Consider the following 115,343-nt stretch of genomic DNA (forward strand, 5'->3'; position numbering starts at 1 on the left):
GTCCTCGCGCAGCGGGCGGGCGCCCAGGTGCGCGGCCACCAGGTGGGCCTCGCGGACCAGCTCGGCGGCCCCGTCGCGCCGGCCGCCCCGGGCGAGCAGCGCGTCCGCCCAGCGGTGCCGGGCGCGCGCCAGCTCGTAGGGCCGCTCCAGAGGCCCGAGGACGGCCACGACCTCCGCCCAGCGGTCGGCGTCGTCGCGGCCCTCGGCGCGGGCCAGCTCGGCGGCGACGAACAGCGCGTGCGCGTGCCACACCGGGACCGGGGTCGCGAGCCGCCTGGCGTGCGCGCGGATCAGCGCCAGCGCCTCGGGCCGGCCCTCCTCCGCGGCGGGCAGCCCGCGCGCCTCCGCCTCGGCGGTGGCGGCGACCAGCAGCAGCGGCCAGGCGTACCGGTGGGCGCCGACCGGGAAACCGTCGCGCGCCGCCGCGGCCAGCCCCGCCCGTACGTCGGCGATGCGGCCCTGCGCCGCCGCGACGCCCAGCTCGACCTGGGCCAGCGGCAGCAGGTACTGCATCATCGGGTCGTGCCGGCCGTAGGCGTCACGGGCGAGCGACAGGTGCTCGGCCGCGACGGACGGTTCGCCGCGCAGCCAGGCGAGCTGGGCGCGCCTCAGGTGCGCCCCGCCGCGCGGCTTGGTGCTGTAGGCGATCCGCTGGAGCCGGTGCGCGCCCTCGCTCGCCTCGTCCCAGTGGCCCAGCGACATCTGCGACTCGACGAGGTTGCTCAGCACCCAGCCCTCGTTGTCGCGCAGCCCGCACTCCCGGGAGAACTCCAGTCCCTCCCCGGCGACGCGGACCGCCTCCCGGGAACGCCCCACGGCCTCCAGGCAGGAGGGGATGTTGATGTAGGCGCGTCCGGCCTCGTTGCGCACGCACAGTTCGCGGGCGCGGTCGAGGACGGCGCGCATCTCCGCGAGACCGGCCCCGATGTCGCCGGCGTCGACCATCAGAGCGCCGAGCGTGAGGCGGGCGTTCAGCTCGACCGGCTCGGCCCTGACCAGGCGGGCGTACTCGACGGCCCGCTCGGCCGCGGCGAGGCTCTCCGGACCGGGCGCGTGCAGCATGCCCCAGCCGGCCGCGACGGCGAGGACCTTGGCGTGGACGGCGGACGGCGGCAGGCCGCGGACCAGCTCCTGCGCGGTGGCGATCTCGGACCAGCCGTCGCCGCGCCCCAGGTTCGACATGAGCCGGGACCGCTCGGTCCAGAACCAGGCCGCGCGCTGGGGGTCCTCGCCGCCGGAGCGGCCGGCCGGGTCGCTCTCGTCGTCCAGGAGCCGCAGCGCCCGCTTCACGATCTTCAGGGCGCGTTCCCGCTCGCCGCAGAGCCGCGCGGCCACGGCGGCCTCGGCCAGCAGGTCCAGATAGCGCAGGGGGGTCGTGTCGGGGCAGCCGCACGCCGGGTAGGCATCGGCGTAGTCGATGGGCCGCAGGGAGGCGCGTACGTCCTCGGGCACGTCGTCCCACAGCTCCAGGCCGCGCTCCAGCAGGCGCAGCTGCTCGGCGTGGGCGTGGCGCTTGCGGGCCTCGACGGCGGCGCGGAGGACGACGGGCAGCGCCTTGGCCGCGTCGTGCGCGTGGTACCAGTAGCTGGCGAGGCGGGTGGTGCGCTCGTCGGCCCGTACGAGGCCGGGGTCGGCCTCCAGCGCCTCGGCGTAGCGCCGGTTGAGGCGGGAGCGTTCGCCGGGCAGCAGGTCGTCGCTGACGGCCTCGCGCACCAGGGAGTGGCGGAAGCGGTAGCCCTCGCCGTCGGGCACGGCGAGCAGGATGTTGGCGTTGACGGCGGCGCGGAGCGCCTCGATGAGGTCGTCCTCGGGCAGCCGGGCGACGGCGGCGAGCAGGCCGTACTCCACGGTGGAGCCGCCCTCGGCGACGATCCTGGCGACCTTCTGGGCGTCCTCGGACAGCCGTTCCACCCGTACGAGCAGCAGGTCGCGGAGGGACTCGCTGAGCGCGCCGGGCACGCAGTCGCCCTCCTGGCAGACCACGAGCTCCTCGACGAAGAAGGCGTTGCCGTCGGAGCGGCGGAAGACCTCGTCGACGAGCGCGGCCGCGGGCTCGGCGGCCAGGATGCCGGTCAGCTGCCGGTGGACCTCCGTGCGGGTGAACCGGGGCAGTTCGATGCGGCGCACGGTGCGCAGCCGGTCCAGTTCGGCGAGCAGGGGCCGCAGCGGGTGGCGGCGGTGGATGTCGTCGGCGCGGTAGGTGGCGACGACGACGAGCCGGCCGCGGTGCAGCGTGCGGAAGAGGTAGGCGAGCAGGTGGCGGGTGGAGGTGTCGGCCCAGTGCAGGTCCTCCAGGGCGAGGACGACCGTGCGGTCGGCGGCGATGCGCTCCAGGAGGCGGACCGTCAGCTCGAAGAGCCGGGCGGTGCTGTCCTCGTTGTACGGCTCGGGGCCGGCGGCGTCCCCCAGTTCGGGCAGCAGGCGGGCCAGTTCGCCCTCCTGGCCCTGCGCCGCGGCGGCGAGCTCGTCGGGGAGCGTGCGCCGCAGGGCGCGCAGCGCGGTGGAGAAGGGGGCGAACGGCAGCCCGTCCGCGCCGATCTCGACGCAGCCGCCGACGGCGACGACGGCGCCCCGCGCGCACGCCTCGCCGAGGAACTCCTCCAGCAGGCGCGTCTTGCCGACGCCCGCCTCACCACCGACGAGCAACGCCTGCGGCTCCCCCGCGGTGGCGCGGGAGAGCGCTTCGGTGAGGGCGGTCAACTCACCGGCTCGGCCGACGAACACCGGACTGACGGACCTGGTCTCCACGCCGCCGAGCATCGCACAGACCTGCGACGACGCGGCACTGGTTATCGGGACGGCGGCCATGCCCGCGGGTCCTTCGTCCGTCCCGGGACCGTCACGCGGCCCGCACGAACCGGCCGTGCTCGGTGTTCACCTGCCCTTCGGAGGTATGGCCGCCGGACCGGCGGTCGAGCGAACGGCGCGCCTTGCGGGCGGCCCTGGCGACGTTGACCAGCCGCTGGGCGTCGGCCTCACGGAGGAGGTCGGCGTGCCGGGCCTGCTGGAGTTCGTGGCTGAACATCGGGTTCTCCCTGGTGGGTTCGGGGCGTTGGGTACGCCTCGACTCTCGTCCCCCAGGGGGTGGGGCCGCATCGGGAGCCTGCCGCATCTTGGGCGGCGAAGGGTCCTTAGGCGCACCCGCGGGGTCCTCAGACCGGCGCGGACGCGCCCCGGGGGCGCCTACGGGAACCGGTGCCGGGTGACGGGTGCGAGGTCCTTCAGCGGGCTTCCCGGGCGGCCGCGCGCCACTCCGGGGCCAGGACGGACCAGACCTCCATGTCGTGGCGTACGCCCCGGTAGGGGTAACTCTCGCGGAGGACGCCGTCCTTGGTCATGCCCAGCCGCTCGGCGACCTTGATGCTGGCGGTGTTCGCCGAGGAGACCTGCCATTCGACGCGGTGCAGGCCGCGCTCGTACACCGCCCAGTCGATCAGGACGCGGACCGCGCGGGTGACCAGTCCGCGGCCGGACACCGACGGTTCCAGCCAGCAGCCCGCCTCGCAGGTGCCGGCGGCGGTGTCCATCAGCCGCAGCATCACCCCGCCGACGAGGGTGCCGTCCAGCCGGATGCCGAGGATGCGTCCCTTGTCGGCGGCGGTCTTGTCGGCGTAAGCCTGGAGGAAGGCACGCGTCGACGGCAGGTCCGTGCAGACGGTCGGGAGGGCGACGTACCGCCCGATGTACTCCCTGCCCCGGTCCATGTGGGCCAGGAGTTCCTCGGCCTGCCACGGTTCGAGCGGGCCCAGTTCCGCTCCGTCGTCACCCAGGGATATCGCGAACACGTTGGTGCCCCTCCACCGTTACGGCACGAGCTGTCCGTCGTCGCTCGCGCGCTGCCACGGGATCTTCGCACGGCCGGTTTCGCGGCAGCCGGGATTTTCGATGCTGATGCGCGGCAGGACGCGGTCGAGCCAGGCGGGCAGCCACCAGTTGGCGCCGCCGAGCATGTGCATGAGCGCCGGGACCAGGAGCGTACGGAGGATGAACGCGTCGAGGGCCACGGCGGCGGCCAGCCCGATGCCGAACATCGCGATCACGCGGTCGCCGGAGAGGACGAACGCCAGGAAGACGGCGATCATGATGACGGCGGCGGAGTTGATGACCCGGCTCGTCTCGGCGAGGCCGACCCGGACGGCCCGCCGGTTGTCCCCGGTCTCCAGCCACTCCTCGTACATCCGGCTGACCAGGAAGACCTGGTAGTCCATGGAGAGCCCGAAGAGCACCGACACCATGATCACCGGCAGGAAGGGCTCGATGGGCCCCGCCCGGCCGAGCCCGAGCAGCTCGCTGCCCAGCCCCCACTGGAAGATGGCGACGACCACCCCGAAGGCCGAGGCGACGGCGGCCACGTTCATCAGGGCCGCCTTCAGCGGGATCCCGACCGAGCGGAAGGCGAGCAGGAGCAACAGGCAGCCCAGGGCGATGACGACGCCGACGAACAGCGGCAGCTTGCCGATGATGACCTGCGCGAAGTCGTCGTAGCCGGCGGTGACGCCGCCGACGTACACCTGGAGGGAGGTGCCGTCCTCGGCGGTCGGCAGGATGTCGTCCCGCAGCCGGTCGACCAGGTCGCTGGTCCGCTGCGACTGCGGCGCGGAGTCGGGCACGACGGTGAGGACGGCGGTGTCGCCGCCGCCGCTGTACGTGAGGGGGCCGACCGTCTCCACGCCGCCGGTGGCGCGCAGGGCGCCGGGGAGGGTGGCGAGGGCGAGGCGGTCGTCGGCGCCGTCGAGCTCGGCGACCAGGGTCAGGGGGCCGTTGACGCCGGGGCCGAAGCCGTCCGCGAGCAGGTCGTACGCCTTGCGCGTGGTGGAGGCGGCCGGATTGTTGCCCTGGTCGGAGGTTCCGAGGTGGAGGCCGAGCGTGGGCAGGGCGAGGACCAGCATGACCACGGCGGCGACGGCGCCGAGCAGCTTGGGGTGGCGCTCGACGAACGCGGACCAGCGGGCGGCGAACCCGGTCGGCAGCTCGGGCTCCGGCCCGTGCTCGGCGAGCCGGGCGCGCTCGCGGCGCGACAGGGCCCGCATGCCGATGAACGACAGCAGCGCGGGCAGCAGGGTCACGGACGCGGCGACCGTGAGGACCACGGTGAGGGAGGCGGCGATGGCGACACCGTTGAGGAAGCCGAGTCGCAGTATCAGCATGCCCAGCAGCGCGATGCAGACGGTGGCGCCGGCGAAGACGACGGCCCGGCCGGTGGTGGCGACGGCGTCGCGCACCGCTTCGTCGACCGGGAGGCCGCTCTTGAGGCCCTTGCGGTGCCGGGTGACGATGAACAGCGCGTAGTCGATGCCGACGCCCAGGCCGATGAGCATGCCCAGCATGGGCGCGAAGTCGGCGACGGTCATCACATGGCCGAGCAGTCCGATCCCCGCGTAGGCGGTGCCGACGGAGACGAGGGCGGTGGCGATGGGCAGCAGGCTGGCGGCGAGGGAGCCGAAGGCGAGGAGGAGCACCAGGGCGGCGACGGCGACGCCGACGATCTCGGCGGTGTGGGAGGCCGGTGCCTCGGTGACCGCGACGGCGCCGCCGCCGAGCTCCACCTGGACGGCGTCGCTCGCGGCGGCGCGGGCGGTGTCGACGACGGCCCGGATCCGGTCGGGCGGGATCTCGTCGGCGGGCCGGTCGTAGGCGACCGTGGCGTAGGCGGTGTGCCCGTCCTCGCTGATCCGGCCGGGTTCGAAGACCGGTCCGGCCGGCCCGGGGCGCCCGGCGGAGCCCGGCACGGCACCGGACGCCCCGGATCCGGCCCCGGAGAGGGACGCGTGCTGGGGGGCGGTGGTGCCGGCCGCCGGGGCCGGGGGGCCGCCGGGGTCGTACGGGCCGGTGACGGACGCGACGCCGGGCAGCCCGGCGATCCCGTCGAGCATCGCGCTCATGCGGTCCTGGACGGCGGGCGCGCGGACGCTGCCCTCGGCGGTGTGCCAGACGATGGTGTCGCCGTCGCCGCCGCGGCCGTGGAAGCCCTCTTCGAGGAGCGTGGTCGCGCGGCCGGATTCGGTGCCGGGGACCTCGTAGTCGTTGGAGTACGCGGAACCGGCGATGCCGGAGGCCACCGTGACACCGACCAGGGCGAGAAGCCAGAGCAGGACGGCGGCGAGGCGGTGCCTGACGCACCATCGGGCGAGGGCTGCCAACGGGTGTGCTCCCTGAGTGGTTCGTGGTCCTTACCGGGAACTGCCCGTAAAGAACGCAGGACCTACGTACCGCCACTCTGGCAGCCTAAAATGATCGTTTGTCCCTTTCGTGGTGATACTCACAGCCAAAAAATCACGGTGTGCCCAAGCTCGGGCCATGGATCGCGCCCGGCCCGGGCCGTGGCCCGGGCCGGGGCCCGGGCTTCCGCCCATCCGTGACGGCTCAGCCGGAGACGCTGGGGCGCCCGTTCTCGATGTGGCCCATCAGCCGGCGGCGGAAGCCGTCGGGACCCGTGATCTCCAGGTCGTACCAGCCGTGCGCGTCCCCGGCGGGGTACGCCAGCGTGCGGCTGCGGCCCGCCGGGACGGTGACCTCGCGGGTCCGGGCGGCGAGGCCCGCCGCGTCGGTGGCGTCGGTGTAGCCGAGGGGACGGACGGTGAAGGTGACCGGCCCGTCCGCACCGGCCGCCAGGGTGAGGTGCAGGTCGCGCCGGTGCGGATCGACGCGGGAGGACACCTGGGCGCCGCCCGCCGCCCGGCCGGCGAACTCGCGGCGGAAGCCGTTGGGGCCGGTGACCGTGAAGCGGTACGCGCCGCCGGTGACGGGCACCCGCCATTGCGCGGTGCCCCTGACGTCCAGGTGCTGGGGGGCGGCGAACTCGCCCGCGTACGGGTACAGCGCGAAGGGCGCGTGCGCCGTCCCGGTGTTGCTGAGGGTGACGGTGACGGCCCCGTCCCGGAGGTGCCCGTACGCGTCCGTCCGGTATGGCAGCGGCCGCGCGGGGCGGGTGCCGGGCTCCTGGACGGGCATGTTCTGCACCGGCGGCGGCTGGGGGCGCCAGCGGCCGGTGAACGGCGGGATCGGGCCGGGCGGCTCCACCCGCGGCCGCGTGCGGCCGCGGGTGAAGTCGAAGGCCGACGTCAGGTCGCCGGTGACCCGGCGGCGCCACGGTGTGATGTTGGGCTCCCGGACGCCGGTCCAGGTCTCCAGGAAGCGGATCACCGAGGTGTGGTCGAAGACCTCGGAGCAGACGTGGCCGCCGACGCTCCAGGGGGAGACGACGAGCAGCGGCACACGGATCCCCAGCCCGGTGGGCAGCCCCTTCCACCGCTCGTCGGGGTCGGAGACGGGCGGCACCGGTGGCGGGACGTGGTCGAAGAAGCCGTCGTTCTCGTCGTAGTTGATCAGGAGGACGGTGTGCCGCCAGACCTCGGGGTGGGAGCCCAGGGCGTCCAGCACCTTGTGGACGAGGGTGGCGGAGGCGACCGGGGAGGACGCGCCGGGGTGCTCGGAGTCGGTCGCGGACGGCACGAGGTAGGAGACCTCGGGCAGGGTGCCGGCCGCGACGTCCGCCCGGAAGGCGCCGGCGAGGGTGCCGGTGGGGACCCGGCGCAGACCCCGCTCGAACAGCGACCGCTCCCGGTCGTCGAGCGCGGCGACCCCGTCCTCCAGCGCGGCGAGGAGCCGGGCCCGCTCGGCGGCGTCCTCGGTGTCGCGGACGGCCGCGTAGAAGGACTCCATGAAGGTGTGGCCGCCGGTCCTGGCCAGGGCCTTGCGGGCGATGTCCTTGAAGGTGGTGAAGAACTCGATGTTGTTGTCGGTGAAGTTCTCCCACTCCGTGTAGGTCTTCCACGTCCGGCCCGCCCGCTCCAGGCGCTCGGCGTAGGTCGGCCAGGGGTAGCCGGGGTGGGTGCCCTCCGCGTACGCGGCGTTGGTGACGGCCCGGCCGCCGTCGGCCTCGTACCCCGTCCAGCCGCTCCACAGGTGGTTGCGGTTGGGGCTGGTGGAGGTGTGGATCGACGAGTGGTAGGCGTCGCAGATCGTGAACGTGTCGGCCAGCTCGTAGTGCAGCGGGATGTCGTGCCGGTCGTAGTACGCCATCGTCGCGGCCGTCTTCGCGGAGACCCAGCCGTCCATCCAGCCGTCCCGCCAGGCCTTGGCGCCACCGCCCCAGGAGTGGTCGAGGTCGCCGATGTACTGGAGGTCCTTCTTCTGCGCCTCGGCCGCGCCCCGGACGGGGAAGGGCAGGACGGTGCGGCCCAGCGGCCCGGGCTGCTCGAACACCGGCCTGCCGGAGGGCAGTTCGACGGCGTTGCGGTCGCCGAACCCGCGGACACCGCGCAGGGTGCCGAAGTAGTGGTCGAAGGAACGGTTCTCCTGCATCAGGATGACGACGTGCCTGACCGCCCGCAGTCCCCCGGCGGGCGGAGCGGCGGCCATCGCCGCCCGCAGCGAGGGCGGGAGCAGCGATCCGGACGCGGCGGCGCCGAGGGCGCCTCCGCCCAGCGCGAGCATCCTTCGGCGCGACATGTCCTGCTGCCGCGAAGTGTCCGGTGACAAGCTCGACCTCCCGTCGACGTCCCAATGGTCCGCCTGCGAGCCATTGGGGGGTACGGTCGGGACGCTAATGAGAGCGGGTGTCGGCGGGAAGACCTCGCGACGACGGCGTGGTGAATGTCCAAGGGGCGAGGCGGCGAGTCCAAGCGTTGTGCCCTCGTTCGCCCCGCATCACCAGGTTTGTCGGCACGAAGTCATGGCTACTGCACGCCAGATGGGCATGAGCCGCGGAGGCGGGGGCAGAAGGACCAACGCCCCCCCACGGGACGACCCCCGGCCCCCGTCACCCTCCCCCCCCGGTGGCGGGAACGCCGGTCCACGGCTCGGCCCCCGCACCCCCTGACGGGTGCGGGGGCCGAGCGCTGCGGTCCGGGCGGCGTCAGCCCTCGACGCCGAGCCTCTCCAGGATCAGTTCGCGCACGCGGGCCGCGTCCGCCTGACCCCGGGTGGCCTTCATGACCGCGCCGACCAGGGCGCCCGCCGCGGCCACCTTGCCCCCGCGGATCTTGTCGGCGATGGCGGCGTTGGCGGCGATCGCCTCGTCCACGGCCGTACCCAGCGCGCCCTCGTCGGAGACGACCTTCAGGCCGCGCTTCTCGACGACCGTGTCCGGGTCGCCCTCGCCGGCGAGGACGCCCTCGATCACCTGGCGGGCCAGCTTGTCGTTGAGGTCGCCGGACGCGACGAGCTCGGTCACCCGGGCGACCTGCGCCGGGGTGATGGGCAGCGCGTCGAGCGACGTACCCGACTCGTTGGCGTTGCGGGCCAGCTCGCCCATCCACCACTTGCGGGCCTGGTCGGCCGGGGCGCCCGCCTCGGTGGTGGCGACGATCAGGTCGACCGCGCCCGCGTTGAGGATGGACTGCATGTCGTGCTCGGAGACGCCCCACTCCTCGCGCAGCCGGTTGCGGCGCACGCGCGGCAGCTCGGGCAGCCCCCCGCGCAGCTCCTCGACCCACTCGCGGGACGGGGCCACGGGGACGAGGTCGGGCTCCGGGAAGTACCGGTAGTCCTCGGCCTCCTCCTTCACCCGGCCGGACGTGGTGGAGCCGTCGTCCTCGTGGAAGTGACGGGTCTCCTGGATGATCGTGCCGCCCGCGTTCAGCACGCCGGCGTGGCGGCTGATCTCGAACCGCACGGCCCGCTCCACCGACCGCAGCGAGTTGACGTTCTTCGTCTCCGAACGCGTACCGAACTTCTCGGTGCCGTGCGGGCGCAGCGACAGGTTCACGTCGCAGCGCATCTGGCCCATCTCCATACGGGCCTCGGAGACGCCGAGGGCCCTGATGAGCTCGCGCAGCTCGGCCACGTACGCCTTGGCGACCTCGGGGGCCCGCTCACCGGCGCCGGTGATCGGCTTGGTGACGATCTCGATCAGCGGGATGCCGGCCCGGTTGTAGTCCAGCAGCGAGTGCGAGGCGCCGTGGATCCGGCCGGTGGCACCGCCCACGTGGGTGGACTTGCCGGTGTCCTCCTCCATGTGGGCGCGCTCGATCTCCACGCGGAAGACCTCGCCGTCCTCCAGCTGGACGTCCAGATAGCCGTTGAAGGCGATCGGCTCGTCGTACTGCGAGGTCTGGAAGTTCTTCGGCATGTCCGGATAGAAGTAGTTCTTCCGGGCGAAACGACACCATTCGGCGATCTCGCAGTTGAGCGCGAGGCCGATCTTGATGGCGGACTCGACGCCGACCGCGTTGACGACGGGGAGCGAGCCGGGCATGCCGAGGCAGGTGGGGCAGGTCTGCGAGTTGGGCTCGGCGCCCAGCTCTGTCGAACAGCCGCAGAACATCTTGGTCTTGGTGCCGAGTTCGACGTGCACCTCGAGCCCCATGACGGGGTCGTAGGCGGCGAGGGCGTCCTCGTACGACACCAGCTCAGTGATGACGGTCACGGAAAACCTCCCTCTCAGCCGAACAGGACGTCGTCGTCGCCGACGCGCTTCAGCTCGCGCACCAGGATGGCGAGGCCGGTCGCGATGGCGGCGGCGGACACGACGGCGTCGATCAGCAGCAGCATGTCGCTCTCGCCGTGCGCCTTGCGCGCCTGCTTGACCACGCTGAGCGCGCCGAAGGCGGTGGTGCCGATGGACAGGTACGTTCCGGCCCGGGACTTCCTGAAGCCCTTGGCCTTGGTCAGTGCGCTCACTGTGTCTCTCCGTTCTCCCCCGGGGCTGCCGCCCGGGAGGGGCACCCGTCTCCGCCCGCGCGGCGCAGAGGTGCGGATTTCGTCGTCATCTGCGGCCGGGCGGCCGCGCGTGCGTCGCTCACAGCGAGGGGGCCTCCTCCAGCAGCGGGTGGCCCCAGCGTGCCACGAAGGCGGCCTCGACGGCCGCTCCGACCTTGTACAGCCGGTCGTCCTTCATGGCGGGGGCGATGATCTGCAGACCGACCGGCAGGTCGTCCTCGGGGGCCAGGCCGCAGGGCAGCGACATGGCGGCGTTGCCGGCCAGGTTGGTCGGGATGGTGCACAGGTCGGCGAGGTACATCGCCATCGGGTCGTCGGCACGCTCGCCGATCGGGAAGGCGGTGGTCGGGGTCGTCGGGGAGACGATCACGTCGACCTGCTCGAAGGCCCTCTCGAAGTCACGGGTGATGAGCGTCCGCACCTTCTGCGCGCTGCCGTAGTACGCGTCGTAGTAGCCGGAGCTGAGGGCGTACGTACCGAGCATGATGCGGCGCTTCACCTCGTCGCCGAACCCGGCCTCACGGGTGAGGGCGGTGACGTCCTCGGCGGACCTGGTGCCGTCGTCGCCGACCCGCAGGCCGTAGCGCAGGCCGTCGAACCGGGCGAGGTTGGAGGAGCACTCCGACGGGGCGATCAGGTAGTACGCCGACAGCGCCAGGTCGAAGGACGGGCAGTCCAGCTCGACGATCTCGGCGCCCAGCTCCTTCAGCAGTCCGACGGACTCGTCGAACCGCTGGACGACGCCGGCCTGGTAGCCCTCGCCGCGGAACTGCTTGACGACACCCACGCGCATGCCCCGCACCGAGCCGTTGCGCGCGGCCTCGACGACCGGCGGCACGGGCGCGTCGATGGACGTGGAGTCCATCGGGTCATGGCCGGCGATGGCCTCGTGCAGCAGGGCCGCGTCCAGCACGGTCCGCGCACACGGCCCGCCCTGGTCGAGGCTGCTGGAGAACGCGACCATGCCGTAGCGGGAGACACCGCCGTACGTCGGCTTGACGCCCACCGTGCCGGTGACGGCGGCGGGCTGGCGGATGGAGCCGCCGGTGTCGGTGCCGATGGCGAGCGGCGCCTCGTAGGAGGCGAGGGCCGCGCTGGAGCCGCCGCCCGAACCGCCCGGGATGCGGGTCAGGTCCCACGGGTTGCCGGTCGGGCCGTAGGCGCTGTTCTCGGTGGAGGACCCCATGGCGAACTCGTCCATGTTGGTCTTGCCGAGGATGACGACGTCGGCCGCGCGCAGCTTCCGCACGAGCGTCGCGTCGTACGGCGGGAGCCAGCCCTCGAGGATCTTCGAGCCGACGGTCGTCGGCATGTCCCCGGTGGTGAAGATGTCCTTGAGCGCGAGCGGTACGCCCGCGAGCGGACCGAGCTTCTCGCCCTTGGCCCGCTTCTCGTCCACGGCACGGGCCTGGGCGAGGGCGCCCTCGCGGTCGACGTGCAGGAAGGCGTGCACCTTCTCGTCGACGGCCTCGATCCGGGCCAGGTGGGCCTCGGTGACCTCGACGGCCGTGAGTTCGCCGGAAGCGATCTTCTCGGCGATCTCGGCGGCGGTGAGCTTGATGATGTCCGTCATGTCAGTCCTCCCCCAGGATCTGCGGCACCTTGAAACGCTGCTGCTCCTGGGCGGGCGCGCCGGAGAGCGCCTGCTCGGGGGTGAGCGAGGGACGGACCTCGTCCGCGCGCATGACGTTGGTCAGCGGCAGCGGGTGGGAGGTCGGGGGTACGTCTTGGTCGGCGACCTCGGAGACGCGGGCGACCGCGCCGATGATGTCGTCGAGCTGTCCGGCGAAGTGGTCGAGCTCTTCGTCCTTCAGCTCAAGACGTGCCAGCCGGGCGAGGTGGGCGACCTCCTCGCGCGTGATGCCAGGCATGCAGCGATCCTCAGGGGTGAGTGTGATGGTTTTGGCCCAATCCTATGGGTCGGGGGCCCGTGGCCGTTAAACGGTTTGCCCCGGGCGCACCGCCGACGCCGCGCGCGGCCATCCGGCGCGGGCCGTGCGGTCGCCCTCCGAGGGCCGTGCGGTCGCGCTGCGGGGGGCGTGCGGTCGCGCTGCGGGGGGCTACTGCACCACCTGGTCGGCGCCCTGGGGGGACGGGGGCGCCGGGGGGAGTTCGCGCGACGGGCGGTGCCAGCCGGCCTCGCCGCGGGCGCGGAGCCAGGCCGTCGTCTCGGCCGGCGGCATCGCCGCGGCGACCAGCCAGCCCTGGACCGCGTCACAGCCGAGGTCCCTCAGCCGCTCCCAGGTCTCGTCGTCCTCCACGCCCTCGGCGACCACGAGCAGGCCCAGCGAGTGAGCGAGGTCCACGGTGCAGCGGACGATCTCGGCGTCCTCGTTGTCGACCGCCAGCCGCGCCACGAACGACCGGTCGATCTTCAGCTCGCTCACCGGGAGACGCCGCAGGTGGACCAGGGACGAGTAGCCGGTGCCGAAGTCGTCGAGGGACATCTTCACGCCGTGCCCGGTCAGGCCGGCCAGCGTGTCGGCGGCGCGCTCGGGGTCCTCCAGCAGGACGTGCTCCGTTATCTCCAGCTGGAGCGCGCCCGGTGGCACCCCGTGGCGGGCCAGGCGCGCGGCGACCGCGCCCGCGAAGCCGGGGGTGTGGACGTCGCGGGGCGAGACGTTCACGGCGACCGGGACGTACAGGCCCTGGGCGCGCCACTTGGCGACCTGGCCGAGCGCCGTCTCCAGCACGTACTCCGTGAGGTGCGGCATCAGCCCGGAGGACTCGGCGATGGCGATGAACTCGTCGGGCGGGACCTTGCCGCGTTCCGGGTGCACCCAGCGCACCAGCGCCTCCAGCCCGGCGACATGGCCGTCGAAACGGACCTTCGGCTGGTAGTGCAGCTCGACGTCGCCGGCGTCCAGGGCGCGGCGCAGGTCGCCGAGGAGGCCGAGCCGGTCGGGGGTGTTGGAGTCGCGCTTCGACTCGTACACCTCGACGCCGGTGCGGTCGCGCTTGGCCTGGTACATGGCGACGTCCGCGCGCTGGAGCAGACCTTCCGCGTCCCGCGCGTGGTCGGGGAAGACGGCGACGCCGGCGCTGGCCTCCAGGACCAGCGTCAGCCCGTCCAGGTCGAGCGGCGAGGACAGTTCGGCGGCGAGCTGCCGGGCCACGCGCTGGGCGCTGGTGGTGGAGTCGGCGACCGGGAGGAGTACGGCGAACTCGTCGCCGCCGAGCCGGGCCGCCTCCGCGCCGCGCGGCAGCGCCAGCCGCAGCCGGTCGGCGATCTGGAGCAGCAGCCGGTCACCCGCCAGGTGCCCGAGCGTGTCGTTGACGGACCGGAAACGATCAAGATCGATCAGCACCAGGGCGGCCCTGACGCCTTCGCCCTCGGCCTCCTCGAGCGCGGACCAGGTGCGCTCCAGCAGCCACTGGCGGTTGGGCAGGCCGGTGAGCGGGTCGCGCAGCTGTTCCTCCGCCCGCGCGCGGGCTATCCACAGCGTGGAGTCCAGCGCGATCAGGGGCACCGCGAACAGCGGCAGCATCACCGGCAGGGAGACGGCGACGACGCAGATCAGCGGCGCGATGCCGAGCAGCGCGACCGCCACGAGTCCCTGTCGCAGCAGCGCCGTCCGGGCGGCGGTGGGCAGGCCGCCGCTCTGCGGGGCGAGGGTGTACCACAGCAGTAGCCGGGTCACCACCAGGTACGCGGCGGCCGCCAGCGCGACCTCCGGCACGGCCCCCATCCCCCATTCGAGGGGCTGCCACGGCTGTTCGACCGTCGGTACGTCCCCGAAGGCGGCGAGGACGAGGGCCGCCGCCCCGATGCCGAGGATGTCCGCCGCGCCGTGCAGCAGGCCCTGCCTCCAGCGGTGCCGCCGCGCCGCCCCGACCAGGACGACGACGGCGAGGCTGACCAGCCCGGCCGGCACCCAGCCGTACAGGAGCAGGACGGCCAGGGTCAGCGCGGCGCCCGAGCCCGTGCCGCCCCACCAGCGGTCCCGGCCGAGTGCCACGAGGTGGCCGACGATGATGCCGGTGAGCACGGCGAGCGACCAGCCGGCGGTGGAGCCGGGGAACAGGGCGTGACCGCCGCTCACGGCACCGTACAGACCGGTCGTGAGGACGAGGGCGGCGACGGCCACGACGACGTTCGGGAGCCTGGAGGCGATGCCCGCGCGGGCCGCGTAGACACGCGGCCGTGAGACCGGGGCGGCACTCTCGGTCGGTTTCATTCCGTCCCTCTCACAGCCGGCGGTGCCGTTGCCACGCGTTGGCCCGTAGTCATGCCGGCACGGCCGGATCCGATCCCCGGCCGGGCACGACAGGCGCCGTCTCAACAGTAGGCCGCTGAAGGCTTCGACGGGCAGCGCTCTACTGGTCTTGCCCGAATGCGACCCGGCCACCCTTATCCATCTGGTATGCGCTGAACGGGTGACCTTTTTCGGGCGTTCACCGGCCTACTGTTCGAGTGGAACGGCCACCTCGCGCGCCGCGTCCGCACCCTGTTCGAGCAGCACACGGAAGCCGTCCTCGTTCAGGACCGGAACCTTCAGCTGCATCGCCTTGTCGTACTTGGAACCAGGGTTGTCACCAACGACCACGAAAGCGGTCTTCTTCGAAACGGAACCGGTCACTTTCGCTCCGCGGCTCTGGAGGGCCTCTTTTGCGCCATCCCTGGTGTGGTCCTGCAGGGTGCCGGTGACCACGACGGTCAACCCCTCCAGCGGGCGCGGCCCCTCGTCCTCGCCGGCGCTCTCCTCCTCCATCCGGACCCCGGCCGCCCGCCACTTGCGCAGGATCTCCCGGTGCCAGTCCACCTCGAACCACTGCTTGAGGGAGGCGGCGATGGTGGGGCCGACCCCCTCCACGGCCGCCAGCTCCTCCTCGCTCGCCTGCTCGATCCGGCCGATCGAGCGGAACTCGCGCGCCAGCGCCTCCGCCGCCACCGGCCCGACGTGACGGATCGACAGGCCGGTGATGATCCGGGCCAGCGGCCGCTCCTTGGCCGCCGCGATGTTCTCCAGCATCGCCAGCGCGTTCTTGCGCGGCTCGCCCTGCTGGTTGGCGAAGATCGTGACGACCTTCTCCTCGCCCGTCCTGGGGTCCCGCTTGGGCAGACCGCTGTCCTGGTCCAGGACGTACGCCTTGATGGGCAGCAGTCGCTCGATGGTCAGGTCGAACAGGTCGCCCTCGTCCACCAGGGGGGCCTCGGCGGGCTCCAGGGGCTTGGTCAGCGCGGCCGCCGCCACATAGCCGAAGTTCTCGATGTCCAGGCACTTGCGCCCGGCGAGGTAGAAGAGCCGCTCACGCAGCTGCGCCGGGCACGTACGGCCGTTGGGGCAGCGCAGGTCGACGTCGCCCTCCTTCATCGGGCGCAGCGGCGTCCCGCACTCGGGGCACTCGGCGGGCATGACGAACTCCCGCTCCGTGCCGTCCCGCAGGTCGGCGACCGGCCCCAGGATCTCCGGGATCACGTCCCCGGCCTTGCGCAGCACCACCGTGTCCCCGATGAGGACGCCCTTGGCCTTCACCACGTCCTGGTTGTGCAGGGTCGCGAACTCGACCTCCGAGCCCGCCACCGTGACCGGCTCCACCTGCGCGTACGGCGTCACCCGGCCCGTGCGGCCCACCCCCACCCGGATGTTGACCAGCTTGGTGTTGACCTCCTCCGGGGCGTACTTCCACGCGATCGCCCAGCGCGGCGCCCGCGAGGTCGAACCGAGGCGGCCCTGGAGGGGGATCTCGTCCAGCTTGACGACCACGCCGTCGATCTCGTGCTCCACCGAATGGCGGTTCTCGCCGAAGTACCCGATGAACTCCCGCACACCGGCGATGTCGTCGACCACCCGGTTGTGCCGGGCCGTCGGCAGGCCCCACTCGCGCAGCAGCTCATAGGTCTCCGAGAGCCGGGCGATCTCCAGTCCGTCCCGCGCGCCGATGCCGTGCACCACCATGTGGAGCGGGCGGGTGGCGGTCACCTTCGGGTCCTTCTGGCGCAGCGAACCGGCCGCCGCGTTCCGCGGGTTGGCGAAGGGCTTGTCACCCGCCTCGACCAGGCGGGCGTTGAGCTCCTCGAACTTCTCCATCGGGAAGTAGACCTCGCCGCGGATCTCGACGAGATCCGGGATCCGGTCGCCCCTCAGCCGGTCGGGCACGTCCGAGATCGTGCGGATGTTCGGGGTGATGTCCTCACCCGTCCGGCCGTCGCCCCGCGTCGCCGCGCGGGTCAGGCGCCCCTTCTCGTACGTCAGGTTGACGGCGAGGCCGTCGACCTTCAGCTCGCACAGGAAGTGGTATTCCGAGGTGCCGACCTCCTTGGCGACGCGGTCCGCCCAGCCGGCCAGCTCCTCGTCGTCGAAGGCGTTGTCCAGCGACAGCATCCGCTCGCGGTGCTGGACGGCCGTGAACTCCGTCGCGTACGACCCCGCGACCTTCTGGGTCGGCGAGTCGGGCGTACGGAGCTCCGGGTACTCCTCCTCCAGGGCCTCCAGCGAGCGCAGCAGCCTGTCGAACTCGGCGTCGCTGACGACCGGCTGGTCCTTCACGTAGTACCGGAAGCGGTGCTCCTCGACCTGCTCGGCCAGCTGCGCGTGCTTGTCCCGTGCCTCCGCCGGCACGACGTCCTGCTGTTCGACAGCCACCGTCTTTCCTCCCGTTACTGACGTCACTCAGGGTTGTCCGCGAGCGATCTCGCCGCCTTGACGCAGTGGGCGAGCGCGGCACGGGCGTACGCGGGCGAGGCACCCGCCAGCCCGCACGACGGGGTGATCACCAGCGACTCGGCCAGAGTCCCCGGATTCAGCCCCAGCCTGCGCCACAGCGTCCTGACACCCATGACGCTACCGGCAGGGTCCGACAATGGAACGTCGGTCGACTCGACCACGCCCACCAAGAGCCTCGTGCCTCCCTCGACCGCCTCCCCGATCTGCTCCTCGTCACGTTCGGTGAGCAATCCGAAATCGAACGAGATGCCCGCCGCGCCGGCGCGGCGCAGCAGCGCGAACGGCACGTCCGGGGCGCAGGAGTGCACGATCACCGGCCCGTGCCCCTCGTTCACCGCGACGAGGTCGCGCAGCGCGCTCTCCACGACCTGCCGGTCCACGGCCCGGTACGTGCGGTAGCCGCTCGCGGTCCGCACCTGTCCGCGCAGTACGGCGGTGAGGGACGGCTCGTCGAGCTGGAGCGCCACCCGCGCGCCCGGCACCCGGCGCCGCACCTCCGCGAGGTGGGCGCGCAGCCCCTCCGCCAGCGAGGCCGCCAGGTCACGGCAGGCCCCCGGGTCGCCGAGGGCCGCCTCGCCACCGCGCAGCTCCAGCGCGGCGGCCAGCGTCCACGGACCCACGGCCTGCACCTTCAGCAGTCCCTCGTACCCCTGGGTGAACTCCTCCAGGGCGTCGAGGTCCTCCCCCATCCACGACCGGGCCCGCCGGGTGTCACGGCCCGGCCGGTCGCTGACCCGCCAGCCGCTCGGCTCCACGTGCGCGTACATCTCCACCAGCAGCCCGATGGTCCGCCCGATCATGTCGGCGCCCGGGCCCCGCGCGGGCAGCTCCGCCAGGTGCGGGAAGTCCTCGAAGCTGCCGGTGACGGCCCTGGCGGCCTCCCGGGCGTCCCCGCCCGGCATGGACCCGATCCCGGTGGCCGGTCCCCAGCCGAAGTCGTCGTCGCTCATCGTCCGGGCCGCACCGTCAGGTCGTTGATCTCCGCGTCGCGCGGCAGGTCCAGCGCCGTCAGGATCGCCGTCGCGACCGACTCCGGGTCGATCCAGCGGGAGGCGTCGTACTCCTTGCCCTCCTGCTGGTGCACCTTGGCCTGCATGGGGCTGGCGGTACGGCCCGGGTACACGGACGTCACGCGCACGCCGGCCGCGTGCTCCTCGTGGCGCAGCGAGTCGGCCAGGGCCTTGAGGCCGTGCTTGGAGGCGGCGTACGCGGACCACTCGGCGTGCGCGTTCAGGCCGGCCCCGGAGTTGACGAACACCACGTGGCCCTGGGAGACCCGCAGCTGCGGCAGGACGAGCCGGGTCAGCTCGGCGGGCGCGATGAGGTTCACCTCCAGCTGGCTCCGCCACGCCTTGGTGGTGAGGTCGCCGACCCGCCCGAGGTCGACGACGCCCGCGACGTGCAGCAGCGAGTCGAGCCGGTCGGGCAGTGTCTGGTGGGAGAAGGCCCAGGACAGCCGGTCGGGACTGGCGAGGTCGCCGACGAGGGTGCGGGCACCCGGGTAGGTGCCGGCCAGCTCCTTGGCGCGCCCGGCGTCACGGGCCAGCAGGACGAGTTCGTCGCCCCGTTCGTGCAGGCGGCGGGCGACGGCCGCGCCGATGCCCGAACCCGCCCCGGTGATCATGTGTGTAGCCATACGGGCCATGCTCGCATCCGGACGGCGCCTACCGGATCCCGGCGCTCTCCTCCAGGTACGCGAGGGCCGACACCCCGTCCTCCGCGAAGAACACCAGGTCGGTCAGCGGCAGCGGCAGGAACCCCTCGGCCTCCATGCGCCGGAACTGCTCCTTGAGCCCGTCGTAGAAGCCCGCCGCGTTGAGCAGGACCACGGGCTTGTCGTGCTTGCCGTGCTTCTTCAGCTCCAGGATCTCGGTGGCCTCGTCGAGGGTGCCGGTGCCACCCACCATGATCACCACGGCGTCCGCCCTGGCCAGCATCAGCGCCTTCCGCTCGGCGAGGTCCTTGGCGAACACCATCTCGTCGGCGCCGGCCCGCGCCTTGGCGGCGAGGAAGTCCACGGACACGCCGACGAGCCGTCCGCCCACCGCGTGGACGCCGTCCGCGACGACCTTCATCAACCCCGTGTCGCTGCCGCCCCACACCAGGCAGTGGCCCCCCTTGCCGAGCAGCTCGGCGAACTCGCGGGCGGGGACGGTGTACCGGTCGTCGAGGTCGGCGGCGGAGAGGAAGACACAGATGTTCATGGTCCAACCGTACGGGGAATCGCCTGCGGGACCCGTCCGTTGTACCGGCCATGACGGGACACCGCATCACCATCGAGCAGGGCGCCGATCACGTACGAGTCGTGCACGACGGGCACCTGATCGCCGAGAGCCGGCGGCCGCTCGTCCTGCGCGAGACGGGCTGCCCGGTGCGCTACTACCTGCCCGCCGAGGACGTCCGCACGGAGCTGCTGTCGGCGTCCGACACCCACACGTACTGCCCCTTCAAGGGAACGGCGTCCTACTGGTCCCTGCCCGGGGCCGACGACGCGGTATGGGCGTACCCCGACCCCAAGCCCGAGGTCGGGCGGATCAAGAACCACTTCTGCTTCTACGGGACGGAGGTGGTGTGACGGCGAGCGATGAGTTCCGCGCACGCGTGGACAACTGCGCGCACATGGCCGGCGGGACGACCACGTCGGGCGACGGCACCCGTATCGCGTACGAACGCCGCGGCGACGGCCCGCCGCTGGTGCCGGTGAGCGGGGCGCTGGGCACGGCCGCCCGCCACGGCTCCCTGACGGGCCAGACCCACACTGTCGCGCCCCAGGCCCTGGCCCCGTCCGCGTTCTTCAGGAACGGGTGAGAGGCTCCTCCGAAGACCAGAACCCGGACCGGACGTTGGGGGTGGGGATTGCGACTCCGTCGTAGGCAGGCCCGTTCGGCACAGACTTCGGCTCGCCCACCCCAGACTTCACTACGCATGGGGTTGTTGCCTCGAAGAACGCTTGTCCCTGGTAGCCGAAGAGAACACGAATGGCGAAGGCTTCCGGCGTTTGAGCGTAGACAGCGGGCATTTCTGGGTCCCGCCTCACCGCTGTAATTTTGTAGCCTTGCTTCTTCCAGAACCGCTCGACGACCCCAAGGAAGTTGCCTCGTCGCTGGTCAGAGATGACGGTCATGACGGTACGGCGACGGGTTACCTCGCACGAGCCGCTCGTTGTGTCTTCGTGCGCCCACTCGATTTCCGGTACGACGGCCGCAATCGTCGCGTCAAGCATTCCATCAGCGCGTTCCGCCGCTTCCTGCATATTCATGCCCGTCACCCCACTAGCACTGCTTTGGTCTGTCTCGGCTTCGCACGCGACTACGCACAGACCTGTCAAGATTAGCGCGAAAATCATCCTCCCGGCCTGCATCACGCGTTTCATCGACGTTCCTCTTTCACGATCTTTTCCGAACGCCCTGCAACGATGGCTGCAATGTTGTCGGCAGACACTTGGTCTGCCGACGGAGTGAAGTACTGGGAGTGCGCATCGAAACCTCCCCTATCCCTCAGCAAGCGGGGCCCGTCGTCCACCATGAAACGCTGCGCTCCGAAAGCGCGACTGGCGGGGTCCTTACCGAAGTAGACGTCGTCATTTCCGGCATCAATGAGGTCGCGAGTGAAAAGAGCTCCAGCAGGTCCACCGAAGGCCATCTCGTCGCGTGCCGGAAGGTGAGTGACCGGGTCGTGGTCGGATGCACCGACGAAGACATGCTCCTCACCCACACCCAGCTCCCCTGCCCTCTGCACCCCTACCCCGGGGCTGCCTAGAAGAATGATGTCGTCCGCTCCCGGGATTCCGCCTGGCTGCTTTGCCGCCGTACCAACTGTGAGCGACCCGTAGGAGTGCCCAATGGCTGTGAAGTGCGCGTCGCCGTGTTCGTTGGTGGCTTCCAAGCCGGACATGAACGCGTTGTAGGCGGGGGCACCCCGTTCGGCATCACCCTCCGTCATGACGTCAATATGCTGCGGGGCGTCATAGCCGAGCCAAAGGATTGCAGCACTTGACGGGTCGATCTGCCGCGCCCCCATGGCCGTGTCCCGTGCACGCTTGAGGGTGTCTTGGAAGTCACCGTCGTCGAGTTTAGTGCCGAGCCCGGGGACGTAGGCCGACACATGCCGAGCCGTGTCCGGATTTCCGTAGGAGACGATGGCACGTCCATTTCCCTCGTCACCGACTCCTAGAAGGAACATGGGGATACGGCTCGGCTCATTCAGCTTCGCCTGAAGCATCCGCAAACCGTTCAACTCGGTTTCGGATCCCCCCTGCCTCGACAGCTCGTCGATGAGCAGCGGCAGCCAGGTGCGGTTCGCCTCGTCGCGGTCGGTGGCCGGGATGCCGTCCAGGCCGCCGATCAGGTCCGGGGCGATGTCGATGTACTCCCGGCGCTGTTCCTCGGGGAGGGCGTCCCACCAGGCCCTCAGCTCGGCCGGCGACGCGTCCGCGGGGATGGCGTCGCCGAGGTGCCGGCCCGCCGCCGCGCGGACGCCCGCCGTGTCGCGGGCGGCGTCCGCGAGGGTGGCCGCGGTGACGTCGAGGCCCTTCGCCGCCCTGAGCCGGTCCAGCGTCGCGGCGTACGCGCGGTCGATCTCGGCGGCGGCCCGGACGGCTCGGGCGATGCGGTCCGCGATGGCCTGCGCCTTCTCCGCGTTCGGGTCGAGCGGCCGGACGGCCGGGGCGGGACCGGTCCGGCCCGTGATCCGGTCCAGGGGGAGGCGGGCATCACCTCGGACGTGACCGCCCGGGGTGGGCGTCTCACCCGCAAGGGTGGCCGCGGTGGCGGGCGGGAAGCTGACGGAGCCGTCCTCGTGGACGGTGAACCGCAGATCGCCCGCCTCCGCCAGCGCCTGCCGCAACTGCCGCTGCGGCTCCGCCAGATCGGCCGCCAGGGCGTTCAGGGTGGTCCGGACGAGGCCGCACTCGGTGTGCAGGTACTGGTAGTTGCGGCTCAGCCGCTGGAGGCGCCCGAGGGCCGCCGCGGCGGACCGGCTGTCCTGGGTCTCCCGCAGCCGTGCCGTCATCAGCCGGTCCACGCGCGCGCGGTCGGCCCCCGACCGGGCGGACACCTCGTGCCACGCGTCGCCCGCGTCCTCCAGCGCGGCCGGCCTCAGGTCCCGCAGGACGCGCCAGGTGAGGACGGTGCCGGTCACCGGTTCCCCCCGTCCGGCCGGGCACCGCCGAAGGAGTGCCCCACCGCCGTGTCGGTCTCGCCCAGCTCCTTGGCGACCTTCGACAAGGCACCGGTCAGCTGCGCGCACTCGTCCCGTACGGCGGTGAGGCGTTCCTCCCAGGAGGCCAGGACCGCCCGCAACGAGGCCACGGACGTCAGGCCCGCGCCGGCGGTCCCGACGCCCTCGTGGCCGGTGGCGAGGGAGCGGCGGCCGCCCTCCGCCCGTACGCGCAGCTCGTCCGCGGTGCCGGACGCGCCGGTCCAGGGCCCGCCGCTGTGCTTCAGCGCGCCCGGTCCCGGCGCGAGGTCGAGCAGTTCCTGCCAGCGCTGCGTGTACGTCACGTACGCGTCCCCCGCACGTCGATGGTCACGCACAGCGACGCGCTGTGCGCGCGGCGACGTTAGCGCAGGCGGAGACGGTCCGGGCGCGCGCCGGGGCGGACCGGGACGCCCCGGTCACGCGAGGTTGACGCCGCTACGGCCGGGCGCCGGCCACCGCCGTGCGGCGGGTCGTCGTGGCGATGGTGGCCGAGCCGACCACGCGGGTGCCGTCGTACAGGACGATCGCCTGGCCGGGGGCCACGCCCCGGACCGGCTGCTCGAACGTGACGCGCAGCTCGCCGTCCTCCAGGGTCGCCGTGACCGGGGTCTCGTCGCCGTGGGCGCGGAGCTGGGCCGTGTAGGTGCCGGGGCCCGAGGGGGCCGTGCCGCACCAGCGGGGCCTGATGGCGGTCAGGGCGGTGACGTCGAGGGCCTCGGCGGGGCCCACCGTCACGGTGTTGTCGACGGGCGAGATGTCGAGGACGTAGCGGGGCTTGCCGTCCGGGGCGGGGTGGCCGATGCGCAGGCCCTTGCGCTGGCCGATGGTGAAACCGTAGGCGCCGTCGTGGCTGCCGACCCTGGTGCCGGACTCGTCGACGATGTCGCCCTCCGCCTTGCCCAGGCGGGAGGCGAGGAAGCCCTGGGTGTCGCCGTCCGCGATGAAGCAGATGTCGTGGCTGTCGGGCTTCTTCGCCACGGCCAGGCCCCGCCGCTCCGCCTCCGCGCGGATCTCGTCCTTGGTGGTGAGGGTGTCGCCCAGCGGGAACATCGCGTGCGCGAGCTGCTTCTCGTCGAGCACGCCGAGGACGTACGACTGGTCCTTGGCCATGTCCGAGGCGCGGTGGAGCTCCCGGGCGCCGTCCTCGCGGGTGACGACCGTGGCGTAGTGGCCGGTGCAGACCGCGTCGAAGCCGAGGGCCAGCGCCTTGTCGAGGAGCGCCGCGAACTTGATCTTCTCGTTGCAGCGCAGGCACGGGTTGGGGGTGCGTCCGGCCTCGTACTCGGCGACGAAGTCGTCGACGACGTCCTCGCGGAACCGCTCGGCCAGGTCCCACACGTAGAACGGGATGCCGATGACGTCGGCCGCGCGGCGGGCGTCGCGCGAGTCCTCGATGGTGCAGCAGCCCCGGGCGCCGGTACGGAAGGACTGCGGGTTCGCGGACAGGGCGAGGTGCACACCGGTCACGTCGTGACCGGCCTCGGCGGCGCGGGCGGCGGCGACGGCGGAGTCCACGCCGCCCGACATGGCGGCGAGCACACGGAGGGGGCGCTGGGGAGTGTGAGTCATAGCCCTACCAGGGTACGGGCCCCGGGAACCATGGTCGCGTGCGTGTGCGTTCACGCTCACATGGGAGAGAAGAAGCCGGGCGCGGTGGGCCGTCGCGCCGTGCTGATCGGCGGTGGGGCGGCCGTCGTGGGCGCGGCGGTGCTGGCACGTGACGAGCTGCGGCGGGCCTGGTACCGGGTGCCGGGGGTGGAGAAGGACCGGGTGGAGGGGGAGCTGGACCACGCGGGCGCGGAGTGGACGGCGGCGTCGCGGGCGAACTGGCGGCGGGCGGACCGGCCGGACGACTTCGCCATCGACCGGGTCGTGATCCATGTCGTCCAGGGCAGCTTTCCGACCGCCCTGAAGGTGTTCAAGGACCCGGGGCACGGCGCGGCGGCCCATTACGTGGTCCGCAAGGACGGGCACGTCGCGCAGATGATCCGCGAGCTGGACGTGGCCTTCCACGCGGGCGACCGGGACATGAACGAGCGCAGCGTCGGCATCGAGCACGAGGGGTTCGTGGACCGGCCCCAGGACTTCACCGCGGCGATGTACGCGTCGTCGGCGCGCCTCACCGCGGGGATATGCGCGCGGTACGGGATACCGGTGGACCGGGAGCACATCATCGGCCACGTGGAGGTGCGGGGCACCGACCACACCGATCCCGGTCCGCACTGGGACTGGGACCGGTACCTGAAGCTCGTGCGGGAGGCCGCCGGGGCGCCGCGCACGGCGGCTAGCTGAGGCCGGCCGTCCGGGCGCGGTCCACGGCCGGGCCGATGGCCTTGGCGACCGCCTCGACGTCGGCGCGGGTGGAGGTGTGGCCGAGCGTGAAGCGCAGGGTGCCGCGCGCGAGGTCCGGGTCGGTGCCGGTGGCCAACAGGACGTGGCTGGGCTGGGCGACGCCCGCGGTGCAGGCGGAGCCCGTGGAGCACTCGATGCCCTGGGCGTCCAGGAGCAGCAGCAGGGAGTCGCCCTCGCAGCCGGGGAAGGAGAAGTGGGCGTTGGCGGGCAGGCGGCCGTCCGGCGCCGGGTCGCCGCCGAGGACCGCGTCCGGGACGGCCGTCCGGACGGCCTCGACCAGTTCGTCGCGCAGGGCGCCGATCTCGCGGGCGTAGGACTCGCGGCGCTCGGCCGCCAGCCGCCCCGCGACCGCGAAGGCGGCGACGGCCGGGACGTCGAGGGTGCCGGAGCGGACGTGCCGCTCCTGGCCGCCGCCGTGCAGCACCGGGACGGGGCTGTACTCGCGGCCGAGGAGCAGCGCCCCGATGCCGTAGGGGCCGCCGATCTTGTGGCTGGAGACCGTCATGGCGGCGAGGCCCGAGTCGGCGAAGCCCACCGGGACCTGGCCGAACGCCTGGACGGCGTCGGAGTGCAGCGGGACGTCGAACTCGCGGGCGGCGGCGGCCAGTTCCCGTACCGGCATGACGGTGCCGATCTCGTTGTTGGCCCACATCACGGTGGCGAGGGCGACGCTCTCCGGGTCGCGCGCGATGGCCTCGCGGAGCGCCTCGGGGTGCACGCGCCCGTGTCCGTCGACGGGCAGGTACTCGACGGTGGCGCCCTCGTGCTCGCCGAGCCAGTGCACGGCGTCGAGCACGGCGTGGTGCTCGACCGGGGAGGTCAGCACCCGTACGCGGCGCGGGTCGGCGTCCCGGCGGGCCCAGTACAAACCCTTGACGGCGAGGTTGTCCGCCTCCGTGCCGCCGGAGGTGAGGACGACTTCGCTGGGGCGGGCCCCGAGGGCGTCGGCGAGGGCCTCGCGGGCCTCCTCGACGGTACGGCGGGCCCGGCGGCCGGCGGCGTGCAGCGAGGACGCGTTGCCCGTCACGGCGAGCTGGGCGGTCATCGCCTCGATCGCCTCCGGCAGCATCGGAGTGGTCGCGGCGTGGTCGAGGTAAGCCATGGTGCGACGATTCTACGAGCCACCCGGCGGCGCGCGTTCAGCGCCGTACCGGCCTTCCGGGGCCGGGGCCCCGCCGGGCGCCCCGCCGGCCGCCGCGCCGCGTCACGTCCGGTCGCGTCAGGCGATGCTCCAGGACACGGTGCCGTCCAGGGTGACCAGCGTGGCGAGCACCACGAGGTCGGCGACGCCGAGGCCGAGGCCGAGCAGCGCCCGCCCCCTGCGCGCGGTGCCGCGGCGGAGGGCGAGGACGGCGAGGCCGATGGCGACGGGCCCCAGCAGGATGTTCATCACCAGCAGGCCCACCAGGCCCAGGACGAACGCGGCGACGGCCATCCCGTCGGCGTCGCGGACGCGGTCACGGACGCGGCCGCGCGCGCGGGTGCTGCCGGACGCGCCGGACGGGCTGCCGGGGGTGGTGCGGGTTCCGTGTGCGGCGAGTGACATGGCGGCCTCCTCAGCGGTGCTGTCGTTCGCGGACGGCGAAGACCAGGAGCCAGACGCCGATGACGGATGCGGCGACGAGAGTGACCGGGACGGGCACGTGGGCCACGGTCCCGAGGACGACACCCAGCATCAGCAGGGCGGCGACGATGAAGAACATCGGTGGACCTCCCTCGAAGGGGTTGAAAGATGAACACTTGTTCACTGACTACCCAGTCCAGCGAGACATATCTCTGGATCGTCCCGGAGAACGCTTGTTTACTGAATGGCATGAGTCACCTCTCCGGGATCCGGCAGGCCCAGAAGCAGAAGACCCGGCAGGCGCTCCTGGACGCCGCCCTCGGCCTGCTGGAGGAGCAGAGCCTGAGCAGCCTCGGCCTGCGCGAGGTGACCCGCGCCGCCGGTGTCGCCCCGGCGGCCTTCTACCGGCACTTCCGCGACACCGCGGACCTCGGCGTCGTCCTTGTCGACGAGGCCCTGGACAGCCTGCACGGCATGATCCGTACGACCCTGGCGACCACCGGCGACAGCGACGAACGGATCGCCGCCACCGTCGAGTTGATCGCCGGTCTCGTACGCGGGTACCCCGCGCACGTCCGGTTCATCGCCCGGGAACGACACGGGGGCGTGGCGACCGTGCGCGAGGCGATCGCCCGTCAACTCGGGCTCTTCGTCCGGGAGGTGGCCGACGAGCTGGCCAGGCACCCCGAGAGCGAGGGGTGGGACCAGGACGACCTGCTGATGCTCGCCGGACTGTACGTCGACCACATGGTGATGACGGCCTCGGAGTTCCTGGTCACGCCCGAGACCGACCGGGACCGGGTGGCGCGGACGGCCCGGCGCCGGCTGCGCCTGGTCGGCCTGGGGCGCCGCCACTGGCTGGACTGACGTCACCCGCCGGACACGTCCCCGCGCGCCCTCCGAAAGGACGGGCCCTAGCCCCGCGGGGCGCGCGCCAGCTGGCGGGACTGGGCGACGAGCCGGTCGGCGCTGTCCCAGACCTCGGCATCCTCCTCCAGGAAGCCGCCCGCGAGGTTGCGGGTGGTGATGGAGACCCGCAGCGGGCCCGGGGCGGGGCGGCACCGTATGTGGGTGGTCAGCTCGACGGTCGGCGTCCAGCCGGTGAGGCCGAGCTCGAACGAGGTCGGGGGCAGGGCGTCGACGGTGAGGAGCAGCGAGAGCGGGTCGGGGTCGCGGCCGTCGGCCAGGCCGAACCAGGCACGCATCTCGCCCTTGCCGGACGGGGCCCCGACGGCCCAGCCCAGGGTGGTGGGGTCGAGCTTGATGTCCAGGCGCTCGGTGATGGCCGAGGAGCCGGGGATGGGCGCCGGTCCGTCGGACGGGCCGAGGCAGTGCTCGCGCGGCGGGATGGCGGGCGGCTTTGCCGTCGTGCGTACGTCGTCCGGCAGGGCGTCCAGGTCGCCGTACGAGGCGAGGACCCGGATGCGCTCGACCTCGGTGCCGTCCTCCGCGTACTGGAAGAGGGACGCCTGGCCGGTGGAGAGGGTGCGGCCGGTGCGGACCGTCTCCGTCCGCACGACCGCGGGGCCCGGCACGGACGGCGTCAGGTAGTGCGCCGAGATCGTGAACGGGTGGGGGTGCGGCAGTGCGTCGCCCAGTGCGCGGCCGAGCAGCGCGAGGAGGTAGCCGCCATTGACGGCCTGGATGATCGTCCAGCCGGCGGAGAGCTCGGCGTCGTAGACGCCGGGCTCGCGAAGGGTCACCGCGGTGTCGCGGTCGAACTCGCTGTCCATGCCCGGCACAGTACAACAGGCAATTACTAAGCGGTAGCTTTCTCGGGGAGCCGCTCCTCCCTGGCCGTCGAGCGCCGGTTCCAGGCCCGGGGGGCGCGCCAGTGGAAGCGCATCGCCAGCAGCCGCAGCAGGAACGTGGTCACGGCGGCGAGCGCGCTGGTGAAGGGGTTCAGCATCTCGAAGCGGATGCAGAGCGCGACCATGGTGGCGCCCACGATGGCCGGAACCGCGTACAGGTCGCGGTCCCAGCGGAGCAGGGACGGCACCTCGTTGGCCAGGACGTCGCGCAGGACGCCGCCGCCGACGCCGGTGGCCAGGCCCAGCACGGCGGAGAACGTGAGCCCCAGGCCGTGTTCGTACGCCTTGGTCGTGCCCGCGACGCAGAAGAGCCCGAGCCCGGCGGCGTCGAACACGTTCACGGCGGCCTGGGTCCGCTCGACGACCGGGTGCAGGAAGAAGACGAGCACGGTGGCCACGAGCGGCATGACGAAGTACCCGAGGTCGGTGAACGCGGCGGGCGGTACGGCGCCGATGACCAGGTCCCGGAACAGCCCTCCGCCCAGGGCGGTGACCTCGGCGAGGACGGCGATGCCGAAGACGTCGAAGTTCTTGCGTACGGCGAGGAGGGCGCCGGAGATGGCGAACACGAAGATGCCGGCGAGGTCCAGCGCGTGTTGCACGGAGGGGGTGAAGAATTCCTGGAGCACCGCCCAATTGTGCCGGTTCCCCCCGGGGGCTCCGCCCCGCCGGACGGTCGCCCCCGCGCGCCGGCCCGGCGGCCGGTCCCGGGGTGCGGCGCGGGTGCCGGGGGAAGGCACCCCCCGCGCGCCCCGAACGGGGGCCGCGCAGTGGGGGGTGTTCGGTGCGCAGGGCGACTGAGCCCGCGAAGGAGAGCCCATGTGACACCCCGCACGGAGCGGCGCCCCACGGTGCCGTGCCCGGACGGGGCGGCCCCGAGGGGCCACCCCGGCACGGTCAGAGCTTCTCCGGGTCCTCGCCCGCCGCCGGGTCGTCACCCGTGGACGGCGCCACAGCCCGGCCCTTGTCCTCCGCGGACGGCGCCGCAGCAGGGGCCGCGGGCTCCACGGACGCGGCCGCCACCGGGGCCGCGGGCTCCGGCGCCGGGGACTTCGCGGCCGGGGACTTCGCGGCCGGGACGATCTCGATCGCCTCGCCCGCCGAGGCCAGCGCGGTGTCGCCCGGCACCTGGTCCGGGGCGTTCTCCGGGTGGTGACACGCCACCCGGCGGCCCGGGGCCAGCTCCAGCAGCGGGGGTTCCTGCGTCGTGCAGACCTGCGTCGCCTTCCAGCACCGTGTGTGGAACCGGCACCCGCTGGGCGGGGCGATCGGCGACGGCACGTCGCCTTTCAGCAGGATCCGCTCGCTCCTGGCGCCCCGCCGCCTCGGGTCCGGTACCGGAACCGCCGACATCAGCGCCTTGGTGTACGGGTGCATCGGCGCCTCGTACAACGAGGTGCGGTCCGCCAGCTCCACGATCTTGCCCAGGTACATCACCGCGATCCGGTCCGACACGTGCCGGATGACCGACAGGTCGTGCGCGATGATCACGTACGTCAGGCCCAGCTCTTCCTGGAGGTCGTCCAGCAGGTTCACCACCTGCGCCTGGATCGACACGTCCAGCGCCGAGACCGGCTCGTCCGCGACGACGAGCCGCGGCTTGAGGGCCAGCGCACGGGCGATGCCGACGCGCTGGCGCTGGCCGCCCGAGAACTCGTGCGGGTAGCGGTTGTAGTGCTCGGGGCTCAGGCCCACCCGCTCCAGGAGGCCCTGGACCTCCTTCTTCACCCCGCCCTCGGGCTCGACGCCCTGGAGCCGGAACGGCGCGGAGACGATCGAGCCGATGGTGTGCCGCGGGTTCAGCGAACCGTACGGGTCCTGGAAGATCATCTGGATGTCGCGCCGCAGGGGCCGCATCCCGCCGGTGCTCAGGTGCGTGATGTCGGTGCCGTCGAACTCGACCTTCCCGCCGCTGGGCTCCAGCAGCCGGGTGATCAGCCGGCCCATCGTCGACTTGCCGCAGCCGGACTCGCCGACCACGCCGAGGGTCTCCCCTCGGTTCACCTCGAAGTCGATGCCGTCGACCGCCTTGACGGCGCCGACCTGCCGCTGGAGCAGGCCCTTCTTGATGGGGAAGTGTTTGACCAGGCCCTCGACCTTGAGCAGGGGGCCGGAGTCGGTACGCGTCGGTTCGTTGGTCACAGCTTCGGCGCAATCTCTTCGGTCCAGATCCGCGTGCGCTCCGCCTGGTCCATGTGGCAGGCCGAGAAGTGGCCGGAGCCCACCTCACGCAGTTCCGGACGCTCGGTGCGGGTGATCCCGTCCTTGGGCACGTCCGCGTACGGGCAGCGCGGGTTGAAGGCGCAGCCGCTCGGGACGTTGATGAGGGACGGCGGCTGGCCCTTGACCGGGATGAGCCGGTCGGTCTGCTCGCGGTCGATGCGGGGCATCGAGCCGAGGAGGCCCCAGGTGTAGGGGTGCTGCGGCTCGTAGAAGATCTTCTCGACCGGTCCGCGCTCCACGCACCGGCCGCCGTACATCACCAGGATGTCGTCGGCGATCTCGGCCACCACGCCGAGGTCGTGCGTGATGATGACGACCGCCGAGCCGAACTCCTTCTGGAGGTCGCGGATGAGGTCGAGGATCTGCGCCTGGACGGTGACGTCCAGCGCGGTCGTCGGCTCGTCGGCGATCAGCAGCTCGGGGTTGTTGACCAGCGCCATGGCGATCATCGCGCGCTGGCGCATACCGCCGGAGAACTCGTGCGGGTAGGCGTCGACGCGCTTGCCGGGCTCGGGGATGCCGACCCGGTCCAGCAGCTCGATGGCGCGGGCGCGGGCGGCCTTCTTGGTCACGTTGTTGTGGATGCGGTACGCCTCCACGATCTGGTTGCCGATCGTGTAGTACGGGTGCATCGCGGACAGCGGGTCCTGGAAGATCATCGCCATGTCGCGGCCCCGCAGCCGCCGCACCTCGTCGGGGTCGGCGCTCACCAGCTCCTTGCCGTCGAGCCAGATCTCGCCGCTCATCCGTACGTTCTTGCCGCGCGCCCCGAGCCGGTGCAGGCCCATGATGGCGAGCGAGGTGACGGACTTGCCGGAGCCGGACTCGCCGACGACGCCGAGGGTCTTGCCCTTCTCCAGCTGGAAGGAGAGCCCGTCGACGGACTTCACCAGGCCGTCGTCGGTCGGGAAGTGCACCTTCAGGTCGCGTACGTCGAGGAAGGCACGCGGCTCGGAGGAACCGGGGCGGTCCTCCACCACGGCACCGGTCTTGGACAGTTCGGTCATGACACCCTCACGCGCGGGTCGACGACGGCGTACAGAAGGTCAACCACGAGGTTGAGGAAGACGACGAAGAACGCCGCGAGGAGGGTGACGCCGAGGATCGGCGGCAGGTCGTTGGCGACGATCGACTGCACCGCGTACTCGCCGATGCCGTGCAGCGAGTACACCGACTCGGTGATGACGGCGCCGCCGAGCAGCAGGCCGATGTCCATGCCGAAGACGGTGACGATCGGGGTGAGCGCGGCCCGCAGACCGTGCTTGGCGACGACCCGGCGCTCCCGCATGCCCTTGGCGCGGGCGGTCCGGATGAAGTCCTCGCTCATCGCCTCCAGCATCCCCGACCGGGTGAGACGGGCGTAGATCGCCGCGTACAGCAGGGCGAGCGAGCACCACGGCAGGAAGAGGGTGTTGGCCCACTGCGAGGGGTTCTCGGTGAACGGGACGTACGTCCGCCCGAAGATCTCCAGCTCGTAGCTGAAGAGCAGGAGGAAGAGCTGGGCGGTGAAGAAGATGGGCAGCGAGACGCCGGCCAGCGCGCCGCCCATGGCGGCCCGGTCGAAGAGCGAACCGGGCTTGAGGGCGGAGATGACACCGACGACGATGCCGGAGACCAGCCACAGCACGGCCGCGCCGACGGCGAGGGAGATGGTGACCGGCAGACGGTCGACCAGCTCGGGCCAGACCTCCAGGTTGGTCTTGAAGGAGTAGCCGAAGCAGGGCATGTCGCACCGGACGGTGCTGGGGCCCCGCTCGTAGGTGGCGCCGGAGACGATTCCCCTGATGAAGTCCCAGTACTGGACGTATACCGGTTCGTCGAGGCCAAGGTTCCGCTTGACCGCTTCGATGTCGGCGGGCGTGGGGTTCTTGCCGATGTACTGCTGGGCCAGCTGATCGACCGTCTGGCCGGCCAGCTTCGGCAGGATGAAGAAGATGCCGAAGGTGACCGCCGTGACGACCAGCAGCAGGATCACTGCCGCGATCAGCCGGCGGATGATGTACGAGATCACGGGGACCGGCGCCGATGCCCGCGGGCCGCGTCGCGCTGAACGCGGAGGCCCGCGGGCACCAATGCCTTCACCTGCCTTCCGGGGCTACTTCTTCGTGGTACCGATGTTGAGGTAGTCGTACTGACCGCTCCAGGCCGCCGAGGTGGTCATGTTGGTGCCGTGCGGCGAGCGGTAGTTCAGGACCTTGAAGTACGACAGCGGGACGATGGCCGCCTGCTCCATGACCTTCTTGTCGACCTGGACGTACGCCGCCTTGCGGGCGCTCTCGTCCGTGTTGGCGATGGCGTCGTCCAGCAGCTTGTTGATCGCCGGGTCGTTCAGCTCCGACAGGTTGGTGTTGCCGGACTGGCCGATGGCCTTGCCGTGGACGACCTGCTGGAGGAAGCCGTAGCCGGTCGGCCAGTCGGCACCCCACTGCATCATCATCAGACCGATGTTCTCCTTCTTGGTGAAGGACGGGACACCGGCGTAGTCGGAGAAGTACTTCGACGACGGGTACTGCTTGATCTTGGCGTCGATGCCGACCTTCTTCAGCGACGCGACGACGGCGGTGGCGGCGTCGACCTCGGTCTGGCGGTCGCTGCGCGCGGAGATGAAGGTGGAGATCTTCTCCTGGCCGCAGGCCTTCAGGTGTTGCTTGGCCTTGGCGGCGTCGCCCTTGTTGCCCTCGGTCGGGTACAGGTCGAACTTCTCGTGGCCGGGGAGGTCGTTCGGCATCACCGTGCTGGCGATGTCACCGCGGATCGGGCCGCCCATCGAGGTCTGCACGGAGACCTTGTCGATGGCGTACTGCACGGCCTTGCGGCACTCGACGTTGTCGAACGGCTTCACCTTGGTGTTGATCGCCGTGTAGACGAGCCGGCCACCGTAGGTGTTGTCCGTGTTGGCCTTCAGGTCTTCCTTGGACAGGATCTGCGCCTGCGTCTGGGCGTCGACGCCGCCGCCCTTGAGGTCGGCGACGATGTCGCCGGACATCAGGTCCTTGTCGATGGTGGCCTGGCTGACCTTGAGGTTCAGGACGATCTTGTCCGGGTACTGCTTACGCAGCGGGTCGGTCTTGGCGTCCCAGTGCTCGTTGCGGACGAGCACGACCTGCTGGCCGTCCTTGTACGTCTCGAACTTGTACGAACCCGAGGACAGGATGGACTTGGTGTAGTCCGCGCCCTTGTCCTTCGCCTTCGGCACCGGGGCGGTCTGCGGGGCGCTGACCAGGTAGTCGAAGTCCGCGAACGGCTTGTTCAGCTTGAAGACGATGGTGTGGTCGTCCGGGGTCTGGATGGAGTCCAGGCCCTTGTCGCTCTTGTCCTTGTACGGACCCTTGTACTTGGCCGGGTCGGCGAGGAGCTGCTGGAAGTAGTTCGGGCCGTTGGACAGCACGTCACGCGCGAAGTTGGAGCGCTCGACGGCGTACTTGACGTCCTTGGCCGTGACCGGCGTGCCGTCGGAGTACTTGACGCCCTTGCGGATCTTGTACGTCCAGGTCTTGCCCCCGTCGCTGGGGACACCCATGCTCTCGGCGAGGTCGGCGACGAGCTCGTTGCCCTTCTCGCCGGGACCCGGCTTGAAGGTCGTCAGCGGGCGCGCGTACAGACGGCTGAAGTTGTAGATGAACGAGTAGTACGTGTTGCCCGGGTCGAACGACTCGGGGGCGTCGGCCATCGCGTAGGTGACCGTGCCGCCCTTCTTGTCCGAGGCGTTGACGACACCGGTCGTCGCGGCGTTCGCCTTGGCACTGCCCTTGGCACCCGAGTCGCCGTCGTCCGCCTTGCTGCAGCCCGCGAGGAGCAGGCTGGCACTGCTGACGACCGCGATTGCGGCCACTGCTGACCTTCGCATTTTCGTCGAACTCCCCTTTGTTTTCGGAAACTTGTCGGTACGGTCCTGGCCCGGTACCGCGGCCGCCGGGATGACGTGGCAGACGTCAGCGGCTGCGCGGGTCGAGGGCGTCCCGAAGGCCATCACCGAGCAGGTTGAAGGCCAGTACGGTGATGAAGATCGCGAGGCCGGGGACGAGCATGAACTGCGGGTCGACCTGGAAGAAGTTGACCGCCTCCCTCAGCATGCCGCCCCACGATGCCTGCGGTGGCTGGATTCCGACGCCGAGGAAGCTGAGTGACGCCTCGAAGATGATGTTGGTCGGAATGAGCAGTGTCGCGTAGACGGTGATCGGCCCCACGAGGTTCGGCAGCAGCTCGCGGAAGAGGATGTACGGGCCCCGGGCCCCCATCCCGCGCGAGGCGTCGATGAACTCCCGCTCCCGCAGGGCCAGGGTCTGGCCGCGCACGATACGGGCCATGTAGGGCCAGTTGAAGAACCCGATCACGAAGATCAGTACGCCGATGTGCAGGGGCAGGCCCTCCAGGCCGAAGGCACCGCCCTGCAGCGTCGCCGAGATGGCGATGGCGAACAGCAGCAGCGGGAAGGCCAGGAACGTGTCCATCAGCCGGCTGACGACGGTGTCCACACGGCCGCCGTAGTACCCGGCGATCAAACCGAGGACCACGCCGATGACGTTGGACAGGATCGTCGCGCCGAAGGCGACGACCAGCGAGACCCAGGAGCCCTCCAGGATGCGGGCGAGGATGTCGCGGCCGAACTTCGGGTCGACGCCCAGCGGGTGGTCCCAGCTCATCCCGCCGAATCCGCCCTTGGGGAGCGAGGTGTTGGGATCGACCAGGTCCTGCTGGAAGGCGTTCGGGTCCAGGCCCAGCAGCGACTGGAGCGGCCGGGACAGCAGGGCGGTCAGGATGAGCAGAACGACGATCACTCCGCCGGTCACGGCCAGCTTGTCCCGCTTGAAGCGGGTCCAGGCGATCTGCCCGAGTGAACGACCTTCGATCTCCTTGGACTTGACGCCTTCAAGTACGGCCTCAGGCGCCGCCTCGGCCTGTGATCCGGTGGTCTCAATGGGTGCGGTCATCGTCCCTCGTGCTCGCCGTGCCGACGGTCGCCGACAGTGCTCGACGGACCGCCCGGGTCTGCGGCACGGTCCGTTCCAGGAGAGCGCGAACGCGCTGCACGCATGTGCGACGCCCCCTGGTTGGGGGGAGTCTTCAATGGGTTCACGATCACCCGCCAGACCTCACGGGGAATGTTTGCGCAACCGTGATGCGGGTCGGCGGCTTCCGTTATCCGGACGAGGTGATCGTCTCAGCGGACCAACTCGGCCGCTATTCCACCGAAACGGACAGCCTGGCCACGCCCTCGGGCAGGCACCCGGCGGACGCACCGGGTGACGGCGCCGCATGGGCCGCGCCGGGCGGGGGCGCCGAACGCGGGGCGTCAGGCGCGGGGCGGGTAGCCGTAGCCGGCGCCGGGCACGACGGGGGCGGTGGCGTGCGCCTCGCGGTCGTAGAACGGGCGGGCGTTGGCCCGCAGCCACATCGTCACCGGGTCGTACTCGTCGGACATCGCGACCGTGGAGACGGGCAGGCCGTCGGGGACGGCGGCGATGGACTGCTGCATCATCGCGCGCACCGCGTCGACGGACGCCTGGCCGGTGTCGTACAGGTCCAGGCCGATCGCGAGGTACGGGGTGCCGAGCGCCGGCTGGACCCAGGCGCGGCGCAGGGAGCGGACGGCGGGGGTGCGGTGGGCGTTCTGCGTGAGCAGGGCGTAGAACTGCGGGATCTGGATGCCGGGCTCGGACAGCCTCAGGGGGCCGGCGGGCATCCGGTCGAGACCGGTGGCGATGCGGCGCAGGTCGGGCCACGGGATGCCGACGCCGCCGCCGGGGGCGTGCGGGTTGAGCCAGATGCCCCAGCGGTCGGGGTAGAGGGCGCGGGCGATGTCCCGGCCGGCGATGACCTCGTGGGCGCGGTTCCAGCCGGAGACGGCGAGTTCCTGGGCGGAGGTGACGCACGGGGCGTACCCGAGGCCGTCGACCTCCATGTTCCCGTACTGGGCGTCGGGCGAGCCGGCCTGGCCGTGCCAGAGCAGCATCCACAGCCGGCTGTCGGCGAGGGCGTGCAGGAGTTGCTCGTAGGCGTCGTAGCGCCCGGGGGTCACCTGGCTCAGCATGTGCTCGACCTGCCCGGCCGCCGCGGTGCCTGACGCGCTCACCCTGGGTCCCGCCCCTCTTCCGTCCACCCGACCAGCTTATGCGTGCCCGCGCCGGTAGAAGGGCCGTACCTTCTCCAGCATCCAGTCGCCCACCGGGTCCTGCGCGATGTCGAGCAGGACGATGTTGACGGGCCAGGGCACCTGGACCCGGCCCAGGGCCCGGCCGAGGGCGTCCATCGGTACGTTACGGTCGGCGCCCTCCCAGGAGGAGAGCTGTACGCCGATGAACAGGGTCGGGCTGTCGCCCTCGATGCTGGCCAGGCAGCGGCGGGCGGTCAGGACCGTGCCGGCCGCGTCGAACTCGGCGGCGGCGGCCGACAGGAGCTCGACCGGGTCGTCCTGCCAGTCCGGTTCGAACAGCCGCACGCGGGCGCCGCTCGCCGGCCCGTCGAGCGGGGTGCGGCCGGTCCGGCACAGCTCGGCGACGGCGGGCGGCGGCAGAGGGGCTCCGACGGCACCGCCCGGGTTCACGGCGATGCCGAGCTGGGGCGGCAGACCGCGCGCGAACTCGACCGCCGGGGCGACGGCGTACGCCATGTGGGCGCCGACGCACTGGGCGAACTGCGCCGCGGAGCTGAAGACCGGCACGTACGCCTGACCGTCGATCTCCAGGGTCGGCAGGTCCAGGTGGGGGCTGTCGGGGGAGCCGCCGCCCGGCAGCGGCACCCAGAGGTGGCTGCGGCCCAGCACCTCGACGATCCGCCCTCCGGCCGCGGGACTGCCCAGCGAGGCGGCGAGCACCTCTTCCAGCTCATTGCCCGGCCATGCAGTGTCCACTGGTGCTCCTGGTCCTTCCCCGCGTGTGCCCGTCGCTGCCCGCAGCACCCTAACGCGGGGCACCCGTGCGGCGGATCGGCGGAGCGCGCTCCGGGCCGGCCCCGGGCCGGTCGAGCGCGGTCAGTCGAACGCGATCCGGTTCAGCGCCGACGCCGCGGGCCGGTCCATCAGCACGGCGGACGCGCACCCGCGCGGCACGACGCCCCGCTCCGCGTCCCGCACCAGCCGGCCCACCGCCCTGCGGTGCCGCCGGAAGGCGTACCCGGACACGCCGCGGCCCCGCTCGCGCTGGCCCTCCCGCGCGGTGCCGGGCGGCACGTCCAGCAGGAGCAGGTGCAGGGCCCGGCCCCGCCGGGCGGCCTCCCTGGCCAGCCAGCGCCGCACCCAGGCCTGGGTACCGCAGTCGTGGACGACGACGCTCCGCCCCGAGCGCAGCGCCCGCCGCAGCCCCGCGTAGTGCGCGATCCGCACGAGGGGGCGGTAGACCGCGTACGGCAGCGGCCCGGGCACGACGTGCTCCCACCGCTCGCGGGCGTCCTGCGAGTCGATGCCGCGGTCCTGGGCCGTCCGGGCGATCAGCGTGGACTTTCCGCTGCCCGGCAGCCCCGAGACGACCACCAGGTCACCGTCGGCGAAGGCCAGCGTCCGGGGCACCCGGCCGTCCCGGTCCCGCAGGTCGCGCACGACCGGCAGCGCGTCGGCCGCCGCCCGGCCCCGCGCCGGCAGGCCCGGCTGGGCGGGCACGCCCGCGGTCGTCGCGTACGCCCCGCTCCGCTGCAACGTCATCGCTACTCCCCCTGCTAGGGCCCTGTCGGGTCCCAGGGTCGGCTGACCCGACCCTTGCCCAAGAAGTGTAAAGAACGGGTAATAAGCCACAAGCGATTTGCCGAGGAGATGCCTCGTGCAATGATGTGCGCGCCGACGCACACCGTCGCGCCCACAACCGCATACCGGCCGCTTGAATCCGCGCGGGAGAGTCCCGGGTCCGCCCGGGCGCCGAAGGAGCAAGTTCCTCCCTTGAATCTCTCAGGCCCCGTACCGCGTGGATGAGGCAGATCTGAAAAGCGGGCCGCCGTGGCGGCTCCACCCAAGGTGCAAGCCGAAGGCCGTCCCCGCGCGGTCACGGTGAACCTCTCAGGTTCCGATGACAGATGGGGAGGACCGTCTTCGAGCCATGCCCGTCCTGGGACCTGGGAGCCACATCACATGAGCACTGCCCCCCGCCTGACCGCCCTCGATGCCGCGCATCGCGCGCTGGGCGCGACCATGACCGACTTCGCGGGCTGGGACATGCCGCTGCGGTACGGGAGCGAGCGCGACGAGCACAACGCCGTCCGCACCGGCGCCGGACTGTTCGACCTCTCCCACATGGGTGAGATCACCGTCACCGGGCCGCAGGCCGCGGACTTCCTGGACTTCGCGCTCGTCGGCAACATCGGCAGCGTCGGTGTCGGGCGCGCCCGCTACACGATGATCTGCCGCGAGGACGGCGGCATCCTCGACGACCTGATCGTGTACCGGCTCCAGGAGCGGGAGTACATGGTCGTCGCCAACGCCTCCAACGCGCAGGTCGTCCTGGACGCGCTCACCGCCCGCGCCGCCGGTTTCGACGCCGCCGTACGGGACGACCGCGACGCGTACGCGCTGCTCGCCGTCCAGGGCCCGCAGTCCCCCGCCATCCTGAAGTCGCTCACCGACGCCGACCTGGACGGGCTGAAGTACTACGCGGGCCTGCCGGGCACCGTCGCGGGCGTGCCCGCGCTGATCGCCCGCACGGGCTACACGGGCGAGGACGGCTTCGAGCTGTTCGTGGAGCCGCGGTACGCGGAGAAGCTGTGGCGGGCGCTGCTGGAGGCGGGCGCCCCGGTGGGGCTGATCCCGTGCGGGCTGTCGTGCCGCGACACGCTGCGCCTGGAGGCGGGCATGCCGCTGTACGGGCACGAGCTGACGACGTCCCTGACCCCGTTCGACGCGGGTCTGGGCCGGGTGGTCAAGTTCGAGAAGGAGGGCGACTTCGTAGGCCGCGAGGCGCTGACGGAGGCCGCCGAGCGGGCCCGGACCGCGCCGCCCCGCAAGCTCGTGGGCCTGGTCGCCGAGGGGCGCCGGGTCCCGCGCGCCGGCATGTCCGTGGTCGCCGGGGGCGAGGTGATCGGCGAGATCACCTCCGGCGCCCCGTCGCCGACGCTGGGCAAGCCGATCGCCATGGCCTACGTGGACGCGGCGCACGCCGAGCCGGGTGCCGAAGGGGTCGGCGTCGACATCCGCGGTACCCATGAGCCGTACGAGGTCGTGGCGCTGCCCTTCTACAAGCGCCGGAAGTGACCGCCCGCACCACGCCCACCACTCCCCCGTTCACCAGCACTCCCCCGCGTACAGGAGAATTCCAGTCATGAGCAACCCCCAGCAGCTGCGCTACAGCAAGGAGCACGAGTGGCTGTCGGACGCCGAGGACGGCGTCTCGACGGTCGGCATCACGGAACACGCGGCGAACGCCCTCGGCGACGTCGTGTACGTCCAGCTCCCCGCGGTCGGCGACACGGTGACCGCGGGCGAGACCTGTGGTGAGCTGGAGTCGACCAAGTCCGTCAGCGACCTGTACTCCCCGGTGACGGGCGAGGTCGTCGAGGCGAACCAGGACGTCGTCGACGACCCGTCGCTGGTGAACACCGCCCCGTTCGAGGGCGGCTGGCTGTTCAAGGTACGCGTCACGGACGAGCCGAAGGACCTGCTCTCCGCCGACGAGTACACCGAGTTCTCCGGCAGCTAAGGACCCTCCCCGATGTCGCTTCTGAACACCCCTCTCCACGAGCTGGACCCGGACGTCGCCGCCGCCGTCGACGCCGAGCTCCACCGTCAGCAGTCCACCCTCGAGATGATCGCCTCGGAGAACTTCGCTCCGGTCGCGGTCATGGAGGCCCAGGGCTCCGTCCTGACCAACAAGTACGCCGAGGGCTATCCCGGCCGCCGGTACTACGGCGGCTGCGAGCACGTCGACGTCGTCGAGCAGATCGCGATCGACCGCATCAAGGCGCTCTTCGGCGCCGAGCACGCCAACGTCCAGCCGCACTCGGGCGCCCAGGCCAACGCCGCCGCGATGTTCGCGCTGCTGAAGCCGGGCGACACGATCATGGGTCTGAACCTCGCCCACGGCGGGCACCTGACCCACGGCATGAAGATCAACTTCTCCGGCAAGCTCTACAACGTCGTCGCGTACCACGTCGACGACGCGACCGGTCAGGTCGACATGGCCGAGGTCGAGCGGCTGGCCAAGGAGTCCAGGCCGAAGCTGATCGTGGCCGGCTGGTCCGCCTACCCCCGTCAGCTGGACTTCGCCGCCTTCCGCCGCATCGCGGACGAGGTCGGCGCCTACCTGATGGTCGACATGGCCCACTTCGCGGGTCTGGTCGCCGCCGGTCTGCACCCCAACCCGGTGCCGCACGCCCACGTGGTCACCACCACGACCCACAAGACGCTGGGCGGCCCGCGCGGCGGTGTCATCCTGTCGACGGCCGAGCTCGCGAAGAAGATCAACTCCGCGGTCTTCCCCGGCCAGCAGGGCGGCCCGCTGGAGCACGTGATCGCCGCCAAGGCGGTCTCGTTCAAGGTCGCGGCGAGCGAGGAGTTCAAGGAGCGCCAGCAGCGCACCCTGGACGGCGCCCGCATCCTGGCCGAGCGCCTGGTCCAGCCGGACGTCACCGAGCACGGCGTGTCGGTCCTCACCGGCGGCACCGACGTGCACCTGGTCCTGGTCGACCTGCGCAACAGCGAGCTGGACGGCCAGCAGGCCGAGGACCGGCTCCACGAGGTCGGCATCACCGTCAACCGCAACGCGATCCCGAACGACCCGCGGCCCCCGATGGTCACCTCTGGCCTGCGGATCGGCACGCCGGCCCTGGCCACCCGCGGGTTCCAGGCCGAGGACTTCACCGAGGTCGCCGACATCATCGCCGAGGCGCTGAAGCCGTCCTACGACGCGGACGCGCTCAAGGCCCGGGTCTCGGCGCTCGCCGCGAAGCACCCGCTTTACCCTGGTCTGTAGCCCTTACGGCGTTACGTACGTAACAGACTGATCTGCGGGGCACCGCGCACACTGGACAGTGGGTGCGGTGCCCCGTGTCTTGCCCCCGCCGTTCCCGTACCACCCCCCGTCCCGAACCACCCCGCCCTCCCCGCCCCACCCCGTTGTTCCTGCACCACCCCGGCAGACAGCGACGTCTTCCCACCAAGGAGTCCCCCGTGGCCATCTCGGTCTTCGACCTGTTCTCGATCGGCATCGGCCCGTCCAGCTCCCACACGGTCGGCCCCATGCGCGCCGCCCGGATGTTCGCGCGCCGGCTGAAGAACGAGGGCCTGCTGGCCCCCACCGCCTCGATACGGGCCGAGCTCTACGGCTCCCTGGGCGCGACCGGCCACGGCCACGGCACCCCCAAGGCCGTCATCCTCGGCCTGGAGGGGGACTCGCCCCGCTCGGTCGACGTCGAGACCGCCGACGCCAGGGTCGAACGGATCAAGGCGGACCGGCGCATCAACCTGCTCGGCGCGCACGAGATCGGCTTCGACTTCGACGAGGACCTGGTCCTGCACCGCCGCAAGGCCCTGCCGTACCACGCCAACGGTATGACCCTGTGGGCGTACGACGCCGACGGCGCCACCCTGCTGGAGAAGACGTACTACTCGGTCGGCGGCGGGTTCGTGGTGGACGAGACCGTGCTCTCCCAGGAGGGGGCGGCGGGCGAGAACCCCATCGTCCCCGACGACACCGTGCTGAAGTACCCCTTCCGCACCGGTGACGAGCTGCTGCGCCTCACCCGCGAGACCGGTCTGTCGATCTCCGCGCTGATGCTGGAGAACGAGAAGGCGTGGCGCACGGAGGAGGAGATCCGCCAGGGCCTGCTCGACATCTGGCGCGTCATGCAGGCGTGCGTGGAGCGCGGCATGTCCCGCGAGGGCATCCTGCCGGGCGGCCTCAAGGTCCGCCGCCGTGCCGCGAACACCGCGCGCAAGCTGCGCACCGAGGGTGACCCGCTGGCCCTCTCCATGGAGTGGATCACGCTCTACGCCATGGCGGTCAACGAGGAGAACGCCGCCGGCGGCCGGGTCGTCACCGCCCCGACCAACGGCGCCGCAGGCATCATTCCGGCGGTCCTGCACTACTACATGAACTTCGTGCCGGGCGCCGACGAGGAGGGCGTGGTCCGCTTCCTGCTGGCCGCGGGCGCGATCGGCATGCTCTTCAAGGAGAACGCCTCCATCTCCGGTGCCGAGGTCGGCTGCCAGGGCGAGGTCGGCTCGGCCTGCTCGATGGCGGCGGGCGCGCTCGCCGAGGTGCTCGGCGGCAGCCCGGAGCAGGTCGAGAACGCCGCCGAGATCGGCATGGAGCACAACCTGGGCCTGACCTGCGACCCGGTGGGCGGCCTGGTGCAGATCCCGTGCATCGAGCGCAACGGCATGGCGGCGGTCAAGGCGGTCACCGCGGCGCGCATGGCCATGCGCGGCGACGGCAGCCACAAGGTCTCCCTGGACAAGGTGATCAAGACCATGAAGGAGACGGGCGCCGACATGAGCGTGAAGTACAAGGAGACCGCGCGCGGCGGTCTGGCGGTCAACATCATCGAGTGCTGACACGCCGCTGACACACCGCCGGAACGTTTTCTTCCGGTGCCCCGCCCGTGATGGGCTCGGCCCATGACGGACAACGAGACGGTACGGACCTCACGGGGCGGGGCCGGCCGCCGCGCCCTGCTGACCGCCGCGGCCGGCGCCGCCGCGCTGCTCACGACCGGTGCGGCCGGCGCCTTCGCCGCGCCCCCTCCCGCCGCCGCCCCGCCTGCCGGGCGGCCCGGTGCCGGCGCGGCCCGGCGGGCGGCGGCCGAGGGGCGGCTGCGGGCGCTGGAGCGGCGGCACGGGGCCCGGCTGGGCGCGGTCGCCCGCAACACGGTGACCGGCGCGACGGTGCTGTACCGGGCGGACGAGCGCTTCCCGCTGTGCTCGACGTTCAAGACCCTCGCGGTGGCGGCGGTGCTCCGGGACCTCGACCGGCACGGCGAGGTGCTCGCCAAGCGCATCCGCTACACCGCGGCCGACCTCGTGCCGAACTCCAAGAAGTGCGAGGAGAACCTGGCCACCGGCATGACCGTGGCCGAGCTGTGCGACGCGACCATCCGCTTCAGCGACAACACGGCCGCGAACCTGCTCCTGCGCGAACTGGGCGGTCCCGGTGCCGTCACCCGGTTCTGCCGCTCCCTCGGGGACGGCACCACCCGGCTCGACCGCTGGGAGCCCGAGCTGAACACCTGCGAGCCGTGGCGCGTGGAGGACACCACCACGCCCGCCGCCCTCTCGGACACCTACGAGAAGCTGGTGCTGGGCACCGCGCTGCACCGTGCCGACCGCGCGCGGCTGACCGGCTGGCTGCTGGGCAACACCACCAGCACGCACCGGTTCCGCGCGGGGCTGCCCGCCGACTGGCGCCTGGCCGACAAGACGGGCGGCGGGGCGTACGGGACGAACAACGACGCCGGTGTCGCCTGGACGCCCGACGGCACCCCGGTGGTCCTCGCCGTGCTGACGACCAAGCCCCTGCCGGAAGCGGCCGCGGACGACCTCCTGGTGGCCCGGGCGGCCTCGGTGCTGGCCGCAGCGGTCACCTGAGCAGCGCCGGGCGCAGGCTCACCCAGTGCGGGTCGGGCACCACGGTGAGCACCGCCGACACCGCGACGACCCCCGCCAGCACCGCCAGCTCGGCGCGGGCGGGGGTCACCGCGTCCCCGCCCCGGCGCAGCCCGCGACGGGCGGCCACGGCCAGCGCGCTCACCACCGCGAGCAGCGCCAGCTTGGCGATCAGCACCCTGCCGTACGCCGTCGTCAGCACCACGTCGGCCGGGAGGCGGCGCAGCGTGGAGCACGTGCCGGTGACGGCGAGCGCGACGTACAGCCACCCGGCGAGCCGGGCGTACCGGGCCAGCGCCTCCCGTCCACCGCCGCGCAGCCGCGTCGCGCGCAGCACGTACAGCAGTCCGCCCGCCCACAGCGAGGCGGCCGTCAGGTGGACCACGGTGAGGGCGGCCCCCAGCTCGGGGGTGTACGGCTCGGGATGCGCCCGCAGCGCCTCCGCGCCCACCACCAGCGCGAGCGGACCGGCCGCCCACCCGGGGCGCCCGAGCGCCACGCACCCGGCGGCCAGGGCGAAGGCGTTGGCCATGGCCAGCAGCAGCCCGCCGTCCCTCGTGCCGTAGGCGGCGGTGATGTCCAGGCCGCTGACCCCGGCCAGCAGCACGATCTGCCCGGCCGACGCGGCGGCCCCGCCGAGGGCGGCCCACAGGGCCCAGGGGCGGGGCGCGCGGCCGGGTCCGGCGATCCGGGCACCGGCGAGTTCGCCGAGGTGCACGGCGAGAGCGGCGAAGACGGCCGCGCGCAGCACGGTGGTGGTGCCGGGCGCGGGGACGTGGAGCTCGCCGGTGCCACGTGCGGCCAGGCTCGCGCCGAACACCGTGACGACCGCTCCCGCGAGGGCGCCGGCGGCGCGCGCGTTACGCGTACGGCGCCGCCCGGTGGCCCGGACGGCGCCGTTGCTCCGTGTGGTCACGCCTTGTTCAGGTGCGCCCAGAACTCGTCGAAGGTGAGCAGCCCGTCACCGTTGCCGTCCTGCGCGTTGATCACGGCCTGGGCAACGGTCTCCGTGACGTTGAAGTCGCCCAGCTGCGCCATGACGCTCTTGTACTCGGCCGCCGTGATGAGCCCGTCCCCGTTCACGTCGTACCGCTCGAACGCCTTGCGCGCCGTCTCGATGTCCGCCACTGGTCCACCCCTTCTTGGTGCATAACTGACGGCGGTCAGATTATCGGGAGGGGCGGTGCGCCGGATCCGGGGGCCTGGGAGGGCGACGCCGCCGGGGAAGGCCACCTCCTCCTGGTCGGCGTCGCGGCGGCGGGACGGACGGCGAGGTGTGCCGTGAGGCCGTCGGCAGCGTCCGTGGTGATCAATGATTCACCCATGTGATCCCATATTTATTCATGGTTTATGAGGTCCGTGGCTCATCTCACCTACGATTCATTTTCCACTTGGGACACTTTTTCACCTTTGACGCGGTTTGGTCTTTTGGCGGCTTGGCCCCCATCTGCCATAGTCGGAGACACACGACCCCCATTGACCCGGGCCAGGTCGTTCCAGCGGCCGTGGATACACCCCCTTCGTCCACGGCGACGCTCTCCATGGAAGCCCCCGGCGCGCCCCATCACGGCGCGAGGGGGCTTCCGCGCGTCAGCGGTCGGAGACCCGCATCTCGAACCAGGTGGTCTTGCCGCGCGGCATGAGGTCGACGCCCCAGCGGTCGGAGAGCTTGTCCACCAGGAACAGTCCCCGGCCGCTGGTGTCCAGCTCGCGCACCGGCATCAGGCAGGGCAGCCCCCGGGACGGGTCGCACACCTCGATCCGGATCCAGCCCCGGCGGCGCAGCATGCGCAGGCCGAAGACCCGCGCCCCGGTGTGCCGGACGGCATTGCCGACGAGTTCGGAGACGAGCAGGACCGCGTGCTCCGCGATCTGCGGGCCGAGCCCCCACTGGCGGAGCACCACGCACTGGGTGAGCCGGCGGGCGGTGGCAGCGGACTCGGGGCGCGACGGCAGCCGCACCTCCTCCTCCGTGGGGTTGCCGAACAGTTCGAGCGCTTTGAGCGCCTGTTCGTCCTCCGCGGCGGGTACCCACCGCGCGGCGGTAGCGCCGCCGCGCTGCCCTGGTTGCTCCACACCTTCCAGCCCCGCCATGCCCACCATGATGGCCGCCCGGCGGCTGCCGCGTGGCCGTTCCCGAGGAATCGGTGCCCCGGCGGGACCGGGCCACGGGGCACCGTTCGGCATATGACGCTGGCACAAAGGAGACGGGAAAGCCGGGCTGACCTGCGACGACACCGGCCGCGCGGCAGCGGGAGGCACCCGGGTGCACCCGGGCGCACCCCATGCTCACGCTGCGTAGAAGCCCACCTCAAACCACCCGCACGGCTGACAACTCCGCGCCGACTACAGGAACTTGGCCTTGCCCGGCCCCTCCTCGACGAAGCTGCGCATGCCGCGCTCCCGGTCCTCGGTGGCGAACAGCCCCGCGAACCAGTTGCGTTCGATGGTCAGGCCCGTGTCGATGTCGGTCTCCAGGCCGGCGTCGACGGACTCCTTGGCCGCACGCAGCGCCAGCGCCGGGCCCTGGGCCAGCTTCGCGGCCCAGGCGTGCGCCTGCTCGTACACCTCGGCCGCCGGGACGACCCGGTCGACGAGCCCGATCGCGAGGGCCTCGTCGGCCCGCACATGGCGGCCCGTGAAGATGAGGTCCTTGGCCTTGGACGGGCCGACGAGGCGGGCGAGGCGCTGCGTGCCTCCCGCGCCGGGGATCAGGCCCAGCAGGATCTCGGGCTGGCCGAGCTTCGCGTTGTCGCCGGCGATCCGGAAGTCGGCGCACAGGGCCAGCTCGCAGCCGCCGCCCAGCGCGTACCCGGTGACGGCCGCGACGACGGGCTTGGGGATGCGGGCCACGGCGGTGAACGAGTCCTGGAGGGCCTTGGAGCGCAGCACCATGGCCGCGTGGTCCATCGCCTGCATCTCCTTGATGTCCGCGCCGGCCGCGAACACCTTCTCGCCGCCGTACAGCACCACGGCACGGACGTCGTCGCGGCGGGCCGCCTCCTCGGCGAGCTCGCGCAGCCGGTCCTGGGTGGCGATGTCCAGAGCGTTCATCGGCGGGCGGTCCAGGCGGAGGGTGCCGACGCCTTCGGAGACTTCGAGAGTGACTGTCATGCAGGGCAGGTTAGCCGTGGGGGGTTCGGGGGTCTCCCCCGGGAGAGCGCGGCACGACAACGGGCCCGGTGCTGTGAGCGAACAGCGCCGGGCCCGCGCGTCGGGGACCTCCGGGTCCTAGGCGATCCACTCCGACCAGGCCATGTTCCAGCCGTTGAGGCCGTTGTCCGGCTGGATCTGCTTGTCCTTGGAGTTCTTCACGACCACCACGTCGCCGATGATCGAGTTGTTGTAGAACCAGGCCGCCGGGGTGGCGTCGTCGTACGCGCCCCGCACGTCCCGCAGACCGACGCAGCCGTGGCTGACGTTGGCCGATCCGAAGGTGTCGCCGGAGGCCCAGTAGTTGCCGTGCACGAAGGTGCCGGAGGTGGACAGGCGCATCGCGTGCGGGACGTCCTTGATGTCGTACTCGCCGCCGAAGCCCACGGTGGCGCCGTTCATCCGGGTCACCTTGTACTTCTCGCTGATGACCATCTGGCCGTTGTACGTCGTCGTGGACGGCGCGCCGGCGGTGATCGGGACCGTCTTGATCAGCTTGCCGTCGCGGACGACCTTCATGGTCTTCTCGCTCGCGTCGACCGTCGAGACCTGGCTGCGGCCGATGGTGAACCGCACCGTCTTGGACTGCTTGCCGTAGACGCCCGGACGGCCCTCGACGCCGTCCAGGTTCAGCCGCACGGTCACCTTGGTGCCCGCGGCCCAGTACTTCTCGGGACGGAAGTCCAGGCGGTCGTTGCCGAACCAGTGGCCCTCGATCGGCACGGACGGCTCGGCCGTCACCTTGACGGCCTTCTCCACGGCCTCCGGGTTGGTGATGCCGCGCGTGAAGTTGATGGACACCGGCATGCCGACGCCGACCGTCGAGCCGTCCTCCGGCGTGTAGTGGCCGATGAAGGTGTTCTTCGGCACCAGGGTGGTGAAGGTGGTGTCCTTCGCCGACTCGCGTCCGTCGGCGTCCTTGGCGACCGCGTGCACCTTGTACTGGGTGGCGGCGGCCAGGTGGCGTACCGGCTCCCAGCTGGTGCCGTCGGCGGCGAGCCTGCCCTCGATCCGATTGCCCTTGGAGTCGGCGACCGTGACCGTGGCCAGCTTGCCCTTCTCGGCGGTGACCTTCAGGGCGCCGCTCGTCGCGACCGACGTGGCGCCGTCCTTGGGCGCGACGGTCACGACCGCCTGTGAGGCCGCGTTCCCGGCCTGCCCGCCGCTCTTCGCCTTCTCCGGGCCGTTGCCGCTGTCGGCGGACCCCGACCCCCCGCATGCCGTCACCAGCAGCAGCAGCGCCCCCAGCAACAGGGCCAGCCATCCCCTGCCGGCCCCGGATCCGCTGCCGCCCGCCCCGGCCGATGCCCCCGATATCGGCTGCACGTTCACTTCGGTGTTCTCCCCTCGCACGGCCTGGCCCCGCCACGGCCCGCACCCCCGCACGCCCCACTCGCGCGTGCACCGCGATAGATAATCACACCGCAGGCGGCTCGGAGCGCCCCCGGATGTCACCGTTCAGTCCCAACTGGGCCAGGACCGGGCGGGGGCGTGGCGGGAGCGGCGGGAGGAGACGGTGGTCACCGCGAGGGCGGGGCGGGGCCGCCGGGGGCGGGACGGGGCTCGCAGCGGGGCGGGCTCACCGCAGGGCGGAACCGGCCTTCCAGCGGGTCCAGTCCATGTTCCAGCCGCCCAGGCCGTTGTCGGGGGACACCTTGCGGTCGGTCGAGTTGACCACCTCCACGACGTCCCCGATCAGCGTCCGGTCGAAGAACCAGCCCGCCGGGGAGCCGGCGCTGCCGCCCTTCACGTCGCGCAGCCCCACGCACCCGTGGCTCACGTTGGCCGTGCCGAACGTGGACGCCGGTGCCCAGTAGTTGCCGTGCAGGAACGTCCCCGAGTCGGTCAGCCGCATGGCGTGCGGGACGTCCTTGATGTCGTACTCGCCCTTGCCGCTCTTGTCCTTGAAGCCCACCGTGGCGCCGTTCATCCGGGTGACGTCGAACAGCTCCGTCACCACCATCTTCCCGTTGTACGTGGTGGTCTTCGGCGCTCCCGCCGTGATCGGCACCGTGGTGAGGAGCCGGCCGTCGCGCCGCACCTCCATGGTGTGCTCCTCGGCGTCCACCAGGGAGACCTGGGAACGGCCGACCGTGAACCCGACGTCCTTGTGCTGGATCCCGTACACCCCCGGCGCCCCCTCCACGTCGCGCAGCCGCAGGCCGACGGTGACCTCGGTGCCCGGGCTCCAGTACGCGCGCGGCCGGAAGTCCAGGCGCTCCTTGCCGAACCAGTGGCCCACCACCTCCACCGGCGGCCGGGAGGTGACCCGGATGGCCCGCTCGACGGCCGCCCGGTTCTCGATGGGCCGGTTGAAGGAGAAGGAGACGATCATGCCGGTGCCGACGGTGGAGCGGTTCTCCGGCTTGAAGTAGCCGATGAACCGGTGCTCGGGGACCACGGTGGTGAACGTGGTGTGCCGGGCGGAGCGCCGCCCGTGGGCGTCCAGCGCGACCGCGTCCACGCTGTACTTCGCGGCGAGCGCGAGCCGCACACCCGGTGCCGGGCGCCAGCGCAGCCCGTCCTCCGAGATCGCGCCCGGTACCCGGGCCGGCTGCGCGTCCTCGACCTTCGTCACCCTGACCCGCTCCAGGCGCCCGCTGGGGACGCGCACCTCCACCCGGTCGCCCGGGGCCACCCCCTTGGCACCGTCCCGGGGCATCACCCGGATGGTGTCCTCCGGCGACCGGCCCTTGCCGCCCATGCCGAAGTCCACACCAGCGCCACCGGTGCACCCGGCCAACCCCGCCATCAACCCCGCGCATGCCACGGCAGCGGCGATGCCGAGCCCTGCCCGCTTCAGTACGTGTCTCACGATGCGACCAACGACCGCGCCCCTCCGGGGGAAACGTGGGCGCGGGTCATGTTGGGAGGCGGGCAGTCCGGGAAGAACAGGTGGAGGACCGTGTGCGGGGCCGCGGCAGGGACGCCGCGGCCTCGTGGCGAGTGAGCCGAGGGGGCGCGGGCGTGCCGGCGGGGAGAACGCGAGATCGTGACGTACCGGGGTCCCCCGGCCGCGAGGCCGGGAGGAGACCGGGGCACGATCGACCGCCGGCACGGCACCGGGCGCCCCGGAGGTGAACCGAGCCACCACGAATGGGAGCCGCAGGAGGCCGGCAGGTGTCGAGCGCAGCCGAGCAGCAGGCAGTGCAGCGTGCGGTGGGTGACGCACTGCTGGACGGGAGGCCCGCCCCCGCCGGGGCGCTCCGTCGTGGGCCCGGCGGGCTCCCCCGGGACCCCGCCACGCCCGTCCCACCGGTGTGGCCGGGCGCGCCCACACCGCTCGGTGCCCGGTTCAGGGCGGGGCCGGGCGGGGCGGCGGGGACGAACTTCGCACTCTGGGCGGGCGGGGCGGAGGCGGTGGAGCTGTGCCTCTTCGACGAGGGCGGCGCCGAGACCCGGCTGCCGCTGACCGAGCTGACCCACGAGATCTGGCACGGCTTCGTGCCGGGCGTACGGCCGGGCCAGCGGTACGGCTACCGGGTGCACGGCCGCTGGGACCCCTGGACGGGCGCCCGGTGGAACGCGGCGAAGCTGCTCCTCGACCCCTACGCGCGGGCGGTCGACGGCGACTTCTCGCTGCCGCCCGAGGTGTACGGCCATGTGCGGGACTGGCCCGAGCAGCACGTCGCCGACACCGTCCGGGACACCCGCGACTCGGCCCCGTACGTCCCGAAGGGGGTCGTCGTCCACGACGACGACGACTGGTCCGACGACCGGCGGCCCAAGACCCCGTGGGCGGACTCGGTCATCTACGAGGTCCATGTTCGCGGGTTCACCCGGCGCCACCCGGGCATCCCCGAGGAGCTGCGCGGCACCTACGCGGGGCTCGCGCACCCCGCGGCGATCGAGCACCTGGTGTCGCTCGGGGTGACGGCGGTCGAACTGCTCCCGGTGCACCAGTTCGCGCACGAGGACCACCTGCTGCGGCGCGGGCTGAAGAACCACTGGGGCTACAACTCCATCGGCTACTTCGCGCCGCACGCCGCGTACAGCGCGTCGGGCACCGCCGGGCAGCAGGTCGGCGAGTTCAAGCGCATGGTGAAGGCGCTGCACGCGGCCGGCATCGAGGTGATCCTCGACGTCGTCTACAACCACACGGCCGAGGCGAGCGAGCTGGGCCCCATGCTGTCGCTGCGCGGCATCGACAACCGCGGCTACTACCGGCTGGCCGCCGACGCCCGCAGGTACGCCGACTACACGGGCTGCGGCAACACCCTGCACGTCGTCCAGCCGCACGTGCTGCGGCTGATCACCGACTCGCTGCGTTACTGGGTCACGGAGATGGGCGTCGACGGATTCCGCTTCGACCTGGCGGCGGCGCTCGCCCGCTCGATGCACGACGTCGACATGCTGTCGCCGTTCCTCGCGACGATCGCCCAGGACCCCGTGCTGCGGCGGGTGAAGCTGATCGCCGAACCGTGGGACGTCGGCGACGGCGGCTACCAGGTGGGCGCGTTCCCGCCGCTGTGGACCGAGTGGAACGACCGCTACCGGGACGCCGTCCGGGACTTCTGGCGCGGCGCCCTGCCGGACGTGCGCGACCTCGGGTACCGGCTGTCCGGGTCCAGCGACCTGTACGCGTGGGGCGGCCGGCGCCCGTACGCCTCCGTCAACTTCGTCACCGCGCACGACGGCTTCACGCTGCGCGACCTGGTGTCGTACGAGCACAAGCACAACGAGGCGAACGGGGAGGGCAACCGGGACGGCACGAACGACAACCGGTCCTGGAACTGCGGCGCCGAGGGCGAGACGGACGACCCGGCGGTGAACGCCCTGCGGCGGCGCCAGGTGCGCAACCTGCTCACCACGCTGCTCCTGTCGACGGGCGTGCCGATGCTGGTGGCGGGCGACGAGATGGGTCGCACCCAGGGCGGCAACAACAACGCCTACTGCCAGGACAACGAGGTCGGCTGGGTCGACTGGTCGCTGCCGGAGCGCCCCGGCCCCCGGGGGCTGCTGGAGCTGACCTCGCGGCTGCTGGCGCTGCGCCACGCCCACCCGGTGCTGCGCCGCCGGGCCTTCTTCTCGGGCCGGCCGCAGGGCGTGGACGGGCTGCGGGACCTGGCGTGGTTCACGGCGGCCGGGGCGGAGATGACGGAGGGCGACTGGTACGCCCGGACCGCGACGATCGGGATGTACCTGTCCGGGCGGGACATCCCGGGCCGGGACGCGCGCGGTGAGCCCGTCACGGACGACAGCTTCCTCGCGGTCCTCCACGCGGGGGCCGAGCCGGTGGACTTCCGCCTGCCCGGGCCGCCGTGGGCAGGCGCGTACGAGCTGGTCGTGGACACCGCGCGGGAGGACCAGTCCGCCGCGCCGGGCACGGTCCACCCGGGCGGAGAGGTGCTGACGGTGCCGGCGCGGTCGGTGCTGCTGCTGAGGGTGCGGGACTGACCGGGGGGCGGCCTCGCGCGCGGGTGGGGCCGCCGTCGAGCGGCGGAAAAAGCACGTGAGCGATGTCAGTGCCGAACCGTAGGCTCGCTCCTGATGCCGAAAAAGGATGCAGCGACCAGGGATCGTTCCACCGTGCGCGCACTGCTGCGGCTGTGGCCGTACGTGCGTCCGGTGCGCGCGCGTGTCGGGACGGCGGCGGTCGTGGCCGTCGTGGCGTCCTGTCTGAGCCTGGTCATCCCGCTCGTACTGAAGTGGATCGTGGACGGGCCGGTGGCCGGGCGGGAGCCCGCCGGGGTGTGGTTCGGGGCGCTGGTGGTGCTGGCGCTGGGGATCGCCGAGGCGGCGCTGTTCGGGCTGCGGCGGTGGCTGGTGGCCCGGCCGCTGGCGGGTGTGGAGGCCGCGATGCGCGCGGACCTGTACCGGCACCTGCAACGGCTGCCGATCGCGTTCCACGACCGGTGGCCGTCGGGGCAGTTGCTGTCGCGGGCGACGACGGACCTGTCGTTGATACGGATGTTCCTGGCGTTCCCGATGACGTTCCTGTTCGTCAACGGTGTGACGGTGGTGGTGGGCTGCGGCGTGCTGCTGGCGCAGGACTGGACGCTTGGGCTGGTGCTGCTGGTGCCGGTGGTGCCCCTGATCGTGGTCTGCTCCGTGTTCGAGACGCACTACTCACTGGTCGCCCGGCGCGCTCAGGACCAGGTGGGCGACCTGACGACGGTGGTCGAGGAGAGCGTGCTCGGCATCCGGATCGTCAAGGGCTTCGGCCGCCACCGCAGCCAGGCGGAGGCGTTCGGCGCCCTGGCCGAGCGGCTGCGCGGCACGGAGCTGGGCAAGGCACGGCTGCTGGCGGGCATCTGGGCGGTCATCACCGTCGTACCGGAACTGGCCATCGGGGTGGCCCTGGTACTGGGCACCGTCCAGGTCGCGGACGGCGCGCTGTCCGCCGGGACGCTGGTGGCGTTCCTGTCGACGGCGCTGGCGCTGCGGTGGCCGGTCGAGTCGATCGGGTTCCTGCTGGCGATGAGCCAGGAGGCGGCGACGTCGGTGGAGCGGTTCTTCGAGGTGATGGACGAGGCGGAGGAGGACGACGCGGAGCGGGACGGTGACGTCGACGGGGACCGCCCGGTGCCGGTGGCGTCGCCGCCGTCCGGCGGGCTGCGCTTCGAGGGAGTGACGTTCCGCTATCCGGACGCGCCGCAGGACGCGCCTCCGGTGCTGGACGGGGTCGATCTGGTGATCCGGCCCGGCGAGACCATGGCGCTGGTCGGGGCCACCGGTTCGGGCAAGACGACGCTGACGGCGCTGGTGCCGCGGCTGCACGAGGTGACGGCCGGGCGGATCCTGCTGGACGGGGTCGACGTGGCGGCCATGCCCCGGGAGCGGCTGCGGGAGCTGGTGTCCGTGGCGTTCGAGGAGCCCACGCTGTTCTCGGCGAGCGTCGGGGAGAACGTGCTGATGGGCGCCGGACCCGGCGGCGCGGGCGAGCCCGAGCTGCGGCGCGCCCTGGAGGTGGCGCAGGCGGGGTTCGTGCGGCACCTGCCCCAGGGGGACGCGACGCAGGTCGGCGAGCAGGGTCTGAGCCTGTCGGGCGGTCAGCGCCAGCGCCTGGCCCTGGCGCGGGCGGTGGTGGGCCGCCCGCGGTTCCTGGTGCTGGACGACCCGCTGTCGGCGCTGGACGTCCACACCGAGGCGCTGGTCGAGGCGGCGCTGCGGCACGTTCTGCGGGACACGACCGCGCTGGTGGTGGCCCACCGCCCGTCCACGGTGATGCTGGCCGACCGCGTGGCCCTCCTGTCGGCGGGGCGCGTGACGGCGGTCGGCACCCACCAGGAACTGCTGCGGGACAGCGCGGAGTACGCATGGCTCATGTCGGGAGCCGGAACGACGGGTGGTACGCGATGACGGACACGGCGGGCAGGACGCCCCCGGCATCCCCGGCGGGTTCCCCGCCCGGCGGGAAGCCCGGGCAGCACGGCGACCCCGAGGACGGGCGGCCGCCCGTCGCGCAGGCCCCGCCCCCGGTCCCGCCCGCCGCTCCGGCCCGGGCCGAGGCGCCGGCGGTGGCCGAGGCGCCGGCGGTGGCCGAGGCGCCGGCGGTGGCCGGGGCGCCGAGCCCGGACGAGAGGCCGGCGGTCGCCGAGGAACCGGCGGTGGTCGATGCGGGCTGGGCTCCGGTGGCGGGCGGTACGCGGGCGTCGGACGGGGCCTCCGCACCGGGCGGGACGCCTGGTACGGACGGCGCCCCAGGGCCGGGCGATACGCCGGTGGCGGGCGGGACTCCGGGCGCGGGCGGGGGTGCCGGTGGGGCGGACGCCTTCGACCGGGACGACCTGCCGGTGGCGGAGGGCGCCACGGGACGGCTGCTGCGCTCTCTGCTGGCGCCCCGGCGGGGGCGCGTCGTGCTGGCCGCGCTGTTGCTGCTGCTCCAGCAGGCCGCCGTACAGGCCGGGCCGCTGCTCGTGGCGTACGCCATCGACCGGGCCGTGCCCGCGCTCCGGGGCGGGGACCACGGGCCGCTGGTCGCCGTGGCCGCGGGGTACGGCGTGTGCGCGGCGGGCGCCGGACTCTTCCAGTACGCGTTCATCCGCGCCTCCGCCCGCGTGAACCAGGACGTCCTGCTCGATCTGCGCGGGCGGATCTTCCGGCACGCGCAGGCGCTGAGCATCGACTTCCACGAGCGGTACACCTCCGGCCGGCTGATCTCGCGCTCCACCACCGACGTCGAGTCGCTGCGCGAACTGCTCGGCGAGGGGCTCCAGGAGCTGATCGGCGTCCTGCTGTCCTTCGCCTTCATCTCCGTGCTCCTGCTCTGGCTGGACCTGGGCATCGGCGCGGTGGCGCTGGCCTCCTTCCTCCCCCTGCACCTGCTCGTACGGGTCTACCGGCGGCGCGCGGCCGTCGCGTTCAGCGCGCGGTCGACGGCCATCGCCGCCGTCATCGTGAAGTTCGCGGAGACGATGAACGGCATCCGCCCCGTGCGGGCGTTCCGGCGCGAGCGGACCAACGACGCGGACTTCCGCGCGCTCAACCACCGCCACGAGCGCCGCAACGGCGACGCGATACTGGAGATGGCCCGCTACGTCATCGGCTCCCGGCTGGTGGCGAACACGGCGGTCGCCGCCATGGTGCTGTGGGGCGCCTACCGGGTCGCGTCCGGGACGCTCGCGCTCGGGGTGCTGGCGGCGGCCGTGCTCTACATGCGCCGGCTGTACGACCCGATCGACCGGCTGGCGATGTTTCTCAACTCGTACCAGTCGGCGGCCGCCTCGCTGGAGAAGATCGCCGGACTGCTGGCCCAGACCCCGGCGGTCCCCGAGCCCGCCGCGCCCCGCACCCTGCCGCCGACCCGCTCGGGGACGCCCGGCCGGGAGATCGTCTTCGAGGGCGTCCGCTTCGGGTACCGCACGGGCGGCGAGGTGCTGCCGCGCTTCGACCTGACCATCCCGGCGGGGCAGACCGTCGCGGTGGTCGGCTCGACGGGCGCGGGCAAGTCGACGCTCGCCAAGCTGCTCGCCCGCTTCTACGACCCGTCCGCCGGCCGGGTCCTGCTCGACGGTGTCGACCTGCGGGACCTGTCCGTACCGGAGTTGCGGCGCGGGGTGGTGATGGTGACGCAGGAGGCGTTCCTGTTCTCCGGGACGGTCGCGGAGAACATCGCGATCGGTCGGCCGGACGCCACGCGCGCGGAGATCGAGCAGGCCGCCAAGGCCATCGGCGCCCATGACTTCATCACGGGGCTCCCGGACGGCTACGACACCGACGTACGCAAACGGGGCGGCCGGATCTCGGCGGGCCAGCGCCAGCTGGTCGCCTTCGCGCGGGCACTGCTGGCCGACCCGTCGGTGCTGATCCTCGACGAGGCGACCAGTTCCCTGGACGTCCCGGGCGAGCGGGCCGTGCAGCGTGCCATGGACACGGTGCTGGAGGGCCGCACGGCGGTGATCGTCGCGCACCGCCTGTCGACGGTCGAGATCGCGGACCGGGTGCTGGTGATGGAGGGCGGCCGGATCGTGGAGGACGGCCCGCCCGCGGAACTCGTCGGTGGCGGGGGGCGCTTCGCGGGTCTCCACCGGGCGTGGCGGGAGAGCCTTGTGGGCTGAGTGGCCCCCTCGGGGCGCGCCCGGGCACCGGCCAACGAGAGACCGGAATATGCATACGCATCAAGGCGGTTGGAGGAGGTGACCCCATCGACGACCCGGGGTGACCGGCCGGCGCCCCGGGGCGCTCGCGGGCCTCCGGGTCCCGGAGCCGGAGCTGATATGACCACCGAAACGGCCAGCGCCACCGACCGCTCGTTCCTCTTCGTCCTCGGCAGCTCCCGCGCCGACGGCAACACCGAGATCCTCGCCCGGACCGCGGCGGCACAGCTGCCCGCCGGGATACCGCAGCGCTGGGTGGACCTCAACACCCTGCCCCTGCCCGACTTCCAGGACGGGCGGCACGACACCGGCGACTGGCCCTCCGACGAGACCGAGGAGGAGCTGCGGCGGGCCACCCTGGAGGCCACCGACATCGTCCTCGCCTCGCCGCTGTACTGGTACACCGTCTCCGCGCAGACCAAGCGCTACCTCGACTACTGGTCCGGGTGGCTGTCGGCGCCCGGCTCGGACTTCAAGGAGCGGATGGCGGGCCGGACGCTGTGGGGCGTGACGGTCATGGCGGACCGCGACGAGTCCGTGACCGGCGGGCTGGTGACGACCCTCAACAACTCGGCGGCGTACCTGGGGATGCGCTTCGGCGGAGTGCTGTTCGGCAACGGGTCCCGGCCGGGCCAGGTGCGCGACGACGAGCGGGCGATGGTCCGCGCGAAGACCTTCTTCCAGGCCGAGCCCCCGCTCGCCCTGTTCCCGTACGAGGAGGGGGCCCGGCAGCGGTAGCCGGGCGCTCGCGGCGCGACGGGAGCCGCGGGTACGACGGGAGCCGCCGGCAGCGGACGGCCGCCGGGCCGGTGCGCCACGGTCGCCGGTGCGCCCGGCCGCCGGTGCGCGCGGTCGCCGGTGCGCGCGGTCGCCGGGCCGTGGGGGGCCGCGCGAGGGTGGCCGGAAGCACGCCCGGCGGCGGGGTGCCCGTGGAGGATGGCGCGGCATACGCGCGCAACACCGCGTTCACGATGGCAAGTCGCCCGCCCGGCCCCGACGGACCAGTCGTCCGGGGGCGGGACGGGGCGCCGCACCGCTTCGCGGTGCGCACCGTGAAACGTCCGGTTAACGAACACGGCTTTTCGGGCAACGGACGAGTTCCGGCCAATCTGTTGACGCGCTCCTGACAGGGGCCCGCCGTCGGCGCCACTCTTACCCCGTTCTCCGCACCACATGTTCGACACGGGTTCTCGTGTTCGGTCCTTACGTGTTCCGCGCTTGTTCAGGACGCTCCGCCCGGCCGGCCCACCCAGCCGCCCGGTAACCCCCCTCGCAAAAGGAGTCTGCGTGAGATCCACGCCAAGCCGTCGCGCCACCGCGACCGGTGCCCTGATCGCCGCCGCCGCCATGCTCACCGTGGGTGTGCAGTCCGGCGCCGCAACCGCCGCCGACACTCCCGCGGCTCCCAAGGCCCAGGCGGCCGGCAAGGCCGACCCCGGCTCCCTGCCCGCCGACCTCTCCCCCGCGCAGCGCACCGCGCTGATACGCGCGGCCGACGCCGGCAAGGCCGAGACGGCCAAGGAACTCGGCCTCGGCGCCCAGGAGAAGCTCGCCGTCCGTGACGTCGTGCAGGACCGCGACGGCACCACCCACACCCGGTACGAGCGGACCTACGCCGGGCTCCCGGTGCTCGGCGGCGACCTGGTCGTCACCGAGACCAGGGCCGGACGGACCGAGGCGGTCAGCAAGGCCTCCCGCGCGGCGCTCAAGGGCGTGGACACCACCGCGGAGATCACCCCCGCCGCCGCCGAGAAGCAGGCCGTCGGCGCGGCCCGGGCCGAGGGCTCCAAGGCCACCGACTCCGAGCGCGCCCCGCGCAAGGTGGTCTGGCTCGCCCAGGGCAAGCCGGTCCTCGCGTACGAGACGGTCGTCGGCGGTCTCCAGCACGACGGCACCCCGAACGAGCTGCACGTGGTCACCGACGCCTCCACGGGCGCCAAGCTGTACGAGTGGCAGGCCGTCCACAACGGCACCGGCAACACCCAGTACAGCGGCCAGGTCACCCTCGGCACCGCGCCCTCGTACACGCTGACCGACACCGGCCGCGGCAACCACAAGACGTACAACCTCAACGGCGGCACCTCCGGCACCGGGACGCTGTTCTCCGGGCCGGACGACGTCTGGGGCGACGGCACCCCGCAGAACAAGGAGACCGCGGGCGCCGACGCACACTACGGCGCCGCGCTCACCTGGGACTACTACAAGAACGTCCACGGCCGCTCCGGCATCAAGGGCGACGGCGTCGGCGCGTACTCCCGCGTCCACTACGGCAACGCGTACGTCAACGCCTTCTGGACCGACAGCTGCTTCTGCATGACGTACGGCGACGGCGCGGGCAACACCAAGCCGCTCACGTCCATCGACGTCGCGGCCCACGAGATGACGCACGGCATCACCTCCGCGACCGCCAAGCTGGTCTACAGCGGCGAGTCGGGCGGCCTGAACGAGGCCACCTCCGACATCTTCGCGGCCGCCGTGGAGTTCCACGCCAACAACGCCGCCGACAAGGGCGACTACCTGGTCGGCGAGAAGATCGACATCCGCGGGAACGGCACCCCGCTGCGCTACATGGACAAGCCGAGCAAGGACGGCTCGTCGAAGGACGCCTGGTACTCCGGTATCGGCGGCATCGACGTGCACTACTCCTCCGGCCCGGCGAACCACTGGTTCTACCTGCTCTCCGAGGGCAGCGGCACCAAGTCCATCAACGGCGTGAACTACGACTCGCCGACCTCCGACGGCCTGCCCGTCACCGGCATCGGCCGCGACAAGGCCGCGCTGATCTGGTACAAGGCGCTCACCACCAAGTTCACCTCGACGACCAACTACGCCGGCGCCCGCACGGGCACCGTCGCGGTCGCCACCGAGCTGTACGGCGCCGGCAGCGCCGAGGTGAAGGCCGTCGAGCACGCCTGGGCCGGTGTCAACGTCGGTTCCCGCCCCGGTGGCGGCGACCCCGGCACGGGCAAGGTCTTCGAGAACACCGCCGACGTCGCCATCCCGGACAACGGTGCCGCCGTCACCTCCGCCGTCGACGTCACCAATGTCGCCGGCAACGCCCCCTCCACCCTCAAGGTGGACGTGGACATCGTCCACACCTGGCGCGGTGACCTGGTCGTCGACCTCGTCGCCCCGGACGGCTCGGTCTACAACCTGAAGCCGTTCAGCTCGTCCGACTCGGCCGACAACGTCAAGGCCACCTACACGGTCAACGCCTCCAGCGAGGTCGCCAACGGCAACTGGAAGCTCCGTGTCCAGGACAAGGCCGCGCAGGACACCGGCTACATCAACGGCTTCAAGCTGACCTTCCCGTAACCCGGGACGCTCGGTGAGCGGCTGACGCACCGCCCGGTGGCACCCCGTGTGCCGCCGGGCGGTCGTGCGTGCGGCGCAGCGGTGGCGGCGACGGCGGCGCGCCCGCCGCCCGCCCCCGGCACCCGGATCCGTCTCCTCCCCACGGTGGAACCACCCCGCACCGGACGGCCGGGCGGGGATCGGTCCCGCGGACGATGCCCGGCCGGACGCCCGGACGGCAGGCTGAGCGGCGCGCGGCCCGCCGCCCCCCACGAGGGGAGGGGGCGACGGGCCGCGCCGCGCCGGTCAGCGCATCAGGACACCCGCGCCCTCACCGGTCGCCTCCGTGGGCACCGCGACCAGTCCGAGGTCGGCGCCCGCCGCCAGCAGGCGGTGCGTCGGCAGTATCCGGACCGTGTACCCGAACGGGCCCGTCCGGTCGAGGGTGAGCGGCCCTTCGTAGACCCAGCGCCCCTGCTGGTCCGGTCCCCCCGCCGGCTTCAGCGGCACCGTCTGGGCGTCCCGGAGCCGGTCGTCGTTGTCGACCCGGCCCGCGACCGCCTGCACCTCGACGTCCTCCGGCTGGAGGTCACCGAGGGCGACCCGGACCCGCAGCGCCAGGGTCGAACCCAGCTCCGCGACGCCGCTGGCCTCGTCCACCTCGACGTGGTCGACCGCCACGCGCGGCCACGCGGCACGCACCCTGGTCTTCCAGACGGCCAGTTCCCGGGCCGCGTCGGTGGTGAGCGACCGGTGGGCTAGGGCGGCCGGGGCGTACAGCCGCTCCACGTACTCCCGCACCATCCGCCCCGCCAGCACCTTCGGGCCCAGGTTGGCCAGCGTGCGGCGGACCATCTCGACCCACCGCTCGGGCAGCCCGCTCGCGCCACGGTCGTAGAAGCGGGGTGCGACGCGCTTCTCGATCAGCTCGTAGAGCGCGTTCGCCTCCAGATCGTCGCGCCGGTCCTCGTCCAGGGTCGGGCCGTCGGCGGTCGGGATGGCCCAGCCGAAGTCCGGCTCGTACCACTCGTCCCACCAGCCGTCCAGGACGGACAGGTTGAGGCAGCCGTTGAGGGCCGCCTTCATGCCGGACGTGCCGCAGGCCTCCAGCGGGCGCAGCGGGTTGTTCAGCCACACGTCGCAGCCCGGGTAGAGCTTCTGCGCCATGCCCATGCCGTAGTCGGGCAGGAACACGATGCGGTGGCGTACGCGCGGGTCGTCGGCGAACCGCACCAGCTCCCGCACCAGCCGCTTGCCGCCGTCGTCCGCCGGGTGGGCCTTGCCCGCCACGACGATCTGCACCGGCCGCTCCGGGTGCAGCAGCATCTCCGTCAGCCGGTCCCGGTCCCGCAGCATCAGCGTCAGCCGCTTGTACGAGGGGACCCGGCGGGCGAAGCCGATGGTCAGGATGTCGGGGTCCAGGACGCCGTCGATCCAGCCCAGCTCGGCGGAGCCGGCGCCCCGCTGCCGCCAGGAGGCGCGCAGCCGGGTCCGCACCTCCGTCACCAGCTGGTCGCGCAGCTCGCGCCGCAGGTCCCAGATCTCGGAGTCGGCGATCTCGCCGACGGCGTCCCACCGCTGGGAGCCGCCGACGCTCAGGGCCTCCTCGGCACGCTGGACGCCGATCCTGCGCGCCCCGAGCCGGAACACCTCGGGCGCCACCCAGGTCGGGGCGTGGACGCCGTTGGTGATGGAGGTGATCGGCACCTCGTCGGCGTCGAACCCGGGCCACAGGCCGGCGAACATCCCGCGGCTGACGGCGCCGTGCAGGGTGGACACGCCGTTGGCGCGCTGGGCGAGGCGCAGCCCCATGACCGCCATGTTGAAGAGGTTGGGCTCGCCGCCGGGGTAGGTCTCCATGCCGAGCTGGAGCACGCGCTCGACGTCGACGCCGGGCAGCTCCGCCCCGTCGCCGAAGTGGCGGGCGACGAGCTCGCGGTCGAACCGGTCGATGCCGGCCGGGACGGGCGTGTGGGTGGTGAAGACCGTGCCCGCCCGGACGGCCTCCAGGGCGGCGTCGAACTCGACGCCCTCCTCGCTCAGTTCCCGGATGCGCTCCAGGCCGAGGAATCCGGCGTGCCCCTCGTTGGTGTGGAACACCTCGGGCGCGGCGTGGCCGGTGAGCTCGCAGTACGCGCGTACCGCCCGGACACCTCCTATCCCCAGCAGCATCTCCTGGAGGAGCCGGTGCTCGCTGCCGCCGCCGTAGAGGCGGTCGGTGACGTCCCGCTCGGAGGGGCCGTTCTCCTCGACGTCCGAGTCGAGCATCAGCAGCGGTACGCGGCCGACCTGCGCCACCCAGATGTGGGCGTGCAGGCAGCGGCCGGCCGGCAGGGCGAGGGAGACCCGGACGGGGGTGCCGTCCGTGCGCCGCAGCAGGCTGACGGGCATCTCGTTGGGGTCCAGGAGCGGGTAGTGCTCCTGCTGCCAGCCGTCCCGGGAGAGCGACTGGCGGAAGTAGCCGTGGCGGTACAGCAGGCCGACGCCGATGAGCGGCACGCCGAGGTCGGAGGCGGCCTTCAGGTGGTCGCCGGCGAGGATGCCGAGGCCGCCGGAGTACTGGGGCAGGGCGGCGGTGACGCCGAATTCGGGCGAGAAGTAGGCGACGGCGGCGGGCAGGTCGCCGTCCGGCAGGGAGTGGTTCTGGTACCAGCGGCGGCCGCGCAGGTAGTCGTCGAGGTCGTCGGCGGCGGCCGACAGGCGGCGCAGGAAGCGCCGGTCCCGGGCGAGCTCGGCGAGCCGGGTCCCGGACACGGAGCCCAGCAGCCGGACGGGATCGCAGCCGGCCGCCCGCCACCCCTCGGGGTCGACGGCCTGGAACAGTTCACGGGTCTCGGCGTGCCAGGACCAGCGCAGGTTGCGCGCGAGGTCGCTGAGCGGCCGGAGCGGGTCGGGGAGGACGGGGCGCACGGTGAATCGACGGATTGCCTTCACGTGTTCCACCTTCGCAGGGCAGGTACGTATCGGGGCGGACGCACCACGGTGTGCGTCCGCCTTCACTCTTCGACGTTATCGGCACGCCGCCCTCCGCAACCACGGCGCACTCAGGGGGGCGCGTTCACGGCGCGTTCACCGCGACCTCGTACGGGGAGCCCGCGTTGACGGTCTCCGGGTCGAACGCGCCGGTCGCGGCGTACCGTGCGGCGATTTCGCGCCTTTCTGCCGGCGGGATCACGTCGTCGATGTCGGTGAAGCCGCCGGGGGCGCGCTGGTGGGCCAGATTGATGACGACTTCCGGACCGAGGCGCCGGTTGGCCCGCTGAAGCTCCGTCATGGCGGGGCGGCGCTCCGCCTCGTAGGCGGCGAGGGCGTCGGCCCGGTCGGGGTGGCGGGCCATGGCGTGGGCGAGGGCCCGGCCGTCGACGATCGACTGGGTGGCGCCGTTGGAGCCGATGGGGTACATGGCGTGGGCGGCGTCGCCGATCAGGGTGGTGCGACCGTGGCTCCAGCGCGGCAGGGGGTCGCGGTCGACCATGGGGTACTCGTAGGCGGCGTCGGCGGCGCGCAGGACCTCGGGGACGCTGACCCCGTCGAACTCCCAGCCCTCGAAGTGGTGGAGGAAGTCCGTCACGGGTACGGCCCGGTTCCAGTCCCCGCGGGCGGCGGGGGCGATGCTGTCGGCGGGCATCGCCAGCGCCCAGTTCACGAGGACGTCCCCGGAGGGGCGCTCGGCCATCGGGTACACGACCGCCTTGTGCCGGTCGTCGCCCGCGATGAGCATGAACGTTCCCGCCCGGCCGGGGTCCATCCGGGAGACGCCGCGCCATACCAGCATCCCGTTCCAGGGCGGCTCGCCCTCGCGCGGGTTCAGGGCGGCGCGGACCGCGGAGCGGATGCCGTCGGCGCCGATCAGTACGTCCGGCTCCAGCGACGCCCGTCCGCCCGTGGCGCCCTCGCGGTGAGTGAGGCTCAGCCGGGGGCGGCCGTCCGGGCGCTGCTCCACGCCCGTCACCCGGACGCCGGTGACGATCGCGGAGGGGCCGAGCCGGCGGCGTACCGCGTCGGCGAGGACGCGCTGGAGCGTGCCGCGGTGGACCGACAGCTGGGGCCAGTGGTACCCGGCGCGCAGCCCGCGCGGCTCGCGGGAGATCAGTGCGCCGGAGCGGTGGTAGTAGCGCAGTTCGCGGGTGCGGACGGCGTCGGCCTCCAGTTCGTCGAGCAGTCCGAGCGCGTCGAGCTCGCGGACGGCGTTGGGCATGAGGTTCAGCCCGGCGCCCAGCGGGCGGATCGCGGGGGCGGCCTCCACGACGGTGACGCGGGCGAACCCGGCGGCGTGCAGGGCGAGCGCGCAGGTCAGCCCGGCGACGCCGCCGCCGGCGATGAGGACGTGCGGGGTCATCGCCGCCCCCCTCACGCGGCGGTGGGGCGCGGCCGCTGCGTGGCCTGGCGCACCAGCGTCTCGTTGTCCCGGGTCAGGTCGAGCACCGAGCGCAGCAGCGCGACGGGCGCGCCGCCGCTGCCCTCGTCGTACAGGCGCAGGTCGTCGCTGTAGGCCTTGCGGGCGATGCCGATGTGGCGGGCGCGGAACGTCTTGAGGATGCGCAGCACCCGTGCCAGCGAGTGGGCGGAGGCGACGAGCTCGGGCGGCAGCCGGTGGACGGTCTCCCAGCTCAGCGCGGCGGACAGTTTGCTCACGGCGGAGACGCCGCCCCGGTGTGCGGCGTGGAAGGCCCGCCACGACGGGAGGCTGTACTCGACGGACTCGGCGAGGAAGGCGTCGTAGCCGGGGTGGGGGCGGTCGCACTGCCAGACCGTCAGGTCCACCAGCCAGAGCGGCACCTGGGCGGCGGCCGGTCCGAGGTAGGAGTGGCCGGCGACGTCGATCTCCTCGAAGTAGGGGCGCAGGGTGCGGGCGAAGTAGGACGGCGAGACGTTGTCGATGGTGAAGTCGATGGAGTCCACCATCGCCTGGACGTGCTGTGCGGTGCGGTCCAGGGCGAGGGCGAAACCCGGGTCGTACGGTTCGAGGCGGGCCAGCTGGCCGCAGGTGTCCAGGGCGGCCACCAGGCTGGGGAAGACCATCCTGACGGCTTCCTGGAGGTGGGCCTCCATCTCGTGTCCGGTGTACATCCGCTGCCGGCGGCCGAGCGGGTTCCAGGTGGTGTAGTGGTGCACGGTGTCCCGGGGCACCATGTCGGTGCGCCGGGCCAGTTCCTCCAGTACGGGGAGGACCTCGGGGACGGCGGCGACCGGCTGGGCGCCGTGCCGTTTGAGGGAGCCGAGCAGCATGCCGAGGTCCCGCATGGCGGCGAGCGCCTCGATGACGCACCACTCGGCGACCCGGTCGAGGTCGGGTACGAGGGCGCGCAGGGCGACGGTGAGCGCGGGCACGTCGGCGTCGCGGTTCATCGCGGGGAGCGCGGCGAGCAGCGCGTCGGCGCCGAGCGGGTCGGCGTCACGTATCTCGGTGATGCGGTAGCGCGGTTCCGCGCAGGTATCCAGACACGGCGCGACAAGGTCGTACAGGGTCAACGGGATGCCCCCCTCGGGCAGTGTGGGTTCGGGAGTGGCGCGGCGTTCGCTGGTCAGGCGGTCACCGCGGGTCGCCCACCCGGTCCTGGCGTGGCGGCGCCGGTGCGGGCGCGGGCAGGCTCAGCCGCACGGACAGCAGTGCGGCCGCTGCGGCGAAGGCGGCGCCGACGAGCAGCGCCGCTTGGTAGCCCGCGGTTTCGGCCTGGGGTGTGGCCGTGCCGGTGCGGGTGGTGGCCACGGCCACGAGGACGGCCAGGCCCAGGACGGATCCGAACTGCTGGCTGGTGTTGACCAGCCCGGAGGCCAGGCCGGTCTCCTCTGGCGCGGCCTCTGCCGTGGCGGCCACATTGGTGGTGACCATGACCAGGGGCAGGGCGGCCCCCAGCACCAGGCTGGGTGCGAGGACGGTGGTGGCGAAGGTGCCGTCGGCGCTCAGGGCCAGGGCGAGCCAGACCATCCCGGCGAGCAGCAGCCCGAAGCCGAGGGTCATGGTCCGGCCGAGGCCGAGGAGCGGGATCAGGCGGCCGGTCAGCGGGGCGGTGGCCACGACGACCAGGGACAGCGGGAGCAGGCCGAGGCCACCGGTGAGCGCGGAGTGCCCCAGCACGCTCTGGAGGTACAGGCTGACCAGGAAGAACATGGGGAACAGCGCCATCTGCGCGAGGGCGCTCAGGCCGTTGGCGAGGCGCAGCGCGGGCCGTCTCAGCACGGCGGGCGGTACGAGCGGCCTGGCGGCCCGGGTCTGCACGACGGCGAAGCCGGCGAGGAGCGCGAGCCCGGCGGCGCCCGCCAGGGGGCTGCGGCCGACGAGCGCGTAGGCGACGAGCCCGAGGCCCCCGGTGGCGGTGACCGCGCCGAGCAGGTCGAACCCGGGCCCGGTGCCGCGCGTCCGGCCGTCGAGGAGACGCGGCGCGAGGGCGCCGAGCACCGCGGCGACGGCCACGTTCAGCCAGAAGGTGGACCGCCAGCCGAGCAGGTCGGTGAGGACGCCGCCCAGGACGGTGCCGAGGACGCCGCCGAGCCCGCCCATCGCGGCGAAGGCGCCGAGCGCCTTGTGCCGGGCGGGGCCGTCCGGGAAGAGGACCAGCAGCAGGGCGAAGGCGGCGGCGGCGGCGAGTGCCGCCCCGACGCCCTGCGCGGCGCGGGCGGCGATCAGCGCGCCGGCCGACTGTGCGAGGCCGCCCGCGGCGGAGGCGGCGGCGAGCAGGGCGAGTCCGCCGGTGAACAGCCGCCGGTGGCCGAACCGGTCGGCGGCGCGGCCGCCGAGGAGGAGCAGCCCGCCGAAGGTGATGAGGTAGGCGTTGGCCACCCAGGACAGGCCCTCGGACCCGGCTCCCAGGTCCCGGCCGACGGACGGCAGCGCCACGTTGATGATCGCCGTGTCCATGATCATCAGTAGCTGGGTGGCCGCCAGGAGCGCGAGCGCGCCGCGCCGGCTCTCGGGCGCCCCCCTCATCGACGGCTCCCGCGCCCGGGGCGAGGCCGGGCACGCCCGGTCGCCGGGAGCCCGTGCTCCCCGCGGCGACCGGGGACGGCCGCCGCGTGGCCCGGCCGGGGCGCGCCGGCGGACGTGTCGCGGCCCCCGCGCCATCCCGGGTCGCCCGCGCCGCGGCGGTAGGGCCCGCCCGGGAGCGCCGCGCACGGTGCGGCCCGGCGCGGACCGTGTGCGGGACGCACCGCGCGTCCGCCCCGCGCGCACTGCCCCGGGTCGGCCGCGCGCAGCCGGGCCGGCGCGGTCATCGGACGCCCCCGAGGTCGTAGCCGTCCAGGCAGGACTGGGCGAGGGCCTCGCAGGCGGGGCCCTCGCCCTCCCATGCCTGCTGGGTGAGGTAGACGTGCGGGGCGCCGTGGTAGAAGCGCTCGTACTGCTCGTGGCGGCCGGCGAACTCGGAACCGAGCGCGTCCCAGGCCAGCTTCAGCAGTTTGACGCGGTCCTCGGCCGGGGTGCCGGGCGAGCGGATGTACCTGCGCACCAGCGGGCCCAGCTCGGGGTGCAGCAGGTCCCGGCCCGACGCGGGCAGCTGGATGACGCCGCCGCCCGCCAGCAGCTTGATCTCCTGGAGGGCCTGCGGGTACAGCTCACCGGCCATGATGCGCTGCGCGAAGGAGATGTCCTTGCCGGGCGCGACGCCGCCCCGGCCGCCGTCGACCTCCTCGTACGACGCCTCGGCGGCCAGCACGAACGCCTTGGCCTGGGCGACGCGGCCGAGGAGACGGCCGATGGCCTGGGTGACGGGCGGCAGCTCGTAGGTGTTGTTGGCCTTGGTGATCAGGATCGCGAGGCCGGTGAGGAACTCCAGCTTCGTCCAGAACCGGGTGGCGGACTGGTGGACGAAGTTCAGGTACGCGGGGGTTCGCCACCACATCCGGAACGACGCCTCGACGTGACGGTAGACGAGGACCCGTTCCCACGGCACGAACACGTCGTCGCACACGAGCAGGGCGTCGTTCTCGTCGAAGCGGGAGGAGAGCGGGTTGTCGAAGACGCTGCGTGCCCGCGCCTCGTAGGAGGTGCGGGAGACGAGCCTCAGCCCCGGCGTGCCGACCGGGACGGAGAAGCACACCGCGTGCTCGACGTCCTCGGGGGCGAGCGGCTCGATGGTCCCGACGATCACCTCGTCGGCGAAGGCCGCGGCGGTGCCCATCATCTTGGCGCCGCGCACCACGATCCCGCCGTCCTTCTCGGCGACGACCCGCACCACCAGGTCGTCCTCCTCCTGCCGGGAGGCGGACCGGGTGCGGTCGATCTGCGGGTTGGTGAGGGTGAAGGCCGGGTACAGGTCGCCTTCGGCGAGGCGCCGGTGGTACGCGAGGGCGGCGGCCGATCCGTCGTACGCCTCCGTCGTGAACAGGGACGGCATCGCCGCGAAGCCCGCCGCGCCGCCCGCCATGCAGTCGGGCGTACGGCCCAGGAAGCCGAAGCTCGCCTCCGCCCACACCTTGTACGCCTCGCGGCGGCTGACGAGGTCCTCGTACGAACGCGGGACGGCGAAGGCGCGGTGGACGCCGCCCCGGGTGAGGACCGGGGTGTGCTCCGAGTCGTGTGCCAGGTCGTACAGGCGGGCGACCGAGGCGGCGGTGTTGCGGAACGCCGGGTGCGTGGTGACGTCCCCGACCCGCTCCCCGTCGAGCCATATCTCCCGGCCGTCGCGCAGCGACGCCAGATACTCCTGACCGGACCTCGTCACCGTTTCTCCTCCTGCGGACGTCATCGCCGCAGCAGAGCCTGTCCGCTGGTCCACACCTACGGCAATGAACGTCCGTCCAATGGTCCTTAAGAACCGGCCAGCCCGCGGCCGGAAACCATTACGCGGCGCTCGCCGCGCCGGCCCGGTACTCACCCGGAGTGACACCGAACCATTTGCGGAAGGCAAGGTGGAAACCGACCGCGCTCTGGTAGCCGACCCGCTCCGGGACCGCCGACTGCGGCAGGGACGTCTCGCCCAGCAGCCGAGCGGCCTCCTGCATGCGCCGCCCGGTCAGGTGGCGCGCCGGCGCCTCGCCGACCAGGGCGCGGAACGCGGCCGTGAACGCGGAGCGCGACATCCCGACCTCGCGGGCGAGCGACTCGATGGTCCACGGCTCGGCGAACCGGGTCGCGATCATCACCAGTGCGCGGCTGACCCCCGGATGGCGCAGGACCGGCAGGGACGCCGGGTTCTCGGCGAACTCCCGCAGCAGCGGGCGGAGCGCGAGCACCAGGGCCATCTCGAAGGCCCGCAGGGTGATCAGCCGGTCGCCGGGGCCGATGGGCCGGTCGGGCGCGGCGAGCAGCCGCAGGGTGTCGCGCAGCAGCGGTTCGCGGTCGACCTGCGAGCCGTCCAGCACCAGGGCCCAGGGCAGCGCCTTGTACAGACCGGTGGCGGCGCTGGCGTCGTAGTGGAGCCCGGCGCACAGCAGCCGGCTCTCCGGTCCGGCGCCGCCGATGCGGATCTCGCCGGAGGTGCCGGGCTGGCGCTCGGGCAGCACGGCCTTGAGCGGCACGCCCTGCCGGTCGGGCCGGTCGGCGAGCCGGTGCGCGGTGCCGGTGGGGAAGACGGCCAGGTCACCGGCGTGCAGTTCCTGCGGGGGCTGACCCTCGGCGGTGATCCAGCAGCCGCCCTCGACGATGTAGTGGAGGACGGCGCACCCCTGCTCGGCGTCGCCCTCGATCGCCCAGGGGGCACTGACGTGCCAGCGGCTGTCGAAGACGCCGGTGAGGCGCAACGGTTGCAACAGCTCACTGAGGAGGTCGTCGTTCCGGTCGTCGTTCCCGGTTTCGGTGCGCACGGTGTCCATGGACGATCCTTCAACCCCCGCCCCGAATTGTTAATTGATCGGCCAAAGCCGCGGCCGCCAGCCTGTGAGGTGCCGTCATGGCAGCAGTCACACCCTATCGAAGGGCCAATCAGGCATATGTCGGAGCCAATGTCCGAGCAGAATCAGATGCGGGTAGCAGTGGTCGGCGCGACCGGTTTCCAGGGCGGCGCGGTGGCTCGTCTGCTGACGGAGCGTGACCACCGGGTACGTACCCTGTCCCGGCGTCCCCAGGGCGACCGGCCCCCGCTGCCCGGCGTCTCGTGCGCCACGGGCGACCTCGGCGACGCCGAGGCCGTGCGCCAGCTCTTCACCGGCGCGACGCACGCGGCGGTGGTGATGCCGCTGGTGTACGAGGCGAAGCGGGTCCGCGCCTACGCCCGCAACATCGCCGACGCCGCCGTGGAGGCCGGGGTACGGCGGCTGGTGTACAACGCCAACACCCGGGTGCCGCGCACGGCCACGGACGTGGCGGCGTTCGAGACGCGCCGGATCGCCGAGGAGGAGCTGCGGGAGAGCGGCGTACCGCTGGTGGTGCTGCGCCCGCCGGTGTACCTGGACAACCTCTTCAGCCCGTGGAACGGCCCGGCCCTGGTCAACGAGGGCATCCTCGCCTATCCCCTGCCGGCCGACGTGCCGGCGGCGTGGCTGTCGCACCGGGACCTGGCCCACGCGGTGTACGCGGCGCTCACCGTGCCGGGGCTGGCGGGCCGGACGTACGACATCGGCGGGGCGCGCAGCCTGACGGGTGACGAGCTGGCGGAGGAGTTCGGCAAGGGCCTGGGGCGCGCGGTGCGGTACCGGGCGCTGGCGCCGCACGTCTTCGAGCAGGGGCTCGCGCAGGCCATCGGCCCGGCGGGGGCGGCCGGGGTGGCGGGCATCTACCACCACATGGCGGCGGGCCGCGATCCGCTGCTGCTGGCGGGGGACGACGGCCTGTCCGCCGGGGAGCTGTCGGTGACGCCCGCTCAGGTGGACGAGTGGGTGGCGCGCCAGCCGTGGCAGATCTGGGCGAGCGACCCGGAGGAGCGAGGCGCCCAGACGCTCACCTGAACGCCACTGGACACACCCGAGCAGGAACCGGCCTCGATTTTCCACTCGAACGGGGCCGGTTCTTTTCGTGTTCATCTACGCCTGAGTAGTTAACAACGCGCCGGATTGCCCACCCGAAGGGTGTGGGTAGGGCTCCACCGGTACCCGCCCACCCGAGTGAACCCGGACAGGAGCGGTGATGCCTGCGCTCTGCCACTCGTCAACGGAGCAAGTACAAAGAGCGATACCCGTTACGCAACCCTCAGGTGATGCCGTGAACCCGCTGATTGGTCGCATTCCCGTTCTCGATGTACGCCCGCTCGTCGACTGCGGCAGAAGGCCCGCCAAGGCGGTGGTCGGCGAAACCTTCCAGATTACGGCCACGGTGTTCCGCGAAGGCCACGACGCCGTGGCCGCGAACGTCGTGCTGACCGACCCGTCGGGGCACCCCGGCCCCTTCACCCCGATGCGCGAACTGGCCCCCGGCACCGACCGCTGGGGCGCCGAGGTCACTCCCACGGCCGAAGGGCGGTGGACCTACACCGTCGAGGCCTGGAGCGACCCCGTCGCCACCTGGCGCCACACCGCCGGCATCAAGATCCCGGCCGGCATCGACACCGACCTGGTGCTGACCGAGGGCGCCGTCCTGCACGAGCGGGCCGCCGACGGCGTGCCGAAGGGCGAGGGCCGCGAGGCCGTGCTCGCCGTGGTGGACGCCCTGCGCGACGGGCGGCGCTCCCCCGAGGACCGGCTCGCCGCCGCCCTGGACACGGAGGCCGTCCGGGCGCTCGCCGCCCATCCGCTGCGCGAACTGGTCTCGGCCTCGCGCCCGTTGCCGTTGCTCGTGGAGCGCGAACGCGCGCTGTACGGCTCGTGGTACGAGATGTTCCCCCGCTCCGAGGGGGCCCGGGAGATCGACGGGCGGATGGTCTCGGGAACCTTCCGTACGGCCATGGAGCGACTTCCGGCCATCGCCGCGATGGGGTTCGATGTCCTGTATCTGCCGCCCATCCACCCCATCGGCACCACACACCGCAAGGGCCCCAACAACACGCTGACGGCCGGCCCGGACGACGTCGGCGTGCCCTGGGCGATCGGCTCCCACGCGGGCGGCCACGACGCCGTCCATCCCGACCTCGGGACCATCGAGGACTTCGACGCCTTCGTCGAACGGGCGCGCGAGCTGAGGCTGGAGGTCGCACTGGACTTCGCCCTCCAGTGCTCCCCGGACCACCCGTGGGTGACCAAGCGCCCGGCCTGGTTCCACCACCGGGCCGACGGCACCATCGCGTACGCCGAGAACCCGCCGAAGAAGTACCAGGACATCTATCCCGTGGCGTTCGACCAGGACATGCGCGGCATCGTCCGCGAGACGCTGCGGGTGCTGCGGTACTGGATGGCGCACGGGGTGCGCATCTTCCGCGTCGACAACCCGCACACCAAGCCCGTGGTGTTCTGGGAGAAGGTCATCGGGGCGATCAACCGGACCGACCCGGACGTGATCTTCCTGGCCGAGGCCTTCACCCGCCCGGCCATGATGCACACCCTCGGCGCGATCGGCTTCCAGCAGTCGTACACGTACTTCACCTGGCGCAACACCAAGCAGGAGCTGACGGAGTACCTCACCGAGCTGTCCGGCGACGCCGCCGCGTACATGCGGCCGAACTTCTTCGTGAACACCCCGGACATCCTGCACGCCTACCTCCAGCACGGCGGCCGCCCCGCCTTCGAGGCCCGCGCGATCCTCGCCGCCACCATGTCCCCGACGTGGGGCGTGTACGCCGGGTACGAGCTGTGCGAGAACACCCCGGTGCGGGAGGGCAGCGAGGAGTACCTCGACTCCGAGAAGTACCAACTGCGCCCGCGCGACTGGGAGTCGGCGGAGCGCGAGGGCCGCACCATCGCCCCGCTGATCACCGCGCTGAACCGGATCAGGCGCCGCAACGCCGCCCTGCGGCAGCTGCGCTCGGTGCACTTCCACCACGCCGACAACGACGCCGTCATCGCGTACAGCAAGCGAGCGGGTTCGAACATTGTTCTGACGGTCGTCAACCTCGACCCGCGCCACACCCACGAGGCGACGGTGTCGTTGGACATGCCGGAACTCGGCCTCGACTGGCACGAGACCGTGCCGGTGCGCGATGAGCTCACCGGTGAGACCTATCACTGGGGCAGGGCCAACTATGTGCGCCTCGAGCCGGGCGTCACGCCCGCGCACATCCTCGTCCTGCGACCGTCCCCGCCGATCGGAGGGTCACCCACATCATGATCGTCAACGAGCCCGTCCACGACACGTTCGAGGACACCCCGGCGAAGGACCGTGATCCCGACTGGTTCAAACGAGCCGTCTTCTACGAGGTTCTGGTGCGTTCGTTCCAGGACAGCAACGGCGACGGCGTCGGCGACCTCAAGGGCATCACCGCCAAGCTGGACTACCTGCAGTGGCTCGGGGTCGACTGCCTCTGGCTCCCGCCGTTCTTCAAGTCCCCCTTGCGGGACGGTGGTTACGACGTTTCGGACTACACCTCCGTACTGCCCGAATTCGGCGACCTGGCCGACTTCGTCGAGTTCGTCGATGCCGCCCACCAGCGCGGCATGCGAGTGATCATCGACTTCGTGATGAACCACACCAGCGACCAGCACCCGTGGTTCCAGGAATCCCGCAGCGACCCCGACGGCCCCTACGGCGACTACTACGTCTGGGCCGACGACGACAAGCAGTTCCAGGACGCGCGGATCATCTTCGTCGACACCGAGACGTCCAACTGGACCTTCGACCCGGTGCGCAAGCAGTACTACTGGCACCGGTTCTTCTCCCACCAGCCCGACCTCAACTACGAGAACCCGGCCGTGCAGCAGGAGATCCTGTCCGCGCTGCGGTTCTGGCTCGACCTGGGCATCGACGGGTTCCGCCTGGACGCCGTGCCGTACCTGTACCAGCAGGAGGGCACCAACTGCGAGAACCTCCCGGCCACCCACGCCTTCCTCAAGCGCGTACGCAAGGAGATCGACGCCGCCTACCCGGACACCGTGCTCCTGGCCGAGGCCAACCAGTGGCCGGAGGACGTCGTCGACTACTTCGGCGACTACGCGGCCGGCGGCGACGAGTGCCACATGGCGTTCCACTTCCCGGTGATGCCGCGCATCTTCATGGCGGTCCGCCGGGAGTCGCGCTACCCCGTCTCCGAAGTCCTGGCCAAGACCCCGGCGATCCCGGTGAACTGCCAGTGGGGCATCTTCCTGCGCAACCACGACGAGCTGACGCTGGAGATGGTCACCGACGAAGAGCGCGACTACATGTACGCGGAGTACGCCAAGGACCCGCGCATGCGGGCCAACATCGGCATCCGCAGGCGCCTGGCCCCGCTGCTCGACAACGACCGCAACCAGATCGAGCTGTTCACCGCCCTGCTGCTGTCCCTGCCCGGCTCGCCGATCCTCTACTACGGCGACGAGATCGGGATGGGCGACAACATCTGGCTGGGCGACCGCGACGGCGTGCGCACCCCCATGCAGTGGACGCCCGACCGCAACGCGGGCTTCTCGTCCTGCGACCCGGGACGGCTGTACCTGCCCACGATCATGGACCCGGTCTACGGCTACCAGGTGACCAACGTCGAGGCGTCCATGGCGTCGCCGTCGTCGCTGCTGCACTGGACGCGGCGCATGATCGAGATCCGCAAGCAGAACCCCGCCTTCGGCCTCGGCTCGTACACCGAGCTGCCGTCGTCCAACCCGGCGGTCCTCGCCTTCCTCCGGGAGTACGGGGACGACCTGGTGATGTGCGTGCACAACTTCTCGCGCTTCCCGCAGCCGACGGAGCTGGACCTGCGGCGGTTCAACGGGATGCACCCGGTGGAGCTGATCGGCGGGGTGCGCTTCCCCGCGATCGGCGAATGGCCGTACCTGCTCACCCTCGCCGGGCACGGCTTCTACTGGTTCCGCCTGCGCCAGGACACCGCCAAGCCGGGCACCGGCAGAACGGTCACCGAGGCGTCGGTGGCCACGGTGGCGCCGGGCAGGCCCGGCTCCGCCACCACCGGCATGGCGGCCAGGACTCCGGCGGCACCCACCGGGGGGCGTGCGGCGTCCGGACCGGCGCCCGCCCGCACCCCCGCGCCCGCCAGGGCGGCCGACGAACCGTCACCGGGCGCTCCACCGGAACCACCGGCGGACAGGGCCCGGCCCGTGGTGACCGACCGCTCCGGGGGCCGGGCGGCCGGGAAGGGGTGAGGCATCGGGGCGGGGCGCGTTTCCGTCGCCCCGCCCTGGGCACTCTCCCCCTCATACGTCGATTCGGGTCTATCTCGACCATCCCCGCCCGACACGTCCCGCACAGCCGGACAGCACTCGCCGCATTCCGGGACACTCTGCACGTTCTGTGCATTTCGTAGTGCCCGGGGAAAGGACGCGCTGCCATGTCGGAGACCGCATCCACCGCCCGGGCCCCGGTCGCCCTGCTCCCCTCACTGGTGCCACTGCTCCACGAATGGCTGCCACGCCAGCGCTGGTTCGCCGGCAAGGGGCGCCCCGTCACCGGCTTCGCCCTGGTCTCGGTGACCGAACTGCTCCCGCTCGACTCCACCGGCCCCGGCCTGCTGCACCTGCTCGTACGGGTCCAGCAGCCGGGCCCCGACACCGCCCCCCAGAGCGACTGCTACCAGTTGCTGCTGGGCGTCCGCACCAGCCTGCCGCCGCAGCTCGCGCCGGCCCTGATCGGCCACGTCACGGACGGCCCGCTCGCCGGGCGCACGATCTACGAGGGACTCAACGACCCACGGCTCGCCGCGCTCCTGCTGGAACGATTGCGCACACCCGGCCCGCTGGGTCCGCTGCGGTTCTCCAGGACCGTCGCCATCCCCGAGAACCTCACGCCCCGCGTCCTGGACGCCGAGCAGTCCAACTCCTCACTGGTGTACGGCGACGCGTACATCCTGAAGGTGTTCCGCCGGGTCTACCCGGGCGCCAACCCGGACCTGGAGCTGCCGCTGGCGCTCGCCCGCGCCGGCTGCGCCCGCGTCCCGGCGCCGGTCGCCTGGTACGAGACCGCCAACGGCCGGCCCGAGGCCAGCACCCTGGGCGTGCTCCAGCCGTACCTGCGCGGGTCGCAGGACGGCTGGCGGCTCGCCCTGGACGCGCTCGGCGCCGGGCGCGACTTCACCACCGAGGCGCGGGCGCTCGGCCGGGCCACCGCCGAGGTCCACACCGCGCTGGCCGACGCCCTGCCGACGGTCGCCCTGGGCCGCCCGCAGACCGAGAACCTGGTCCACGGGATGAGCCGCCGCCTGGACGCCGCCGCGCAGGCGGTGCCCACGCTGACGCCCTACGTCCCCGGGCTGCGCGCCGCGTTCGAGGCGGTCGCCGGGATCCGCTCGGGCAGCGGGCTGTGGCGGGCCCAGCGCGTCCACGGCGACCTGCACCTGGGGCAGACCCTGCGCACCCGGGACGGCGACTGGTCGATGATCGACTTCGAGGGAGAGCCCGCGAAGCCGCTCGCCGAGCGCCGCCGCCCCCAGCCGCCGGTACGGGACGTGGCCGGCATGCTGCGCTCCTTCGACTACGCGGCCCGCTCGCACCGCCCCTGGAATCCGGACTGGGCCGAACGGTGCCGGGACGCCTACTGCACCGGCTACGCCGAGACCTCGGGCACCGACCCGCGTGACGAGCCCGCGCTGCTGCGCGCGTACGAGACGGACAAGGCGGTGTACGAGGTGCTGTACGAGGCCCGGCACCGCCCCGACTGGCTTCCGGTCCCGATGGCGGCCATCCACCGCCTGGCCGCGCAGACCACCACTCCGTGATGTGAACGCCCTTGAGGAGGCTTTCCCCCGTGACCCCCCGTCGTCCCACCCGCAACCCCGCCGCCCCGGCGGCCAAGAAGGCCCCTGCCGTCAAGCAGACCCCGCTGGGGGACGCCACCGCCCTGCCGGTGCCGCCGCCCGGCGCGACGCCCCGCCCCCGGAGCGGCGGCGACGGCGTCCCCGCCGCGCCGCCGCTTGACCCCGCCGACCGGGGGCGGCTGCTGGCGGGCGAGCACCACGACCCGCACGCGCTGCTGGGCGCCCACCCGGTCGAGGGCGGGATCGCCGTCCGGGCCCTGCGCCCGTGCGCCACGAGTGTGGCGGTGCTGGTGGACGGGGCCCGCACCGAGCTGCACGACGACGGTGACGGACTGTTCTCGGCGGTGCTGCCGCTGTCCGAGGTGCCGGCGTACACGCTCCAGGTGGCCTACGACTCCGGGGTCGTCGAGACGGACGACCCGTACCGCTTCCTGCCCGCGCTCGGCGAGCTGGACCTGTACCTGATCGGCGAGGGCCGGCACGAGGAGCTGTGGAAGGCGCTCGGCGCCCACCCCATGACCCACCAGGGCGTCGGCGGCACGCGCTTCACGGTGTGGGCGCCCAACGCGCGCGGGGTGAGGCTGGTCGGCGCGTTCAACTACTGGGACGCCGGCACCGGCCTGCCGCTGCGGTCGCTGGGCGGCACCGGGGTCTGGGAGCTGTTCGTCCCCGGGCTGGGCGAGGGCGAGCTGTACAAGTTCGCCGTCACCGGGCCCGACGGGCACTGCTCGCTGCGCGCCGACCCGATGGCCCGCCGCACCCAGTGCCCGCCGGAGACGGCGTCCATCGTGACCGCCTCGCACTACGCGTGGCAGGACGGCGACTGGATGGCGCACCGCGGCGACCGTCCGGTCCACGAGGCGCCCTTCTCGGTGTACGAGGTGCACCTGCCGTCCTGGCGGCCGGGGCTGTCGTACCGGGAGCTGGCCGAGGCGCTGCCGGCGTACGTGAAGGAGCTGGGCTTCACGCATGTGGAGCTGATGCCGGTCGCCGAGCACCCCTACACCCCCTCCTGGGGCTACCAGGTCACCGGCTTCTACGCGCCCACGGCCCGGCTCGGCACCCCGGACGACTTCCGGTTCTTCGTGGACGCCTGTCACCGGGCCGGGATCGGCGTGATCGTGGACTGGGTGCCGGCGCACTTCCCCAAGGACGACTGGGCGCTGGCCCGCTTCGACGGCACGCCGCTGTACGAGCACCCCGACCCCCGGCGCGCGGAGCACCCCGACTGGGGCACCCTGGAGTTCGACTACGGCCGCACCGAGGTCCGCAACTTCCTCGTGGCCAACGCCGTCTACTGGTGCGAGGAGTTCCACATCGACGGCCTGCGGGTCGACGCCGTCGCCTCGATGCTGTACCTGGACTACTCGCGCGAGGGCGGCGAGTGGGTCCCCAACGAGCACGGCGGGCGGGAGAACTTCGACGCGGTGGCGTTCCTCCAGGAGATGAACGCCACCGTCTACCGCCGCTGCCCGGGTGTGGTGACCATCGCCGAGGAGTCCACGGCCTGGGAGGGCGTCACGCGCCCCACCGACACCGGCGGCCTGGGGTTCGGGCTGAAGTGGAACATGGGCTGGATGCACGACTCGCTGGTGTACGTCTCCAAGGAGCCGGTGCACCGCAAGTACCACCACAACGAGATGACCTTCTCGATGGTGTACGCGTACAGCGAGAACTACGTGCTGCCGATCTCCCACGACGAGGTGGTGCACGGCAAGCAGGCGCTGGTCACCAAGATGCCCGGCGACTGGTGGCAGCGGCGCGCCAACCAGCGGGCCTACCTCGGCTTCATGTGGGCCCACCCCGGCAAGCAACTGCTGTTCATGGGGCAGGAGTTCGCGCAGGGCGCCGAGTGGTCGGAGGCCCACGGCCCGGAGTGGTGGCTCACGGCGGACGACTACCACTCGGCGGGTGACCACCGGGGCGTGCGGGACCTGGTCCGCGACCTGAACGCGGTGTACACGGCGACCCCGGCGCTGTGGGAGCGGGACACCGTCCCCGAGGGCTTCCAGTGGTCGCTGGGCGACGCGGCCGAGGACAACGTCTTCGCCTTCCTGCGTTACGACGCGCAGGGCGCTCCGCTGCTGTCGGTGAGCAACTTCTCCCCGGTGGTGCGTGAGGACTACGGGCTGTGGGTGCCGGACCGGATCGCCGCGTGGGCGGAGGTCCTGAACACCGACGCGGCGGAGTACGGCGGCAGCGGGGTGCGCAACGCCGATCCGGTGAAGCCGGAGGGCGGGCGGGTCCGGCTGACGCTGCCGCCGCTGGCGACGGTGTGGCTGAAGCCGGCCTGACCGGCCGGTGACACGGACGGCGAGGCGGACGGGCCGGGGGACCGGGCCGACCGGTCCTCCGGCCCACCCGCCCCGGGGGCCGCGCCGCGCCGTCGTGCATGCCGTCGAGTCCGTGCGGGCCGGCGGCCCCGCGCGGGTGATCCCGGCGCGCGGTCCGCGGGGAGGCCGCCGGCTCACCCGCCGATCCGCACCACCCCCAGCCGCTGGGTGGCGCGGGTCAGCGCCACGTACAGGTCGTTGACGCCGTGCGGCCCGCCGGAGCGGATGCCGTCCGGGTCGGCGACGATCACCGTGTCGAACTCCAGGCCCTTCGCCTGCCGGGGCTCCAGCAGGACGACCGGCCGGGTGAGGTCGGGGTCCGGGCCGTGCGCGGCACCGGGCAGGGCCTCGCCGATGGCCGCGAGCCGGCCCGCCGGGGCGATGACGGCGAGCCGGCCCTCGGCGGGGTGTTCGCGGCGGACCGCTTCGGCGACCTCGGCCGCCAGGTCGGTCGTGGTCGTCTCCCAGGGGGCCACGCCCGTGGAGCGCACCGAGCGGGGCGGGGTGAAGTCCGGGTCCTCGGTGCGGCGCACCGCCGCCGCGACCTCCATGATCTCGGCGGGGGTGCGGTAGTTGACGCCGAGGCGCACGTGCGCGTAGCGGTCGCCGACGTAGGGGCCGAGGATGTCCTGCCAGGAGCCGCAGCCGGCCGCGTCGCCGGTCTGGGCCGGGTCGCCGACCAGCGTCATGGAGCGGGTGGGGGCGCGGCGCATCAGCAGGCGCCACGCCATGGCGGACAGCTCCTGCGCCTCGTCGACGATGACGTGCCCGAACGCCCAGGTGCGGTCGGCGGCGGCGCGCTCGGCGGCGCTGCGGTGGTCGGCCTCCTCGTGGCGCTCGGCGAACCGTTCGGCGTCGATGATGTCGTGGGCGCCGAGCACCTCGGACTCCTCGTCCTCGAACTCGTACGTCCGGGAGGCGTAGCTGACGTCCAGCACGCCCTGGGCGTAGGCGATCCGGGCGCTGCGCTCGCGCTCGGCGGCGGCGCGGGCGGCCGTGTCGTCCTCGCCGAGCAGTTCGGCGGCCTCGTCGAGGAGCGGTACGTCGGACTCGGTCCAGGGGCCGTCCGCCCTGCGGACGAACTCGGCCTCGCCGTCGGGGAGATAGCCGTCCGGGGCGGCGAGGAACGCGGCGACGAGCTCCTGCGGGGTGAGCGTGGGCCACAGTTCGTCGATCGCGGCGTGCACGTGGGGGCTCGCGGCGATCTCCTTGCGCATCTGGGTGATGTCGGCGGGGTCGAGCAGGTTGGGCCCGCCGAAGGGGTCGGCGCCGAGCCGTTCGGCGAGCTGGTCGGTGAGCGCGTCGATGATCCGGAACGCGAAGCGCGGGCGGGCGAGGTTGTGCGGCAGGCCGGTGCCCCGGGCGTCCCAGCGGGCGTCCTCGGCCATGTTCCGGTCGAGCAGGAGGGTGCCGTAGTCGTCGTGGTCGATCTCCAGGGGCGCGTCGGTGGGCGGCACGGTCTGCCGGTCGCGCAGGACTCGGGCGAGGACGTCGGCCATGCTCGCCCGGCCCTTGATCTCGGCGGCCTCGGGGGTCTCGGTGCCGGTGGCGCGGACGCCGGGGAACAGCTCGCCCGGGGTGGCCAGCAGGACGCCCGTCTCGCCCAGCGCGGGCAGGACTTCGCCGATGTAGCCGAGGAAGGCCGGGTTGGGTCCGACGATGAGGACGGCACGGCGGGCGAGCTGCTCGCGGTACGCGTAGAGCAGGTACGCGGCGCGGTGCAGCGCGACGGCGGTCTTGCCGGTGCCGGGGCCGCCCTCGACGACGAGGACGCCCTGGTGCGGGGCGCGGATGACGCGGTCCTGCTCGGCCTGGATGGTCTGGACGATGTCGCTCATGCGGCCGGTGCGGGCGGCGTCGAGCGCGGCGAGCAGGACCTCGTCGGCGTCGCGGCTCTCGTGTCCGGTGCGGGTGGTGTCGGTGAGGTCGAGGATCTCGTCGTGCAGGGCGGTGACGTCACGCCCCTTGGTGGTGATGTGGCGCCGGCGGCGGAGGCCCATGGGCTCGTAGCCGGTGGCGAGGTAGAACGGCCGGGCCACCTCGGCGCGCCAGTCGACGACGAGCGGGGTGCGTTCCTCGTCGTCCTCGCGGACGCCGATGCGCCCGATGTGGTGGTCGCGGCCGTCCCGGAATTCGAGCCGCCCGAAACACAGGCCGGTCTCGCCCGCGTCGAACGCGGCCAGCAGGCCGGACTGCTCGGCGACCAGCACATCGCGCTCCAGCCGCGCCTGGAACCCGGTCCCCACGCCCTTGAGGGCGGCCGTGACGGCGGTCTCCGCCTGGTCGCGCAGGTGGTCGAGTCGCGCGTAGAGCTCATTGATGAATTGCTGCTCTTTCCGATATTCCTCGGTTGACAATCCGACTCCTGACGCGATACAGTGCGTTTATTGAACTTCCGTGTGCGCTTTTTCCTTTCCGCACACGAATATCTCAATATACGCGAAGAAACGCCCCGGTCGTCAATCGACCGGGGCGTTCTTTCTTTTCCGGGGGCACTCAGGCCAGGACGTCCTCCAGTTCCTGGAGCAGGCGGCGCTTGGGGCGGGCGCCGACCATCGACCTCACCGGTTCACCGGCCCGGAAGACCAGCAGGGTCGGCATCGACAGCACCCCGTAGCGCGTCACCGTCCCGGGGTTGGTGTCCGCGTCGATCCGCACCACCTTGAGCCGGCCCGCCTCCTCCTCGGCGACCGCGCTCAGCACGGGGGCCAGCTGGCGGCAGGGTCCGCACCAGTCGGCCGTGAACTCGACCAGCACCGGACCGTCGGCGGACAGGACCTCGGCGTCGAAGTCGGCGTCCGTCACCTCGGGTACTCCCTGGGCGTGGATCATTCCGTCGTCCTCTCGAATTGACAGCGGGGTTCGGGCGTCCCCGTCGCGAGCGCGAGCCGGGCGGCGACCTCGGCGCGCACCGACCGCAACTGGCCGATCAGACCGTCCAGCTCATCGAGCTTGCGGCGGTAGACGTCGAGCGAGGCGGGACACGCGTCCCCGGCCGGATGACCGGCGCGCAGGCAGTCGACGAACGGCCGGGTCTCCTCCAGCCCGAACCCGAAGTCCTGAAGGGTCCGTATCTGCTGGAGCAGCCGCAGGTCGTCCTCGTCGTACGTGCGGTAGCCGTTGTCCGCGCGCCGGGCGCGCAGCAGGCCACGGGACTCGTAGTAGCGCAGGGTCCGGGTGGTCGTACCCGCGCGCTTCGCCAGCTCGCCGATTCGCATGGCCCTGACGGTATTGCTTGACGTGGACGTCAAGGCAACAGCGGTGCGCGCCCGGCCGCGGCGGCGGGAGCCGTCCGGTCCGTGACGTGCCGCCCCCCGGCGGCACGTCACGGACCCGGCCCCGCGGGGGCTCAGACCCGTTCCGGCTCGCGGTCCTCGGTCCGTGCCGCCGCACGCGCCGTGCGCCCCGGCAGGAGGACGGCCACCAGGACCGTGCCGACGGCCAGGATCGCCGCGCCGACGAGGCTGGTGTGGGCGACCGCGTCGGAGAAGGCCGAGCCGACCGCCTCGGTCATCCGCCGGGCGCCCTCGGCGAGTTGCGCGGCCTGCTCCGGGGCTGTGGCGTGGGCGGCCTTGTCGGCGACGCCCTGCGCGACGGCGTACCCGGCGCCGACGGAGTCCTGGGCCGTCTCCAGGGCGGTGGCCGGCAGCCCCGTGCCGTGCGCGGCGTCGGCGAGGTGCGAGGAGTAGGAGGAGGCGAGCACCGAGCCGAGCAGCGCGATGCCGAGCGAGCCGCCCAGCTCCAGCGACGTGTCGTTGACGGCGCCGCCGACGCCCAGCTCCGACTCGGGGAACGCGCCCATGATGGCGTCGGTGCACGGGGACAGCGCCAGGCCGATCGCGACGCCCAGGATGACCAGCGGGGCGACGAAGTCCCCGTACCCGGAGGCGGCGTCCACCCGCGTCAGCAGCGCGAGGGCGAGCGTACCCAGGGCCATGCCGGCGGTGACCGTGACCTTCATGCCGAGGCGCGGGGTGAGGAGGCCGGTCAGCGCCGAGCCGACGAACACCGCGCCGGCCAGCGGCAGCATCCGCACGCCCGTGTCGAACGGGTCGTATCCGAGCACGAACTGCAGGTGCTGGGTCAGGTAGTAGAACGCGCCGAAGACGGCGAGGAAGAACAGCGCGACGGCCAGGTTGGAGCCGGCGAAGCCGCGGTCCAGGAAGCGGCGGACGTCCAGCACGGGACGCGGGTGGCGCAGTTCCCAGGCGACGAAGGCGACGAGCCCCGCGCCCGCGACGACCGCCGCCCCGACGGCCTTGGCGTCCCAGCCGAAGTGCGGCCCCTGGATGATCATGTAGACGAGGGCGCCGGTCCAGACGACGGACAGCAGCCCGCCGACGTAGTCGATGCGCCCGTGCCGGGCCGCCTTCGACGGCGGTACGAGGGTGAGGGCGCCGACGATCGCGAGGGCGGCGACCGGCACGTTGATGAGGAACGTGGACGCCCAGCCGTGGTTCTCCAGCAGCGCGCCCGCGACCAGCGGTCCGGCGGCGATGGCGAGACCGGCGGTGGCCGTCCACAGCACGATGGCCTTGGCGCGCTCGGCGCGCGGGAAGGTCGCGGCGAGCAGCGACAGGGTGGCGGGCATGATCATCGCCGCTCCGACACCCATCACCGCCCGGGCGGCTATGACTCCGGTGGAGGAGTCGACGAGCGAGCCGGCGACCGAGCCGGCGCCGAAGACGACGAGCCCGAGGACGAGCGCGCCGCGCCGGCTGTACTTGTCGCCGATCGCGCCGAGCAGCAGCATCAGCGCGGCGTACGGAACGGTGTATCCGTCGATGACCCACTGGAGGTCGGAGCTGGTGAGCCCGAGGTCCTGGGTCATGTCGGGCGCGGCGACGGTGAGGGCGGTGTTCGCCATCACGATGATCAACAGGCTCAGGCACAGCACGAGCAGTGCCCACCAGCGCTTGGCGTACGGCCGCTCCATCCCCTCCACCGGCTCGTTCATGACGAGGCGCATGGCTCGTTCCACCCTTCCGACGACACTTACTTGCACAGCAGTGTGCAATTACACATTGCTGTGCAAGTTACGCGACTGCACAGCCATGTGCAAAATGAGGGCGTGACTTCTGGACGAGCCGATGCCAACCGGCGCCGCATCGAGCAGGTGGCCCTCACCGAGCTGCTGCGCGACCCGGACGCCTCCATGGACCAGATCGCCCGGGCCGCCGGCGTGGTGCGTCGGACGGTCTACGGGCACTTCCCCAGCCGGGAGGCGTTGATCGCGGCCCTCGTCGACAGCGCGGTCGAGTCGGTGGCCCAGGCGCACGCGAGCGGGCGCGAGGGCGTGGAGGACCCCGCCGAGGCGCTGGCCCGGGCCACGCTCGCGGTGTGGGAGATCGCCGACCGCTACCGGCTCCTGGTGGCCCTCGCGCAGCGCAGCATCACGATGGAGGGCATCCGGGAGCGCCTCACGCCGGTGCGCGAGGCCTGCGCGGCGGTGCTGCGGCGGGGCCTGGAGGAGGGCGTGTTCGCCTCCCCGCTGTCCGCCGCGGCCCTCGCGTACGTGCACGAGCAGGTGCTGTTCGGGCTGATGGAGGCCGTGAACGCGGGCGCCCTCGCGGCGGACCGGGCCGGCCGGTCCGCCGCGCAGACGATGCTGATCTCGGCGGGGATGCCCGCGGGGCGGGCGGCGGAGCTGGTGGCGTCGCTGGAGACCTGACCGGCCTCAGCGGTCCAGCCCGGACAGGGCGTCCGCCGCCACCTTCCCGGCCCGCTCGCGCTGCGGGAAGTCGCCGACCTTCACCCGGGCGACCTCCTTCGCCGTGCGGTAGTCCACGACCGACACCTCGTCGCGGTTGGAGAGGGTCACGAAGCAGTGGTCGCCGCCCGGGCCGGTCAGGGACCAGTAGGGCAGGGCGCCCTGCTCGTAGTGGACGAACCCGTCGGTGGTCAGGCCCGGGCGGGAGACGACGGCCGTGTAGTCGTCGATGGTGCCGGCCATGCAGAGCTTGTCGTTCGCGCCGTTCATGGCCATGCCGTGGTGGGCGGAGTTCTGCGGGTAGTCGTCGGCCTTCAGGGCCGCGCCCGCCGCGCTGAACGGCATCTGGACCGTGCGGACGGTGCGCCCGGCGTCGAGGTCGTACTCGATGAAGCCGTTGAGGTAGGAGAGCTGGGCGTACATCGTCCTCCCGTCGGGCGTGATCACCGCCGGGCGCACCCCCTTGTCGAAGGCGTAGGTGCGCAGCACCTTCCAGGTGGTGGCATCGGCGACGGTGACCTGCTTGGTGCCCTTGAGGGCGTTGAGGGCCTTGGGGAAGGAGGTGATGCCGATGGACATGTTGTAGATGCGGCTGCCATCCGCCGAGTACATGTTCTCGTGCGGGTACGTGCCGGTGGCGAACTCCCCGGTGACGCGGCCGGTCGCGGTGTCCAGCGCCTGGGCCTTGGCGGCCGTGATGGCGGAGACGACGAAGGTGCGGCCGTCCGGGGAGAGGGCGGCGTGGTCGGCCTTGAGGCCGTCGAGGTGGGTGCGCCACAGCTGGCGCCCGGTGGCGATGTCGTAGGCGGCGGCGTCGCCGAGGTTGCCCCGGGAGACGTAGAGGGTGCGGCCGTCGGGCGAGAGGTGGGCGTCGTCGACGAACTTGTCGCCGCCCGCCTGCTGCCTGACGATCTCGTAGGCGGCCCGGCGGATCGGGTCCATGCCGGCGAGGATCGCGTCGAGGTCGGGGACGACGTCGAGGGAGCCGAGGTTCTCGTACGTACGGGCGTCGATGAAGCTCACCGTGCCGTCGGCGCTGTTGCCGACGACGACGACGTCGCGCAGCGCGGTCGGGGGCTCCTCGGCGGCGGAGGCGGTGACCGAGCCGAGGGCGAGCGTCAGGGTGAGCGCGAGCAGTGCGGGAAGACGCGTCATGGGGGATCCCTTCATGCACATGCCAGAAGTGGTCCTACGATGACACGTTCCTGTTACCGGCGGTACGGGCGGGAGCGGCCGGACCGCGCGGGAGGTGCCTCCCGCGCGGTCCGGCCGTCCCGCCGTGCCGTCCCGCCGTGCCGGTACGCCGAGTCCGCACCCCCCGCGTGCGTCCCGCGGCCGTGCCTCCCGCGTCCGTGCGTCAGACCTTGACGGGCTCGCGCGCTTCGGGGAGTTCGTCGGTGTCGTCGGCCGCCGGGGCGTGGTCGTCCACCAGGGTCTTCTCGTCGAACGGCACCTTCCCGGCGAGGACCTCGGCGACCCGCGCCTTGTCGATCTCCTTGGTCCAGGTGCCGACCAGGACGGTGGCGACCGCGTTGCCCGCGAAGTTGGTCAGCGCGCGCGCCTCGCTCATGAAGCGGTCGATGCCGACGATCAGGCCCACGCCGTCGACCAGTTCGGGGCGGTGCGACTGGAGGCCGCCGGCCAGCGTGGCCAGACCGGCACCGGTCACACCGGCCGCGCCCTTCGAAGCGATGATCATGAAGACCAGGAGCGAGATCTGCTCGCCGACCGAGAGCGGGTCGCCCATCGCCTCGGCGACGAAGAGGGACGCCATCGTCAGGTAGATGGCGGTGCCGTCCAGGTTGAAGGAGTAGCCGGTCGGGACGGTGATGCCGACGACGGGCTTGCTCACGCCCAGGTGTTCCATCTTCGCGATCAGGCGCGGCAGCGCGGACTCGGAGGAGGAGGTGGACAGGATCAGCAGGAACTCCCGGCCCAGGTACTTCAGCAGCGTCAGGATGTTCACGCCCGCCACCAGCCGCAGCAGGGTGCCGAGGACGACGAAGACGAACAGGGCGCAGGTCAGGTAGAAGCCGATCATGATGACGGCGAGCGACTTCAGCGCGTCGACACCGGTCTCGCCCACCACGGCGGCGATGGCGCCGAACGCGCCCACCGGGGCGACCCACATGATCATCGCGAGGATGCGGAAGACCAGGCGCTGGATGTGCCCGATGCCCCGCAGCACCGGCTCGCCGGACCTGCCCATCGCCTGGAGCGCGAAGCCCGCCAGCAGCGCGACCAGCAGCGTCTGGAGGACCTCGCCCTCGGTGAAGGCGGAGACCAGCGTCTTGGGGATGATCCCGAGGAGGAAGTCGGCGGTGCCCTCACTGGCGCCCGACGCCTGCTTCTCGCCCGCGGCGGCGACCTCGTCGGTGAGACGCAGGCTCGCACCGGGCTCCAGCAGGTTGCCGACGACCAGGCCGATGGCCAGGGCGACGGTCGACATGACCATGAAGTAGCCCAGCGCCAGCCCGCCGACCGCGCCGACCTTGGCGGCCTTGCGGACCGAGCCGACGCCCAGCACGATCGTGCAGAAGATGATCGGGGAGATCATCATCTTGATCAGGTTCACGAAGCCGGTACCCAGGGGCTTCAGCTCGACGGCCACCCCCGGGGCGGCGAAGCCCACGGCGATGCCGAGCACGACCGCCGCGATGACGGCCAGATACAGATAGTGGGTACGGTCCCGTCGTGCGGCCACGGGGTCCTCCTCGGTGAGTCGCTCCACTGTCCCTGTGGATCCCCGAGACCATCTCTCAGCTTGTGACCGCGGTCACCGTTGCGTACCTTTCGTTCACACATTTTCGGACAGGCAGACTTGGCCCATGCGCATCCCGCCCACCCGCCCCCGCAGCCTCGCCGGCCAGCTTTTCGCGATGCAGGTCGTGCTGGTCGCCGCCGTCGTGGCCGGATGCGCGCTGTTCGCGTACGCCGACGACCGCGGTCAGGCCGAGGAGACCGCGCGCCGGCAGACGACGGCGACCGCGACGGCGGTCGCCCGCTCCCCGGCGGTCGTGGCGGCGGCACGCTCGGAGGACCCGACCGCCGCCCTTCAGCCGTACGCCGTCTCGCTGGTCGGCGAGCCGGGGGTGACCTTCGTGACGATCATGTCGCCGGACGGGACGCGCTGGACGCACCCGCAGCCCGAGGAGATCGGGAGGAAGTACCTCGGGCACATCGGCGCCGCCCGGCGCGGCGAGACGTACTCCGAGACCTACCGGGGAACGCTCGGGCGCTCGGTGCGGACGGTGGCGCCGGTGTACGACCGGGGGGAGGTCGTCGCCCTCGTCAGCGCGGGCATCACCGTGGAGCGGATCAGCGCGCAGCTGCGGGGGCAGGTCACCGCGCTGCTCGGGATGGCGGGCGCGGCCCTGGCGCTCGGCGGCGCGGGTACGTACGTGATCAACGCGCGGCTGCGGCGGCACACGCACGGGATGAACGCCGCCGAGCTGAGCCGGATGCACGACTACCACCAGGCCGCGCTGCACGCGGTGCGCGAGGGCCTGGTGATGCTGGACGGGCGGCGGCGGATCGCGCTGGTCAACGACGGGGCGCGGGAGTTGCTCGGCCTGGGCCCCGGGGCGGTGGGCACACCGGTCGCCGCCCTCGGCCTGCCGCCGTCGCTGACCGGCGCGCTGCTCTCCGGCGAGCCGCGGGTGGACGAGCTGCACCTGACGGCCGACCGCGTGCTGGTGGTGTCCACCCGGCCGGTGGTGGGCGGTGAGCGGCGCGGGACGGTGGTGACGCTGCGGGACCACACGGAGTTGCAGGCGCTGTCGGGCGAGCTGGACTCGGAGCGCGGGTTCAGCCAGGCGCTGCGGTCACAGGCGCACGAGGCCGCGAACCGGCTGCACACGGTGGTGTCGCTGATCGAGCTGGGCCGGGTGGAGGAGGCGGTCGAATTCGCGACGGCCGAGCTGGAGCTGGCACAGGTGCTGACGGACCGGGTGGTCGACGCGGTCGCCGAGCCGGTGCTGGCCGCCCTGCTGCTGGGCAAGGCGGCCCAGGCGAACGAGCGGGGCGTGGAGCTGGAGCTCACGCGGGACAGCCGGATCGACGACGGTGTCCTGCCGCCGTCGCTGCCGGCGCGCGACCTGGTGACGATGCTGGGCAACCTGATCGACAACGCCCTGGAGGCCGCCCGGGGCACGGCCGTCTCGCGGGTCACGGTGACCGCGCGGGTGGACGAGGACGCCGGTGAACTGCTGCTGCGGGTCGCCGACTCCGGCCCCGGCGTCGGGCCGGACGACCACGACGCCGTCTTCGAGCGCGGCTGGTCCACCCGGGGTCCGGGCCGGGGCCTGGGGCTCGCCCTCGTACGCCAGACCGCGCACCGGGCGCGGGGCACCGTCGCGCTGGGCCAGGGGCCTGACGGGGGCGCGGAGTTCACCGTGCGCCTACCCCTGGCCCCCGTGGCGCCGGACGGGGCGGACGGGGCGGACGCGGCGCACGGGGCGGGCGGGGCGCACGCGGTGCACGCCGCGCACGGGGCGGGCGGGGCGCACGCGGTGCACGCCGCGCACGGGGCGCCGGGGACGGACGCGCCGGACGGGGCGGACGCGGCGCACGGGACGGCGGGGCCGGCGCCGGCCGGGTCCGGCCGGGGCGCGGGGACGGCGTCATGACTGCGGAAGCCGGGGCGGCCATCCGGGTCCTGGTGGTGGAGGACGACCCGGTCGCGGCGGACGCCCACGCCCTGTACGCGGGCCGGGTCGCGGGCTTCACCGTCGTCGGGGTGGCCCACTCGCGGGCCGCCGCCGTGCGGCTGCTGGAGCGGACGGCCGTCGACCTGATCCTCCTCGACCTCTACCTGCCGGACGGGCACGGCCTGCACCTGCTGCGGTCGCTGCGGGCCGCCGGCCACCACGCCGACGTCATCGCGGTCACCTCCGCGCGCGAGCTGGCGATCGTGCGCGAGGGCGTCTCGCTGGGCGTGGTCCAGTACGTGCTGAAGCCGTTCACCTATCCCACCCTGCGCGACCGCCTCACCCGCTACGCCGAGTTCCGCGCCGCCGCCGGAGAGGCGTCGGGCCAGGAGGAGGTGGACCGGGCGCTCGCCGCGTTGCGCACCCCGCAGCCCGCCGCCCTGCCCAAGGGGCTCAGCGCTCCGACGCTGACGGCCGTCACCCGCACCCTGCGCGAGTCGGCCACCGGGCTCACGGCGACCGAGACGGGCGCGGCGGTCGGCATCTCGCGGATCACCGCCCGGCGCTACCTGGAGCACCTCGTGGCGTCCGGGCGGGCGGCGCGCAGCCCGCAGTACGGCCAGGTCGGCCGCCCCGAGCTGCAGTACCGCTGGCTCCCGGCGCCGACCGGCGGCCCGGGGTAAATTACCGACAGGTAGGGCACGAGCGGCGCTTCTGGACGTTCCTACGACATTTGGCCTTGGGCGAACCGACCGTAGCCAAAGGTGACCCTCCGCTCCTACGGTGTGCGGCGTGCACCCCTCTCCCCCGTCCCCACCGTTCAACGCCCTCGCCGCGCGCCGACTGCGCGAGGCGCTGGGAATGGCCCCCGCCCACGTGGCCTACGGCCTGCGCGCCCAGTACGGCCTCGGCGTTCCGCCCGAGACCGTCATCGCCTGGGAACGCGGTGTCTCCGCACCCGACGCCCGGGAGCTCACCGCCCTCGCCGGCGTCCTGTGGTGCTCGCCCGGCGAGCTGCTGGCCGCCGCCACCACCCTGCGCGAGCACCGCATCGCGCGGGCCGTCGCGCCGGAGGACCTCGCCCGCCGCGTCGGCCTCGACACCAAGGCGTACCTGCGCATGGAGGAGTCCGGCCGCTGGCGCGGCAACGAGCGCCAGACCGCCGCCCTCGCGGAGGCGCTGTCCCTCGGCCCGCGTGAACTCATCACCGCGACCGGCCGGGACGAGGAGCTGGCGGACCTGCTGCGCAGCGCGGCGACGACGCGCTGGCAGGCGTACGTCAAACCGGCGGCCAAGATGCTGCCGATGAACCGCCGGCACCTGGAGGGCGTGCTCCAGCAGCTGTACGCCGACTACCAGTCGCGGATGGTGGCGACGAACAGCTGGGGCTCGGACGTGACCGGCGGCAGCGGCGGCGAGGCGGGCCGGCAGTACCTGGCGCGGGTGGTCGAGCACTTCTGGGAGCTGGCCCGGCTGTGAGCCCTACGCCGCCGTGCGCCGGTCGAAGCTGAACACCTGCCCGGCGCCGGTGTCGTCGCACACCCGCTGGACGACGTCCGCCCAGGGCTCGGACGAGCCCTCCCGCACCTCCAGGCACAGCCCTGAGTGGGCCGACCGGACGCGGTAGCCCTCGTGGGGGCCGGTGACCGGCTCGATGCGGAACGCCTCGCCCGGGCCCCGCCGGCCGCACTCCTGGTCCACCAGGGGCGCCCCGTCCCGCCGGGCGGTTTCGGCGGGGATCCCGGCGCAGCCGGCCCCGAAGTCGGGGTGGTCCGAACGGAGCGTCCACAGCCCGCCGTCCAGCGGGACGAGGGAGTAGCGCGGCACGACCGCCCCGGCGCACGGCACCTGGTACACCTGTCCGCTCTCCTGTCCGCGCCGCTCGTTGAGGCACAGACCGGAGTGCACGGCCCGCACGTGCACGGGCCCGGCGGACGGCGCGGTCGCGCCGGCGTCCGGTGGCCGGTGGGCGGGCTCGCCGTCGCCCCGCAGGAACGCCACGACCGTGAGGACCGCGACCACCAGCGTCAGGACGGCCGTTACGGGCACGACCAGCCGCTGCCACCGGGACGCCCCCGCCCCCGGGCCGGCGCCCCCGCCGTCCCCCCGGGTGGAGGCGTCGCCCGCCTCGTCGCCCCCGGCCGCACCCGGCCAGGACAGGGCCCGGCCGCCGTCCGTACCGCCGTGGTTCCCCCGTGACGCCAGCTCCTCGCGTACGGCGAGCCAGACCTCCAGGACCTCGGGACCTGCCCCGCAGGCCCGGACGAACGCCCGGAGCAGCTCCTCGCGGGGCACCGAGGGGCGGGCGAGCATGTTCGCCACGGTCGAGCGGGGCAGGACGTCACCGACCGCCTCGGCCCGGGCGGCCAGCTCGCGGTAGGTCAGGCCCGACCAGTCCTTGAGGGCCTGGAGCCGCTCGACGAATTCGGCGGGGTCGCGCGCCCCGCGTGGATCGGGGGCCTGCTCCCCGTCGGCCACGCGCCCTCCCTCCGTCGCCCCACCACCCGCGCACCGGGACGCGGCCGGGACATGTCCTGGACAGCGGTAAGCCTGGTCGATTCCGCGACGCGGCTCAAGAGTGGAAAACGGCCTTGATCGCCGGCGGAGGAGGCGGTCAAGGCCGTTCGGGGCGAACGTGGGCGAAGCGGGTCAGAACACCGACTCCGCCTCGTACATCCGGTTGGCCGGCACCGTCTTGAGCTGTGTGACCGCCTCGGCGAGCGGCACCATCACCACGTCGGTCCCGCGCAGCGCCGTCATGTTGCCGAACTCCTTGCGGTGCGCCGCCTCGACCGCGTGCCAGCCGAAGCGGGTCGCGAGGACGCGGTCGTACGCGGTCGGCACGCCGCCCCGCTGGACATGGCCCAGGATGACCGGCCGGGCCTCCTTGCCCAGGCGCCGCTCCAGCTCGACGGCGAGCCGGTTGCCGATCCCCTCGAAGCGCTCGTGGCCGAACTGGTCGATGGCGCCCTTGGCGTACTCCATCGAGCCCTCCGCCGGGTGCGCGCCCTCCGCGACACAGATGACGGCGAACTTCTTGCCGCGCGCGAAGCGCTCCTCGACCATCTTCACCAGGTCGTCGACCTCGAAGGGCCGCTCGGGCAGGCAGATGCCGTGCGCGCCGCCCGCCATGCCCGACTCCAGGGCGATCCAGCCGGCGTGCCGGCCCATCACCTCCACCACCATCACCCGCTGGTGGGACTCGGCGGTGGTCTTCAGACGGTCTATGGCCTCCGTCGCCACCATCACCGCCGTGTCGAAACCGAAGGTGCGGTCGGTGGAGGAGATGTCGTTGTCGATCGTCTTCGGTACGCCGACCACGGGCATCCCCGCGTCCGACAGCATCCGGGCGGCGGTCAGCGTGCCCTCGCCGCCGATGGGGATGAGGACGTCGATGCCGTACCGCCGCTGCAGCTCGTCACAGTTCTCGGCGGCCTCCCGCAGCCGCGCGCGCTCCAGGCGGGCGGACCCCAGGATGGTGCCGCCCCGGGCCAGGATGCCGCTGACCGCGTTCAGGTCGAGGGGGCGGTAGTGGCCGTCCAGCAGACCCTTGAACCCGTCCTCGAAGCCGATCACCTCGTCGCCGTGGCCGGTCATGGCACGGTGCACGACCGACCGGATCACTGCGTTCAGGCCGGGGCAGTCGCCGCCTGCGGTGAGAACTCCGATGCGCATCGTGCCGTGTCTCCTGCTCGGTAGTGGTACGGGGGAGCCTTACCGAATTGTCCCACGACGGGCGTCCCGCTCGTGCTCACGCCGCCCGCGCGCAGGGCCCTCCCGGCCCCCGGGTTCCCCCGTCTCCGCAGGCCAGACGCCTGGCGGGCGCCCTACCCAGCGCCAGAGGTATTGTCAAGAGGGTATGGCCACCCCTACGGGGTTTTTTGTTCACACCCTTGTCCGATGTTCGACCTTCGTCCTGAGTCCCACCGTCACCTCCACCCCCGCCCACCTCGACGTTCACCCCGAACGTCGACCGACCCGCAACCCGGGGCTCCGCCTCGGATCCGGCCCCGGGCCGCCCCGGACCGCCCCGGACTTCACCTCCGGGACCGACTCCACCTCGACGTTTACCTTCACCTCCGATTTCACCTTCACCTTGGACAGGAGAGCTTGCGTGGCGCGCAGCGTGTACGTGACCGGGATCGACCGCGGGGACGGCCGGCAGGTCGTGGAGCTGGGAGTCATGGAGCTCCTCACCCGCCAGGTGGACCGCGTGGGGGTGTTCCGGCCCCTGGTGCACGACGGTCCCGACCGCCTCTTCGACCTGCTGCGGGCCCGCTACCGGCTGTCGCAGGACCCGGCCACCGTCTACGGCATGGACTACCAGGAGGCGTCCGCCCTCCAGGCCGAGAAGGGCACCGACGAACTGGTCGCCCAGCTCGTCGAGCGCTTCCACCGGGTGGCCCGGGACTACGAGGTCGTGCTGGTGCTCGGCACGGACTTCCACGCCACGCAACTGCCCGAGGAGCTGGCCCTCAACGCCCGGCTCGCCAACGAGTTCGGCGCCTCGGTGATACCCGTGGTCGGCGGTAAGGGCCAGACCGCCGAGTCGGTCCGCGCCGAGACGCGCAACGCGTTCCGGGCGTACGAGAGCCTGGGCTGCGACATCCTCGCCATGGTCGCCAACCGGGTGGCACCCGAGGACCGCGAGGCGCTCGCCGAGCGCCTCGCCGCCCGACTGCCCGTCCCCTGTTACGTCCTGCCCGACGAGCCCGCGCTGTCCGCGCCCACGGTCGCGCAGATCCGCCAGGCGCTGGGCGCCGAGGTGGTGCTGGGCGACGACTCCGGGCTGGCGCGTGACGCCCTGGACTTCGTCTTCGGCGGCGCCATGCTGCCGAACTTCCTCAACGCCCTGACCCCCGGCTGCCTGGTGGTCACCCCCGGCGACCGCGCCGACCTGGTGGTGGGCGCGCTGGCGGCCCACTCGGCCGGGACGCCGCCGATCGCGGGCGTCCTGCTGACGCTGAACGAGCGGCCCAGCCGGGAGATCCTCACCCTCGCCGGGCGACTGGCCCCCGGCACCCCGGTGATCTCCGTGAACGGCAACAGCTTCCCGACGGCCGCGGAGCTGTTCTCGCTGGAGGGCAGGCTGAACGCGGCGACGCCCCGCAAGGCCGAGACCGCGCTCGGGCTGTTCGAGCGGCACGTGGACGCGGGCGACCTGCTGAAGCGGATCTCGGTGGCGCGCACCGGCCGGGTCACGCCGATGATGTTCGAGCACGACCTGCTGGAGCAGGCCCGGGCGGACCGGCGCCGCGTGGTGCTGCCCGAGGGCGCGGAGGAGCGCGTGCTGCGCGCCGCCGACGTCCTCGTCCGCCGCGACGTGTGCGAACTGACGCTGCTGGGCGACGTCGAGGTCATCCGCAAGAAGGCCGCCGACCTCGGCATCGACCTGAAGCACACGCAGCTGATCGACCCGGCGACGAGCGAGCTGCGCCAGCGGTTCGCCGAGCGGTACGCCGAGCTGCGCGCCCACAAGGGGGTGAGCGTGGAGCTGGCGTACGACGTGGTGGCGGATGTGAACTACTTCGGCACGCTGATGGTGCAGGAGGGCCTGGCCGACGGCATGGTGTCGGGCTCGGTGCACTCCACCGCGGCGACCATCCGGCCGGCCTTCGAGATCATCAAGACCAAGCCCGACGCGTCGATCGTGTCGTCCGTCTTCTTCATGTGCCTGGCCGACCGGGTGCTGGTGTACGGCGACTGCGCCGTCAACCCCGACCCGAACGCCGAGCAGCTCGCCGACATCGCCGTCCAGTCGGCCGCCACGGCCGCCCGGTTCGGGGTGCAGCCGCGGATCGCGATGCTGTCGTACTCGACGGGCACCTCGGGCTCCGGCGCGGACGTCGACAAGGTGCGCGAGGCGACGAAGCTGGTCCGCGAGGCGCACCCGGAGCTGAAGATCGAGGGCCCGATCCAGTACGACGCGGCCGTCGAGCCGTCCGTCGCGGCGACCAAGCTGCCGGGCTCGGAGGTCGCCGGCCAGGCGACGGTGCTGATCTTCCCCGACCTGAACACCGGCAACAACACCTACAAGGCCGTCCAGCGCTCGGCGGGCGCCGTGGCGGTCGGCCCGGTGCTCCAGGGCCTGCGCAAGCCGGTCAACGACCTGTCGCGCGGCGCGCTCGTCAGCGACATCGTGAACACCGTCGCGATCACCGCGATCCAGTCCCAGCCCACCGCGTCCGCATGACCGCCCGTACGGCAGAAGGCACCGAACCCATGAGCAACCCGACCCGGGTCCTCGTCCTCAACTCCGGCTCCTCGTCGGTGAAGTACCAGCTCCTCGACATGCGCGACGGCGCGCGCCTGGCGGTCGGGCTGGTCGAGCGGATCGGCGAGGAGACCTCCCGGCTGGTCCACACCCCGCTGACCGGCGGCGGCGCGGAGCGGCGCGAACGCACCGCCCCGATCGCCGACCACGAGGCGGCGCTGAAGGCGGTCGCCGAGGAGCTGTCGGCGGACGGACTGGGCCTGGACTCGCCGGAACTGGCCGCGATCGGGCACCGGGTGGTGCACGGCGGCCTGAAGTTCTCCGCGCCCACCGTGATCACGGACGAGGTGCTGGCGGAGATCGAGCGGCTGATCCCGGTCGCGCCGCTGCACAACCCGGCGAACGTCACGGGCATCCGCACGGCGCGGGCGCTGCGCCCGGACCTGCCGCAGGTGGCGGTGTTCGACACGGCGTTCCACACCACCATGCCGGAGCACGCGGCGCGGTACGCCATCGACGTGGAGACCGCGGACGCGCACCGCATCCGCCGCTACGGCTTCCACGGCACGTCCCACGCGTACGTCTCCCGCCGGGTGGCCGGGCTGCTGGGCAAGGACCCGGCCGAGGTGAACGTGATCGTGCTGCACCTGGGCAACGGCGCCTCGGCGTCGGCGGTGCGCGGCGGCCGGTGCGTGGACACCTCGATGGGATTGACCCCCTTGGAAGGGCTCGTGATGGGTACCCGCTCGGGCGACATCGATCCGGCGGTCGTTTTCCACCTCAAGCGAGTGGGCGGAATGTCGACCGATGAGATCGATGTCCTGCTGAACAAGAAGAGCGGATTGGTGGGGCTTTGCGGCGACAATGACATGCGGGAGATCCGCCGGCGGATCGATGAGGGCGACGAGCGGGCGCGCCTCGCGTTCGACATTTACATCCACCGGCTGAAGAAGTACATCGGCGCCTATTACGCGGTGCTCGGCCGGGTCGACGCGGTGGCCTTCACGGCCGGGGTGGGCGAGAACGCCGCCCCGGTGCGGGAGGCAGCCGTCGCCGGCCTGGAGGAGCTGGGCCTGGCGGTGGACGCCGGGCTCAACGCGGCGCGCTCCGGCGAGCCCCGGCTGATCTCGCCCGAGTACGCCCGGGTGGCGGTCGCCGTGGTGCCGACGGACGAGGAGCTGGAAATCGCCCGGCAAACCTACTCGCTGGTCACTTCTCCGGCCCATTGAGCCCCACGATTGAGCGCCGGTCCGCCCACTTGTACATTCCACCAGACGGAATATTCCGCAGTGAAACAAACCGATAGGATCCGCCTTATGCGCCGTTCCAAAATCGTCTGCACACTGGGCCCCGCCGTCGACTCGTACGAGCAGCTGAAAGCTCTCATCGAGGCCGGTATGAACGTGGCCCGCTTCAACATGAGCCACGGATCCCACGCTGAGCACGAGGAGCGGTACCACCGCCTCCGTCAGGCCGCCGCGGACACGGGCCGGGCCGTGGGGGTCCTCGCGGACCTCCAGGGCCCCAAGATCCGCCTGGAGACCTTCGCCGAAGGGCCGGTCGAACTGGTCCGCGGCGACGAGTTCACCATCACCACCGAGGACGTCCCCGGCGACAAGTCCATCTGCGGCACCACCTACAAGGGCCTGCCCGGCGACGTCTCCAAGGGCGACCAGATCCTGATCAACGACGGCAACGTCGAGCTGCGCGTCATCGAGGTCGACGGCCTGCGCGTCAAGTCGATCGTCGTCGAGGGCGGGGTCATCTCCGACCACAAGGGCATCAACCTGCCGGGTGCCGCCGTGAACGTCCCGGCCCTGTCCGAGAAGGACGTCGAGGACCTGCGGTTCGCGCTGCGGATGGGCTGCGACCTGGTCGCCCTGTCCTTCGTGCGCAACGCCGACGACGTCAAGGACGTCCACAAGGTGATGGACGAGGTCGGCATCCGCGTGCCGGTCATCGCCAAGGTGGAGAAGCCGCAGGCCGTCGAGAACATGCAGGACGTCGTGATGGCGTTCGACGGCGTGATGGTGGCCCGCGGCGACCTGGCCGTCGAGTACCCGCTGGAGCGGGTGCCGATGGTGCAGAAGCGTCTCATCGAGATGTGCCGCCGCAACGCCAAGCCGGTGATCGTGGCGACCCAGATGATGGAGTCGATGATCACCAACTCCCGCCCGACCCGCGCCGAGGCGTCCGACGTCGCCAACGCGATCCTCGACGGCGCGGACGCGGTCATGCTGTCCGCCGAGTCCTCGGTCGGCGCCTACCCGATCGAGACCGTCAAGACGATGTCGAAGATCGTCACGGCGGCCGAGGAGGAGCTTCTCTCCAAGGGCCTCCAGCCCCTGGTCCCCGGCAAGAAGCCGCGCACCCAGGGCGGTTCGGTCGCCCGCGCTGCCGCCGAGATCGCGGACTTCCTGGACGGCAAGGCCCTCATCGCCTTCACCAAGTCGGGCGACACCGCGCGCCGCCTCTCCCGCTACCGCGCGCAGCAGCCGATCCTCGCCTTCACCACGGAGGTCTCCACCCGTAACCAGCTCGCCCTGAGCTGGGGCGTCGAGTCCTTCGTGGTCCCCCACGTCGACAACACCGACGCGATGGTCGACCTCGTCGACGCGGAGCTGCTGAAGCTCCAGCGCTACAACGCCGGCGACACCATGATCATCACCGCCGGCTCGCCCCCCGGCGTCCCCGGCACGACCAACATGGTCCGGGTCCACCACCTGGGCGGCCAGTCCGCCTCCTGACGGACCGCTGACAGCAGAGGGCGGTGCCCCGGTTCGCAGGAACCGGGGCACCGCCCTCTGCTGTTCCCGGCCGCTCACGTCAGGTGGAGTCCCCCCACTCGATGGCGCACCCATCCCCGCACTGGCGGGTAATCACCCTTTCTCCCGCAGCTCCCGGCGTGCAATGATCGCCGGGCCTTCGGGGGGAAGGCGGGGGAACCGTGCGAGGAACCGCGCACATCCAAGAACGCCGCCCTGACCAGCGGCACCTTCCAGTACGACCACCACGCTCCACCGGTCCATGCGGCATGCCCCGAGGCCTGCGGCCAGGGGCCCCTATGCGTACTTCCTCCTGGGCTGACCCGTAATTCGAGCAGACAGGCTGCGAAGTGCGAACATCTCCCCCGCCCGGCAGGCGGCGCGGCAGACGCGCCGGACCGGTGAAAAGGATGACGTCAGGCATCGTCCTGGCGATGACCGCCGCCCTCCTGGGCGGCCTGGTGACGGCCGCCCCGGCGGTGGCCGAGGAGCCGAACGACCACCCGACCGACCCCTGGTTGCGAAGCAATCGCATCAGCCTCGGATTCGGCGTACGCGAGGACCGCTGTCAGGCGGCGCGCTACATCAGCTACGGCGGCAGCGAGATGAAGGCCACCGCGTCGAAGGCCCTCGCGGGCACCGACGCCGATGTAGCCGCCGCCCTCACGGACAGTGTGGCCGGCTGGGCTCCGGTCAAGGAGGCGCTCGACCGCGACCGGGCCGCCGACGAGGCCTACGGCATGCAGTATCAAAAACGTTACGAAAGCCTTAACAGCGCCAACGGCCCATACTCCGCAGCCAATTCGTTCGGCGGGCGGGACTACCACGCGCCCGAGTTCGCCGCTGGCGTGTTGGCCTTCCTCGGTGGCGTGCAGCGCGACATGTACCCCCGGGCATGGGCAGACCCGGTACCGCGTGCGGGCAAGGACTCCATGGCCAAGGCCGTCCAGCTCTTCAAGAACCTGCCGACTCCGGAGGACAACTGGGAGAGCAGCTACCAGTCCTTCGCGGGCAGCGAGCTGCTCGGCCCCGGGCACGAGGGGGGAAGTGGTGCGGGATCCGCCAATGACGTGGCGAACTTCCTGCGTTTCGGTGGATTCCCCAAGAAGGCGCCCGAGCCGGACTCGATGGAGTTCCGCTCCGAGGTCGAGCTCCTGAAGATGGCGTGGGCAGGCTGCGACAGTGCCAATCCCATCGACTTCCACCGCGTGTTGTCCGGGGTCGTGCTCCAGGCCCATACGGAATGGGAGAGCGAATACGCGGCACAGGCGAAGTCTCGGGCCGACATCGTGGCGGCCGAGATCAAGGCTTCCAAGGAGGTGCGTGCGGCCACTGCCGCCATGGTGGAGGCCGTGAACCAGGCATGGCGGGCCGACCAGATTCTCTACTGGCAGAAGTACTGGGCGGCGCGACCCGACAGCATTCTCCGGCCCAAGCCTGCGGAGTTCACAAAGGCCAATGCCGACTTGGCAGCCGCCCGCAGCGCCGCAGCCGCACAGGTCGGGATCGCCGACCGAGCGGCAGCGGCGGCAAAGGTCGCCGCCACCGCGGCCACCACGGCCCAGAACGCCGGGTACGCCATCGCCGACGCGGCCAAGACGCCGCGCGGGCGTGGCCTGTTGTACGCGCAGCAGGCCGCCCAGGTGGCCAAGGCGTCCGCAGCCGCCGCGACGGCCGCGGCGAAGGCGGCGCTGACGGCGTCCAACGCCGCCAAGGCCACCGTGGCCGACAGCGGAGCGCTCTACGCACTGAGCAAGACACAGGCGCACGCCATCAACACCGAGTTCCGCAAGGCCGCCGCCCAGGAGGCGGCCGCCCAGGCGAAGGCCGCCGCCACTGCCGCCGACGCCCAGGCCAAGGAAGCCGCCGCCAACGCCACCAAGGCCAAGAACGCGCAGGCCACGGCCGAGGCGGCCGAGCAGACCGCGAAGGCCGGCGCCGCCGAGGCGAAGAAGCAGCGCGCCATCGCGGAGGCCGAGAAGGCGAACGCTGAGCGCGAACGCGACCTCGCGGCCGCCGAGCGCAAGAAGGCCGCGGCCGCCGAGCAGCGTGCCCAGACCGAGCGCGACGCCGCGGGCCGGGCCCGTACCGCCGCCGAGACGGCGGGGGCCACAGCAGCGTCACAGCGCCAAGTGGCCCAGCAAGCGGAGAACGAGGCGTACAAGGCCCGCGACCGGGCGGTCGCCGCCGAGCGCGCACGCGATGCCACGGCGTCCCGCGCCGCGGCCCTGGAAGCCGCCGCCGCGGCCGCCGTGGGTACGGAGGCGGCCGCCGAGACCCGGCAGGCGGCCACCGAGGCGCGTGCCGCCGCCAATGACGCATCGGGCGCGGCCACCCGTGCCCGCACCGCGGCGAACGAGGCCTCGACGGCGGCCGTGAACGCGCGTGCGGCGGCCACGAGAGCCGAGGGGGCGGCCGCGAGGTCGCGCTCGGCCTCCGACGCCGCATGGTCCGCCTACGAAAGAACCCGCGCGGCTGCGGCGACCGCCCACGCCGCGGCCGCCGAGGCCATCGACGCGGCGGCAGCCGCGAAGGTCAACGCCGACAATGCCGAAGCGGAGGCCAAGAAGGCGCAGGCCGCGGCGATCAAGGCGCGGCAGGAAGCCACGGCCGCGAAGGCCGAGGCCGCGAAGACCGCCTCCTGGGCCGCCAAGACCGCGGGCTTCGCCTACGCCGCCGGACAGGCGGCCGCCGGTGCCCGGGACGCGGCGCTGGCCGTGACCGCCGCCGCCAACGAGGCCATCACTGTCGGTGGGCCGTACCGGGAGACCGACACTTCCGCCGCCTTCGCGGTGCTGGTGGGCCAGACGTCCAAGACAATGGCCGAACAGCAGGCCGCCGCCGCCCAGGCCAAGGCGAACGAGGCGTCGAAGGCCGCCGCCGAGGCCAAGGCGCTGGCCGACAAGGCAGCCGGTGACGCCAAGATCGCGGCACAGGCGGCAGCCGCAGCCGCCGCCGACGCGGTGAAGGCCCTTCAGTCGGTAGCCGCCGCCCGCGCCTCCGCCGCGGAGGCCGCCAAGGCCGCGGAGGCGGCCAAGGCCGCCGATGCCCGGGCCCAGCAGTACGACGCCCAGGCCGGTACCGACGCCTTCTACGCGTCGGCTGCCGCGACCGGCGCCGAGTCGGCCGCCGCCCAGGCCGATCGTGAGGCCACCGACGCCGAGCGCGACGCGTCGAGCGCTCGTTCCGCCGCGAGCGCGGCGGAGAAGGACGCGTCAGTCGCGCGGAGCGTGGCCACCACGGCGGAGCAGGACGCCACGAAGGCCGAAACGGCCGCCACCAACGCACAGGGCGCGGCACAGAACGCCGACGCCGCCGCCACCCGCGCCGAGGAAGCGGAGCGGCAGCGCCTCGCGGAGCTGCGCAAGCAGCGGGCGGACGCGGGGAGCCCGGACGTGGGCCCCGGGCTGTCGGCCGACGACGAGGCCATCCTCATGCGCCTGTGCGGTCAGGAGTGCGTGGACCAGTTCCGGGCCGCCCGGGCGCTGGCCGGCCAGGACCTGCTGGACTGGGTCAAGGCGAACGGTGGCCAGATCCTCCTCGACTACATCGGCTGGCCCGACCTGAAGGCCTGCCTGACCAAGGGTGACGTCGAGGGCTGTCTGTGGACGCTGGTCAACGTGCTGGGGATGGCGATCCCGGTCGCCAAGATAGTGCCGCTCGGCAAGGCGATCTTGAAGATCAGCACCGGGGTCATCGGGTTCTTCGAGAAGTCGGCGAAGGCCAAGCACACCCTCGACAAGCTGAAGAAGCTGATCGACAAGGCGAAGAAGGAGCCCGAGTTCCCGGGCTGCAAACCGAGGTCCGCCGTCCCGGCGGTGCACCGCGCGTCGTCCGTCGCAGTGTCCTCGTTCGTCCCGGTGTCGTCCGCGAGGGCCGCCTCCGCGTCGTCGAACGGCCTGGATGCCTGCGATTTCGACCCCGACGAGGAACTGCCCTTCGAACTGCTGGAGGACATCGACAAGCGTTACGGCACGGACATCGCGGACGGCATCGAGTACCAGTGGCGCCGAATGATGTCCACGGCGAGCGACGCGGCGGACCACCACATCCCGGGAGTCGGCCGGGACATCGAGAAGATGGCCCAGTACCTCCAGAAGTGGCGCGGCAAGGCCACGCACCTGGACAAGGACACCAACAACAAGGTCGCCTACGACGAGGACAAGGGTCTCATCGTGGTGATCAAGCAGAACTACATCCACGCACACAAGAAGTCCGAGTCGGACTGGAAGCACTCCGGCCGGTACGAGAAACTGCCCGAGTAGGGGTGAGGGAACGCGCAATGAGAGCACAGATCCGCGTCACCCGCGACGGGGAGACCTTCGTCGTCCGGCTGGCGCCGTCACAGACGGCGGCCATCGCCAACGCGTTGGAAACCCTCCGGAACCAGGACCTCGGTGACGAGGCCTTGGCCCTCCGGGTGGGAGCCGGCCGCGCGGAGGTCGAGGAGCTCATCGGTCGGCTGCGCGAACTCCGCGCGGCCCCCGGCGACCTCCGCCTGGCGCTGCACCAGTTGCACGTGATCCACGGTGCGCTCACCGCGGTCGCGACGACATTCCTGGTCAAGAGCCGCCACTTCTCCGAGGAGCCGTTCCACAACGCCCTCGGCGTCTTCCGCGAGGACGTCGACGCCCTGGCCGCGCACCTCGCCCAGGCGGTGTCGGAGGCGGCCCGGCCGTGACGGGAGCGTCCCCACCTCTTCGGTGACCACGAAGGAAACCGGCGGGCCCCTGCCGAACCACGGCGGGGGCCCGTCCGCTGCTCCTGGCACAGCCCGCCTCGCGGCCGGCCGGCGACGCGGAACGCCATGGCCCCCGCCCTCAGGATGGAGAGGCCATGGCGCTGCGGCTCCCGCAGAAGTCGGCCGGTCAGCCCTCGATGAAGTTCTTCAGGCCCGGCACCGTGAGGTCGCCGCCGAACTGGCCCGCCTGGGTGACCTTCACGTCGGTGAAGAAGGCGAAGGGGACGTTCAGCGGGGGCGGGGTCTCGGGGCTGAAGGTGATCGGGATGATGCCGAAGAGGTTGCCCTTCAGCTCCTCCGTGTACATCGTCACCGTGCCGCCCGTGATGGTGGACGTGGAGCCGGGACGGGACTTCACGTGACCGGCGTGGCCCTCGGAGTGGACCGTGATCTGGTGCAGGTCCTTGATGTCCACCTCGTCCGCGGTGAACTTGAGGACCTTCTTGACCTTCCCGCTGTACGTCTTGACCTCCACGATGCCGTGGTAGTCCAGGCCGCGCAGGGTGAGCAGGGTGCTCTCCAGCTTCCACGGCTCGTCGGGCAGCAGCGGGATGCCGGGTTCCAGCTCGGCGGCGGCGAGGGCCTCCGGGTCGGGGGTCGGGCAGGGGAAGCGCGGCTTGGCGCCGTCCGGGATGTCCTCGTCCTTCTTGGGGTCGAGTCCCTTGACGTCCTCCGGGAGCTCCTCGACCTTGGCGCCCGCCTTGTCGGCGGCGTCCTTGATCGCGTCCTTGGCCTTGTCGACGGCCTCGCCTGCCTCGTCGTCCGGCTTCGCCACGGGCTCGTCGGCCGGCCGGGCGGTGGACGGCCCGGTGGGCTTCTCCGCCGGCGGTCGCGTGGACGGAACCGCCGTGGTGGGCGCGGTGATCGACGGGGTGGCCGACGGTTCCTCGTCCTCCCGGCCGTCGAAGACGTCCTTGATCGCGTCGCCGATGCCCAGCGGGTCCAGCGGGTTCCTGGTCTCGGTGGGAGTGGGGGCGACGGGAACGGGGGGCGTCGCGGCCGGTGTGGGCGTCGCGGAGGACGTCGGGCTCGTCGCGGCGGGCGGCTTCGTCTCACCGGCCTTGGGCTCGGGGGTCGCCTCCTCCGACTCGCTCGCGGACGGGCTGGTGCCGGGTGTCGGCTCCTTCTCCTCGTCCGCCCCGGGTGTCCCGGTCGCGCTCTGGGAGGGCTCGGGCGTCGGGGACGCGGACTCCTTGGGCTTCTCCGACTCCGACTCCGACGGCTCGTCGGACCGCGTGACGCACGGGCCGGGTGCGAAGGGGATGTCCTTGTCGTCGGCGACGGCCAGTTTGGGGGTCATTCCGAGGCCGACGAGTACGGCGGTGGGCATCGCGGCCAGGGCTATCGCCCGGCCGGCCGGCGCCTGGAGCTTGGTCAGCAGCGACTTCTTCGGGGCCGCGTGGCGCGGCCCTTTTCTCGTCACGGGCTGGATGTCGTCACCCCGCACTGTTCCTCCCGCCGTTGGCGTCGATCGTGCTGTCGGTCGCGTTCGTCCGCGGAGTCACGGCCGAGAGTTCGCCGGCCTGCCCGTTCGAGGGCCGGGGCGCGGGGACTCCTTCGCCGCCCTCCGGCAGCGCGGCCACGTCCGCCGTCCCGTCCTTCGCCGGTTCGCCGGGCGCCCAGGACGCGGACAGGGCGCCGCCGATCAGGGCGCACAGGAAGCCGACCAGGAAGCCACCGATGTTGGCCACCGGCAGGGACACCAGCGCCAGGACGATGGCGGCGACCCCGGCGAACACCCGCACGACGGCGTGGAACCACATGGTCAGGCCGAGCGTGATCAGCAGGACACCGATGATCAGGGAGCCCGCGCCGGCGGTGGTGGACATGGCGATCGTCATGTTGCCGAGCCGCATGTCGGCGTAGGGCAGGTAGGCGATCGGTACGCCGCCGATCATGGTGAGCAGCCCGCCCCAGAAGGGCCGGTTGCCCCGCCACGTACGGAAACGCAGCCGCCAGTAGGTGAATCCGCGGGAACCAGTGGACTCGGCGCTCATGGAAAACAGCTCCCTGGAAGCGGTGTTGCTAAGAAAAGTGGTGAAAAATCACGTCAAGGACCCGAACGGGCGGAGCCATGCACGCACGGCACCACCCGCTCGGTGAGCGCTAGCCCTAGAAGCACTCCTTGGTGCCCTTGTGCAGCTTCAGGCTGAGGTCGGGCAGCCGGAAGGTACCGGCCGTGGTCGCCCACGCCTTCTGCTCGACGTTGTCGAGCTTCGCGGTCTTCGCGCGCTGCGAGAAGCCGTACGGGTTCGCCTCGGTGTTGGGCTGGATGCCCGGGTTCTTCAGCGAACCGGCGGCCACACCGATGTCGATGTTGCCGAACTCGGCGTCGGCCTCCAGCTGGGAGACATCGAGGTAGATGTCCTTGGCGTAGACGCGCTTGCTCTTGTCCTTCGCCGCCGACGGGTCGGTGCCCGCGCGCAGCTCCAGGCTGACGTTGCCGAGGAACGGCACCGGGGTGACGACCGACTGGCACATGTCGGTGATCCATGCCTCGCTGAAGCCCGAGACGCCGACCGGCGCCCAGAACCCCTTGCCATCGAGGTCCTTGCCCTTGACGATGCTGCCGTATTGGACGAAGTCGTTGCCCTCGAGGCTCTTCGCCTTAACCTTGAACTCCTGGCCGGAGATGCTGAACGACGCCGCCAGCGCACCCTGTGCCAGGCCGATGCCTATCGCGGCCGTCGCGGCCACGCTCGGCACCATGACGACGGCGAACCGCTTCCATCTGGTGCCACCACGAACCTGGGACTTCATATGTTCCTCCTTCTCGGACGTACATCTCCGGAAGGGCCATGGGCCCGTCCTGGGATGGGAGAAGTGCTACGTCCTCGGGAAGGAGAGCGCCCGTGGATCAGGCGCGAGCCGCGTCCGAATCACCGGCGATCACCCCCGAGCGACAACCACTGGCCACGCCTTCGCGCAACCCTGCTTGGACAGGCCCTGCCGGGATGGGCAGGAACCCCCCTGTCCGGAGCCGGCGGCAGTGCCGTCGGCCCGCCCGGTGGGGACCCGCTCCCGTGAGCCCGGCGGGTTGCCGGGCTGGTACGGGATTGGACCGAGCGTGGCCGATCGTGGTCCATTCACGGCGCCGACACAAGGGGGTTCGTTACTGGCTAGTAACGGGTGGATAACCACGCCACGACGGGGTGATGTCGCCCGGGCACACAGGGTGCTACCCGCTGGTTCGACAGAAGGTGATTTCTTCGGCAAAAGCCGGACATAAAGAGGGTGTTGATTTACTGCAAGTAACAGGCGGCCGCGATTACCAAGTTTTGGTAAAGCGCGACCGCCTTTTGTCACTCTGTCGCCAAATCGCCGGTGCCCCGGCGAGCTGTCAGTGCGTCAGAAAAGCACCCGCGCCAGAGCCGAGCGGGCCTTGGTGACGCGCGGGTCGTCGGGGCCGATCACCTCGAAGAGTTCCAGCAGCCGCACCCGCGCCGTGTCGCGGTCGTCGCCCGCCGTGCGGCGCACGGTGTCGACGAGCCGCCCGAAGGCGTCCTCCACATGGCCGCCCACCAGGTCGAGGTCGGCGGCGGCGAGCTGGGCCGGTACGTCGGAGGGGTCGTCCGCGGCGCTCTTGCGGACCACCTGGGGGTCCATGCCCTGCACCCGGGAGAGCAGTTCCGCCTGGGCGAGGCCCAGCTTGGCCTCGGTGTTGCCGGGGTCGTCGACCAGGACGTTCTTGTACGCCTGGATCGCCCCGGCGAAGTCGTTCGCGTCCAGCGCGCGCACCGCCGCCTCCAGCAGCGCGTCGTACGGGCCGGCCGGCTGCGCCGGGCCCGCGGCGGCACCGGCCGCGTCGGAGTCGACCGTGATACCGGTGAGGCCGAAGCGCTCCTCCCCGACCCGGATCAGCTCGTCCAGGGTCTGGCGGATCTGCGCCTCCGGCGCCGCCCCCTGGAACAGCGGCAGCGCCTGGCCGGCGACCACCGCGAAAACGGCCGGGATCCCCTGGATCCCGAACTGCTGCATCAACATCTGGTTGGCGTCGACATCGATCTTGGCCAGGACGAACCGGCCGTTGTACTCGGCGGCCAGCCGCTCCAGCAGCGGGCCCAGCTGCTTGCACGGTTCGCACCACTCGGCCCAGAAGTCGATGACGACCGGGACCTCGGTGGAACGCTGGAGTACGTCGCGCTCGAACCCGGCCTCGTCGACATCGATCACCAGGGCGGACGGGGGTACGGCTCCGCCGCCGCCCTGCCGGGCGGCCTGGGCGCGCGCCTGCTCCGCCTTCGCCTTGGCCTCTCCGGCCGCCTTCACCGCGGCGAGGTCGACGACGCCGCTCATGGACATGTTCCTAGGCTGCATGGGTACATCCTCCCCCTTCCGCGCGCGTAACCGTAAAGCCATGGCCGAACCGCGACCGTCCGCGCGCCCCCCGCCGGTGTGCGGGGCGTACGGACGTACGCGGTCCGGCAGTGTTTTCGGCACCGGGTCCCCACCCGGTGCCTGCTCGGCGCCGGGTCCCCACCCGGTGCCTGTGGTTGTCGCTCCTGGCCGCTCAAAGCCTTTCGCTACGCGTCGTAGCGTAACCCCGATCGAGCCCCTCCGGGGGTGGCACCGGCCGGTGAACTGCCTCACATGTACGCGCGGGTAACAACCGGCGTACTCGCCGGTATGGTCGGGCGTCATGTGCAGAAGCTCCAGCCGTTCACCGGGCCGTACCGGTGGCCGCCCGCGTTCGGCGGCGGCCGACGCCGCGATACTCGAGGCGACCAGGGCCGCGCTGGTCGAGCTGGGCTGGTCGAAGCTGACGATGGGCGACGTCGCCGGCCGCGCCGGGGTGGCCAAGACGACCCTCTACCGGCGCTGGGCCGGCAAGAACGAGCTCGTCGTCGACGCCGTCGCCGTCCTCTTCGACGAGCTGGAACTGCCCGACCGCGGCAGCCTGATGGCCGACATCGAGGGCGTGGTGGTGCAGTTCGCGGCCCTGCTGGAGCGGCCCGAGACCAAGACGGCGCTGATGGCCGTCATCGCCGAGTCGACCCGCGACGAGCCGCTGCGGGAGCGGATCCGCACCTCGATCGTGGAGCGGCAGAAACGCCTGGTCCTCGCGGGGCGGCGGCGCGCCCAGGCCCGTGGCGAGCTGCCCGAGAGCCCGGCGTCCGCCGCCGGGACCGACGACCTGATCTTCGACGTGATCGCCGGGGCGGTGGTCCACCGGGCGCTGGTGAGCGCCGAACCGGTCGACGCGGAGTGGGTCCAGCGCTTCACCGCCCTGCTGCTGGGGGGCCTTTCGGCGGCGGCCCGGACCTGACGGCGCCCCCGCCCCCGCCGCCGCCCTCCGACGTCAGAGCGGGCGGTGCATGACGTGCAGCCCCACGTACCCGCGCACCGGGTGGTGGAACGCCTCCGGGACCGTGCCCACCACGCGGAACCCGAGCCGCTCGTACAGCCGTACCGCGTGGACGTTGGTCTCGACGACCGCGTTGAACTGCATGCCCCGGAAGCCGTGCTCACGCGCCCAGTCCAGGCTGTACTCGACGAGCGCCCGCCCCACGCCCCGCCCGCCGTGGGCGGGGTCGACCATGTAGCTGGCGCTGGCGACGTGGGCGCCGTTGCCGGCCTGGTTGCGGTTCATCTTGGCGGTGCCGAGGACCGTGCCGGTCTCCTCATCGACCGCGACGACCGTGCGGTCGGGCGCCCGCAGCAGCCACCAGCCGCGGCCGTCCTCCTCCCCCAGGTCGAGCGGGAAGGTGAAGGTGTCACCGGCGGCGACGATGGTGCGGAAGAACGGCCATATCGCCGGCCAGTCGCCGGAGGTGGCTTCCCTGATGCTGATCTTCATCCGCCCAGTGTGCCCGCCGCGGGTCCCGGGCGCCGCCGGGTTTCTCCGGTACGGGCGCGGCGGCCGGGCGGTGACCCGGCCGCACGGCCCCGCGCAACGCCCCCGCCCGCACGGCCCCGCGCAACGCCCCCGCTCACCCGGCCGGGGGCCGTACGTACCGCCCGGGCGGCCCCTCCTCGGGCGGCAGCAGTCCGGCCCTCACGAGCGCGGCGCGGCCGGCCATCTCGCCGGCCCGCCGGAAGCCCCACTCCGAGGAGTCGACCTCGTGGTACCGCCCATGGGTGAGCAGGACGGCGGCGGAGGTGGAGCCCAGGCCCTCCCGGATGCCCTCCCAGAGGGCGTCGGCGTACTCGGGCGGCAGCAGCCGGGCCGGGACCAGGTTCAGGAACTCGCTCTCCCCGCCCGGCCCCGGCGGCTCGAAGTCGGCGTCGAACAGCGCGAAGGGGCCGCAGGCGCCGACGTACCAGTAGCGGACGGCGACGCCGGGGACCGGGACGGGGAGGGCTGCCACCCGGACCCTAGAAGCCGGGGGGCTCGGTGTAGGTGCCCCACTCGTCGCGCAGGGCGTCGCAGATCTCGCCGAGCGTGGCCTCCGCGCGGACCGCGTCGAGCATCGGGCCGATCATGTTGGACCCGTCCCGGGCGGCGGCGAGCATGGCGTCGAGGGAGGACCGCACCCGCGCGTCGTCGCGCGCGGCCTTCCGCGCCCCGAGCGCCTTCACCTGCTCGCGCTCGACCTCGTGGCTGACCCGCAGGATCTCCAGGTCGCCGGTGACGGAGCCGTGGTGGCAGTTGACGCCGACGACCCGCTTGTCGCCCTTCTCCAGGGCCTGCTGGTAGCGGAAGGCGGACTCGGCGATCTCGCCGGTGAACCAGCCGTCCTCGATGCCCCGCAGGATGCCGGAGGTGATCGGCCCGATCGGGTGCTTCCCGTCCGGGTGGGCCCGCAGGCCCCGCTCCTTGATCCGGTCGAAGATCTTCTCGGCGTCGGCCTCGATGCGGTCGGTGAGCTGCTCGACGTACCAGGAACCGCCCAGCGGGTCGGCGACGTTGGCGACGCCGGTCTCCTCCATCAGCACCTGCTGGGTGCGCAGCGCGATCTCGGCGGCCTGCTCGCTGGGCAGCGCGAGGGTCTCGTCGAGGGCGTTGGTGTGCAGGGAGTTCGTCCCGCCGAGGACGGCCGCGAGGGCCTCGACCGCGGTGCGGACGACGTTGTTGTACGGCTGCTGCGCGGTGAGCGAGACACCGGCGGTCTGGGTGTGGAAGCGCAGCCACTGCGCCTTGTCGCTCCGCGCGCCGTAGACCTCCTTCATCCAGCGCGCCCAGATGCGGCGGGCGGCGCGGAACTTGGCGATCTCCTCGAAGAAGTCGACGTGCGCGTCGAAGAAGAAGGACAGGCCGGGTGCGAAGACGTCCACGTCCAGACCGCGGCTGAGGCCCAGTTCCACGTACCCGAAGCCGTCGGCCAGGGTGTACGCCAGCTCCTGCGCGGCCGTCGCGCCCGCCTCGCGGATGTGGTAGCCGGAGACGGAGAGCGGCTTGTACGCCGGGATGTCCCGGGCGCAGTGCTCCATCAGGTCGCCGATGAGGCGGAGGTGCGGCTCGGGCTGGAAGAGCCACTCCTTCTGGGCGATGTACTCCTTGAAGATGTCCGTCTGGAGGGTGCCGTTGAGGATGCCCGGGTCGACGCCCTGCCGTTCGGCGGCGACGAGGTACATGCAGAAGACGGGGACGGCGGGGCCGCTGATCGTCATCGACGTGGTGACGTCACCGAGGGGGATGTCCTTGAACAGGACCTCCATGTCGGCGGCGGAGTCGATGGCGACACCGCAGTGCCCGACCTCGCCGAGCGAGCGCGGGTCGTCGGAGTCGCGTCCCATGAGGGTCGGCATGTCGAAGGCGACGGACAGGCCGCCGCCGCCGTTGCCGAGGATCATCTTGTAGCGCTCGTTGGTCTGCTCGGCGTTGCCGAAGCCGGCGAACTGGCGGATGGTCCAGGTGCGGCCCCGGTAGCCGGTCGGGTACAGGCCCCGGGTGAAGGGGTACTCACCGGGCCAGCCGATCCGCTCGAAGCCGTCGTAGGTGTCGCCGGGCCGGGGCCCGTAGACGGGCTCCACGGGGTCGCCGGAGAGCGTGGTGAAGTCGGCGTCGCGCTTGCGCGCGGCGTCGTAGCGGGCCTGCCAGCGTCGGCGGCCTTCCTCGATGGCGTCAGCGTCCATACCTTCGAATTTACTAGGACGTCCTAGTAAATGTCGATGGCCGAAGGCCGTACGCGTGGCGCACGGCCTTCGGGTCAGACCTTGACGGCGTCCGGGGCGGCGCCGGCGAGCAGTGGCTCGACGTCCCGGGCGACCCGCCGCTCCACGAAGAAGGCGGCGAAGGGGATGGTGCCGGAGAGCAGGACCCACAGAAGCTTGCCGAACGGCCACTTCGCCTTGGAACCGAGGTCGAAGGCGAAGATCAGGTAGATGATGTAGAGGACGCCGTGGGCCTGGGAGACCATGAAGGTCACGTCCTCACCCGTGTCGAACCCGTACTTGAACACCATGCACGTGCAGAGCACGAGCAGCATGACGGCGGTCACATAGGCCATGACCCGGTAGCGGGTCAGCACGCTCCTCTTCATGCGGACGAGCGTAACCGCCCGTTCCGGGCGATCTTCGCGCGGGGACCCCGCCGTCACTTCTCCTCGAAGTCGTGCGCCGCGATCCGCAGCGGCCGCAGCATCGCGAAGATCTCGGCACACTCCTCCGCGTCGTACGCGCCCAGGCCGAAGTCCATCGCCATGAGGTCGGCGGTCGCCGCCTCGACGACCTCGCGGCCCTTGTCGGTGATGGAGGCGAGGGTGCCGCGCCCGTCGTTGGGGTTGGGGCGCTTGGCCACCAGGCCCGACCGCACCAGCCGGTCGACCGTGTTCGTCACCGAGGTCGGGTGGACCATCAGCCGCTCACCGATCTTGGACATCGGCAGCTCGCCCTCCTTCGAGAAGGTGAGCAGCACCAGCGCCTCGTACCGGGCGAAGGTCAGCCCGTAGGGCTTGACCACCGCGTCGACCTCCGCGAGCAGGATCTGGTGCGCGCGCATGATCGAGGTGATGGCGGCCATGGAGGGGACGGGCCCCCAGCGGCGCTGCCACAGTTCGTCGGCGCGGGCGATGGGGTCGAACGGGAGACTGAGCGGCTTCGGCACGCCGTCGACCTTACCGACTGGTCACATGCTGGTCAGCCTTGTCTCGGGGTTCGGTCCCCCGTCACTCCCCGGAGGTGTCGCAGCCGGGCGCTTCCTGCCGCTTATGTCACGATTGCCGAGTCTGTTCGTCCGTAGCTCGCAGCCATACGAGGGGGCTGGATGTCCGGCCGGCACCACAGATCGTCCCGCGTACGCACCCGCCTTCTCCCGACCACCGCCGCGCTCTGCGCCGGCGCCCTGGCCGCCACCGGCTGCCTGCCCGGCGGCGCGGGCGCCGCCTCGGGCGAGCAGCACCCGGCCCAGGCGCCCGTGGGCCGCAGCGCGCCCGCCAACAGCTCCCCGTTCTGGGTCGACCCCGACAGCGCAGCCGCCCGCCAGGTCGAGGAGTACCGGACGCAGGGCCGCACCGAGGAGGCCACGCTGCTGCGGCGGATCTCCGAGCGGCCGGCCGCCCTGTGGCCCCTGTGGAGCGATCCCGTCGCCGACATCCGGCGGGCCGTGCGCGGCGCCGCGCCGAAGAAGCAGACGGCCGTCCTGGTGGCGTACAACATCCCGCACCGCGACTGCGGCATGTACTCCAAGGGCGGTGCCGCGAACGCGGAGGCGTACCGGGAGTGGATCGGCTCCTTCGCCCAGGCCGTCGGCGACGCGCCCGCCGTCGTCGTCCTGGAGCCGGACGCCGTGCCGCACGTGGTGGACGGCTGCACCCCCGCCCAGTACCACGAGGAGCGCTACCAGCTCCTCGCCGAGGCGGTGGGCCGGCTCAAGCGGCAGCCGCGCACCAAGGTGTACCTGGACGCGGGCAACCCGGCCTGGATCAAGGACCCGGGCAAGCTGGTGGAACCGCTGCGGCGGGCCGGCCTGGCGAAGGCGGACGGCTTCTCGCTGAACGTGTCGAACTTCCAGACCACCCCGGCGGTCACCGCCTTCGGCACCGAGCTGTCCGCGCTGCTGGGCGGCGCCCACTTCGTCATCGACACCAGCCGCAACGGCGCCGGACCGCTCCCCGGCGACGGCGAGGAGGCCTGGTGCAACCCGCCCGGCCGGGCGCTGGGCACCCCGCCGACCGGGAACACCGGCGACGCCCGGGTCGACGCCTACCTGTGGATCAAGCGGCCCGGCGAGTCGGACGGCACCTGCCGTGGCGGCCCGGCCGCCGGGACCTGGTGGCCGGAGTACGCCCTGGGCCTGGCCCGCCGGGCCAAGGGGTGAGCCGGGTCAGTCGACCCGCAGCCACCTGGCCACCGACGGCCGGCCGTCCTTGTCCACCGCGAAGAGCATGTACCAGCCGGGCGGCACCAGGGTCCGGTCCAGCGGCGCCTCGACCGTCACCGCGTCCTTGCCCTTGATCAGGCGCAGCTCGATGGAGCGCTGCTCCACGTCGGTCGTGTGCGTCACCGCGCTGGGCCGCATGAGCCGCGCCCTGGTGATGCGGGCGGCGTCCTTGGTGGGGAAGGTCGCCCGGCCGTTCTGGTCGAGCTCCTCCGGGCCCTCGCCCAGCACCGGCCGCGCCTCGGCACCGCCGCCGTGCAGGTACGGCGGGGTGAAGACCTCGACGCGCTGCTCGAAGGTCCCGAGCTTGGTGTTGTCCTTGTCGTCGAACAGCGGGTCCGAACCGAAGGTCGCCACCCGCCCGTCCGGCAACAGCAGCGCCTCGGAGTGGTAGTTGCGGCCCACGGTCGGCTCGGCGGCCTCCCGGAAGGAGTCGGACGCCGGCTCGTAGAACTGCGCCTTGAGGATGTCGCTGCCGCTGCGGCCCCGGTACTGCTTCGAGCCGCCGGTGGTGAAGACGGTGTCGTCGGGCAGGAGCACGCTGCTGAGGTAGCGGGTGCCCTGGGGCAGGGAGGCACCCGTGCGGAAGGCGGGCTTGGCGGCCTTGAGGTCGATCAGCGCGGTCCGGCCGGTGGACAGCTCCGACTCGCCGACCCCGCCGCCCCCGAGCACCATCAGCTTCTGGTCCTGGGCGGGCGGCAGCAGCAGGGAGGCGGAGGTCTCCAGCTGGTCGGGGTCGGCGATGCCCCTGATCGGCTGGAAGGTGTTCTTCCTCAGATCCCACAGGCCCGGTACGCGGCCCTTCTCGGCGGGGCCGTAGCCGGCGTTGGAGCCGGTGTAGAAGAGCTTGCCGCCCTGGGTGAGGAAGAGCGCGGGGTAGGTGGGGAAGTAGCGGAAGGGTCCCTTGCCCCACTTCTTGGTCTTCGGGTCGTAGATCTCGTTGTCGCCGGGGACGACGTCGCCCACGTCGTTGAGGCCGGAGACGGCGAGCACCCTGCCGTCCTGGAGGGTCACCAGGGTCGGGTACCAGCGGGCGTCCTTCATGGGGGCGACGGGCACGTACTTCTCGGCCACGGGGTCGAACTCGTACGCCGCCTTGATGCCCTGGAAGTCCTGCTTCTCGGTGGTGAGCCGCTGCGCGATGCCGTAGACGTTGTCGGCGTCCTTGCCCTTGAGACCGAGGACCTTGTACTGGGCGGCCTCGGTGGTCAGGGCCCTGGGGCCCTCCTTCCTGGCCTCGACGAAGACCCGTGCCTCGGCGGCGGTGACCTTGGTCTCCCAGGGCTTCATCTGGCCGCTCTTGAAGTACGAGATGGTGAAGTCGCGCTTGGCCTTGGGGACCGTCACGTCGAACTTGGAGACGTACTCGACGCCCGACGGGGAGCGGAAGACGGTGCCCTTCTTGAGGGTGATGGCCTTGTCGGGGCTCTCGTTCTTCACGCGCATGCCGCCGCCGGCGCGCTTGACCTCGCCGTCGAGGACCTCGTAGCGGGCGGTGCCGCCGGCCACCAGCAGGCGGCCGTCGGGGAGCTGGCTGTGGCCCGCGCAGAAGAAGTCCTCGGGGGTCGGGATCTTCTTGTAGGTGTTCCTGACCGGGTCCCACAGGATGGTGTCGAAGGTGCCCGCGTCGAACTTCTTCTGGTTGTTCCCGGAGCCCGCGATCAGCAGCACCTTGCCGGTGCGCAGGAGCGCGGCGTGGATGGCGTTGAGCCGGAACTCGTTCGGGACGTCGAGCTGCTGCCAGGAGCCGTACCTCGCCTTGTAGCCCGGCTGGGCGATCTTGTAGGCGTGGTACTTCGCCTCGGCGAAGGACACCGCGGCCGGCGCGTTCAGCCCCGCGAGCACGACCACCGCTCCGCCGCCCAGCAGCGTCTTCTTGAGCTTCTTCGACGGCCGGTAGGCCATGGTTCAGTTCCCTCCTGTCGTCGTGGCGAACGCGGGCTCCGGCTCGTCGCCGGTCTTCGGCGCGACCTTCGTCGTGGCCGCCACGACGGCCGACGCCGTCTCACGGGCCCGCAGGCGGGCGCGGGCGCGGCGCTCCTGGAACAG

General features: G+C 72.3%; 91 protein-coding genes, 1 pseudogene and 1 riboswitch (2 of these 93 running past the window's edge). Of the genes and pseudogenes, 30 read left to right on the top strand and 62 right to left on the bottom strand.

Features of this window, described 5'->3' with window-relative positions; all coding sequences use genetic code 11:
- From IE109_RS17180 to IE109_RS17245, 14 genes are all read right to left on the bottom strand, one after another.
- Positions 1-2,808: the 5' portion of a helix-turn-helix transcriptional regulator gene (locus tag IE109_RS17180; RefSeq protein ID WP_229891151.1), read on the bottom strand. Its footprint begins 285 nt before the window's first position; only the first 2,808 of its 3,093 coding nucleotides appear in the window; it begins with the start codon at positions 2,806-2,808; the stop codon falls past the left edge of the window.
- A 31-nt stretch (positions 2,809-2,839) separates the two neighbouring features.
- Positions 2,840-3,025 carry a hypothetical protein gene (locus IE109_RS17185; protein WP_189551761.1) on the bottom strand — a complete coding sequence of 62 codons (186 nt, stop codon included), beginning with the start codon at positions 3,023-3,025 and terminating at the stop codon, positions 2,840-2,842.
- A 196-nt stretch (positions 3,026-3,221) separates the two neighbouring features.
- Complete coding sequence (locus tag IE109_RS17190; protein WP_189551762.1) at positions 3,222-3,785, bottom strand: GNAT family N-acetyltransferase; 564 nt, start codon at positions 3,783-3,785, stop codon at positions 3,222-3,224.
- Positions 3,786-3,803: 18 nt separating this feature from the next.
- Positions 3,804-6,140, bottom strand: a complete 2,337-nt coding sequence (locus tag IE109_RS17195) for an MMPL family transporter (RefSeq protein WP_229891153.1) — start codon at positions 6,138-6,140, stop codon at positions 3,804-3,806.
- A gap of 223 nt (positions 6,141-6,363) precedes the next feature.
- Entirely contained in the window at positions 6,364-8,451 is a 2,088-nt protein-coding gene (locus IE109_RS17200; protein ID WP_189551904.1) for a phosphocholine-specific phospholipase C, read from the bottom strand.
- Between the two features lie 406 nt (positions 8,452-8,857).
- Positions 8,858-10,369 carry an Asp-tRNA(Asn)/Glu-tRNA(Gln) amidotransferase subunit GatB gene (gene gatB, locus IE109_RS17205; protein WP_189551763.1) on the bottom strand — a complete coding sequence of 504 codons (1,512 nt, stop codon included), beginning with the start codon at positions 10,367-10,369 and terminating at the stop codon, positions 8,858-8,860.
- Positions 10,370-10,383: 14 nt separating this feature from the next.
- Positions 10,384-10,623, bottom strand: a complete 240-nt coding sequence (locus IE109_RS17210) for a hypothetical protein (RefSeq protein ID WP_189551764.1) — start codon at positions 10,621-10,623, stop codon at positions 10,384-10,386.
- 118 nt (positions 10,624-10,741) lie between these two features.
- Positions 10,742-12,235, bottom strand: a complete 1,494-nt coding sequence (gatA, locus tag IE109_RS17215; protein ID WP_189551765.1) for an Asp-tRNA(Asn)/Glu-tRNA(Gln) amidotransferase subunit GatA — start codon at positions 12,233-12,235, stop codon at positions 10,742-10,744.
- 1 nt (position 12,236) lies between these two features.
- Positions 12,237-12,533: an Asp-tRNA(Asn)/Glu-tRNA(Gln) amidotransferase subunit GatC gene (gene gatC / locus IE109_RS17220; RefSeq protein WP_016642027.1), complete on the bottom strand. Its 297-nt coding sequence runs from the start codon at positions 12,531-12,533 to the stop codon at positions 12,237-12,239.
- Between the two features lie 189 nt (positions 12,534-12,722).
- Positions 12,723-14,840 carry a putative bifunctional diguanylate cyclase/phosphodiesterase gene (locus IE109_RS17225; RefSeq protein ID WP_189551766.1) on the bottom strand — a complete coding sequence of 706 codons (2,118 nt, stop codon included), beginning with the start codon at positions 14,838-14,840 and terminating at the stop codon, positions 12,723-12,725.
- A 225-nt stretch (positions 14,841-15,065) separates the two neighbouring features.
- Positions 15,066-17,249 (bottom strand): NAD-dependent DNA ligase LigA, encoded by a 2,184-nt coding sequence (ligA, locus tag IE109_RS17230; protein ID WP_189551767.1) that lies wholly within the window; start codon positions 17,247-17,249, stop codon positions 15,066-15,068.
- Between the two features lie 23 nt (positions 17,250-17,272).
- On the bottom strand, positions 17,273-18,280 hold the full coding sequence (locus IE109_RS17235) for a methionine synthase (protein ID WP_189551768.1): 1,008 nt from the start codon (positions 18,278-18,280) through the stop codon (positions 17,273-17,275).
- Positions 18,277-18,975 (bottom strand): SDR family oxidoreductase, encoded by a 699-nt coding sequence (locus IE109_RS17240; RefSeq protein WP_189551769.1) that lies wholly within the window; start codon positions 18,973-18,975, stop codon positions 18,277-18,279. The genes IE109_RS17235 and IE109_RS17240 overlap by 4 nt, the downstream gene beginning before the upstream one ends.
- A gap of 19 nt (positions 18,976-18,994) precedes the next feature.
- Entirely contained in the window at positions 18,995-19,534 is a 540-nt protein-coding gene (locus IE109_RS17245) for an LOG family protein (RefSeq protein ID WP_189551770.1), read from the bottom strand.
- A gap of 50 nt (positions 19,535-19,584) precedes the next feature.
- Between IE109_RS17245 and IE109_RS17250 the strand changes: the two genes are divergently transcribed.
- Together IE109_RS17250 and IE109_RS34035 are read left to right on the top strand one after the other, a co-directional pair.
- Positions 19,585-19,905 carry a DUF427 domain-containing protein gene (locus IE109_RS17250; RefSeq protein WP_189551771.1) on the top strand — a complete coding sequence of 107 codons (321 nt, stop codon included), beginning with the start codon at positions 19,585-19,587 and terminating at the stop codon, positions 19,903-19,905.
- A complete protein-coding gene (locus tag IE109_RS34035) occupies positions 19,902-20,138 on the top strand; it encodes a hypothetical protein (protein WP_373297724.1) in 237 nt (78 codons plus the stop codon). The genes IE109_RS17250 and IE109_RS34035 overlap by 4 nt, the downstream gene beginning before the upstream one ends.
- Here the strand turns inward: IE109_RS34035 and IE109_RS17260 are convergent.
- From IE109_RS17260 to mnmA, 4 genes are all read right to left on the bottom strand, one after another.
- Positions 20,125-20,703 carry a hypothetical protein gene (locus tag IE109_RS17260; protein WP_229891154.1) on the bottom strand — a complete coding sequence of 193 codons (579 nt, stop codon included), beginning with the start codon at positions 20,701-20,703 and terminating at the stop codon, positions 20,125-20,127. The genes IE109_RS34035 and IE109_RS17260 overlap by 14 nt on opposite strands.
- The gene (locus IE109_RS17265) at positions 20,700-22,469 is read right to left on the bottom strand and encodes an alpha/beta hydrolase (RefSeq protein ID WP_189551772.1); all 1,770 of its coding nucleotides are present in this window, start codon (positions 22,467-22,469) and stop codon (positions 20,700-20,702) included. The genes IE109_RS17260 and IE109_RS17265 overlap by 4 nt, the downstream gene beginning before the upstream one ends.
- Positions 22,466-22,831, bottom strand: coding sequence for a hypothetical protein (locus IE109_RS17270; RefSeq protein WP_189551773.1), 366 nt, complete (start codon positions 22,829-22,831; stop codon positions 22,466-22,468). Before IE109_RS17270 ends, IE109_RS17265 begins: the two co-directional genes overlap by 4 nt.
- A gap of 133 nt (positions 22,832-22,964) precedes the next feature.
- Positions 22,965-24,098, bottom strand: a complete 1,134-nt coding sequence (gene mnmA / locus IE109_RS17275; RefSeq protein ID WP_189551774.1) for a tRNA 2-thiouridine(34) synthase MnmA — start codon at positions 24,096-24,098, stop codon at positions 22,965-22,967.
- Positions 24,099-24,158: 60 nt separating this feature from the next.
- Here mnmA and IE109_RS17280 point away from each other — a divergent pair, with 60 nt between their 5' ends.
- Positions 24,159-24,821, top strand: coding sequence for an N-acetylmuramoyl-L-alanine amidase (locus IE109_RS17280; protein WP_189551775.1), 663 nt, complete (start codon positions 24,159-24,161; stop codon positions 24,819-24,821).
- Here IE109_RS17280 and IE109_RS17285 read toward each other — a convergent pair.
- The 3 genes from IE109_RS17285 to IE109_RS17295 form a co-directional block, all read right to left on the bottom strand.
- Complete coding sequence (locus IE109_RS17285) at positions 24,814-25,983, bottom strand: cysteine desulfurase family protein (RefSeq protein WP_189551776.1); 1,170 nt, start codon at positions 25,981-25,983, stop codon at positions 24,814-24,816. The genes IE109_RS17280 and IE109_RS17285 overlap by 8 nt on opposite strands.
- Before the next feature lie 117 nt (positions 25,984-26,100).
- On the bottom strand, positions 26,101-26,427 hold the full coding sequence (locus tag IE109_RS17290) for a DUF4190 domain-containing protein (RefSeq protein WP_229891156.1): 327 nt from the start codon (positions 26,425-26,427) through the stop codon (positions 26,101-26,103).
- A 10-nt stretch (positions 26,428-26,437) separates the two neighbouring features.
- The gene (locus tag IE109_RS17295; protein ID WP_189551777.1) at positions 26,438-26,584 is read right to left on the bottom strand and encodes a hypothetical protein; all 147 of its coding nucleotides are present in this window, start codon (positions 26,582-26,584) and stop codon (positions 26,438-26,440) included.
- A 110-nt stretch (positions 26,585-26,694) separates the two neighbouring features.
- Here IE109_RS17295 and IE109_RS17300 point away from each other — a divergent pair, with 110 nt between their 5' ends.
- Complete coding sequence (locus tag IE109_RS17300; RefSeq protein ID WP_189551778.1) at positions 26,695-27,312, top strand: TetR family transcriptional regulator; 618 nt, start codon at positions 26,695-26,697, stop codon at positions 27,310-27,312.
- 47 nt (positions 27,313-27,359) lie between these two features.
- Here the strand turns inward: IE109_RS17300 and IE109_RS17305 are convergent, their stop codons facing one another.
- The 10 genes from IE109_RS17305 to IE109_RS17350 form a co-directional block, all read right to left on the bottom strand.
- Positions 27,360-28,178 carry a thioesterase family protein gene (locus IE109_RS17305; RefSeq protein WP_189551779.1) on the bottom strand — a complete coding sequence of 273 codons (819 nt, stop codon included), beginning with the start codon at positions 28,176-28,178 and terminating at the stop codon, positions 27,360-27,362.
- 26 nt (positions 28,179-28,204) lie between these two features.
- On the bottom strand, positions 28,205-28,885 hold the full coding sequence (locus IE109_RS17310; RefSeq protein ID WP_189551780.1) for a trimeric intracellular cation channel family protein: 681 nt from the start codon (positions 28,883-28,885) through the stop codon (positions 28,205-28,207).
- A 268-nt stretch (positions 28,886-29,153) separates the two neighbouring features.
- Complete coding sequence (locus tag IE109_RS17315; RefSeq protein ID WP_229891158.1) at positions 29,154-30,398, bottom strand: ABC transporter ATP-binding protein; 1,245 nt, start codon at positions 30,396-30,398, stop codon at positions 29,154-29,156.
- Entirely contained in the window at positions 30,395-31,486 is a 1,092-nt protein-coding gene (locus IE109_RS17320) for an ABC transporter ATP-binding protein (RefSeq protein WP_189551781.1), read from the bottom strand. Before IE109_RS17320 ends, IE109_RS17315 begins: the two co-directional genes overlap by 4 nt.
- The gene (locus tag IE109_RS17325) at positions 31,483-32,490 is read right to left on the bottom strand and encodes an ABC transporter permease (RefSeq protein WP_189551782.1); all 1,008 of its coding nucleotides are present in this window, start codon (positions 32,488-32,490) and stop codon (positions 31,483-31,485) included. The genes IE109_RS17320 and IE109_RS17325 overlap by 4 nt, the downstream gene beginning before the upstream one ends.
- A gap of 84 nt (positions 32,491-32,574) precedes the next feature.
- Positions 32,575-34,326 carry an ABC transporter substrate-binding protein gene (locus IE109_RS17330; protein WP_189551783.1) on the bottom strand — a complete coding sequence of 584 codons (1,752 nt, stop codon included), beginning with the start codon at positions 34,324-34,326 and terminating at the stop codon, positions 32,575-32,577.
- Between the two features lie 85 nt (positions 34,327-34,411).
- The gene (locus IE109_RS17335) at positions 34,412-35,410 is read right to left on the bottom strand and encodes an ABC transporter permease (protein WP_189551784.1); all 999 of its coding nucleotides are present in this window, start codon (positions 35,408-35,410) and stop codon (positions 34,412-34,414) included.
- A 362-nt stretch (positions 35,411-35,772) separates the two neighbouring features.
- Positions 35,773-36,552 (bottom strand): enhanced serine sensitivity protein SseB C-terminal domain-containing protein, encoded by a 780-nt coding sequence (locus IE109_RS17340; RefSeq protein WP_189551785.1) that lies wholly within the window; start codon positions 36,550-36,552, stop codon positions 35,773-35,775.
- Between the two features lie 36 nt (positions 36,553-36,588).
- On the bottom strand, positions 36,589-37,329 hold the full coding sequence (locus IE109_RS17345; RefSeq protein ID WP_189551786.1) for an enhanced serine sensitivity protein SseB: 741 nt from the start codon (positions 37,327-37,329) through the stop codon (positions 36,589-36,591).
- Positions 37,330-37,449: 120 nt separating this feature from the next.
- Complete coding sequence (locus IE109_RS17350) at positions 37,450-38,115, bottom strand: AAA family ATPase (protein WP_189551787.1); 666 nt, start codon at positions 38,113-38,115, stop codon at positions 37,450-37,452.
- Positions 38,116-38,288: 173 nt separating this feature from the next.
- Positions 38,289-38,380, top strand: a riboswitch (glycine riboswitch).
- Positions 38,381-38,535: 155 nt separating this feature from the next.
- Between IE109_RS17350 and gcvT the strand changes: the two genes are divergently transcribed.
- The 5 genes from gcvT to bla all read left to right on the top strand — a co-directional run bounded on the left by gcvT (position 38,536) and on the right by bla (position 43,980).
- A complete protein-coding gene (gene gcvT, locus IE109_RS17355; protein WP_189551788.1) occupies positions 38,536-39,651 on the top strand; it encodes a glycine cleavage system aminomethyltransferase GcvT in 1,116 nt (371 codons plus the stop codon).
- Between the two features lie 67 nt (positions 39,652-39,718).
- The gene (gene gcvH, locus IE109_RS17360) at positions 39,719-40,096 is read left to right on the top strand and encodes a glycine cleavage system protein GcvH (RefSeq protein ID WP_189551789.1); all 378 of its coding nucleotides are present in this window, start codon (positions 39,719-39,721) and stop codon (positions 40,094-40,096) included.
- Positions 40,097-40,108: 12 nt separating this feature from the next.
- Positions 40,109-41,368, top strand: coding sequence for a serine hydroxymethyltransferase (glyA, locus tag IE109_RS17365; protein WP_189551790.1), 1,260 nt, complete (start codon positions 40,109-40,111; stop codon positions 41,366-41,368).
- Positions 41,369-41,565: 197 nt separating this feature from the next.
- A complete protein-coding gene (locus tag IE109_RS17370) occupies positions 41,566-42,951 on the top strand; it encodes an L-serine ammonia-lyase (protein WP_189551791.1) in 1,386 nt (461 codons plus the stop codon).
- A 63-nt stretch (positions 42,952-43,014) separates the two neighbouring features.
- The gene (gene bla, locus IE109_RS17375; protein WP_189551792.1) at positions 43,015-43,980 is read left to right on the top strand and encodes a class A beta-lactamase; all 966 of its coding nucleotides are present in this window, start codon (positions 43,015-43,017) and stop codon (positions 43,978-43,980) included.
- Here the strand turns inward: bla and IE109_RS17380 are convergent.
- The 6 genes from IE109_RS17380 to IE109_RS17405 all read right to left on the bottom strand — a co-directional run bounded on the left by IE109_RS17380 (position 43,973) and on the right by IE109_RS17405 (position 49,966).
- The gene (locus IE109_RS17380; RefSeq protein ID WP_229891160.1) at positions 43,973-44,914 is read right to left on the bottom strand and encodes a CopD family protein; all 942 of its coding nucleotides are present in this window, start codon (positions 44,912-44,914) and stop codon (positions 43,973-43,975) included. The two genes, bla and IE109_RS17380, sit on opposite strands and share 8 nt — an antisense overlap.
- Positions 44,911-45,126, bottom strand: a complete 216-nt coding sequence (locus tag IE109_RS17385) for an EF-hand domain-containing protein (protein ID WP_189551793.1) — start codon at positions 45,124-45,126, stop codon at positions 44,911-44,913. Before IE109_RS17385 ends, IE109_RS17380 begins: the two co-directional genes overlap by 4 nt.
- Before the next feature lie 462 nt (positions 45,127-45,588).
- Positions 45,589-46,092 (bottom strand): ATP-binding protein, encoded by a 504-nt coding sequence (locus IE109_RS17390; RefSeq protein ID WP_229891162.1) that lies wholly within the window; start codon positions 46,090-46,092, stop codon positions 45,589-45,591.
- Positions 46,093-46,344: 252 nt separating this feature from the next.
- Complete coding sequence (locus tag IE109_RS17395; RefSeq protein ID WP_189551794.1) at positions 46,345-47,112, bottom strand: enoyl-CoA hydratase/isomerase family protein; 768 nt, start codon at positions 47,110-47,112, stop codon at positions 46,345-46,347.
- A gap of 117 nt (positions 47,113-47,229) precedes the next feature.
- Positions 47,230-48,483 (bottom strand): L,D-transpeptidase, encoded by a 1,254-nt coding sequence (locus IE109_RS17400; protein WP_189551795.1) that lies wholly within the window; start codon positions 48,481-48,483, stop codon positions 47,230-47,232.
- Between the two features lie 247 nt (positions 48,484-48,730).
- Positions 48,731-49,966 (bottom strand): L,D-transpeptidase, encoded by a 1,236-nt coding sequence (locus IE109_RS17405; RefSeq protein ID WP_229891164.1) that lies wholly within the window; start codon positions 49,964-49,966, stop codon positions 48,731-48,733.
- Between the two features lie 305 nt (positions 49,967-50,271).
- On the opposite strand from IE109_RS17405, the gene glgX reads away from it, so the two are divergent.
- The 5 genes from glgX (at position 50,272) to IE109_RS17430 (ending at position 60,005) form a co-directional block, all read left to right on the top strand.
- A complete protein-coding gene (gene glgX, locus IE109_RS17410) occupies positions 50,272-52,548 on the top strand; it encodes a glycogen debranching protein GlgX (RefSeq protein WP_229891166.1) in 2,277 nt (758 codons plus the stop codon).
- A 93-nt stretch (positions 52,549-52,641) separates the two neighbouring features.
- Positions 52,642-54,453: an ABC transporter ATP-binding protein gene (locus IE109_RS17415; protein WP_189551797.1), complete on the top strand. Its 1,812-nt coding sequence runs from the start codon at positions 52,642-52,644 to the stop codon at positions 54,451-54,453.
- Positions 54,411-56,651, top strand: coding sequence for an ABC transporter ATP-binding protein (locus IE109_RS17420; RefSeq protein WP_229891168.1), 2,241 nt, complete (start codon positions 54,411-54,413; stop codon positions 56,649-56,651). The genes IE109_RS17415 and IE109_RS17420 overlap by 43 nt, the downstream gene beginning before the upstream one ends.
- A 159-nt stretch (positions 56,652-56,810) precedes the next feature.
- Positions 56,811-57,428, top strand: coding sequence for a flavodoxin family protein (locus IE109_RS17425; protein ID WP_189551798.1), 618 nt, complete (start codon positions 56,811-56,813; stop codon positions 57,426-57,428).
- 549 nt (positions 57,429-57,977) lie between these two features.
- Positions 57,978-60,005: a M4 family metallopeptidase gene (locus tag IE109_RS17430; RefSeq protein ID WP_189551799.1), complete on the top strand. Its 2,028-nt coding sequence runs from the start codon at positions 57,978-57,980 to the stop codon at positions 60,003-60,005.
- Positions 60,006-60,290: 285 nt separating this feature from the next.
- Here IE109_RS17430 and glgP read toward each other — a convergent pair whose 3' ends face one another.
- The 6 genes from glgP to IE109_RS17460 form a co-directional block, all read right to left on the bottom strand.
- Positions 60,291-62,918: an alpha-glucan family phosphorylase gene (glgP, locus tag IE109_RS17435; RefSeq protein ID WP_189551800.1), complete on the bottom strand. Its 2,628-nt coding sequence runs from the start codon at positions 62,916-62,918 to the stop codon at positions 60,291-60,293.
- 124 nt (positions 62,919-63,042) lie between these two features.
- Entirely contained in the window at positions 63,043-64,323 is a 1,281-nt protein-coding gene (locus IE109_RS17440; RefSeq protein WP_189551801.1) for a flavin-dependent oxidoreductase, read from the bottom strand.
- Between the two features lie 11 nt (positions 64,324-64,334).
- Positions 64,335-65,456 (bottom strand): monodechloroaminopyrrolnitrin synthase PrnB family protein, encoded by a 1,122-nt coding sequence (locus tag IE109_RS17445; protein WP_189551802.1) that lies wholly within the window; start codon positions 65,454-65,456, stop codon positions 64,335-64,337.
- A gap of 61 nt (positions 65,457-65,517) precedes the next feature.
- Positions 65,518-66,912, bottom strand: coding sequence for an MFS transporter (locus IE109_RS17450; protein ID WP_189551803.1), 1,395 nt, complete (start codon positions 66,910-66,912; stop codon positions 65,518-65,520).
- A gap of 280 nt (positions 66,913-67,192) precedes the next feature.
- Positions 67,193-68,644 carry a 4-hydroxyphenylacetate 3-hydroxylase family protein gene (locus IE109_RS17455; RefSeq protein WP_189551804.1) on the bottom strand — a complete coding sequence of 484 codons (1,452 nt, stop codon included), beginning with the start codon at positions 68,642-68,644 and terminating at the stop codon, positions 67,193-67,195.
- 118 nt (positions 68,645-68,762) lie between these two features.
- Positions 68,763-69,734, bottom strand: coding sequence for an AraC family transcriptional regulator (locus IE109_RS17460; protein ID WP_189551805.1), 972 nt, complete (start codon positions 69,732-69,734; stop codon positions 68,763-68,765).
- Positions 69,735-69,863: 129 nt separating this feature from the next.
- On the opposite strand from IE109_RS17460, the gene IE109_RS17465 reads away from it, so the two are divergent.
- The 5 genes and pseudogenes from IE109_RS17465 to glgB all read left to right on the top strand — a co-directional run bounded on the left by IE109_RS17465 (position 69,864) and on the right by glgB (position 78,918).
- A complete protein-coding gene (locus IE109_RS17465; protein WP_189551806.1) occupies positions 69,864-70,805 on the top strand; it encodes an SDR family oxidoreductase in 942 nt (313 codons plus the stop codon).
- Between the two features lie 262 nt (positions 70,806-71,067).
- The gene (locus IE109_RS17470) at positions 71,068-73,053 is read left to right on the top strand and encodes an alpha-1,4-glucan--maltose-1-phosphate maltosyltransferase (protein ID WP_229891191.1); all 1,986 of its coding nucleotides are present in this window, start codon (positions 71,068-71,070) and stop codon (positions 73,051-73,053) included.
- Positions 73,050-74,741: pseudogene (treS, locus tag IE109_RS17475) on the top strand (maltose alpha-D-glucosyltransferase); the annotation flags it as partial. The gene IE109_RS17470 and the pseudogene treS, both read left to right, overlap by 4 nt.
- A gap of 461 nt (positions 74,742-75,202) precedes the next feature.
- Positions 75,203-76,585, top strand: coding sequence for a maltokinase N-terminal cap-like domain-containing protein (locus tag IE109_RS17480; RefSeq protein WP_189551808.1), 1,383 nt, complete (start codon positions 75,203-75,205; stop codon positions 76,583-76,585).
- A gap of 29 nt (positions 76,586-76,614) precedes the next feature.
- Positions 76,615-78,918: a 1,4-alpha-glucan branching enzyme gene (gene glgB / locus IE109_RS17485; RefSeq protein ID WP_189551809.1), complete on the top strand. Its 2,304-nt coding sequence runs from the start codon at positions 76,615-76,617 to the stop codon at positions 78,916-78,918.
- A 173-nt stretch (positions 78,919-79,091) separates the two neighbouring features.
- Here the strand turns inward: glgB and IE109_RS17490 are convergent, their stop codons facing one another.
- From IE109_RS17490 to IE109_RS17505, 4 genes are all read right to left on the bottom strand, one after another.
- Complete coding sequence (locus IE109_RS17490; protein ID WP_189551810.1) at positions 79,092-81,314, bottom strand: HelD family protein; 2,223 nt, start codon at positions 81,312-81,314, stop codon at positions 79,092-79,094.
- Positions 81,315-81,453: 139 nt separating this feature from the next.
- Positions 81,454-81,789, bottom strand: a complete 336-nt coding sequence (gene trxA, locus IE109_RS17495) for a thioredoxin (RefSeq protein ID WP_189551811.1) — start codon at positions 81,787-81,789, stop codon at positions 81,454-81,456.
- On the bottom strand, positions 81,786-82,175 hold the full coding sequence (locus IE109_RS17500; protein ID WP_189551812.1) for a MerR family transcriptional regulator: 390 nt from the start codon (positions 82,173-82,175) through the stop codon (positions 81,786-81,788). Before IE109_RS17500 ends, trxA begins: the two co-directional genes overlap by 4 nt.
- A 131-nt stretch (positions 82,176-82,306) precedes the next feature.
- Positions 82,307-83,926 (bottom strand): MFS transporter, encoded by a 1,620-nt coding sequence (locus IE109_RS17505; RefSeq protein ID WP_189551813.1) that lies wholly within the window; start codon positions 83,924-83,926, stop codon positions 82,307-82,309.
- A gap of 102 nt (positions 83,927-84,028) precedes the next feature.
- Here IE109_RS17505 and IE109_RS17510 point away from each other — a divergent pair, with 102 nt between their 5' ends.
- Positions 84,029-84,628: a TetR/AcrR family transcriptional regulator gene (locus IE109_RS17510; RefSeq protein WP_229891170.1), complete on the top strand. Its 600-nt coding sequence runs from the start codon at positions 84,029-84,031 to the stop codon at positions 84,626-84,628.
- 6 nt (positions 84,629-84,634) lie between these two features.
- On the opposite strand, the gene IE109_RS17515 is transcribed toward IE109_RS17510, so the two are convergent.
- Both IE109_RS17515 and IE109_RS17520 read right to left on the bottom strand, forming a co-directional pair.
- A complete protein-coding gene (locus IE109_RS17515) occupies positions 84,635-85,822 on the bottom strand; it encodes an outer membrane protein assembly factor BamB family protein (protein ID WP_189551814.1) in 1,188 nt (395 codons plus the stop codon).
- 202 nt (positions 85,823-86,024) lie between these two features.
- Positions 86,025-87,371, bottom strand: a complete 1,347-nt coding sequence (locus tag IE109_RS17520; RefSeq protein WP_189551815.1) for a cation:dicarboxylate symporter family transporter — start codon at positions 87,369-87,371, stop codon at positions 86,025-86,027.
- A gap of 124 nt (positions 87,372-87,495) precedes the next feature.
- On the opposite strand from IE109_RS17520, the gene IE109_RS17525 reads away from it, so the two are divergent.
- The 3 genes from IE109_RS17525 (at position 87,496) to IE109_RS17535 (ending at position 90,795) form a co-directional block, all read left to right on the top strand.
- The gene (locus IE109_RS17525) at positions 87,496-89,295 is read left to right on the top strand and encodes a sensor histidine kinase (RefSeq protein ID WP_189551816.1); all 1,800 of its coding nucleotides are present in this window, start codon (positions 87,496-87,498) and stop codon (positions 89,293-89,295) included.
- Positions 89,292-89,999 (top strand): response regulator, encoded by a 708-nt coding sequence (locus tag IE109_RS17530; RefSeq protein WP_189551817.1) that lies wholly within the window; start codon positions 89,292-89,294, stop codon positions 89,997-89,999. The genes IE109_RS17525 and IE109_RS17530 overlap by 4 nt, the downstream gene beginning before the upstream one ends.
- Before the next feature lie 109 nt (positions 90,000-90,108).
- The gene (locus tag IE109_RS17535; protein WP_189551818.1) at positions 90,109-90,795 is read left to right on the top strand and encodes a helix-turn-helix domain-containing protein; all 687 of its coding nucleotides are present in this window, start codon (positions 90,109-90,111) and stop codon (positions 90,793-90,795) included.
- A gap of 3 nt (positions 90,796-90,798) precedes the next feature.
- Here IE109_RS17535 and IE109_RS17540 read toward each other — a convergent pair whose 3' ends face one another.
- Positions 90,799-91,794, bottom strand: a complete 996-nt coding sequence (locus IE109_RS17540; RefSeq protein ID WP_189551819.1) for a helix-turn-helix domain-containing protein — start codon at positions 91,792-91,794, stop codon at positions 90,799-90,801.
- Positions 91,795-91,965: 171 nt separating this feature from the next.
- Complete coding sequence (locus IE109_RS17545; RefSeq protein WP_189551820.1) at positions 91,966-92,991, bottom strand: ATP-dependent 6-phosphofructokinase; 1,026 nt, start codon at positions 92,989-92,991, stop codon at positions 91,966-91,968.
- 439 nt (positions 92,992-93,430) lie between these two features.
- Here IE109_RS17545 and pta point away from each other — a divergent pair, with 439 nt between their 5' ends.
- The 5 genes from pta to IE109_RS17570 all read left to right on the top strand — a co-directional run bounded on the left by pta (position 93,431) and on the right by IE109_RS17570 (position 102,976).
- On the top strand, positions 93,431-95,509 hold the full coding sequence (gene pta, locus IE109_RS17550; protein WP_189551821.1) for a phosphate acetyltransferase: 2,079 nt from the start codon (positions 93,431-93,433) through the stop codon (positions 95,507-95,509).
- Between the two features lie 29 nt (positions 95,510-95,538).
- On the top strand, positions 95,539-96,759 hold the full coding sequence (locus IE109_RS17555) for an acetate kinase (RefSeq protein WP_189551822.1): 1,221 nt from the start codon (positions 95,539-95,541) through the stop codon (positions 96,757-96,759).
- Positions 96,760-96,846: 87 nt separating this feature from the next.
- Positions 96,847-98,277 carry a pyruvate kinase gene (gene pyk / locus IE109_RS17560; protein WP_189551823.1) on the top strand — a complete coding sequence of 477 codons (1,431 nt, stop codon included), beginning with the start codon at positions 96,847-96,849 and terminating at the stop codon, positions 98,275-98,277.
- Between the two features lie 428 nt (positions 98,278-98,705).
- On the top strand, positions 98,706-102,560 hold the full coding sequence (locus IE109_RS17565; RefSeq protein WP_189551824.1) for a hypothetical protein: 3,855 nt from the start codon (positions 98,706-98,708) through the stop codon (positions 102,558-102,560).
- A gap of 17 nt (positions 102,561-102,577) precedes the next feature.
- A complete protein-coding gene (locus IE109_RS17570; protein ID WP_189551825.1) occupies positions 102,578-102,976 on the top strand; it encodes a hypothetical protein in 399 nt (132 codons plus the stop codon).
- Positions 102,977-103,163: 187 nt separating this feature from the next.
- Here the strand turns inward: IE109_RS17570 and IE109_RS17575 are convergent, their stop codons facing one another.
- The 4 genes from IE109_RS17575 to IE109_RS17590 all read right to left on the bottom strand — a co-directional run bounded on the left by IE109_RS17575 (position 103,164) and on the right by IE109_RS17590 (position 107,353).
- Complete coding sequence (locus tag IE109_RS17575; RefSeq protein WP_189551826.1) at positions 103,164-104,483, bottom strand: hypothetical protein; 1,320 nt, start codon at positions 104,481-104,483, stop codon at positions 103,164-103,166.
- Complete coding sequence (locus IE109_RS17580; protein WP_189551827.1) at positions 104,473-105,033, bottom strand: DUF6114 domain-containing protein; 561 nt, start codon at positions 105,031-105,033, stop codon at positions 104,473-104,475. The genes IE109_RS17575 and IE109_RS17580 overlap by 11 nt, the downstream gene beginning before the upstream one ends.
- 115 nt (positions 105,034-105,148) lie before the next feature.
- On the bottom strand, positions 105,149-105,796 hold the full coding sequence (locus tag IE109_RS17585) for a DUF6230 family protein (RefSeq protein WP_189551828.1): 648 nt from the start codon (positions 105,794-105,796) through the stop codon (positions 105,149-105,151).
- Positions 105,797-106,384: 588 nt separating this feature from the next.
- Positions 106,385-107,353, bottom strand: a complete 969-nt coding sequence (locus IE109_RS17590) for a tetratricopeptide repeat protein (protein ID WP_189551829.1) — start codon at positions 107,351-107,353, stop codon at positions 106,385-106,387.
- Between the two features lie 322 nt (positions 107,354-107,675).
- Between IE109_RS17590 and IE109_RS17595 the strand changes: the two genes are divergently transcribed.
- Positions 107,676-108,302 (top strand): TetR/AcrR family transcriptional regulator, encoded by a 627-nt coding sequence (locus IE109_RS17595; RefSeq protein ID WP_189551830.1) that lies wholly within the window; start codon positions 107,676-107,678, stop codon positions 108,300-108,302.
- 33 nt (positions 108,303-108,335) lie between these two features.
- Here IE109_RS17595 and IE109_RS17600 read toward each other — a convergent pair whose 3' ends face one another.
- The 5 genes from IE109_RS17600 to IE109_RS17620 all read right to left on the bottom strand — a co-directional run bounded on the left by IE109_RS17600 (position 108,336) and on the right by IE109_RS17620 (position 112,022).
- Entirely contained in the window at positions 108,336-108,827 is a 492-nt protein-coding gene (locus IE109_RS17600) for a GNAT family N-acetyltransferase (protein ID WP_189551913.1), read from the bottom strand.
- A 139-nt stretch (positions 108,828-108,966) separates the two neighbouring features.
- Complete coding sequence (locus IE109_RS17605; protein ID WP_189551831.1) at positions 108,967-109,344, bottom strand: hypothetical protein; 378 nt, start codon at positions 109,342-109,344, stop codon at positions 108,967-108,969.
- Positions 109,345-109,351: 7 nt separating this feature from the next.
- Positions 109,352-111,052 carry a coenzyme B12-dependent isobutyryl-CoA mutase large subunit gene (icmA, locus tag IE109_RS17610; RefSeq protein ID WP_189551832.1) on the bottom strand — a complete coding sequence of 567 codons (1,701 nt, stop codon included), beginning with the start codon at positions 111,050-111,052 and terminating at the stop codon, positions 109,352-109,354.
- Between the two features lie 74 nt (positions 111,053-111,126).
- The gene (locus IE109_RS17615) at positions 111,127-111,459 is read right to left on the bottom strand and encodes a DUF3817 domain-containing protein (protein WP_189551833.1); all 333 of its coding nucleotides are present in this window, start codon (positions 111,457-111,459) and stop codon (positions 111,127-111,129) included.
- Positions 111,460-111,512: 53 nt separating this feature from the next.
- A complete protein-coding gene (locus IE109_RS17620; protein ID WP_189551834.1) occupies positions 111,513-112,022 on the bottom strand; it encodes a MarR family winged helix-turn-helix transcriptional regulator in 510 nt (169 codons plus the stop codon).
- A 159-nt stretch (positions 112,023-112,181) separates the two neighbouring features.
- On the opposite strand from IE109_RS17620, the gene IE109_RS17625 reads away from it, so the two are divergent.
- Complete coding sequence (locus IE109_RS17625; protein WP_189551835.1) at positions 112,182-113,234, top strand: glycoside hydrolase family 6 protein; 1,053 nt, start codon at positions 112,182-112,184, stop codon at positions 113,232-113,234.
- 6 nt (positions 113,235-113,240) lie between these two features.
- Here IE109_RS17625 and glxA read toward each other — a convergent pair whose 3' ends face one another.
- Together glxA and IE109_RS17635 are read right to left on the bottom strand one after the other, a co-directional pair.
- Complete coding sequence (gene glxA / locus IE109_RS17630; protein WP_189551836.1) at positions 113,241-115,199, bottom strand: radical copper oxidase GlxA; 1,959 nt, start codon at positions 115,197-115,199, stop codon at positions 113,241-113,243.
- Positions 115,200-115,202: 3 nt separating this feature from the next.
- Positions 115,203-115,343: the 3' portion of a glycosyltransferase family 2 protein gene (locus tag IE109_RS17635; RefSeq protein ID WP_189551837.1), read on the bottom strand. It continues 1,656 nt past the right edge of the window; the window shows 141 of its 1,797 coding nt (coding positions 1,657-1,797); its start codon lies off the right edge, out of view; the stop codon is at positions 115,203-115,205.

Origin of the sequence: Streptomyces lavendofoliae, assembly GCF_014649735.1 — a bacterium.
Classification (GTDB): domain Bacteria; phylum Actinomycetota; class Actinomycetes; order Streptomycetales; family Streptomycetaceae; genus Streptomyces; species Streptomyces lavendofoliae.

Coding starts and splice junctions, on each gene's coding strand:
- IE109_RS17515 (WP_189551814.1), bottom strand. CDS start 85,822: ATGACGCGTCTTCCCGCACTGCTCGCGCTCACCCTGACGCTCGCCCTC.
- IE109_RS17320 (WP_189551781.1), bottom strand. CDS start 31,486: ATGACCGAACTGTCCAAGACCGGTGCCGTGGTGGAGGACCGCCCCGGT.
- IE109_RS17290 (WP_229891156.1), bottom strand. CDS start 26,427: ATGTCACTCGCCGCACACGGAACCCGCACCACCCCCGGCAGCCCGTCC.
- IE109_RS17305 (WP_189551779.1), bottom strand. CDS start 28,178: ATGGACAGCGAGTTCGACCGCGACACCGCGGTGACCCTTCGCGAGCCC.
- IE109_RS17415 (WP_189551797.1), top strand. CDS start 52,642: ATGCCGAAAAAGGATGCAGCGACCAGGGATCGTTCCACCGTGCGCGCA.
- gcvT (WP_189551788.1), top strand. CDS start 38,536: ATGAGCACTGCCCCCCGCCTGACCGCCCTCGATGCCGCGCATCGCGCG.
- IE109_RS17395 (WP_189551794.1), bottom strand. CDS start 47,112: ATGACAGTCACTCTCGAAGTCTCCGAAGGCGTCGGCACCCTCCGCCTG.
- IE109_RS17240 (WP_189551769.1), bottom strand. CDS start 18,975: ATGGCCCGTATGGCTACACACATGATCACCGGGGCGGGTTCGGGCATC.
- IE109_RS17555 (WP_189551822.1), top strand. CDS start 95,539: ATGAGCAACCCGACCCGGGTCCTCGTCCTCAACTCCGGCTCCTCGTCG.
- glyA (WP_189551790.1), top strand. CDS start 40,109: ATGTCGCTTCTGAACACCCCTCTCCACGAGCTGGACCCGGACGTCGCC.
- IE109_RS17300 (WP_189551778.1), top strand. CDS start 26,695: ATGAGTCACCTCTCCGGGATCCGGCAGGCCCAGAAGCAGAAGACCCGG.
- IE109_RS17595 (WP_189551830.1), top strand. CDS start 107,676: ATGTGCAGAAGCTCCAGCCGTTCACCGGGCCGTACCGGTGGCCGCCCG.
- IE109_RS17565 (WP_189551824.1), top strand. CDS start 98,706: ATGACGTCAGGCATCGTCCTGGCGATGACCGCCGCCCTCCTGGGCGGC.
- IE109_RS17185 (WP_189551761.1), bottom strand. CDS start 3,025: ATGTTCAGCCACGAACTCCAGCAGGCCCGGCACGCCGACCTCCTCCGT.
- IE109_RS17460 (WP_189551805.1), bottom strand. CDS start 69,734: ATGGACACCGTGCGCACCGAAACCGGGAACGACGACCGGAACGACGAC.
- IE109_RS17465 (WP_189551806.1), top strand. CDS start 69,864: ATGTCCGAGCAGAATCAGATGCGGGTAGCAGTGGTCGGCGCGACCGGT.
- glxA (WP_189551836.1), bottom strand. CDS start 115,199: ATGGCCTACCGGCCGTCGAAGAAGCTCAAGAAGACGCTGCTGGGCGGC.
- gcvH (WP_189551789.1), top strand. CDS start 39,719: ATGAGCAACCCCCAGCAGCTGCGCTACAGCAAGGAGCACGAGTGGCTG.
- gatC (WP_016642027.1), bottom strand. CDS start 12,533: ATGCCTGGCATCACGCGCGAGGAGGTCGCCCACCTCGCCCGGCTGGCA.
- IE109_RS17280 (WP_189551775.1), top strand. CDS start 24,159: ATGGGAGAGAAGAAGCCGGGCGCGGTGGGCCGTCGCGCCGTGCTGATC.
- IE109_RS17285 (WP_189551776.1), bottom strand. CDS start 25,983: ATGGCTTACCTCGACCACGCCGCGACCACTCCGATGCTGCCGGAGGCG.
- IE109_RS17420 (WP_229891168.1), top strand. CDS start 54,411: ATGGCTCATGTCGGGAGCCGGAACGACGGGTGGTACGCGATGACGGAC.
- IE109_RS17245 (WP_189551770.1), bottom strand. CDS start 19,534: ATGAACATCTGTGTCTTCCTCTCCGCCGCCGACCTCGACGACCGGTAC.
- IE109_RS17590 (WP_189551829.1), bottom strand. CDS start 107,353: ATGCAGCCTAGGAACATGTCCATGAGCGGCGTCGTCGACCTCGCCGCG.
- IE109_RS17350 (WP_189551787.1), bottom strand. CDS start 38,115: ATGACGTTGCAGCGGAGCGGGGCGTACGCGACGACCGCGGGCGTGCCC.
- IE109_RS17260 (WP_229891154.1), bottom strand. CDS start 20,703: ATGAAACGCGTGATGCAGGCCGGGAGGATGATTTTCGCGCTAATCTTG.
- IE109_RS17425 (WP_189551798.1), top strand. CDS start 56,811: ATGACCACCGAAACGGCCAGCGCCACCGACCGCTCGTTCCTCTTCGTC.
- IE109_RS17225 (WP_189551766.1), bottom strand. CDS start 14,840: ATGAAACCGACCGAGAGTGCCGCCCCGGTCTCACGGCCGCGTGTCTAC.
- IE109_RS17505 (WP_189551813.1), bottom strand. CDS start 83,926: ATGCGCCTCGTCATGAACGAGCCGGTGGAGGGGATGGAGCGGCCGTAC.
- bla (WP_189551792.1), top strand. CDS start 43,015: ATGACGGACAACGAGACGGTACGGACCTCACGGGGCGGGGCCGGCCGC.
- IE109_RS17625 (WP_189551835.1), top strand. CDS start 112,182: ATGTCCGGCCGGCACCACAGATCGTCCCGCGTACGCACCCGCCTTCTC.
- IE109_RS17330 (WP_189551783.1), bottom strand. CDS start 34,326: ATGCGAAGGTCAGCAGTGGCCGCAATCGCGGTCGTCAGCAGTGCCAGC.
- icmA (WP_189551832.1), bottom strand. CDS start 111,052: ATGGACGCTGACGCCATCGAGGAAGGCCGCCGACGCTGGCAGGCCCGC.
- gatA (WP_189551765.1), bottom strand. CDS start 12,235: ATGACGGACATCATCAAGCTCACCGCCGCCGAGATCGCCGAGAAGATC.
- IE109_RS17250 (WP_189551771.1), top strand. CDS start 19,585: ATGACGGGACACCGCATCACCATCGAGCAGGGCGCCGATCACGTACGA.
- IE109_RS17235 (WP_189551768.1), bottom strand. CDS start 18,280: ATGAGCGACGACGACTTCGGCTGGGGACCGGCCACCGGGATCGGGTCC.
- IE109_RS17440 (WP_189551801.1), bottom strand. CDS start 64,323: ATGACCCCGCACGTCCTCATCGCCGGCGGCGGCGTCGCCGGGCTGACC.
- IE109_RS17615 (WP_189551833.1), bottom strand. CDS start 111,459: ATGAAGAGGAGCGTGCTGACCCGCTACCGGGTCATGGCCTATGTGACC.
- IE109_RS17525 (WP_189551816.1), top strand. CDS start 87,496: ATGCGCATCCCGCCCACCCGCCCCCGCAGCCTCGCCGGCCAGCTTTTC.
- IE109_RS17335 (WP_189551784.1), bottom strand. CDS start 35,410: ATGACCGCACCCATTGAGACCACCGGATCACAGGCCGAGGCGGCGCCT.
- IE109_RS17480 (WP_189551808.1), top strand. CDS start 75,203: ATGTCGGAGACCGCATCCACCGCCCGGGCCCCGGTCGCCCTGCTCCCC.
- IE109_RS17570 (WP_189551825.1), top strand. CDS start 102,578: ATGAGAGCACAGATCCGCGTCACCCGCGACGGGGAGACCTTCGTCGTC.
- IE109_RS17585 (WP_189551828.1), bottom strand. CDS start 105,796: ATGAAGTCCCAGGTTCGTGGTGGCACCAGATGGAAGCGGTTCGCCGTC.
- IE109_RS17450 (WP_189551803.1), bottom strand. CDS start 66,912: ATGAGGGGGGCGCCCGAGAGCCGGCGCGGCGCGCTCGCGCTCCTGGCG.
- IE109_RS17295 (WP_189551777.1), bottom strand. CDS start 26,584: ATGTTCTTCATCGTCGCCGCCCTGCTGATGCTGGGTGTCGTCCTCGGG.
- trxA (WP_189551811.1), bottom strand. CDS start 81,789: ATGATCCACGCCCAGGGAGTACCCGAGGTGACGGACGCCGACTTCGAC.
- IE109_RS17200 (WP_189551904.1), bottom strand. CDS start 8,451: ATGTCGCGCCGAAGGATGCTCGCGCTGGGCGGAGGCGCCCTCGGCGCC.
- IE109_RS17545 (WP_189551820.1), bottom strand. CDS start 92,991: ATGCGCATCGGAGTTCTCACCGCAGGCGGCGACTGCCCCGGCCTGAAC.
- pyk (WP_189551823.1), top strand. CDS start 96,847: ATGCGCCGTTCCAAAATCGTCTGCACACTGGGCCCCGCCGTCGACTCG.
- IE109_RS17390 (WP_229891162.1), bottom strand. CDS start 46,092: ATGGCGGGGCTGGAAGGTGTGGAGCAACCAGGGCAGCGCGGCGGCGCT.
- mnmA (WP_189551774.1), bottom strand. CDS start 24,098: ATGACTCACACTCCCCAGCGCCCCCTCCGTGTGCTCGCCGCCATGTCG.
- IE109_RS17580 (WP_189551827.1), bottom strand. CDS start 105,033: ATGAGCGCCGAGTCCACTGGTTCCCGCGGATTCACCTACTGGCGGCTG.
- IE109_RS17530 (WP_189551817.1), top strand. CDS start 89,292: ATGACTGCGGAAGCCGGGGCGGCCATCCGGGTCCTGGTGGTGGAGGAC.
- IE109_RS17500 (WP_189551812.1), bottom strand. CDS start 82,175: ATGCGAATCGGCGAGCTGGCGAAGCGCGCGGGTACGACCACCCGGACC.